Genomic DNA, 112,377 nt, shown 5'->3' on the forward strand with positions numbered 1-112,377 from the left:
GGGCTCCGCCTTGTTTTTCTTCACAGCATCCAGTGTCGTCATCACGGCACCTTCCCCGCCAGACTCACGCCCGACGTATCAGGCCAAAAACACCAAATTCCGAACAGTCCCCACACATCGGCTACGGTAGCCAGAGATATGGGGACTGTTCGGGCGGTGCCCGTGGGAGATTCTGTGGGCTATGCGCTATTGGTCGGGGATCAGCCTAGAAGGCACGTATCGAGTAGGATCTTCGATAAAACACACTTGGGGGAGTGCAATGGTAGATCTAAGTAGGTTCCGATTCGTTGTTTTAGTGCTCGGGTTAGGGGCGCTACTCGCGGGCTGCGACGGAGGTTCGGAGGTGCCGAGCAGATCGATGCCTATCTACGAATCACTCGACGCGGTCTACGCGGAAGTAGATGACTTCCTTGATTGTGATGCGGATCGCGAGACAGAGCCGATTGTTGATAGGTCTGCTGGCGCTCCTATGGCTGAGTACGCCGTGTGTTCTGACCTCTTGCAAATCGTCTGGTTCGAGAACGAAGCGGATCGGGTTTCCGGTTCCGAGATTTACGCAGACGGACAGGACCCGATCTACGTTGTCGAGGGAGGGAACTGGCTTGTACTTGACCTTGCGGAGGCGGCCGGTCAAGAACGGAGTGAAAAAGACTTGGAAGGGCTGGCAACAGAACTCGGGGCGAACTATCGCACGCTAAATTCATGAGGAAACAAATGAAAGATGATTGGCGCCTTATTCGAGCAATAACCCGTCCGTTCCGGTTTGTCTGCGTCCGGCCTACCAAGATCAGAATTATTCGTAGGTAGCGTGAAGAGACTGAAACTGGCGATTCCTACCAGTAACGCTGGATGAGTGTCGCGGTCAGGGATCGCTAAATAGGACGACAGGACCGCCAACTGAAGCTGCGATTAACCGCCATTCCTGGCTAACAGTCACAGGGCGCCGGGTCGCCGAGGAAGGTGGCGGGTTAGGTGGTCCAGAAGGTGAAGTCGTCCTGGCTGAGCGCCAACCGGGTATCCACTGCGTCGTCGCGCATCCAGACGGTCCCCAGCCCGGGGGCGGTTTCCTCGACCTGCCCGCGGTAAAGCACCTCGCGCTGGAGCCGGGCCTCGATGCGGTCACCCCGCTTCAGGGAACGCAGGCTGCGGATGCGGCTACCACCGCCGGGGGTGGGGTCGGTGCGGCAGGGTTCGGCGTTGATGCTGGCCGTGGGCATGCTGGTCCTTTAGGTTGTGACGTGCGGGAGGGGGCTGGCCACTGCCAGCAATCTAGTTATGTCAACCCCTCGATGGGTCGTTTTTATTCCGGGGGCCGCAGCAGGAGTCGTTGCACCTCGTCGTCGGGCACCTGCCCGAACTGGTGGTACGCCTGCCCGACGGATCCGAGCGACGGCGCGTCCCACAGCCAGAACGTCTGATCGGCCAGCGGACGGATTCCGGCAAGGGAGTGTCCGAGGAAGACCGGGGCTGCCACCCACAGTTGGGCTGGGCGGAGCTGTCGGACGGCGTGGAGGGCAGCACGGAGGGTGGCGCCGGTGGCCACGCCGTCGTCGACGATGACGATGGTCCGCCCAGCGATCTCCAGCGGCGGCAACCCGGCCCGATACAGTTCCTCCCGGCGTGCCAGTTCAACCAGTTCGGGGCCGATCGCCGCCTCGAAGGCTGCGTTGCCGTCACCGGTCAGGCCCGCAATAACCCGCTCGTTGCGGACGGTGCTGAGGCTACCGCCGGCGGTTGCGACAGCGCCCATGGCCAGCTCGTCGAACCCCGGCACTCCGATCTTGCGGACCAGAACGACGTCGAGCGGGCAGCTCAGCGCCGCCGAAATCTCGGCGGCGACCGGCACCCCTCCGCGGGGAAGCCCAAGGACCAGCAGCCCGGGGGAACCGGCGAACGGCAGGAGAGCGTGGGCGAGTTGGCGGCCGGCGTCCTGCCTGTCGTCGAACTTTCGGGGTGTTGCGGACTTGCTGCGCATCGTCTGGGTCTGTTCATCAGAGGCGAAGAGTGGTAAACCGAATGCAACCCTACATTTCCGGCGAGGTCAAAGTCGATCACCGGAGGAACCAGGAGGCCCGCCATGAAGCTGCGGGACACCACAGGAAGACCGTCATGGGAGCCGCAGCGCGGCCGTCGCGAGTGGAAATCGGGTGGGTTGAGATGACTGCAGCACTGCATTCCCATAGCGCCCTGTATAAACGACCCGGCCCATGGTGCACCATCTATATGGACGCCAGTACCGGGTCCGGGGATTCCCTCCACGCCGATGACGCACGCCCCGACGCGATCGCCGCGGCCCTCCACAAGGCCGGTGCAGGCCGGCAGGATATCCAGGCGGTCGGCGCCGCGCTCAGCAGCTCGGCAAAGGGTCTGCCAGACCCCGTGGCGCGATTCCTCTTGGTCAACGACGGCGAGGTGGCATTTGATGAGTTCCTCCCAGGCCGGCTGGTGATGCAGGAGGTGCACGACGTCGGCCCCGTCCCTAATCTGGTGCCACTGGTCCGGCACCGCCCCCAGGAGTTTGCCTATGTGGTGGCGGAGGCGGGCCGCGACGGCGGAACCATCCACCTGCATCGGGTCAACAGGTCCGACGACGAAAGCACCGAGGTGGAAGGGTCCACCGAAAACCTCAAGAAGATCCCGGGCGGTGGCACGTCACAGGGCGGGTATCTGCACCGGACCGAAAACATCTGGCGCGCCAACGCGGGGGAAATTGCCGATGAAATTGATCGGGTGGTGCGGAATAGCCGCGCGAAGCTGTTGATCCTCGCCGGCGATATCCGGGCGCGGAACCTCGTGGCAGAACAGCTGTCGGAGGCGAGCCGGGCCATCCTGAGCGTGGTCGAGAGCCACACCCGGACGGATGGGGCTGACCGGGATGCGTTTGCCCGGGAGGTGTCATCGCGGGTGGCTGCCTGTGTCGCTGGAGAGCAGCAGCAACTGCTGGAGCGTTTCGAGAACCAGCAGGGAAGAGAGCATCCCGAGTCTGTGGCAGGACTGGGCGCTGTGGTTCATGCGCTTCAGCAGGGTCAGGTGGGGACTCTCCTGATTGAGCGTTCCGCCTGGGACGAGCAGCGGTTGCTGGCGCTCGCCGCCGAACCCTGGATCGCGGCTTCGACGAACGAGATTTCCGGCGCCCGTCTGATCGGTACCCTTTCAGCGCCCTCGGCTCTCCTTCGCGCGGCCGCGCTCACCGACGCCGACGTCGTGCTGTTCCCGCCCGGGGCGCTCGACCCGCACCGGATTGCAGCACTCCTGCGCTGGCCACTCGGACCAACCACCCCGTAGCGGTCCGGCTAGGTGGGCTCACGCGGGTCGGAGATCGTGAGCCAGAGCCGATGCGTGGTGATCACCACTGCCAACCACCCAAGGCCGAGCGTGGCAGCAACCACCACATCCGTGACCCAATGGTGGCCCAGATAGACCCGGGTGGCGGCCATCAAAAGGGTGAATATCAGAGCGCCGGCGATGATCAGGGCGCGTGAGCGGTTGCGGTGCGCCCCCAGCACGAGCAGGTACGCGATGATGCCGCTGATCACCATGGCGTTCAGCGTGTGTCCGCTCGGGAACGACGGCGACGATTCGTACGGTGGGACCGCAAACTCAAGCGGTGGGCGCAGCCGTCCGATCGCGTTCTTCCCCAGCACGGTCATCAGTAGCGACCCGGAGGCTGCCACCGCCACGAGGACCAGCGGTGTCAGGGACCGGCGTCGAAAACACAGGCCGGCAATCGCTGCGGCGGTAAGCAGCGGCATCATGATCGGACCGCCCAGGAACGTGAAACCGCTCGCCAGCGCCACGAGGACCGGATTACGTAGCTGCACTGACGCATCAAGGGCCGGCTGGTCCACGACGGCAATCCCATCCGTTTCCGCGACCGCCTCATACACTTCGGCCGACGCGAGGGCCAGGGACACCGCGATGCCGACGCCGACCGCCAGGATCAGCAGCATGGCCCAGCGCGGTCCGATCCAGCGGGCCAGGGCACGCACCCAGCGCACTGTGACCCGTCCCACCGGGGTGGTCCAGCGGGTATAATCCCTGCCGCCAACGAAATGGTCCTTGTCGGATGTCATTGGTCGACTCTAACGCGACGGCGGGACCTAGGCTGAGGGGATGAATGATCACCAATCACTGCGCGACCTGGTGCACGGGGTCCCGGTCTTCCCCGATGAGCTGCCTCACTTCGATCCTGCAGCCGCACCGGATTCGCCGGTGCACCTCTTCCATGAATGGTTGGCGGCTGCTGTCGATGCCGCGGTGATGGCACCGCATTCAGTCACCGTTGCAACGGTGGATCGGGACGGCATCCCCGACGCCAGAGTGGTGATCCTGAAAGACGTGACTGAGCAGGGGTTTTCCTTCGCCAGCAGCAGCGACAGTCCCAAAGGCCGCCAACTGCAGGGTTCCCCGGCGGCCGCCCTGACCCTGTTCTGGCCCACGATGGGCCGTCAGATCCGCATCAGGGGCAAGGTTCGCCCCGCGGGCGTCGAGGAGAACGACGCCGACTTCCGCCGCCGCCACCCGGTGGCGCGAGCGCTGGTGCTCGCCGGTGAGCAGAGCAGCCGCCTGCGCGATCGGGAGGAACTCGACGCCGCCGTCGCTGCCCAGCTGGATCGGTTCGACGCCCTCGACGGTGAAGCTGCCGCTCCCGGGTCGGCCACCTGGACGGTTTACACGGTGGTCCCGGACACCGTCGAGTTTTGGCAGGCCGACCCCGAACGTCGACACCTGCGGTTGCGCTATGCCAGTGACGGCGACGGCTGGTCGCGGTCCCTGCTCTGGCCGTAGGGTCGGTCGGGCCGCCGCTACCCGTCGTCGTCGTCGCCTGCTGTTCACCGACCCTTCGGATCGGGGACACCCGCCCGTCACCTCTGACCAATCCGGCGGTGGCACCGTGGGGGTGTGAGGATCGTGATTGTTGCTGAAACATTCCTGCCCGCCGTGAACGGGGTAACCCATTCCGTCCAGAAAATGCTCGAGCATTTCGCGGCGCGAGGCGACGAGGTGCTGGTGATCGCCCCCTCCGGGGCCGGCGGGGCTGAGCCTAACCGTGGACGGACGGTCCGCATCCACCGGCTGCCCGCCGTGCCCCTGGCCGGGTACGGGAGCGTCCGGGTGGCGCTGGGCGGTGTCACCCGGGTACGCAATATTCTGGCGGACTTCGCACCGGACATCATCCACCTCGCTTCGCCCTTTGAGCTGGGGTGGCGGGCGGTGCGTGCTGCCGAGCAGCTTGGCATTCCCGTGGTTGCCGTCTACCAGACTGATGTCCCCGGCTACGCCGCCCGCTACGGTGTCCCATTCCTCGCCAATTGGGCGTGGCAGCGGGTCGAAAACATTCACTCAGGCGCCGCCCGCACCCTGGCGCCGTCCACCTCAGCTGTCGACCAGCTGCGCGGGCACGGTATTCCGCGGGTGCATCTGTGGCGGAGGGGGGTCGATACGCGGCGGTTCCACCCCGGTCGGCGGGACCACAACCTGCGGTCGGTGCTCGCCCCCGGAGGGGAACGCCTGATCGGGTACGTTGGCCGGCTCGCCGCCGAGAAGCAGGTTGAGGATCTGCGGGTCCTGGCTGATATCGAAAACACCCGACTGGTGATCATCGGCGATGGCCCCCTGCGGGGCACCCTGGAGGAGGCCCTCCCGAACGCGGTCTTCACGGGGTTCCTCGGTGGGGAGGAACTGGCAGCAGCCGTCGCCAGCCTTGACCTCTTTGTGCACCCCGGCGAGCTCGAAACCTTCTGCCAGACCATCCAGGAGGCCATGGCCTCCGGCGTGCCGGTCGTTGCCACCGGCAGGGGCGGACCCCTGGACCTCGTCGATGTCTCCCGTACCGGTTGGCTCTATACGCCGGGCAACCTGGACCAGTTGCGCGGCCAGGTGATGGACCTGATCGGGGATGACGCGAAACGTCAGGCGTTCGCGGAGGCCGCCTTCGCGAGCGTGCAGGGCCGCACCTGGCCGGTGCTCTGCGAGCTGTTGGTCCAGCACTATGAAGAGGTCATGGAGGAACATGCGCTGCTTCGTCTCTGAGGCCCAGGGCGGTGTAGCCGCCACCGCGGTATGAGCGAGCGCACGCGGCGGTACGTGGCGCTCGGCGATTCCTTCACCGAGGGGGTGGGGGATCCGAGCAAACACCTGCCCAACGGCGTCCGCGGCTGGGCCGACCGGGTGGCCGAACGGCTGGCGAAGGACCAGCCGGGATGGGAATACGCAAACCTGGCGGTGCGCAGCAAACGACTGCGCCACATCACCGCCGAGCAACTGGAACCAGCGCTGGCACTGCGCCCCACCTTGATCACCCTCTACGCCGGAGGCAATGACATTCTCGACGCCGGAACCTCGGTGCCGCTCCTCCTCACGGCGTACGAGGAGCTGGTGGCACCGTTGGCGGCGACCGGGGCCAGGGTGCTCCTGTTCACGGGGTACGACGTCGATGTGTCCCCCGCGCTCCGGCTGCTGCGCAAGCGCCACCAGCTCTATAACGACGGCGTCCGCCAGATCGCGGACCGGTACGGCGCGGACCTGGTGGATTACTGGGGCTTCGAAGCCTATGAGGACCGGCGCATGTGGGGGCCGGATCGGCTGCACATGTCGAAGGCTGGCCACAAATACATGGCCACCCGAGTGCTGGACCTCCTGGAGGTGCAGCACTCGGTGAAACTGAAGGACTGGGAGCCAGCGGTCCCAAGGACATTCAGGGAGTGGGAACGCGCCCAGCGCCGATGGATCCACGACTGGGTGCTGCCATTGGCGGGGCGCAAGATCCGCCGGGTCACCCTCGGCGACAACCTGCCCCCGCGCTGGCCCACCCCGGTGGTGGTGCCACCGAAAGGCGGGCTTCGCCGCCTCGTGAAGGACCAGGGCCTGCCTGCGGTGCTGGGCGGTCCCGGCGTGCCCTAGCTTGCCCCCACAATCAGCAGGATCCCGGCGAACACCACACCTGAGACGATCAGGGTGACCATGGTGTAGCCCAGGATGTCGCGCATCTTCAGGCCAGCGATCGCCAGCAGCGGCAGGGCCCAGAAGGGCTGGATCATATTGGTCCACTGGTCGCCGTAGGACACGGCCATGATCGCTACTGCGGGGTCTACGCCCAGCCGTTCGGCTGCGTCGAGCATGATCGGTGCCTGCACCGCGAACTGTCCGCCACCTGATGGTACGAAGAAGTTCACCAACCCTGCGGAGAGCAGGGCGAACAACCCAAACGTGGTGGGGTTGGCGATGCTCACGAAGGCGTCCGAAACCACGTTGATGAGGCCCGTCGTCGTCATGATGCCCATGATTCCGGCGTAGAGAGGGAACTGGAGAAGAATTTCGCCGACGTTTGACGCAGCGTTCTTGGTCAGCGCGATCAGCTCGAAGGGGCTGCGGACCAGGAGGAAGAGCAGGGCGAGGAACGTCCAATTGACGATGTCCAGGGTGGCGGTGCCGCCCTGCACATAGTGGACCACCAGGTAGGCAACCAGCGCCAGGCCCAACAACGTGGTGAGGATACGGCTGGCGTCGATGCGGTCGGCGGGGGTGACGACGTCGTCGTTCAGCGCGACGTTATCGGTGTGCCGGGCGTCGACCTGCAGCTCGGAAATCCTGTCCCCGGAGCGGGGAGACACCAGTGCCAGGGCCGCGCTCACCAGGACGATCGTGGCGATGGCGGCAGTGATGTTCCACCAGGAGAAGGTGGTTTCGGTGATGGGGATGGTGGTGCCGAGCTGCTCGGCGATGAATGAACCCTCGGTCGCCGCGGTCAAGGGGCCGGACCCCGAGTAGCCCATATGCCACACCACGAAACCGGAGAACCCTGCTGCGACCAGCATCGGGAAATGCAGTGCCATGCCGCGCTCGCGGGCCTGCGCGGCAACCTCCTTGGCGAGCAGGCCGCCGACGACGAGGCCCAGCCCCCAGGTGATCAGCGACGCCGTGGCGGCAACCACGAACACGAAAACATAGGCCTGCATCGGGCTTCGGGGGATCCCGCCGAGACGGGCCAGCAGTTTCCGGACCGGGCCGGTGTGGGCCAGCGCGTGGCCGAGCAACAGGATGAGAGCCATCTGGGTCATAAAGGCGAGCAGCCCTGACAGGCCGTCGCCCCACCCGTTGAGGACGTCGACCGGCCCCGCATCCGTGAAAATCAGCGCGGCGACAGCGACGACGAGGCTGAGTACGACGGCGAACACCAGCGCGCTGGGGAGGAAGCGTTCAACCACCGAGTTGATCGGACGCATCGCAGCCGACACCGCTGATGTTTTTTGTTTTGCTGGGGGACCGGAGGTCGGCATGGCTGGGTTCTCCTGTGAATAGACGTCATTGTCGGTTCGGTAGGGCTCCGATCCGGCACCAACGTTACTTCACCGGCAACCGCCGCGGGTCAATCTGTACGACAATGGTGTCCACAGCATCATCCCCACCAACTGCCGTGGAAAGGTAAGCCGTTGATCAAAGAGATCGCCGTTTTCAGTGGACAAGCAAGTGGGGGATTCGCCGAGGAGATCTGCGGGCACCTGGGTGTGCCGCTGCTCCCGTCACGGCTGCAGCGCTTCGCGAACGACTGCCTGGAAGTGCAGTTGCTGGAGAACTGCCGTGAACGGGACGTGTTCATTGTGCAGCCGCTGGTCAAGCCAGTGCAGGAGAACCTGATGGAGCTGCTCATGATGATCGACGCCGCCCGCGGGGCCTCCGCGGGACGCATCACGGCCGTGATGCCACACTATTCGTACGCGCGTTCGGACAAGAAGGACGCACCGCGCATCTCCATCGGCGGCAAGCTGGTGGCGGATCTTCTCACCACCGCTGGCGCATCCCGGGTCCTCACCATGACCCTGCACGCGCCGCAGGTGCAGGCGTTCTTCGGCGTTCCCGTGGATCAGCTGCACGCCCTGCGGGAACTCGCCGCCCATTTCAAGGACCTGGACCTGAGTAACGCCATCGTGGTGTCCCCGGATCTGGGGAACGCGAAGGCCGCGACGGCGTTCTCCCGACTGCTGGGCACGCCGGTCGCCGCCGGGGCCAAGGAACGGTTTGAGAATGACCAAGTCCGAATCACCTCCATCATCGGCGACGTCAGAGACAAAGACATCGTGGTGCTTGACGACGAGATCGCCAACGGCAGCACCGTTCTGGAGCTGCTGGATCACCTGGCGAAAATGGGAGCACGGAAGGCGCGGGTGGTCTGCACCCATGGCATCTTCTCCAACGGAGCCGTCGAGCGGATCGCCAAGCGCGACGACGTCATTGAGGTGCTCTGCACCGACACCGTTCCCATCGGGGAAGACAAGGCCCATCCGAAACTGAAAGTCATTTCGGTGGCCAACGCCTTCGCCGAAGCGATCCGTCGTATCCACACCGGAGAATCGGTCAGCGCCCTCTTCCAGTCAGAGGACATCAGGATCTGACGTTGTCCGCGGTCGCGGCGGAACCCGGGGTAGCCGTCGGGGTGTTGCCGTTGTCAGATCGTCCTCCGTCGTCACTACGGTGAGGTGGTTGCCCAGGGTCGCTGCCCTAGGTGGCTGAAGCCAGACGTCGTCGGAGTTCGTCCGCCGCGCCGCTCTGCGGGTTTCCTTCCGGCAGTGGTCCACGGCCCCAGAGCCAGAGCAGCAACTCGGCGGGCCTGCCGCTGATCTGGGCATCAGCCCGGTCACTGACCTGGCGTTCAAGGGTGACGACGTCCGGGGCGATAGTCAGGGTCCAGGCTAGTCCTGCGCTCCGCAGGGTGATGCTGGCGCCGCTGGCGTCGTCGTCGGGCTTGCTCCGGACGAGCATCACGGTGAGGATTTCATCGATGCCGTCCACCGCAAGGTCGGGGTCGATTGGGTGGGGATGGCCCAGCGCGGATTCGAGGTCATAGCGGTGGATGGATGTTTCGTGGGCGAGCCTGCGGATCCAGAAGCCGACCGTCTGGTCGTCCTTGACCCAGGTGAAAGCCGGATCCGTTGGTGCGTGGGCATCGAACTGGTCCATCAGCCGCGCGTAGCACTGTTGCAGCGCGGGGATCGGCTGCATCTGGTCCAGCTCTGGTGGCGGCCAGGTCCCGGTCGGCCTGGCACCGGTCCGGATGGACTCGGACTTGTGAAGGTACACCATCGCCGTGTGGCGAATCAGGTCCTCCCCGGTCCAGCCCGGGCAGGCGGATACCGCAGAGGTCAGGGCCGAGGGCGCCAACTCAACCATCCGGGAGTGGTCTCGGGCCAGCAGCGCACGGTACCGGTCAAAGGGAAGGGCGTACGGATACGGAGCTGTCATTACCCGAGTCTAGGCACAATGCCGGAGGAAGGCCGTGAGCCCAGCGGCCAGGAACCGGTGCGGGGCTCGTCCGGCGGCAACGACCCGTCGCGTGCTTGCACCCCGGATGTTACTGGCCGGTAATATAGGTTCATGCACCTTCTGTTTCGGACCCTGCTGACCCTGTTCACCTCCAGACGCCGCCCAAAGTTGAGTATTTGGGGAGAGTCTTCATTGCCGCTCCGTGTCCTGCCCACGGACATTGACATCGCAATGCATGTCAACAACGGCATGTATTTCTCCCTCATGGACCTGGGACGGTTCGACCTGATGATCCGCAGCGGCACCTGGTCAATGATGCGGCGTAGGGGCTGGAGCCCGGTAGCCAACGGCGAGACCATCAGCTTCCGCAAATCCCTGACCCTGGGTCAGCAGTACACCATCGAGACCCGCATTGTCGGGTTCGACGAGCGTGCCATCTACTTCGAGCAGCGCATGGTCAGTGGGGGCGAGATCTACGCCAAGGCGGTCATCGCCACCCGGCTGGTCTCCAAGAACGGCCCGGTCAGCAACGAGGACATTTTCGCCGCTCTGGGGCAGCCCCCTGCGGGTCTGGTTCTGCCGGAATGGATCCACGAGTGGCGCCTGAACAACTCCTTGCCGAGCACCAGGCGCCCCGCCCCGCACGTCTGGGTCCGGTAGCACTGGTTCGCGTTCCCGCACGCGGAAGGTGCCAGCCGGCCGCCCGGCGGGACTTATTCGGTTGAGAAATCAGTGAACTCGCCGGTCGGAGCACCGTAGGACCCGTCGACGTCGTTCACCCGTCCGGGAGCGGCGGCGGAGCCAAGCCAGGAGGCCAGTTCACGGACCGCCAGATCGGCGCCCTCGGCCACGATCAGCACCGACCCATCTGCCCGGTTCGAGGCGATACCTGAGAGCCCCAGCGCCAAAGCCCGTTTGCGGGTGTAGTAGCGGAACCCGACACCCTGCACGGTTCCGGTCACGGTCGCTGTGAGCCGGGTTTGCTGCTGTTCATTCATCGGTTCAGCGTAGCGAACCACCTCTCAACCCCCTAGGTTTGAGGGTATGCCTGCAACCGAAACATCCAGCACGTCCAGACCACCCGAGCCAGACCTCCTGATCCGCCTCGCCGAGGCTCACCGCGTGGGCACAGCGTTCCGGGGCTGGGACGGCCAGGAAAAGAGTGTCAGCCCGCAGACCCTGACGAAAGTGCTGAGCGCGCTCGGTGTTGCCTGCGAAACGAACGACGACGCCGTCCGGGCGCTGCACGACGCCGAAACGGCTCCCTGGCGGCGGACGCTCCCTCCCGTCGTCGTCGGCCGGGAAACGGTGGTCCAGGACGTTCCGATTATTTCCCCAGCGGGAAGCCGGCCGACCATTCGCCTCGTGCTCGAAGACGGACAGCTGAGGGAGCTGGAGCTGTCCGGCAGTGCCGTTGAGCAGTCAGAGATCGACGGCGTCCCCCTGGAGCGCCTGCACCTCACCCTCCCGGATGATTTGCCGCTCGGGTGGCATACCCTGCATGCGGTCCAGGCTGATGGCGCCGTCGCAGAGTGCACACTGGTTGTGACTCCACAGCGGCTGAACACCACGGCGCGGCTCAACCGAACCTGGGGGCTGATGGCCCAGCTGTACTCGGTGCGGTCCAAGGACTCGTGGGGGGTCGGGGACATCGCTGACCTGGGTCAGCTGGCAGCCTTCTCGGCGAGCAGGGGGGCGGGGTTTGTGCTGATTAACCCCTTGCATGCCGCCGAACCCGCTCCTCCTGTCGAACCCTCACCGTATCTGCCGTCTACCCGGCGCTTCTTCAACCCCCTTTATCTTCGGGTGGAGAACGTCCCCGAGTACGCGGCGTTGACCGCCGGTGCGCGGGATGCCATCGAACACGATGCTGTGACCCTGCGGCAGGCCAACAGCGACGCTGACATTCTGGACCGGGACAGCAGCTACGCCGCGAAGCTCAGCGCGCTGGAGAGCATCCACCAGGTGCCACTGAGCGACGAAAGACAACGTTCCTTCGATGAGTTTCGGGCGCAGGAAGGTGAGGGCCTGGAAAGCTTCGCCCTCTGGTGCGCGCTCGCAGAAACCCTGCCCGCGGGAGCCCCCGAGTGGGACGACCAGTCCTACCTCGACACCCGGCGCGTAGCTCTGGCGGACCGGATCGGGTTCCACCTCTGGCTGCAATGGCTCTGCGATGAACAGCTTGCCGCCACGCAGCAGGGCGCGCTCGACGCCGGGATGACCATCGGTATCATCCATGACCTGGCCGTCGGCGTGCACTCCCACGGGTCCGACGCGTGGTCCCTGCGCAGCGTCCTCGCGGAAGGGATTAGCGTCGGCGCACCACCAGACATGTTCAACCAGCAGGGCCAGGACTGGAGCCAGCCGCCGTGGCATCCTGGCCGCCTGGCCGAATCCGGGTACACCGCCTATCGGGACATGCTGCGCACGGTCCTGAAACACGCCGGTGGTATCCGCGTGGACCACATCCTCGGCCTGTTTCGCCTCTGGTGGATCCCCGCCGGCGGCGGGTCCGGCGACGGCACTTATGTCTATTACGACCACGAGGCGCTCATCGGCATCCTGGCCCTCGAAGCGCAGCGGGCCGGCGCCGTCGTCATCGGCGAAGATCTCGGCGTGTTTGAGCCCGGGGTGCAGGACTACCTGGCCGAGCGCGGCATCCTCGGTACTTCGATCCTCTGGTTCGAGCACGACAACGACGGCCCGCGCCGTCCCGAAAGCTACCGCCAGGCGTGCCTGACCAGCGTCACCACCCACGACCTGCCGCCGTCCGCCGGGTACCTGGCGGGCGAACACGTTGACCTGCGGGAGTCACTTGGATTGCTGAACCGACCGGTTGAGGAAGAACGCTCGGCCGACCAGGCGGCCCAGGACTCGGTGCTGGCACTGGTCCGTGCAGTGACGGGACCAACTGCCGGAGGCGCCGCCGACACGGTGGAATCAACTGTAGAAGCGCTGCACCGGTTCATTGTGCGAACTCCTTCGGTGCTGCTCGGCGTCGCGCTGACGGATGCGGTGGGGGAGCGGCGCACCCAGAACCAACCGGGGACCAAGGACGAGTACCCCAACTGGCGGATCCCCCTCGCCGGATCTGACGGCCAGTCAGTGCTCCTCGAGGACCTGCCGGACAATGAGCGGTTTGCCGCCCTGGCGCGGGTGATGGCGGGTTGATCCGGGGGGACCGACTCATTCCGGGGCGGCGCCCCGAAGGTTCTATGCTGTAACCATGGCCCCCGCCGAATTATATTTCCCTCTCCCCTCTGCCTGGTCGCGCGCGTTGGGCTACCGAAGGATCCGTTGTGGGTGAGCTCCCGCCGGACGGCGTGCAGGGGATTGACGCCACCCTCAGTCGCGGTGCAGACAACATCCTGAGGCTGCGGTGGGCGCGAGGCATCTCAATCACTGAAGCCGACGCCCGCCTGGCAATGGATCAGGTGAACAAGCTGTGCGCTGGAGAAAGCCTCCCCATGCTCGTTGACATGGCGACAACGAAGGCCGTCAGCCGGGGAGCGCGAACGGTGTTCGGTCTGCCGTGCTCGGCCTCGCGGATTGCGCTCCTGGGCTCCTCGCAGGTCGATAAGGTCATTGCCAACTTCATTCTGGGCGTGAGCTCGCTACCGTGCCCCACAAAATTCTTCACCTCCGAACCGGCCGCGCTTGGCTGGCTGAAGGAGAGGTAAGTGGCGGAAGAGTTTGTGGACAAGCGGCTCGACGCCTTGGTGGAGGGAATTGTCCGGCTCTCCTCCGGAGACCTGTCAGCCAGGATGGAAGTTTCTCCCGCCCGGGATTCAATGGACGCCGTGATCAGCGGTGTGAATCTCCTGGCCGAGGAACTCGAAGTTCTCTATGAAGACCTGGAGCAGCGGGTCCGTGACCGGACCGCCCGCTTGCACGCGGCCCAGGTCGAGTTGGAACGAATGGCTATGTATGACAGTCTCACCGGTCTCCCGAACCGAACCCTGCTGCGCCGACGGATTGACGACGAAACGCTGGCCGCGGCCGCAGGGGTGCAACCTGCGGCATTGATTCTGCTGGATCTTGACGCGTTCAAAGCGGTGAACGATAGCCTCGGCCATTCCGCCGGCGACCAGGTGCTGATCGAAGTGGGACGTCGTCTTGAATCGACCGTCCGGGAATCCGATACTGTGGCACGGCTGGGCGGCGACGAGTTTGCGGTCTTGTTGCCGCAAACTGCCGACGAGATCGCCTGTGAAATCGCTGAGCGTATCCTTTACGCGTTGCGGCCGGCGATGATCGTTTCCGAAACCAGCATCCGCATCCTGGCGAGTATCGGTGTCCGGTGCGGTGAAGCCGGGCAGTCGGGCGAAGACATGATGCGCGACGCCGATACTGCAATGTATGTGGCGAAGAACCTTGGCCGCAGCAATGTCCAGGTGTTTCACCCAGCCATGCTGCAAGCGACGCACGAGCGTTTCACCATTCTCGAGGAGCTGCGTCAGGCCATCCCAGCAGGCCAGCTCAGAGTTCATTACCAGCCGCTGGTCTCCCTTCAGACCTCCACGATTATTGGCGCCGAGGCTCTGGTGCGCTGGCAGCACCCGGACCGTGGGCTGCTCTATCCGGACCATTTCATTGGGATAGCGGAGGAGAGTGGACTGGTCGTCGATATCGGTGAATGGATGATCAACGCGGTCGCTGCTCAGCTCGGAGACTGGGGGGATGTGTTGGATGGCCGGGACTTTGCCGTCCGAATCAACTTGTCCGCCGCTGAAAGCAGGGCCCCCGGTCTGGCTGACCTCATCGATCGGGCCCTCGCCAGGCATGCTGTTCCCACCGATCGGTTTATCGTCGAGATTACTGAGACTTCCCTGATGACTGATCCGGAGGCGAGCTCCGCCAATTTGCTCGGGCTGCGGGAGCTTGGCGTCGGTGTCGAAATCGATGACTTCGGTACCGGCTACTCGTCCATCAGCTACCTCAGGAAACTTCCCGCCCAGGCGGTGAAAATGGACAGCTCGCTGATCGAAGACATTGTCGATGATCCGAGGCAGTTGAAGTTTGTCGCTGCCGTCCTGCAACTGATCGAAGCGGCTGGTCTCATCTCGGTCGCGGAGGGAATTGAGACGGCCGACCAGGCCAGGCTCCTGAACCGAATGGGCTGCGATTACGGTCAGGGTTACTTTTTCGGCCGGCCGGCAGAGGCGGCAGTAATGGCAGGGCTAATCGGTAAAGGATTGCCCTCGCTGAGGGTTTAGTGTTGACGCGTGCCGACATTCCCGAAGAAATACCTCCTGCTGCCTGCGGTCATCAGGCTCTCCTCAGGGGTGCCCAGGGATCGTAATGTCGCCTGGGAAAACTATTGGCACCGGATTCAAAGCACAGGGTCCGACGGCGACGTGTTGTGGGACGCTGGCGGGGACCAGGAGTTCAATAGCTACCTTCCCGGCCTCAGCCGCACCCTGAACCCTGCGCTGCCGGTCATTGATATCGGCTGCGGCAACGGTGCATTCACCCGGTTGCTGGCCGCCCACTTCCCCCTGGCTGTAGGGGTGGACGTCGCCTCGAGTGCCACGTCCCGTGCGCTGACCGAATCGGCTCATCTCAGCAACGTGGACTATCGCACCGCCGACTGCACCGCTCCGGGGGCCGGCGAGCTCCTGGCAGCCGACTTTGGCCACTCGAACGTCTTTGTCCGGGGCGTCTTCCACGTCCTCGACCCGGCGGCCCGCATTGCCCTGGCCGCCACGCTCAAATCCTTGGTCGGGCCCCAGGGGCGGGTTTTTCTGGTGGAAACCAACTATCGAGGCGACGCGCTCAGCTACATTTCGCGCCTTGGCGCCTCGCCCGGCAGGATTCCCAAACCGTTGGAGCTCGCCATCGGCGGTCTGCCGAAACCCGGTCATTTCGGCCCCGCCGAACGTCAGTCAGCCTTCGACGACGAGTCCTGGGCTGTGCTCGAGGACGGTCCGGTGACCATTAACGCTGTTGCCATGCGGGCGAAGGGCGAGCCGGAGCAGATCCCGGGCTACTACGCAGCGCTCGCGCCCCGTTCCTGAGTCGACCAGGTCGTCAAAACTCATCGGTTGCCCGTTCAAACTATTATGTGATCTTCGTCTACCCTTAGTGAGGTTGAATATTGAACAATTTCACGCAGCGTCAGCGCCCGCGGTCCTGACAGTACCCACCGTTCCAGCACGAAGGAGACATTGATGAGTTGGCTTGCCCGCGAACACACCATCGCCCCGCCCGGGTTTAACCGTTGGTTGATCCCCCCCGCAGCCCTGGCGGTGCATCTCTGTATCGGCCAGGCATACGCCACCAGCGTGTACAAGAACGCCCTGGTTGAGCACTTCGATGCGAGCCTGACGCAGATCGGCGTGATCTTCTCGATCGCCATCGTGATGCTGGGCCTGTCGGCCGCAGTGATGGGCACCTGGGTAGATAAGAACGGCCCCCGCATGGCCATGTTCACCTCGGCTCTTTTCTGGACCGGTGGTTTCCTTGTCGGCTCACTCGGAATCTTCACCAACCAGCTGTGGCTCGTCTACCTGGGCTACGGCTTCATCGGTGGCATCGGTCTTGGCATCGGTTACATCTCCCCGGTTTCGACCCTGATCAAATGGTTCCCGGACAGGCCAGGGCTGGCTACCGGTATGGCCATCATGGGCTTCGGTGGCGGCGCGCTGATCGCCAGCCCCCTCTCCACCCAGCTGTTGCGGATGTATGACCCGAACTCCGACGTCGAGGGCTGGGTAGCCAGCGGCGATTCGGTGGGCATGCTCTTCCTCACCCTCGCAGCCATTTACCTCGTGTACATGATGTTCGGTGCGTTCACCATCAAGGTCCCCGCAGCTGACTGGAAGCCGGCAGGCTTCGACCCCTCAACAATCAAGACCAAAGCGCTCGTAACCTCCGATAACGTCTCGGCCAAGAACTCCATCAAGACCAAGCAGTTCTGGCTGGTCTGGATCGTGCTCTTCTGCAACGTCACGGCAGGTATCGGCATCCTTGAGCAGGCGTCCCCAATGATCCAGGACTTCTTCCGCGAAGCAGACGGCTCCACCGCGGTCACCGTTGCTGTCGCCGGTGGGTTCGTTGGGTTGTTGTCGATTGGAAACATGGCCGGTCGCTTCGTCTGGTCCTCCACCTCAGACATCATTGGTCGCAAGCGGATCTACATGATCTATTTGGGTGTTGGCGCATTGCTTTACACCACGCTGGCGCTCGCCGGCGCGGGCACCACGATCCTCTTCGTGTTCCTGGCCTTCTTCATCATTTCCTTCTACGGCGGCGGCTTCGCTACCGTTCCTGCCTACCTGCGTGACCTCTTCGGCACCTACCAGGTCGGCGCCATTCACGGCCGGTTGCTGACCGCCTGGTCAGCCGCGGGTATCGCCGGACCACTGATCGTCAACGGTTTCCTCGACGCTCAGGGCACACCAGGCGAGCTCACCGCAGCCGCCTACCAGCCAGCACTACTCACCATGGTGGGTCTGCTGGTTATCGGTTTCATCGCCAACCTGATGATCAAGCCGGTCGACTCGAAGTTCCACGAACCAAAGGCGGCCCCCGAATCCGGGACGTCCACCAAAGAATCCGCTATGGAGGCATGAGATGAAGGTAGCAAGCACCACGTTCGTATGGGCCCTTGTGACCGTTCCCTTGGCATATGGGATCTTCCAGACCATGACCCGCGTGTCAGCACTGTTCGGCGGCTAACCACCCGCAGTTTGTAGTGCTGCACCAACGATGGCGGCCCCCACCCCTTGCGGGGTGGGGGCCGCCATCGTTAACGAGCCGTCGTCGTCGGTCGATCAGGTCTCCGACCAAAGGGCCGGTGTGCCGTTTACCAGCGGGGGTGGATCGCTTCACGGAAGTGGCGGTCGTAGATATCACGGACGCCGTCGTTCAACCGGGCCCCAAGATCCCCGGTGTCCGCTGCTGCTGCGTTGGCGCGCGCCTGCTCCACGGTGCGGGCGCCGGGGATGACGGTGCTGACGCTGTCCTGCGCCACAATCCAGGCGATCGCGGCCTGGGCGGTGGTCACGCCGTCGGGAACCAAACCCTCGAACTCCTTGACGGCCGTCAAACCGGTATTGAAGTCAACGCCCGAGAAGGTCTCTCCGACGTCGAACGCTGAACCGCTGATGTTGTAGTTCCGGTGGTCGTTCTCGGCGAACGTCGTGTCCTTTGAATACTTGCCGGAGAGCAGCCCCGAGGCGAGCGGAACCCTCACGATGATTCCGACGCCAGCCTCCTTGGCCGCGGGCAGCACCTCGTCCAGTGGCTTGAGGCGGAAGGCGTTGAGGATGATCTGGATGGTCGCAATGTTGCCGTGTTTGAGGGCGGCCAGGGCCTCATCAGTGCGTTCGACGCTGACCCCGTAGTTGCGGATGGCGCCTTCGCTGACCAGCGTGTCGAGGGCGTCGTAGACCTCAACGTCGGAATAGACCGACGACGGCGGGCAGTGCAGCTGCACCAGGTCGAGAGTGTCCACACGGAGGTTGGTGCGGGACCGGTCGATCCACTGGCGGAAGTTTGCCAGCGTGTAGTTCTCCGGCTTCTGCTCCACCCTGCGGCCCATCTTGGTGGCGACGGTGATGTCCAGGCCGGGGTTATCCGCCAGGAAGGCGCCGATGGTCTGTTCGCTGCGGCCATCGCCGTACACGTCGGCGGTGTCGAAGAAGGTGATGCCGGAATCGACGGCGGCGTGGAGGATGGCTGTGGCATCGTTGGGGTCTACGTCTCCCCAGTCGGCGCCGAGCTGCCAGGTGCCCAGCCCTACGGTCGAAACGGAGCGTGCGGTCTTACCAAGAGTTCGTTGTTCCATCCACTGACTCTAGCCAGCCGAGCGGCTGGCGTGGCAATCCCCGGATCCGGCTCGGCCGCTCTGGTCCGTCGGAGCGGGCAGGCGTAGCCTAGGGGCCATGACGAGAGTGGTTGTGGTCGGGGGTACTGGTCTAGTGGGGCACCATCTGGTGGACGAATGCGTGAGACGAGGCCACCAAACGCGATCGGTCAGCCGTCACCTTCCCGCCCACCACTCGCCGCGGTGGGTCGCCGGTGCCGAGTACATGGCAGCCGATGTGACGACCGGGGAGGGCCTGACGGATGCGCTGGCCGAGGCCGATGTCCTGATTGACGTCCTCGACGGACAGTTCGGAAAAGGTCAGCGGGCGCTCGACGACGGCGCCCTGAACCTGCTCACCGCAGCCCGAGAGGCAGGAATCGCGCGCGCCGTGGTGCTCTCGATCGTCAACTGCGACCTGGCGGCGTTCTCCTACTATCGGGCCAAGGTGCGCCAGGAGAAGATCTACCAGAATTCGTCGATTCCATCAGTGGTGGTCCGGGCTACCCAGTTCCACAACTTTCTGACGGTAGTGTTCGACGGCGGGCGCAAGGCCGGAGTACTTCCTGTCCTGAAGAACGCCGTGTTTCAGCCGATCGCCGTTCAGGATGTGGCAGGTGCGCTGGCCGACGCGGCAACCCATCAGCCGATACCCCAGGGGACCATCAACGTCGGCGGCCCACAAGTGCTGGAAATGGCCGAGCTGGCTCGCATCTACCGCGACGTCACAGGAGCAACCGGCCGCCAGATCACCCTGCCGCTGCCGGGTGCTCTCGGGAAGTTCTTCAGTAGCGGCGAGAATCTTGCCCGCGACTCGGCCGTCAACGGCTTGACCTTCGAGGCCTGGCTGCGCCTGCGCTCGGTCTGATGAGGCCAGACATCCCGGTCATGTCCCGACGGCGCTCGCACAGCGCACGGACCTGCACGCAAACACGCCGGGGGTACGCAGCACCAGGGCGCCCCTCCACACAGAACCGCCGGTTAGGTCCAGGGTCGCCGCTTGCAAGCGGCGACTCTGTGCCCAACCGGCGGTTCTATGGTCGCCCCAAAGGTCGCCTCGAGGGGCGCCTTCGTGCGGGCGGCGTGTTTCAGCCCGCCGAGGCCGAGGACCGCACGGTCGCGGCGACGGGTTCCTTGGCCGGGAACGACGGCGGGTTCACGCCGGCCATCTCCTCCATCACCCGGACCACCTGGCAGCTGTAGCCGAACTCGTTGTCGTACCAGACGTAGAGCACCAGGTTGGTGCCGTTCGCGATGGTCGCCAGTCCATCGACAATCCCGGCCCGGCGGGAGCCGACAAAGTCGGTGGAGACGACGTCGGGCGAGTCGATGTAGTCGACCTGCTTGCGCAAATCGGAGTGCAGCGACGTTTCGCGCAGGTAGGTGTTGACCTCGTCCTTACTGGTCCCGTCGGCCAGGGTCAGGTTGAGGATAGCGATCGAGACATCGGGGGTCGGCACGCGGATGGAGCTGCCGGTCAGTTTGCCCTCGAGCTCGGGGAGCGCCTTCGCGACGGCCTTCGCCGCACCGGTCTCGGTGATGACCATGTTCAGCGCCGCCGAACGGCCACGCCGGTCACCCTGGTGGAAGTTGTCGATCAGGTTCTGGTCATTGGTGAACGAGTGCACCGTCTCCACATGCCCGTGCACCACACCGAACCGGTCATTGATGGCCTTCAACACGGGGGTGATGGCGTTGGTGGTGCAGGATGCGGCGGTGACGATCTGGTCCGTGGGCAGAATGGTGTTGTGGTTGATGCCATGCACAATGTTCTTCAGCGCACCCTTGCCCGGCGCCGTCAGGAGCACCCGGGCAATGCCCTTGCTCTGCAGGTGCTTGGACAGCCCTTCCTCGTCGCGCCAGCGTCCGGTGTTGTCGACCAGCAGGGCGTCCTTGATGCCGTAGGCGGTGTAGTCAACGGTGGACGGGTCGTTCGAGTAGATCACCTGGATGTGCACGCCGTTGGCGGTAATCGTGTTGGCTTCTTCGTCGATCCGGATGGTGCCCTCAAAGCTGCCATGCACCGAGTCGCGGCGGAGCAGGCTGGCCCGCTTCATCAGGTCGTTGTCGGCGCCCTTACGGACCACAATGGCGCGCAACCGCAGCCCGTGGCCACCGCCGGCCTTCTCGATCAGGAGCCGTGCCACCAGGCGGCCGATGCGCCCGAAACCATAGAGCACGACGTCGGTGCTGGTGCGTTCGTCGGCCCCGCGCTTGTCGACGACGTCGGCCAGCTCCGCGCGGAGGAAGTCCTCCAGGGAGGCGCCACCGCCGTCGGCCTTGAACTTCTGGGTCAGCCGGGCAATGTCGATGGCCGCGGCGCCCAGATCAAGGTCCACCAGGGTGCGCAGGAGCGGCGCGGTTTCCTCAAGGAACAACTCTTCCTTGCTGATCCGGCGGGCAAACCGGTGGGCTTTGAGGATGTTCATGGCCGACTTATTGATGAGGCTGCGGCCGTGGATGCTGATCACCACGTTGTTTTCGCGGTACAGCCGCCCGATGACGGGGATCATTCCCTCCGCAAGAGCCTCTCGGCTCATCCATGTGTCAAGGCATTCCGATGGGTCGCGGTGCACTGTCAATCCCTTCCTGCCGCTGGGTTCTCCAGCGTTGTGTGCGGCCCGCCGCGGACCCGGTCGAATAGGTCTGGCGCGGCTGGCTCATGCGCGCGTCCGCCCGGACGACGGCGTCGGGGGCGGGGATGGTGCGCGGGTGATAGGTCAAGAATATCGTCCCGACGCCGATTGGCGGTAAATGGTCACGGCGACGCAACGCGGCCGAAACAGCCAGCGCACATGCTGGAGCCATGAAGCGACCCCTGTCCCATGCGGCGACGGCCGAGGGCTTCACCTTTCGGACGTACGGTCGTATTCGTCGACTTCCTGACGGAAAGAAGCGAGTGCTTTCATCAGTCGAGGCGCTGGCGTGGACTTGGGGGATGGGTGGGACAGGGCTGAGCGTAAGCCGACGAGGGCCTGGGCCAGGGGTGGGCAGTGCGGACAGTGTCTGAGGTGCGCTTCGATATGCCGCTGAGTTTCGTCGGCGAGGGTCCCCTCAAGGTAAGGGGCTAGGGAGTCCCGGGCCTGCCGGCAGTCGGCGGTTTGTCGTTCGATCGTCCCGCTGGTCTTTGCCAGGATCTGGACCATGCGTAATCGCGCTCGCTGCAGGCGTTTATGTGCGGCTGCTTCAGAAAAGCCTCCTAGATCGGCGATCTCAGCTGCGCTCCAATCCAGACTGTCATGCAGAACGAGCATCATCCTGTCCTGTACGGGGAGTTGCGCCAGTCCGGCGCGGAGATGTTGTTCGTCCTCTGCCTGTTCAAGCACGGCGAGCGGATCTGGGACCGTCATGGCCCGAAGATCCTCATTGGCTGGCACAGTCAGGGGTGCGTTCCGCCCCGCAAGGTCTTTACTACGGTTGATCAGGATGCGGTGCAGCCACGTGGCCAACGAGGCGTCGCCGCGGTACGTGCCCTGGGCACGCCACGCCCGTTCGAGAGTGTCCTGAACCAGGTCGTCGGCGTCGATGCCTTTCGGCGCAGTCCGTTGCGCCAATCGTCGAAGGCGCGGCATTTCGGCGCTAAGCGCGGTAAGAAATTCTTCGGATGACAGCATTGCCGCACGCTCCTACGTCCAGTTCCGCTCGATGAACCGTCTAACAGAGTATCCGCGAAGGACAGAGGAAAGGAAAGACGATGGAATTCGTGAAGTTTATGCGCAGCAGCAGCGGTCGAATCCTGCGCATCACGGCTGGAGTGGTACTGGCCCTGGTGGGTGTTTTTGCCGTGGAGGGTGCCGGCGGGATAGCCCTGGTGCTGGTCGGTTTCGTAATGATCGCGGCTGGGGTGGTCAACTTTTGCCTGCTCGGACCGCTGTTCCACACCGATGTGTGGGGCAATCCAAAGCGGACATCTGAGCGCGCATAATGTCCGCGGCTTGCGCCAAGATAGCTGGCTGAATCAGCGAAGTGACGGGCCGGAGCAGGGTGGCTGACGCCAACCACCCGAGCGGCGGCCCGGATCTGTGCCCCGTTGAGACCACCTGATTTGACTAGGTTCGGTCCTGCACCGATGAGCGCCAGTTCCAGATGCGCAATACTGACTCAATGAATCAGACCAACTCGGTAACTTTGCGCTTCCTCGCTGCACCCACCGACCTCGGACACAGTGGTTCCGTCGACGCCGGGACGGTGCTGGAATGGGTGGATAAGGCAGCCTACGCTGCCGCCGTCGGGTGGGCGAAAAGTTACTGTGTCACCGCGTACGTCGGCAATATCCACTTCGCTGATCCGGTGAATGTGGGCGACATGGTGGAGGTCGAGGCGACCATTGTGTACACCGGGCGGTCGTCGCTGCACATCCAGACCGTGGTGTCCTCCGGTGACGTCAAAGGCGGCGACGCGTCAATGCGCAGCCAATGCCTGGTGATTTTCGTAGCGGTCGGACCGGATGGCAAGCCTGTTCCAGTACCACCGTACGAACCGTCGACCCCCGAAGAGGTCAGCCGCCGGGACGCGGCGAAGGCCCGGATCGCTGTGCGCGAGGAAATTGTCGAGGCGATGCGCGGACAGGTCTACACCGACGAAGGGACCGCCGAAAAAGTTACCCTGCGGTTCCTCGCGGCGCCCACCGACGTGAACTGGGGTGGCAAAGTGCACGGCGGCACGGTGATGGATTGGATCGATGAGGCCGCCTACGTCTGTTCGGCCCGGTACTGCGGCCAGGACACCGTGGCGGTGTTCTCCGGTGGGGTGCGGTTCTATCGGCCGCTGCTGATCGGGGACGTGGTGGAGGTGGAAGCCCGCCTGGTCTATACGGGCAACAAGGGAATGCACATCGCCGTCCACGTCAGGTCCGGAAAACCGACCGACGAGGAGATGAATCTGACCACCTACTGCCTCACCGTGATGGTGGCCAGGGATGCGAACGGCACAGCTGTGGCCGTCCCGGGGTGGATACCCCGGTCCGAAGAGGACCGCCGACTTGAGGCGCATGCGCGGGAGCTGCTGCAAATCCGGGGGCGCGCGCCGGGGAACCGGCTGCCCAACCACCTGACCCGTTAGGGGCAGGGCTTCCAGTGTGGTGGCTCCCCTCCCATTCGACAGACTCAAACGGAGGCGCCAGTCCGTCGGCATAATCCGCCGGGAGAACTTCCTCGCGGCCGGTGGGATCGTCGATGTCGTCCGCAGCAATGCCGCCCATTTTCGGTAAAAGACCACGACGAAGTTATCGGCTAGCACCGAACCAGCAATCCAGTCGTAGCCGGGCACCCACCCGAATTTTGGTTCTCGAACGGTGCAGCGATGGGTACGCCAGCAAGTTGGCCTCCGCCGTCGTTGTCAATCCGTTCCTTTGGAGTGTGACTGGTATGCCGGTGGCCAATCAATTCATTGCGCGGGTTGCCGCCGGTATCGTGTCATCAATTATGGTGACGTAACTAACCGTTATCGGCGCTGGTCGTCAACGCGCAGACTTGGAATGAATTCGTCGACTACTTCGGTGTGGCATGGAACGCGATGGTGGACCTTTGATGGAGCCGTGTCAGCGTCCCTCTTCCGTACTGGGTGAGCCGCTTCTCTGTCCGGTAGCACACGAGTCGCGAAGACATCGTTAGTTCAGCGAGCTGAACGCATCGCGCGCATGGGTCTTCGCTTCCCTTGGACGCAGGTCAGCGATCCGACGCGCCCCTCAGGGTATGCCCGCCAGGGCTCTCGCACTCAGCTCTGCTAGAACGCCGTCAGCCCAATCACGCGCCACATCGGCAGCGTCCAACGAGCCGCCTGCGTCGTGCCGCCCATACTCGCCTACTCGGACCGCTCCGCACAAGGCCAGTGCTTCGTCGAGTAGCTCACTGCCGCGCGAGTAGGTCTTCGAGTAGCTTCGGTCCCCCATGCCGAAGACCGCGTAGGTCAGCCCGGATAGATCCGGTCTGTTAGTGAGCAGCGCCTCCCGGATGGGGCGGACCCCTGTCGGTAGCTCTCCGTTGCCATAGGTGGAGCAAAGTACGAGGTGGGGTCGCGACGGATCGAGGTCCGCTACGTCGGCCTCGGAGAGGTCGGTAATCTCGACCTGCGCGCGTCCGGCGAGGTGGCGTCGCAGGTCTTCTGCGATCAGTTCGGCGTTGCCCGACTCGGTCCCGAACAAGATGGTGAGGGGCATTCCATCGCTTTCCTGCTCGGCTGCACCGGGCACGACCAAGGGAGGCAGCACGATCCCGGTGTCCCGGGCCGCCTCGAGTAGAGACTCACGGGTGCGCAGTTTGGCGCGCACCCGACCGGGCGCCGCACCAAGGACCTCCTGCAGGTCGATGCGCCGCCAGCCGTCAAAGTTGACCTCGCCTGGTAGTTCGCCGAGCTCCGTAACCCCGGGCGAGGACGCACCGACCGAGCCCGCGGCAATATCATCCGAAAGCACCCGCGCGAGAGACCGTGCGTCGGTGCGCTGATCGGGAATGGTTCCTCGAGGACCGCGCCGCAGCCATCCGGCGACGTATAGCCCGGGTTCTATCCGCCCGTCCGGATGAGCTCCGGGGGTAGCCCAGTGGTCGGCACCGCTTGTGAACCCAATGGCGGTGATCACACTGTCGGCGGTGATACGCACTGCGCCGTCGGCCCCGGAAAACAGCGCCGCTTCCGCTGCCTGCTCGCCTTCGATCCGCTCCGGTGACAGCCCGAACCACCACTCGACTCGAATGCGTCCCAGACCTTGTTTCGCGGAAGCGAGGTCCCGGACGGCATCGATACGCGCGTCCTTGCCCTCGACGTCATCGAGGGACTTTAGGCCGTGCACCAGGTGTTGTACACCGGGGAGGGCGCTGAGCTCCCGCAGCATCACAGGGTCAAACTTCGCCTGCGCCGGTGCAGATCGTCCTACCACGTGCACGGTCCGCACCGATCCGACAAGACTCCTGTGCACCTCGTCGTCGATGTCGCTGCCGTCGAGGCCTTCGGAGCCTCGCGCGATGAGACGCACGACGTCGAGGGCCACGTTGCCTTGGCCGACGACGACGACGTCCCGGCCGAGCGCAGGGATGTGCTCTCCCTCATCTGGATGACCGTTGAGGATCCGCGTCACCCGTCCCGCGCCTATGACCCCTTCACGAGCTGCCCCAGGGATATCGAGTCGCGCATCGACGTGCAGGCCGGTCGCCAGCACCACTGCATCAAAGTTTTTGCGGAGCTGTCCTAGGTCGATATCGCTACCGAGGGCTAGGCCGCCGTGGAAGCGTACGCCGTCGTGAGTGAAGAGGCGTTCGAACTGGCGAGCGACCGACTTGGTGCCTTGGTGGTCTGCGGCGACGCCGTAGCGGACGAGTCCGTACGGTACTGGTTGCCGATCGAACACGTCTATCTCGGCGTCTGGGAACGTCCGACGGATCGCTTGGGCTGAGAAGCACCCGGCGGGCCCGGCGCCGACGATGGCGACGCGGGGAGCCGGGGCTGCTCCGATGGTCTCGGGGGCCGCCTCGGAAGGCTGACTTCCGAGTGAAATCTCAGGCTTCGAGCTTTCATCCCAGGTGGCTGTAAGCTCAAGCATTCCGCGGAACACCCAGCCGCCGATGACGGCGGGACGCTCGGGATGCAGGTCAAGGCCGCGGAGCCGAGTAAACAGAGCGGGGAGTCCGACTGTCGCGACCTCGGCCTTCGCCACCCAGGCGCCCAGACAAACATGCACGCCCTTGCTGAACGCCAGGTGCGGTTTCACCTCTCTACGGATGTCAAAGATGTGCGCGTCGGGCCAAATGGTCTCGTCACGGTTGGCTGAGAGCACGCAGATGCCCAGCTTCGCGCCGGCGGGTAGTTTCACACCGGCGAGCTCCGTGTCACGGGTGACCTGCCGCGAGTAAAGACCGATGGGCGCAATCCAGCGGATAGCTTCATCGAAGACCATCGGCCACAGCGACGGATCCGCTTCGACTGCACGCCGCTGGTCGGGATGGGTGAGCAGCGCCCATGCGGCCACGCCGAGCGCGTCGCGCGGCTCGTTAAGGCCCCCGCCGATGGTCATTTTGATGTTGGCGCGGATTTTCTCAACGGGCATCTCGTAATCAGGGATGCGCAGCAGGGTTGAGATGAGCGAGGAATCGGGGTTTTTCGAGTGCCAGAGCAGCATTTCGTCGAGTGCGATATCCACCTCGTCGAATGATTGCTTGCCTAGGGCCCAGACGTCGGGATCGTTGGCGTAGTTGCCGGTTGCGTCGATCAGCGTCTGCGACCAGCGCTGTAGGTCCTGCTGCTTGGCGTTGTGGAACCCGAGGATCTCCCGGAGATTCTCGGCCGAATAGGGCGCAGCGAAGTCCCAGATGATGTCCGAGCCGGGGCCCTTATCAATCATTTCGTCGAGGTAGCGTTGGGCGTTCCGTTCAAACACCGAGGTCCATACCCGCTTGACCGCTCCGGGGCGCAGCACCGGCTGCCAGGCCTTGCGTTCCAGATAGTGTTCGGGGTCGTCGCGCCGGAGCATCGAGTGCCCCATTGCCCGGATCTGAAGGGAGTTCTCTTCATTGGCGGAGAAGGTGTCCTGGTCGAACTCCGTGTTGTGTACGGCGTCGTAGCTGGTGATCAGGTAGCGGCCGACGCCCGGCACCCAGTGCACGCCGCCCTCGGCGCGCAGCCGGTCGTAAATCGGGAACGGGTCCCGATAGAGGTCGGGAATGGTAATCCAGTCGGCGATCGGCGCCGTGTCGTGCACACCCGTCATGACCACTCCTTCGTGTTCTTTCGACAGAAAGTCTTCGGTGAGGAGCACTATGTAGTGCTCCAGCGAAATATCCAGTGGATGAATCCCTCTAACTATCACTCGCCCAGTAGTGTTAGAAAAGCGGAATTATTCTCTCTATATATTCGACGGAGGCGGATTTTGACTACGGTGCCCGACTTCACGCTCCGGCAGCTCGCCTACCTCGTCGCCGCGGCCGATCATGGCACGCTGAGTGCTGCAGGGCAGCACCTGCATGTCTCCTCATCCGCCCTTTCTGATGCCCTCACCGAGCTTGAGCGAATCCTCGGCGCCAGACTCACGATTCGTCGCCGCGCCCATGGCATTACGCTCACGACCGCCGGGGTGCGGATTGTCGAACGGGCCCGCCCTCTCCTGACCGCAGCGCGTGAACTGTCCACCTCGTTGCAGGCAGTCGAGGGCGAACTCGTCGGACCGATCACAATCGGCTGCTACCCGACACTCGCGCCCACCGTGCTCCCGCCCTTGCTGCACGACTTCGGCGAGGCGCATCCGCGGGTCGACCTGCACATCCGCGAGGCGACGCACGACCAGCTTGAAGGTAGGATCGAGTCTGGCGAGGTAGACGTCGCCTTCGTGTACGAAACGCTGGTCCCCGGGCACCCGCGTCGGGAGCGGCTCTTCTCCCTACCCGCGCATATCCTCTTGCCGGCGTCCGACCCGCTCGCGGACGCAGACGAGGTGAGACTCGAAGATGTTGTCGATCACGACCTGATTCTTCTCGATGCTCCGCCCTCGAGCCAGCACACGCTGTCGCTCTTCGAAAGCCGGGGGCTCACACCCCGCATCCGGCATCGCACCGCGAGTTACGAGGCGGTGCGGACCCTGGTGGGTCGCGGCTTGGGCTACGGTGTCCTGGTGCAACGTCCGGTGAATCAGGCTAGCTACGAGGGCTATCCTGTCGTGATGAAAGAGATATCTCCTGGAGTTGAGCCGGTCGGCATCGACGTTATCTGGTCGGCGACGGAGGACCCTCCGGAGCGGGTAGCCGCGCTGATAGCTTTCGCGCGTTCAATCACCTGGCCGGTGCCGGCCGCGCTCGCATGAGCATCTTGCGGTGGTCGATCAAAGACTCGCTGCTCGGATACGTCCGTGCCATGCAGGACGGACGGATCGTCGTGGACGGTGGAGTTACCGAAGTCGGGCACGGTTTCGAGTTCGCGGGGACGGATGATCCGCTGCGATTCGCCGGTCGTGTAACGCTGACAGGGCACAGCGGGATGATGCGAGTCGCCATAGCCGATCCAGCAATCGTTCAATCCGTTGCAGGCTGGATACTGGAGATCGCGGATCCCGACGACCCCGTGAGGCGGATGTCCTTTGCGACACTCACCGGCTTTGATGGTGTCACTGCCGAGGCCGCGGTGCTCACCGATGATGGCGCGGATCTGTTTTTCGGGCCGTATGAGGCGGGTACGCCGGTTGACGTCCCCGCTGTAGCGGATTGACGAGTTCGGGGCGTCGACCCAAAGGTCGACGCCCCGAACTCGTCAGATTTTTGTCTTTCAGCGTTCAGCTCAGCGAGCCGCGAACTGATCCTCGCAGTCGAGCGTGGCGTCTGTGTATTCAAGGTCCTGGTACTTGTCGAGACCGGCGAGGTACTCGTCGAGCACACCTTGGGCGTCGTCAAGGCCCTGCTCCTGAGCGAGCTCCACCCACTGCTGCTGGGTGCTGTCCTCGACCTCGCTGGCCCACTCGTCAGTCGCGGATTCTTCCCACGCGGTGAAGTCCTCAACGGTCGGCGCATCGAGCATCTGCTGGCACTGCTCGGCAGCTTGAGTGTTGAAGGCGTTGATTCCCTCGCCCCGGTTGAGCTCCTCGGTGACCGCTTCGACGGTCTGCTTTAGATCATCGGGGAGTTCGTCGTAGGCGTCGGCTGAGAACCACATTCCAAAAGTTGAATACTGACCGATTCCGGGGTCAGTCCAGTAGGGCAACAGCTCCATGATCTTGTAGTTCACGGGGAAGTCGATCGCACCGCCGATCGAGTCGATGACTCCGCGCTGCACGGCCTCGTAGGTCTCGGGTGCTGTGATCGCCTGGATGTTAACTCCTGCGCCCGAAAGCACCTGCTGCACGATGGGTCCCGAGGCCCGCATCGACAGCCCGGCCAGGTCGTCTTTGCTGGTGATCGGGTCGGGCGAACCGAGCAGCATCCGGCCCACTGGCCAGGTGGCCACGTGGTGGAGGCCGTTCTCTTCCATCACGTCCATCGCTGGCTGGTAGTTCTGGTGAATGTCGTACAGGGATTCAGTAATTGCGGCGGAGTTCTGGCTCAGGAAGGGGATACTCACCATGCTGGTTGATGGGAAGTACTGGGGCGTGTAGTCCGGAACGGTCACACCGATCTGCGCGCGGCCGGAGCGAACGCACTCGACCACCTCGGGAGCCTTGCACAGAGCTTCGGGAGCGGTCCGTTCGAAGGTGATCCGCCCGTCGGTCTCCTCCTCGATGCGGTCGAGGTACCAGTCCTGTACCGCCGCGTTCGGGGTGCCGGGCTGCGCTGCGGTGGAGAGCGTGAACTCAAAGCTTTCCTCCGTATCGCCTCCGGTCGGGCTGTCCTCTGCGACGACGCCGCCGCATCCGGTGGCGGCGAAGAGCGCAGCGGCCAGGCTAGTTGCAGCGATCACTGACCTGCGGGGATTACGGGAGTTATGTGATGAGAACATCATTGTCCTTTCAGTAGCGGTCGTCACCCGGCGGTGGGCGCGACCAGGGAGGGTAGGAAGAGAGCAATCTGGGGGAAAAGGAAGAGGACCGTGGTAACCCCGAGGTCGACGATGAACAGCGGCAAAATGCCCTTGAATACCGTCTCGGTCTTGACTCCGGTGGCACCGGCGACCACGAAGGCATTGATGCCGACAGGCGGTGTCACCATGCCGATCTCGATCAACTTGACGATCATGATGCCGAGCCACACGGATTCAAATCCCAGCTCGATGGCGATCGGATAGAGGATCGGCACGGTGATGACAAGGATTGACAGCGACTCCAGCACCATTCCGAGCGGAATCAGGCAGAGCAGGAGCAACGCCATTGCGAGCATGGGCGCTAGCCCGAGCCCCGATACCCAGTTGGTGACCGTCTCGGGGACTCGGGCCGCAATGAAGAACGCTGACAGGATGGACGAGCCGACGACGATGAAGAAGACCATTGAGGTGGTCGCGCCGGTATCCAGCAATGCGCCCTTGATCTGGCTGAGTACAACACGGGCACCTTCGCGACGGTTCTCCACGATGAGAATCACAACCGAGGCCAGAGCGCCGACTGCAGCCGATTCGGTGGAGGTGAAAACCCCCGAATACATGCCGCCGAGGACGATAGTGAACAGAATTGCGATGTAGGCGACCCCTCGCCAAGGCAAGTCGCGTAAGCGGGTTGGCGCCGCAGCGCCTTCCGTCGTGAGCTGCGCGGTGGTGATTCCTCCACGGCCCCGACTGCCTTGAGCCTCCTGGCGAGCCGCGACCGCAGCGTCGAGTCTGACTCGCGCCACTGCGTTGCCTAGATCGTCCGAATCGGTTGAACGCCCGATCTTGCGTGCGCCGGCGGTCATGATGTAAGTGATGTAGGCGGCTGCGGAGAGCAGACCGGGAAGCACCCCCGCGGCGAGCACCTGTGCGACCGAGGTGTTGGTCATGATCGCGTAGAGCACTAGGAAAGTGCTTGGCGGAATCATGACTCCCAGCGTCCCCGCCACGGCCACGAGTGCCGTCGCTGTGCTTGCCGGATAGCCGTGGGCACGCATCTCCGACACGGACAGCTTCGACATGGTCGCCGCCGTTCCGATGCTGGAGCCCGAGACTGCAGCGAACCCCGCGCATGCCATCACTGTAGCGACACCGAGACCGCCTGGGGCTCGACCAACCACGTGATTGGCGACGGCGAAAACATACTCGGCGAGCCGTGCGCGGACGGCGAACAAGCCCATCAGGATGAACATCGGCACAATCGTGAGGCTGAAACTGTAGGTCATGGAGAACGGTGACGATCCCAGTACATCGGTGGCATACCCCGTGCCTTTGAGCAACGTGAGCCCCAGTGCCCCCGAGATCCCGAGTGCCAAAGCGATCGGCATTTTGATGGCGAGGAGCGCGAGTAGCACCAGAATGACAAGCACTACAACGGTGGCGACGGTCATGAACGTACCTGTCCTTCTGCTGAAGGGGGCACTGCCGCTGGCTGGTCGTTGGCGTCTTCGCCGAAGGGGATCCGCGCGGCGACTGCCCTGATGAGGTTGACGACGGTAATAAGGAGGTAGGCGCTCAGGCCCGCGAGTAGGAACCAGCGCCAGGGCCAGCCGGGCCACTCAATGAGGCCGAAGGAGGTCTCGCCACGGTCGGTGGCATCAACCGCCCGTTCGAATGAGGCGTAGGTAATCCAGGCCATGAAAACCGAGGCGAGAGCCCAAACCACAATGTCGAGGACCCGGTTGACGCCCCGTCCGAACCGGTCAGACAACAACCGGACGGCTACGTGGTCGCCGGTCACTCCTGCCCAGGCGATTCCGAAGAACACGGCAATGACGAGACAGGACTGGGCCAACTCGAGTGTGCCGGGCAGCGTGCTGCGAGTGGTGAACCGGACGACGACGTTAAGCGCCGTCGATAACATGACGACGACGACCGCGCCCGCCGCCAGGATGGCCAACACACGGGCCGCGCCGACGATCGCCCGCTCGACCGGCGGAAGGCCGCCGCTATTCGGTTCAAGGGTCATCGCTGCTCCCAGAACTTGTAGGCGACAGTGTGATCAACGTTGCCGAGATTCTCGAGTGCGTCGCCCAGGGCTTCGGTTACCGCGTCGCACACGGGAGCGTCGTGGCCTACAGCCTGCTGCAACGAGCGGGCGATCCGCACGTCCTTGGTCATCAGCGGAAGTGCGAAGCCGGAGGCGAAGGCGCCGTCGACGATGTTTGCCTGCAGGACATGAGTGGTCACGAAGCTCTGTCCTGTGGACGCGTTGAGGATCTCCACCATCGTGGACCGGTCGAGACCGAAGCGCTCGCCCGCTACCAGCGCCTCGCTCGATGCCGTATATGCTGCAGCGGCGACGAAGTTGTTCAACGCCTTCATTGCGTGACCGGTGCCGAGCTTGCCGGTCCGGAAAATCCGCTGACTCATCGCGTCTATCACCGGAACCGCTCGTTCCGCTGCCGCATCGTCATCCGCTCCGAGCATGATGGCCAAGGTGCCGGCGATGGCGCGCTCGCGGGCGCCGGAGACCGGCGCATCCACCATGGGTAGCCCCGCCAGGGCAAGGATTCGCCCGGTCTCGACCGTTTCGACCGGGTCCGATGAACTCATATCGACGACTACGGTGCCGGAACGGAGCGCAGGATTGGCCTTTCCGCCCGGGCCGACGAGCACGGAACGGACGATCGCGCTCGTCGGCAACATCAGCACAATGACATCGCAGCGTGCCAGGCCAGCGACGCTCTCCGCGCCTTCAACACCCAATTCCTCTGCCACTCGGCGGGTAGCGGCCGGGTCGACGTCGTAGACGATGGTGTCGAAGCCATTTCTGGCGATATTGCTGACCATGGGATGGCCCATGGTGCCAAGTCCGATGAAGCCGACGACGGGGTTGGCGGTTGCAGACATCAGCTGACCTTCCCGGCGGCCGGGGCAGCCGCCTCACCGTCCAGTGAAAGCTCAATGCCTTGTTCAGCCAGGATCTCAGTCAGAGCGCGCATCCCCTCGACGGCAGCGGGAATGCCGCAGTAGAGGATGGAGTGAACGACAAGTTCACGAAGCTCGATGGGCGTGACGCCGTTGGCGACCGCGCCGCGGAGGTGGACCCGGATTTCATGCGGCTTGCCTGTCGCGATAAGTATGGCAAGGGTGATCTTGCTGCGGTCGGCCATGCTGAGGCCGGACCGCTGCCAGATGTCACCGAAGCAGTAGCGGGTGACGAAGTCCTGAAGCTTGTCGTCGAGGTCCGTGGTGTTGTCCACCTGTCCCTCAGCCCCCGCAGGACCGAACATGTGCCGGCGTTGCGCGATTCCAGCCTCGAACAGAGGGTCGTCCTTAATCATGGTTGGTCCTTTCCGGGGGCCAGGATTGAGAGGGAGTCGTACTGATCTGCGGGGACGGCTCGTTGGCCCTAATACAGATAAGTGTGCGGCGGTGACGCCCGAATATCTGGACCAGCGGCGCATGGATATCTGTTTTTCGCGCACGGCTGACGTACCAACAGGCCTCACGATCGGGGCCAAGGCGTCGCGGGTCACGAAAGGTGAGGTTGGGGGCTATCATGGTGCGCACGCAACGTTGCGACTCACTGCAAGGAGGCAGCCGATGAGCCTATCTGATCCGTCACAGTCGATGGAAAATCACGAGGGAGTGTGTTTCGACGAGTGGATTCGTCTGGTGGGCAACCGCTTCGTTCCATTGGCTCTCAGCACGGTCGACCCTCAGGGATTCTCGGGCACTCTCCGGACTCGCTATGTTGATGGCACGTGCGTCACCGATATCGAGGCCTCGTCTCACAGCGTCAAGCGGCTGGCGCGGTCAATCAACGACGGCGATCCACATCACCTGAAGCTCAGCATGCAGCTCGAAGGTACCGGTCTGGTGATGCAGGACGGGCGGAGCGCGCACCTCCAGCCCGGCGACGTCGCCATTTATGACACGACTCGCCCCTACACACTTGAGTACGACGGGCGTATGCGCTCTCTCGTGATGATGTTCCCACACAGCATGCTGGGGCTCTCCGCTAACTTGATGCATACGATGACCGCTGTCCGGCTCCGCGGCGACACGGGTATCGGGCGGGTTATCTGCCCTTTCATGCAGCATATCGCTGAGAACCTCGACCAACTAGAGGGCGTCGGTGGGGCCCGCATAATGCGCAGTGCGTTCGACCTCGTCACCGCACTACTCTCGGCTGAGCTACAGACGAACACACGGCGCGACCCAGGACTCGTTTCCATCGACGCAGTCGCCCAATACATCGACGCCCACCTTGACGATCCGGAGATGAACACCGACTCGATCGCCCGCGCTCACTTCATCTCACCGCGGCAACTCCAATACCTATTTCACGAGGAGGGGGCCACCGTTTCGAGTTACGTCCGAGGCCGACGCCTTGAGCGCTGCCGGCTTGATCTGGAGGATCCGGCGCTCGCATCGCGTTCAATAATTCAGGTCGCGCAGTCTTGGGGTTTCGGCGATCCGAGTCACTTCAGCAAACTTTTCAAGGCGACGTTCGATCGCAGCCCACGCCAACACCGCCAGCTCCTTCTCGGCACAGCAGTATCGGGATGAGCAGAAGGAAGGAAAGACACTAATGGCCCCACTCGATATAGTCCGCAATCACTATGTGGCCGCACGGGAAGGCGATTTCGATCGGGCATTTGCCGCCATCAGCGAATCGACGAAGTGGACCGAGGCCGCAGGGTCTGCCTATGCGGGCACCTTCATTGGGCCGGAAGCCATCATGGCGAATGTATTCACGCGTATCGGCGCCGATTGGGCGGGCTTCGAACTCCAGGAACTTGAATTCTTTCCGTCCGGGGATCGGGTTCTTTGTACAGGTTGGTATGCCGGTACCTCTGTAGCTACAGGTATTTCTATGCGGGCGCGCTTTGTGCACCTCTGGGAGGTCGAGGGGGACCGACTGGCGAGCTTCGAGCAAGTGGTTGACTCGGCCGCACAGAATGCGGCGATGGCTTAGGGCATCTCTGCGCTTCCGGACATGGTCTGTGCGCACAAACCCGAGAGCGCGAATCCTGCGCGGGGTTGACTGATCGAGAGACCACAGGAGGAACTCAATGACTGAAACACAGACAGCGACGCTGCTGGATGAGATCACCGTCGATCCGCAGTCGGGGCGAGCCATCCCCGACGCAGCCACCGGCAAGACCATGGGTTACGCACCCATTCACGACACTGCTGACCTCGATCGTGCGATCGCGGCGGCTAGAGCGGCTCAGCCCGCGTGGGCGGCTTTATCGCAGGCAGAGCGGGTGCTGATCATGCACCGCGCGGCAGACGAAATCGAGGCTCATGCCGAGGAGCTTGCGCGGATAATCTCGCAGGAACAGGGCAAGCCGCTCAATGGTCCAGGCGCGAGATTCGAGGCAGGGGGCTGCGCGGCATGGGTGCGTTCCGCCGCCGACACCGTACTTGAACCGGAGGTACTTTTCGAGGCTGAGGGCTCGAGATCAGAGCTCCATTACGGACCGCTTGGTGTTGTCGGGGCAATCGGACCCTGGAACTGGCCGGCCCTCATCGCTATTTGGCAGATAGCTCCCTCCCTCCGGATGGGAAACACCGTCGTGTCGAAGCCCAGCGAATATACGCCGCTCAGTGTGCTGGCGGTCGCGGCCCTCATGAACCGGCATTTACCCGAGGGAGTGCTCACCGTTGTGTCAGGAGGACGGGACGTGGGCGAAGCGATCGCTGGCCACCCCGGTCTCGACAAGATCATGTTCACGGGATCCACTGCCACCGGCAGAGCAATCATCCGCAGCTCCGCTGACAATCTCGCGCGGCTCACCCTCGAGCTGGGCGGGAATGATGCTGGAATTATTCTCCCGGGCACCGATATCGATTCGATTGCACAGAACCTCTTCTGGGGCATCTTCATCAACACCGGCCAGACGTGCGCCGCTCTCAAGCGCCTGTATGTGCACGACTCCCAGTACGAGGCCGTGATCGATGCGCTTGCGGCTCTGGCCAACAGCACGCCAATGGGGCCCGGACTCGACGAGAACAGTGCTCTCGGCCCACTTTCCACCTCGCAACAGTTTGATGTGGTGTCCCGGCTGGTCGATGACGCTCGCGACCGTGGAGCCCGCATCGTGGCGGGAGGGGAGGCGGCACCCGAGATCGGGCCGCACTTCTACCGCGCCACGGTTGTCGCCGACATCGAAGATGGTGCACCGCTTGTGGACGAGGAGCAGTTCGGGCCGGTCATTCCCGTGATCCGCTACACCGATGTCGATGACGCCATTGCCCGCGCTAATGCGTTGGACCAAGGACTCGGGGCTTCGGTCTGGACCGACGATCCGGATGAGGCCATGTCCGTCGCCGCCCGCCTCGACGCCGGGACTGTTTGGATCAATCAGCACGGCACGTTGAACCCGATTGTCCCCTTCGGTGGGGTCAAGGGCTCCGGTTACGGCATGGAATTTGGGCGGGAGGGTTTGAAAGCCGTCTCGGCGCCGAAGGTCATCACTCGCTGAGCTCGAACTTATTGGCATACTCGCTCACGGCTGTTTGTCCTTCTCGGAGACCTCGGCGGATCGCGCCGGTGGCTGGCTGGGCCGTAAAGTCCAACGGACTGTGATGCCTGCAACCGGATGTCAGTTCACAGACTTCGGGACACCCGCTGAGAGGGCTTGTCAGGACCGAGCGGCTGCCAGGACTCCCAGCGTCGCCACCCCGGCCATGGCCACCGCCATGGCCGGGTATCCGCCCAGGATTCCCGCCAACAGGGGGCCCGCCGCCGGGGCCAAGGCGCCCACCGCCGTCACCGGCGCGACAAACACTCCCTGCACCGCCCCGAAGTTCGACGTGCCCCACCGGTCCGCGACGGCTGTCGCTTGCAGCAGGGTGATACACCCGCGGACCGCGCCGGTCAGGACTGTAACCCCGATGAGGACGAACGCCGGACCGGGCAGCAACCCCAGCAACCAGAGGCAGGTAGCCCCCGCCGCCAACAGGAGCACAGCCCGCCGCACCGGGTTGGACCGGCCAGGCAGCACAGCGAAGAACAGTCGACCGATGACCTGGCCCACGCCGATCAGGCTGAAGGCGAGTACCGCGGTTCGGTAATCAAAACCCCGCTCCAGCAGTAGGGGAATCAGGTTGAAGGTCACCGCGAATAGGGCGAGGGTCGCCGCGGCAACCGCCACCTGCAGCATGATGAACCGGCGGCTGCGGGTTGTCGTACGGACGTTTTGGGTGACCGCCTGCCGTGACTGTGCCGGCGTCGGCGCCGACCAATGGGCATTAAGGAAGAACCAGTGGAGCGGGAGGGTGACCACCGCCAGGACACCCGCGAGCGCTAGAAAGGCGGACCGCCAGCCGATGCTCTCGATCAGCAGCGCCGTCAGGGGGGCATAGATGGGGGACGCGAACCCGGCGACGAGTGTCAGCGTGGTCAAGGCTTTCACTCGGGCCGGTCCATACCAGCGGGTCAAAACCACGAACGCCGGTTGATAAAACACTGCGGCCTGCGCCAGACCCGCCACCAGCCAAGCGGCGACAAACGCCGGCAGATTAGGGGCTGCCGCTACCAGCAGCAACGACGCGACGCCGATCAGACTGCCGGTCACCATCAGGCGCCGTGGCCCCGTCTGATCCAGCAACCGACCCACCCAGATCCCCACCACCGCTGAAACGATCAGACCGGCGGAGAAGGCGGCGGTGATCGCCGCAGCACTCCACCCGGTGTCCCGAGCGATGGGTACCACTGCCACGGGCAGTGAGTAGTACAACAGCCCCCAACTCGTGGTCTGAGTGATACACATTGCGGCAAGCCCACCCCGGGGGCGGTTCTCTTCCACCTCCGTCACCGGGCTACCCGCCGCGCTCGTCGGCCACTGGTTCGATCAGGTCCGCCCAGAGAGAGGTGCCGCTGCCATCGGGTGCCTCCCGCAGCAGGAGCCTTCCGGTGGATTCAAGGTGGCGGCGCATCGCGGAACCTGCGGCCACGGGGTCGCCGTCGTCGATGGCGTCCAGAATGGGCCGGTGCTCCCGGTAGACATCCTCCAGGGAACGGGATTTCTTGATCGTGGAAGCGCCAACCAGCCGGGTGGCGTCGCGAAGGTTCTCGATAATCCGGGCGGCGTGGGCATTGCCGGCGAGATCCAGCAGCAACCCATGCAGCCGCTGATCATGCAGCATGAACGCGGATTCGTCGCCCGCGAGGACAGCCGCCTGCATTGCCGAGTGTTCGTCATGCAACGCGGAGCGGTCGGCGTCGGTGGCGCGGACCGCCGCCCGCTCCGCTGCGGGGACCTCCAGGGCAAGCCGGACGGCGATGATCTCGGTCAGCTCCCGCGCTCCCGGCAGCACCACGCGGAAACCACGGTTGCGTTCGAAGGCCACCATCCCGGTTTCCGCCAACCGGAGCAGCGCATCGCGGACCGGGCTGCGGGAGACGCCCAACTCATCCGCCAACCGGTAGACGGAATACAGCTCACCGGGGACGAAGCTGCCGTTCCGGATCCCCTCCCGCACGGCCTCAATGGTCCGCTCGGTCAGGGACGGCGGCCGGGCGGCGGGGACGTGGGCGTCGTCGACGGCGGGTGACATGACTCCAAGGGTAATGCGCGACGGCGTTTGCGCACGCCGAAGGCCGAGCGTGCCGGGCAAAGACGCGGCTAGAGGTCCTCCCGGTAGGCGTGAGCCAGGGTTGGGTTGGGGCTGAACTGGCCGATGAACGCCTCGTCGGCCTTCCGCCGTCGGTGGGCGAAGAGTTCGGTGACCCCGTAGAGGACTGCCACCAGAAAGGGAATGAGGATAGCCAGGTGAATCGGAACAGAGCCTAGGACAAGGGGGATCAGCGAGAGGATGAAAAGTTGAGACAGTACGCGGCGGATGTACTTCATACACCCCACGCTAGGTTCACGAGCCTCGACGCACAATGGTCCCCGTCAAAAGGGCCGGGCAGACAGCACGAGGAATACCGCGCGGGCTCCGTCAGACGGCCGCTTCAGACCGGCAGCGTCAGACCGGTTGTGCCAGCCCGCTCCTGACACACGTCGCCACGCGCGCCCGACACGGGCGGAGGCACGGGCCGGCGTCCGGCCGCGACCCACTCAGCAGGCGGGCGACGGCGTCGTCGTACCGCGATAGCGCGATCTCAGCGATCGCGGGGCTCGGGAGCAGGGGAGCGCTGACGACGTCGGCCCCGGCCTTCGCGAGCTGGTCATGGAAGAACCCGGGCGCGAGGAGGTAGGACGCCAGCGCAACCGGCGAAGAGGGAGTGCCTTCGCGGAAGGCCGCGACGGCGTCAGGCACGGAGGGCGAGGCTTTCGCGCCGAACCCGGGGCGCACCGGGCCGGTCCTGAGTTCCGCGAGGCTCGCCTGAACTTCGGCGACGTCCTCGGCAGCGCAGGCATCGGAGGAGCCTGCTGCGGACAAGACGACGTCGTCGCCCTCGGCCACACCGGCTTCCACCAATCGCTGCTGCAGCACCCGCGCCAGGCGTGGATCCGGGCCGAGCGGAAGCGCCGATACGGTCCCCGGTCGGCTCGCCGCCGCCCGGGCAATGTCCACCTTCACGTGATAGCCGACCGACAGCAGCAACGGCACGATCACCGCGGGACGGTTCGGTGGAAGCGCGGCGACTACGTCCACCAGGTCGGGATCCTGCACGTCGACGTAGGCCTCAAGAACGTCAAGCTCAGGACGCAGTGCAGAGATCGCGGCCCGGACCGCGTTGATCTCGCGGCGCCCCTGGGCGTTGTCCGTGCCGTGCGCGCAGGCGATGAGGACCGGTGCGCCCACGTCCGTCAGATGCGAAGTCATGCCAGCCATTGAAGCACTGATTGAACTCTTACCGCCCGCTCAGGCGCGAAACCCGACCTCGATGAAAAGTTCCACCACCCCATCGACGCACCGCACCGGATACGTCCTGAGCCCCTGGCCGCCGGAGATCGAGGCACCGGTGGCCAGGTCGTACACCTCCTTGTGAAGAGGCGAGGCGACCGTCGGTGCGGCACCGCGAGACCCTATGATGCCGCGGGCCATCACGGCTGCGCCAGTTCGTGGATCGATATTTCCGACGGCGTGGAGCCGGTCACCAGGCAGCCGGAACAGGGCAACCTGGACCGTTCCGACCAGCGCCGCCTCCCCCCAGCATTCCTCAAGGTCGTCGAGACGGCAGACCTGTTCCCAGGCCAGCTCGACGGCGGCCTCCGAGATGGCGGGACGGTGCAGGATGAGCTCGGTCATGACGTTCTCCTCGATCGCGGATGGTGCACTGGGGACAACGCTAGGCTGCGGACATGTCGCCCACGTCCCGGGTTCGTTGCGCCCGCGTAACGACCACCTCACAGGTCGGCGGCCGCTCCGTGAGTCGATTGTTAACGTTGCGATACATTCACGACACATAAGCGACACTCCCCCCTCATACTGTGGAGCGAAAGACGGGACCGCCTGGTCCTGACGGGAGGCACCACATGAGCGAGACCCGATCATCCCGGCCCGCTGAGGATGCCACCACACCGCAGGAGCGGCGCATTGTCGTCATCGGCGGTGGGCCAGCGGCGCACCGCTTCGTCGAAGCGCTCTGGCGACGTGGCACTGACGGCCTGCACCTCACTGTCCTGACGGAGGAGGCCCATGCTCCGTATGACCGGGTGGCGCTGAGCCGGCGACTGATCGACGACGTCGACCTCAGCCTCGGCGAGTCCATCATGTGGCGTGAACCCGCCATCGACCTCGTCACCGGCGAGCGCGCCATCCACCTGGACCTTGACGCCCAAAGCGTGATGGGTGCCTCCGGCACGCGCTACCCCTACGACGACGTTGTCCTCGCCACCGGATCGGAAGCCGTCCGGCTGCCTCTGCCGGGCGGCGAGCACGCAGCGGTGTACCGCACGGTCGATGACATGCACTGGCTCCGCTCGGAGACGGCACGGCTCGCCGCCGATCTCGGGAGGGCGCCGCGCGCCGTCGTCATTGGCGGCGGCCTTCTCGGCCTTGAAGCTGCGGGAGGCCTCCAGCAACTCGGCGCTGAGTCGACCGTCGTCAACAGGGCGGGGTGGCTGATGAACGCGCAACTCGATCAGGGCGGGGGCCAGGCGCTCGGTCGCCTCATCGCGGGAAAGGGGTTGGGGATCAACTGCGGTGGCGCGCCGACCGGCATCACCACCGACGACGGTCGCGTCACCGGCGTGACCCTGAGCGACGGCACCGCCCTCCCCGCCGATCTCGTGGTTTTCTCAGTCGGCATCCGGCCCCGTGATGAGCTTGCTCGGGAGGCCGGCCTCGACGTGGCACCCCGCGGCGGAATCGTCATCAGCGACGCCTGCAAGACGGCCCGGCCTGGAGTCTGGGCGATCGGTGAGGTGGCGAGCTACGAGGGGGTCAGCATGGGGCTGGTCGCGCCAGCGAACGCGATGGCCGAAGTCTGCGCGGACGGCATCCTGGGCGGGCTGTCCACCTTCCCCGGTTTCGACACCGCCACCAAGCTGAAGCTCTCCGGCGTCGAGGTCGCGAGTTTCGGGGACGCGCTCGCGGAGTCGGAAGGCAGCCTCGAAATTGTTTACGCCGACCCTGCCCGGGGTCTCTACCAGAAGCTGGTGGTCACCGACGATGCCCGGACCCTGCTCGGCGGCATTTTTGTTGGGGACGCAGCGCCTTATTCGGCGCTTCGGCCGCTGCTTGGCCGCGAACTCCCCGCCGAGCCGGGCGCCTATCTTTCCTCGGCCGGCACGGGCGACGCCCCACCGTCGGAGCTGCCCGACGACGTCGTCCTCTGCTCCTGCAACAACATCACCGCAGGGGCGTGCCGCTCAGCGGTGCACGGACTGGACGCCAACGGTGAGGCGACCGACCCAGCGCTGGACATGCCCTCACTCAAAGCGTGTTCCCGTGCAGGAACCCAGTGCGGCTCCTGCGTGCCAATGCTCAAAAAGCTGCTCGACGCCGAGCTCACCAAGGCGGGCCGTACCGTTTCGAAGGGCATCTGCGAACATTTCGCGATGTCGCGGCCCGAGCTGTTCGAAGCCATCCAGGCTCTTGATCTGGCGTCTTTCCAGGACATCATCCTCCGCTTTGGGGCGACCGAGGAGGCGAAAACCGGGCACGGCTGCGACATCTGCAAACCGGCCATCGGTTCCATCCTCGCCACACAGCGCGGGGAGTACGTGCTCGACGGCGGCCGCGGCACCCTCCAGGACACCAACGACCGTGCACTCGCCAACATGCAGCGTAATGGCACCTACTCGGTGGTGCCGCGGATTCCCGGCGGAGAAATCACGCCGCAAAAGCTCGCCGTCATCGCGCAGGTCGCCGAGCAGTTCGGTCTGTACGTCAAGCTCACCGGCGCCCTGCGGATCGACCTGTTTGGGGCCCGGCTGGAGCAGCTACCGGAGATCTGGAAGATTCTCGTGGAGGCGGGGTTCGAGTCCGGGCAGGCCTACGGCAAGGCCCTGCGGAACGTGAAGTCCTGCGTCGGGTCCACCTGGTGCCGGTTCGGGGTGCAGGACTCGGTGGCCATGGCGATCAACCTCGAACTCCGGTACCGCGGGCTGCGGGCGCCGCACAAGTTCAAGATGGGGGTCTCCGGGTGCGCCCGCGAGTGCGCCGAAGCCCGCGGCAAGGACGTGGGTGTCATTGCGACCGACCAGGGGTGGAACCTCTACGTCGGCGGCAACGGCGGCTTCCAGCCCGCCCACGCCCAATTGCTCGCCCAGGACCTTGACGACGCAACGTTGATCCAGTACATCGACCGTTACCTCATGTATTACATTCGCACCGCGGACCGCATGCAGCGGACTGCCCTCTGGATGGACGATCTCGACGGCGGTCTCGAGCACGTGCGCGACGTCGTCATCAACGATTCCCTCGGCATCGCCGCCGACCTCGAAACCGCGATGGCCCGCCATGTGGAGCACTACGAAGACGAGTGGGCGGCGACGCTTAACAACCCTGACCGGCTCCGGCGTTTCAGGTCCTTCGTCAACGCGCCGGACGCCGCAGACCAGTCGATCGTCCTCGTCGAGGAGCGCGGCCAGCGGCGCCCGGCCACCCCGGCAGAGATTGAGGCCGGCGCAGGACGCGTCAACCTCGGGGCGGAGATCCCCGTCCGCGCCGCAGCAGAAACCGTGGAGGGCTGAGCCGTGCATCTCGATATTGATCTGTCTGGACGCCGCGTGGTGGTCATCGGAAGTGAGCGGGCCGCCCGCCGGGCCCTCGCGCGGTACCGGTCCGCGGGTGCCGTCGTCGAGCGGTATCCCAATCCTGGCGACTGCACAGCACCCGTGCTCGACGGTGTTGCACTCGTCGTTGTCATGGAAGGGGCGCCCGCAGCCGCGGCGCCCACCGCTGGCCCGAACCCTTGCGGCGATGCACTCCGGGGGCGGTGCCGCAGCGCTGGCGCGCTCCTCACCCGGGAGGCAGCACCGTCGGATACCGGCCATGTGACTTTGATCGGTGGTGGACCCGGCGCGTTGGGGCTGTTGACGCTCGACGCCGCGGCAGCCCTCCGGGAGGCCGACGTGGTGCTGTACGACCGGCTGGCTCCCGCCGAGGCCCTCGCCGAGTTTGCTCCGGCCGCGGAACTGCTCGACGTCGGGAAACTGCCAGGTCATCACCGGGTGCCGCAGACCGAGATCAACGACCTCCTCGTCAGTCGTGCCCGTGCGGGACGGCACGTGGTCCGGTTAAAGGGCGGCGACCCTTTCGTGTTTGGGCGCGGCAGCGAAGAGCTGGCGGCCTGCCTTGAGGCGCAGATTCTCTGCCGGGTGATCCCCGGCGTGAGCTCGGCGATTTCGGTGCCCGCCGCCGCGGGCATCCCGGTCACACATCGCGGGGTCAGTCACCTGTTCACTGTGGTGTCCGGGCACGCTCCCTTGACTGATGAGGAACATGAGCATCTCGCGGGGCTGGGCGGCACGATTGTGGTCCTCATGGGGGTCTCGACGCTTCCGCAGCTGGTGGCCGGACTCGGCCGGGCCGGAATGCGGCAGGACATGCCGGTAGCCGTCGTCGAACGCGGGTATAGCCCATCCCAGCGGACGACGGCGGGTACCCTCTCGACGATCGTCACGGCCGCTGGCGTCAGCCGGTGCCAGTCACCCGCAGTCCTTGTGATCGGTGAGGTGGTGCGTGTCGGACTCGAACTGCAGGGCGGCGCCGCCCACCTGGCGCACCTGACCGAATCCCTGGCATCGTGACCGGGGCGATCCGCATGGATGGAGCCAGCAAACAACTCGCGGGCTTCCGCATCGGGGTGACCTCCGACCGCCGTTCGGGTGACCTCATCGATGCCCTCGAACGACGCGGCGCTACGGTGTTCCATGCCCCGGCGCTGAAGATCGCTCCGATCGCTGAGGATTTGGCGTTACTGACGGACACCGCAGCCATGGTGGCCGCGCGCCCCGACCTGTTCATCATCACAACCGCCTACGGGATGCGCCGCTGGTTCGAGGCCGCGGACGCCGCCGGGCTGGGCGACGACCTCCTTGAGGTGCTGGGGGATGGCCGTATCTACGTCCGCGGGCCCAAAGCCAGGGGAGCGGTGCGCGCAGCGGGGCTGGATGACGAGGGCATCAGTTCCGATGAGACCACGGCGACCCTCGTCGACCAGTTGCTGGAGCAGGATCTCTCGGGACTGACCATTGGCGTTCAACTGCACGCGTATGCCGACGCCCATCAGCTGGACCGGCTGCAGGCCGCCGGCGCTACCCTGCTGACGGTCACGCCCTATCGCTGGGTTAAACCCGAGGGCTCCGAACGGTTGCCCCGCCTGATTGAGGCGATCTGCACCGGCCAGCTGGATTGTGTAACCTTCACCAGCGCGCCGGCCGTTGACGCCTTGTTCAGCACGGCCGCGGAGCAGGGCCTTCAGGCGGAACTGGTGCAGCGATTTCGCACCACCGTCCTGACTGCCGCCGTGGGACCGGTCACCGCGCAGCCGCTGATCGAGGCGGGAATTGAGCCGCTCGTGCCGGAACGCTTCCGGATGGGTGCACTGATCCGCCTGGTCTGCGACCACCTTTCGGAAAATTACGTGGAACAGCTGAGCACCTCGTCCGGGTGCGTCGAGGTGCGGGGCCGGGCCGTCCGGGTGGATGAGGTGGAGGTGGACCTCGCCCCGGCGCAACTCGTCCTCTTCAAGGCCCTCGTTTCCGCGCGAGGTGCTGTCCTCGGCCGTGACGCCCTGGTGGAACTCCTGGCCCGAACCGGCGCCAGCCACGCACTGGACATGAATGTGAACCGCCTGCGGAAATCCCTGCCCGATCCTGCCCTGATCGAAACAGTGGTCAAACGCGGGTACCGGTTACACATCTAGACCGCCACGGCGAAGTGCTGCTCGATCACGGCCTTGATGTCTTCGTGGCATCCCCCGCATCCCGTTCCCGCCCTGGTGCTGGCCGAGACATCGGGGACAGACGTGCAGCCGTTCACCACTGAATCCGCCACCGCGCCCCGGGTGACCCCCGCACAACGGCAGAGTGTCGCGTCGGGTCCGGAAGGAATCGCCGCCACAACTCCCTCGGCGCTGTCGAGCCGCAGCAGGCTGGAGCGGTCGGCCGGGAGCTCACTACCGCGTTCAAAAAGCAGGACCAGTTCCGCGCCGGTCCGTGGCATCCCCACGCAGACCAGACCCGTCAGGACACCGTCGCGGGTAACCATTTTCACGTAGCGTCCGTGCCCCGGGTCTGCCCAGACGGCCACGGCCAGCCCCGGCTGAACGGCCCAGGGATCCGCGTCCGTCTCGCCCGCCGTCACGGCGTCCACGCCGCGGGCCTTCAACACCAGGACGGCGTCGCGTCGCTCGGGAAGCCCGACAACGGAGGCTGGAACACCAGCGAATTCAGCAGCCCACGCCATGCCGAGGTAGTCCGCCTGCTGCCAGCCGGGACCGATCAGCCCCTGTGGGGCGGTGTCCTCCGTGCAGGCGGGGCAGGAACTGTCCCGGCAGCGCACCTCGGCGCAATCCCCGATCGCCCAGATGCCCTCCGCATTGACCGCGCGCAGCGTGTGATCGACCAGCACGCCATCGGCGACGTCGAGGCCACACTCCTCGGCGAGTTCGGTCCGCGGCCGCACACCACACGCGAGGACTAGTCTGCCACCGTCGATCCTCGTCCCGTCCGCGAGGTCCAGGCCAGCGAATCGGCCGTCCGCGAGGTGTACCCCGGTCGAGGTGCCGGCGACGACGGCGATGCCTGCGTTACGCAGCGCCGCCGCGAGAACCAAAGCCCCCTCACCCAGAAGCCGTTCCATCGGGGAGCGGCCATGATGCACGAGGGTGACCCGGCCGCCCTCCTCGGCGGCGGCAATCGCCGCCTCAATGCCGAGGATACCGCCGCCCAGCACCACGATGCGTTCCCGGGAGGCCAGAGCGGTTGCCACGGCGCGGGCATCGTCGAGGTCGCGCAGGAAACCGACCCCTGCGGGTAACGCCTGTGATCCGCCGTCGTCAATGCCCTCGAGGCACGGCAGGATGGGGCGCGAACCGGTCGCGAAAACCAGCCGGTGATAGGTGATCACCTCTCCGTCGTCGAGCAGTACCTGCCGGGCGGGGCGGTCCACCTGAGCTACCCGGGTGTCGAGACGAACATCGATGCCCAGGGCCATCAACGCCGCCGGGTCGGCCAACCCGATGGCTGCCTCACGGCTACGGCCGACGGCCACATCGGCGACGAGCACCCGGTTGTAGGCGGCCTCCTTCTCCTGGCCGATGATCGTTACGGCGACCTTTCCAGCGGCAACGAGAGGCTCAAGATGTTCAACGAGCCGGGCCGCGACCGGGCCGAAACCCACGATGACAATCCGCTCCGGAGCACCGGACTCAGGGTTACTCATGCGTTGACCTCCAGCTTGTCTGCCAATGACCGGGACGGGTGGGCGGACAGAGCCGCTACTCGTACCGGGGTTGTCTTGAATTCCGGCATGCCGGAGATGGGGTCGGTCGCGCTGGCCGTGAGTCGGTTCGCGCTGCCTGCCTCCGCGTAGTGGAACGCGAGGAACACTGTGTCCTGCCGGATGTCGGCCGTCAGATCGGCCAGAGCGTGGGCTTCGCCGTTCTCACTCGTGACGACCACACGATCATCCTGGGCAATGCCGAGGCCATCAGCCGTGACGGGATGAAGTTGCAGCCGCGGCTCGGGCTGCGCCGACAGCAACTCGGACACCCGCCGCGTCTGGGTGCCGGACTGGTAGTGCTCAAGGAGGCGTCCGGTCGCGAGGAGCAGCGGCGCGGGAACATTGGAGCCGGTCGTTGCGGCCTGCGGGGCGACCCGGACCAGAGCGGCGCGGCCGCCCGGATGCGCGAATGCGTCGAGGAAGAGCCGGGGCGTGCCGGTGCCCCCCATCGGGTAGGGCCAGTAGGCAGCTGTCCCGCCGTCGAGCAGATCGTAGTCAAGCCCTGAGTAGTCGGCCAGACCACCGGCGCTGGCACGGGCGAGCTCGTTGAACATCGTCTCGGGGTTCTCACTGAACAGCGAAGGGGCCTCCAGGAGCCGCGCGAGTTCCTGCATGATCCAGAGCTCACTGCGGGCACTTTCCGGAGGTGCCACGGCCGCCCTGCGGCGGAGGACGCGGCCCTCAAGATTGGTGATAGTGCCCTCTTCCTCGGCCCACTGCAGGACCGGAAGGACGACGTCGGCCAGCGCCGCGGTCTCGGACAGGAAAAAGTCGGAAACGACGAGCAGGTCCAGTGAGCGCAGACCGTCGATGACGGTCGCCGCGTTCGGCGCCGAGACGGCAATGTTTGCCCCGTGCACGAAGAGGCACCTGACGCCGTCCGGGCGGCCCAGCGCAGCAAGGAGTTCGACGGCGGGAAGTCCCGGCCCGGGGATCGCCTCCTCGGGTACTCCCCACACGTTGGCGATGTGGGCGCGGCCGGCCGGGTCGGTGATCTTCCGGTAGCCGGGCAGCTGGTCGGCTTTCTGGCCGTGCTCGCGACCGCCCTGGCCGTTGCCCTGCCCGGTCAGCGTCCCGTAGCCGCTGTGGGAGGTGCCAGGCAGCCCGAGGAGGAGGGCGAGGTTGATGGCCGCCGTCGTGGTGTCCGTGCCATCAGCGTGTTGTTCGATGCCCCTGCCGGTGAGAATGTAGGCGCCCGGACCGCCGTCGGCTCCGCTGCGTGCGCCGCGCGCCAGCAGCCGTGCAGTCGCCCGGATGGACGCAGCAGGAACGCCCGTGAGGCTCTGAACGCGCTCGGGCCACCAGCGCGCGAGCCCGCGGGCGACGTCGTCGTACCCAATGGTCCGTTCGTCAAGGAACGCGCGGTCCTCCAGGCCCTCGGCGACCACCACGTGGGCGAGTCCGAGGAGGAGGGCGAGGTCAGTGCCGGGGGTGGGCTGCAGGTGGATGCCCTTGCCCTGGTCAGCGAGGCGGGCCGTCGCGGACCGTCGGGGGTCGACGACAACGAGCCCGCCCGCACCCCGGGCGCCGCGGAGGTGCTGCACAAAGGGCGGCATCGTGTCAGCTGCATTCGAACCGAGGAGGAGGATCACCGAGGCAGCGTCGAGGTCCTCGAGAGGGAAGGGGAGGCCGCGGTCGACGCCGAACGCCCGGTTCCCGGCTGCCGCAGCGGACGACATGCAGAACCGACCGTTGTAGTCGATGCGGGAGGTGCGCAGGGCGAGGCGGGCGAACTTGCCGAGCGTGTAGGCCTTCTCGTTGGTGAGGCCTCCGCCGCCGAACACCGCGACGGCGTCCCGTCCATGAGCAGCCTGGATGGTGCGGACGCGGTTGCTGATGAGCTGCAGGACGTCATCCCAGGGGGCCTCCCGCAGGACGCCGTCGCTGCCGCGGAGCAGTGGCGCGGTCAGGCGATCCGGGTGGCGGAGCAGGTCGGCTGCCGACCAGCCCTTCCGGCACAGGCCGCCCCTGTTGGTGGGAAAATCGCGGCCGGCGACCGTAGCCCCACCGCCGGCGGTGGACGCGCTGACAGTCATCGCGCATTGCAGTGCGCAGTAGGGGCAGTGCGTTTGCTGTCCGGGGCCGGTTTGCTCCATGGTGGTCAAACCTTGCCGAGGGTCGAGGAGCGGCGAAGGTAGAAGAACCAGGTGACGACGAGCATCAGCACATACCCGCCGACGAAACCGTAAAAGGCGAAGTCGTAACTGCCGGAGGCACCCTTCGATGCGTTGAGGACCTGCGGGATGAGGAAGCCTCCGTAGGCGCCGATCGCCGAGATGAGGCCGAGTGCTGCCGCGGATTTGCGCGCGGTGCTGACTGATTCGCGCAGGTCTGTCTGTCCTGCCACGGCTCCCCTCACCGCGAAAATTATGGGGATCATCCGGTAGGTGGCGCCATTGCCGGTTCCAGCAGCGGCGAAGAGGACGAGGAAGAGGCCGAGGAAGAGCCAGAAGTTGGCGAGCGGAAGAGTCCAGACAACCGTGAGGGCGACCGCGGCCATGACGGCGAAGGCTGCGACGGTGATCAGTGCTCCGCCGAAACGATCGGCGAGGCGGCCGCCGAAGGGCCGGGCGAGGGATCCAACCAGCGGTCCGAGGAACGCCAGAGAGAGGGTCACCGGTCCCATCGCGAGGGTGGAAAAGGCGGGGAACGAGTCGATGATCAGTTTCGGGAACACCCCAGCGAACCCGATGAAGGATCCGAAGGTGCCGATGTAGAGCAGGGACATGATCCAGAAGTGCGGTTCGCGAAGGGCCGCGAGGGAACCCGCAATGTCGCTTTTCGCGTTGGATAGGTTGTCCATGTACTTCCAGGCGCAGAAGGCCGCGATGAGAATTAGCGGCACCCAGAGCCAGCCGGCCAGCGGAAGGTTCAGGGTAGCGGCAGCGCCCAGCGCGACGGCGATCGGTACCACCAGCTGTGCGACGGCGGCACCCAGGTTTCCTCCGGCGGCGTTCAGGCCGAGTGCCCAGCCCTTTTCACGGGCAGGGTAGAAATAGGTGATGTTCGCCATCGAGCTGGCGAAGTTACCACCACCAAACCCTGCCAGTGCTGCGACAGCGAGCAGCACGCCGAAGGGCGTGTCCGGGTTCGAGACGCAGACAGCCAACCCGATGGTGGGAATCAGGAGAAGCAGGGCGGAGATAACCGTCCAGTTCCTGCCGCCAAATCGCGGCACCATAAAGGTATAGGGGATCCGGAGGGTCGCCCCGACGAGAGACGGCATGGAGATCAACCAGAAGATCTGCGAGGTCGAGAGGGTGAAACCGGCTGCCGGTAGGTACACGACAACGATCGACCACAGTTGCCACACCACGAACCCGAGGAATTCGCACATGATGGACCACCGCAGGTTGCGCTTGGCAATGGACTTGCCCACAGTATTCCACTGCGTGGTGTCCTCGGCGTCCCAGTTGTCGATCCACCGGCCGGGCCGGTGCAGGAGTGTTGGCGCGGTCGTGGCGGGTCGAGCACTCAGGTCCGCCGGTGCTGCTTCGTCAATGCTCACGGAGACCTCCAGGGTTGGTGTTTCTACTTCCCCTGACGATACGGAGCCCGCGTTTCCACTCATGGCGTGCCACGTAAACGCTCCGTGACGTTCACCTATCCGGACTGGAATGGCTCTGTGAGAACTTCTACGCCATGAATCATGGGACCCTGAATGATGAGTAACATGTTACTCATGGCAATGACGCTCACAGCACCCACCTCCCTGGTCGTTGAACTTCAGTCCAGGGGAGTCTCCGACGTGCGGATCGACGCAACGTCCCGGGCGACCTACTCGTCCGACGCGTCCCTGTACCGGGTGCAGCCGACGGCGGTGGTCTTTCCTCGGCACCTCGACGAGGTCCTCGCGACGCTCGAGGTCTGCCGGGAGCGCGGCATCCCCTTCACCTCCCGCGGCGCCGGCACATCCCTGGCTGGCAACTCCATTGGCACCGGAGTGGTCATCGACTTCAGCCGCCACCTCAATAGAGTCCTGGAGTTCGACGCTGAAACCCGCACCGCCGTCGTCGAACCCGGCGCCGTCCACGCCACGCTCCAGAAGGTGGCCCTAGCGAACGGGTTGCGCTTCGGCCCCGACCCGTCCACCCACACCCGCTGCACCGTCGGCGGGATGATCGGCAACAACGCCTGCGGGTCCCGCGCGCTCGCCTACGGACGCACCGCCGACAACGTGACCCACCTCGACGTGGTTACCGGGTCCGGCGCCAGGCTTTATCTCGACGCGCAGGGCACGCCGTCGTCGTCGGAGACCGACGCGCTGCGCTCGCTGGTGGCCGCAGAACTGGGCACCATCAGAACCGAACTCGGCCGCTTCGGCCGGCAGGTCTCCGGGTACTCCCTCGAACACCTGCTCCCGGAACGTGGGTTCGATCTCCGCCGGGCGCTGGTCGGCAGCGAAGGGACGCTCGCCGTCGTGCTTGAAGCGGGAGTGCGGCTGGTCGCTGACGCACCGCACAAGACCATGGTGGTGCTCGGGTTCGAGACCATTGGCGACGCCGGAGACGCCGTCACCAGCGTCCTACCCTTCAAGCCCACCGCCTGCGAGGGCCTGGACTCGCGGATCGTCGACGTGGTTCGCACCCGGAAGGGCCCGCAGGCGGTGCCCGAACTGCCCGGCGGCGCGGCATGGCTGTTCGTCGAAATCTCCGGGGACGACGCCGTCGACGTCGCCGACCGCGCGGGTCGCCTCAGCGCCATTGCGCAGGCTAAACATGCCCGCATCATCACCGACCCGCGGGAGGCGCTCGCGCTGTGGCGGATCCGCGAGGACGGCGGCGGACTCGCCGGCCGCTCACCGGCGGGTGCCCCCGCCCACGCCGGGTGGGAAGACGCGGCCGTCCCGCCTGAACGGCTGGGTGATTACCTCCGCGAATTCGACGAACTGCTGCTGACCCACCACCTCACCGGGTTCCCGTTCGGGCACTTCGGCGACGGCTGCGTCCACATCCGTCTCGACTTCCCGCTGGCACACCATGGCACCACGGTGTTCCGGGAGTTCCTCACCGACGCGGCGAAGCTGGTGGCCCGCTACGGCGGCTCGCTCTCCGGGGAACACGGCGACGGCCGTGCCCGCAGCGAACTCCTGCCCTACATGTATTCGCCCGCCGCCATCGCGCTCTTCGGGAAGGTCAAGGGCATCCTCGACCCGGACAACATCCTCAACCCCGGGATCCTCGTCAACCCTGAGCCACTCGACGCGAACGTGCGGGTGGCGGAAGCGGGGCCGTTACGGTCGAGGCTCGGTTTTGGTTACCTGCACGACGACGGCGATTTCAGCCAGGCGGTGCACCGCTGCACCGGGGTGGGGCTATGCCGGGCGTCGCACGCGGACAACAGTTCGGTGATGTGCCCGTCATATCTCGCGACGCGTGAGGAAAAGGATTCCACCCGCGGCCGGGCACGGGTGCTGCAGGAAATGATCAACGGGTCAGTCACGGGTGGCGCCAAGGGCGGGGCACCGAACTGGCGTGCGCCAGAGGTGCACGACGCCCTGGACCTCTGCCTCTCCTGCAAGGGCTGCGCCTCGGACTGCCCCACCGGTATCGACATGGCCGCCTACAAGGCCGAGGTGCTGCATCAGAGCTACCAGGGTCGGATCCGGCCGGCCTCGCACTACTCGTTGGGTTGGCTGCCCCGGTGGGCGAAACTGGCTTCACTCGCCCCGCGCCTGGTAAACGCTCTGGTCCGGTTGCCTGGTGCCCGCCAGCTGGGGCTCCGGCTGGCGGGCGTCGACCAGCGGCGGTCCATCCCGGCGTTCGCACCGCAGACCTTTCACTCCTGGTTCAACGCGCGTCCCGCCGCTCCGTCTGGTGACCGGCCACCGGTGCTCCTCTGGGCGGATTCGTTCACCAACAACTTCTCCCCGGAAGTGGGACAGGCCGCGGTACGCGTCCTGGAAGCCGCCGGCTACCAGGTCAGGATCCCCGACGCACCGGTGTGCTGCGGCCTCACCTGGATTTCGACCGGCCAGCTCGACTCGGCCCGGAAGATCCTGCGGTCAAGTGTCACCGTGCTTGGCGCGTCGGTGGACCAGGGGATTCCGATCGTGGGTCTTGAACCGTCCTGCACCGGCGTGCTCAGGTCCGACGCCGTCGAATTGCTCGGGCAGGCGGCGGCCGGCCGGGTGGCCACCGCCACCCACACCCTCGCCGAGTTCCTCGCGAAGACCCCCGACTACACCCCACCGTCATTGGAAGGAACCACTGTTGTTGCGCAGCCGCACTGCCATCACCATGCCGTGATGGGCTGGAGCCCGGACGCAGCGCTCCTTGAAGGTGCCGGTGCCACGGTTCAGAAACTCGGCGGGTGCTGCGGGCTGGCAGGGAACTTCGGTGTGGAGCGGGGGCACTACGAGATCTCGGTGGCTGTGGCGGAACAGCAGCTCCTCCCGGCCGTCCGGGCCTCAGCGGACGACGCCGTCGTGCTGGCTGACGGGTATTCCTGCCGGACCCAGCTGGAGGACTTGAGCGACCGCCGCGGCATCCACCTGGCGCAGTTGCTGGACCCCGCGAGGACCGCTGACTAGCTAGTGGGCCGGGTGGACCCGCCGCCCACTAACCTTTTGCGCGGTGATGCCGAAGAACACGTTCCGTTGGCCGGGCGCCCAGGGCTCGTCGGCCCGGCTGCCCCAAAGGGTCTTCAGCAGCTCCGGATCGTTGATGCGTTCCAGAGTGCCGTTGACCAGAATGGTCCAGCCGCGGCGCGTGACGGTATCAATGTGGTCCAGCTGGAATGCCGCCCGCTCCAGCTGACTGGTGGCAATGACCCCCTCCTCGGCGGTACGAAAGTACACGGCGCGGTCATGAATGATGCAGTTCAACGGAAAAATGGTGACCACCCCGTCATGCAGGAACCCGATCCGCCCGGTTGTCTGCCCCGCCATCAACGCCCAGCATTCGTCGGCGTTCAGCTGCTCGGACGCACGCAAGAGGCCGGGGGTGTCCCAGAACTCGTCGTTAACGGTGGGCATGCTCATGAGGGCCTTCTTTCGCGAGGGCTGATCGGGTTCAGGAATTAGCGGCGGATCCCTTTGAGGAAGTAGAGGACCGGGCCGATGAAGTTGATCGCGATGATCGCAGTCCACATCAGCTTGGGCCCGTTCACCTGAGCTGCTGGCCGTTTGGCCAGGTCAGTCCACGCGGTGGCCGCGAGTGAAAGCTGGATGGAACCCATCACCAGGGTGACCGTCTGCTGCCGGGCGGTGAGGTCGCTCCACTTCCGGGACTTCTTACCTTTGTGCTTGGTATCCATCTGCCCACCGTAGTCTCAGGGACTACCAGCGGATAAGGGTCTTTCGGCACTGGATCAGGTGCCATTCGGGGGCGCAGGCTTAAATTCATGAGCCAGCAGCCGGTCCTGAATCCTGCCCAATTATCAAACATCCACGCCTGGTGGCGTGCAGCCAACTATCTTTCGGTGGGGCAGATCTACCTGATGGACAATCCGCTCCTGAGGGAGCCACTGCAGCCCGAACACATCAAGCCCCGGTTGCTCGGCCACTGGGGGACCACCCCGGGGTTGAACTTCATTTACGCGCACCTGAACCGGGCCATCATGGCCCGGGATCTGGACATGATCTACATCATGGGGCCAGGCCACGGCGGTCCTGCGGCTGTCGGATCGGCCTGGCTTGAGGGGACGTACAGCGAAACATACCCGGATATTTCCTGGGATGGGGCCGGGATGCGGCGCCTCTTCCACCAGTTCTCCTTCCCCGGCGGGATCCCCAGCCACGTGGCTCCGGAAACCCCTGGCTCAATCCACGAGGGCGGCGAGCTGGGTTACGCCCTGTCCCACGCCTACGGAGCCGCATTCGACAACCCGGACCTCACGGTCGCGGCGATCATCGGCGACGGCGAAGCGGAGACCGGCCCGCTCGCGGCCAGCTGGCACTCCAACAAGTTCGTCGATCCCCGACGGGATGGGGCGGTGCTGCCGATCCTGCACCTGAACGGCTACAAGATTGCCAACCCCACGATTCTGGCCAGAATCAGCCATGCAGAACTGGACGGATTGCTGCGCGGCTACGGCCACACCCCGTACTACGTGGAAGGCTCCGACCCGGAACAAATGCACCAGGACTTTGCCCGCGTGCTGGATACCTGCCTCGATGAGATCCGGGACATTCAGAGCCGGGCACGCACCGAGGGTGAAACCGAGCGCCCGCTGTGGCCCATGATCGTGCTGCGCTCGCCGAAGGGCTGGACCGGACCCGCCGACGTCGACGGCGTCAAGGTGGAAGGCACCTGGCGTGCACACCAGGTGCCCTTCAGCGGTGCCCGCGAAAACCCGGCGCACCGCGAGATCCTGGAGAAGTGGCTGCGCAGCTACCGGCCGGAGGAACTGTTCGACGACGACGGCGTGCCGGTTCCCGCCATCCGCGGCCTTCACCCGGAAGGCGCGCGACGGATGAGCGCCAATCCCCACGCCAACGGGGGGATTCTGCTCCGGGACCTGCAGATGCCAGACTTCCGGGATTACGCGGTTTCCATCGGATCGCCGGGAACCGGGGCCGTCGAATCGACGAGGGTGCTCGGAACTTTCCTCCGGGACGTCATGACCGGCAACATGGAGTCCTTCAGGGTCTTCGCCCCGGACGAAAACAACTCCAACCGGTTGGACAACGTGCTCGAAGCCACGGACAGGACCTGGAACGCCGACGTCGTCCCCGGGGATGACCATCTTGCGCCGGACGGCAGGGTGATGGAAATCCTGTCCGAACACACGTGCCAGGGCTGGCTGGAAGGGTATCTCCTCTCCGGCAGGCACGGCTTCTTCTCCTGCTATGAAGCATTCATCCACGTGGTCGATTCGATGTTCAACCAGCACGCCAAATGGCTGAGCACCACCAACGACATCCCGTGGCGCCGGCCCGTCGCCTCGTTGAATTACCTGCTGACGTCCCACGTCTGGCGTCAGGACCACAACGGTTTCTCGCACCAGGACCCCGGCTTCATCGACCATGCGGTCAACAAGAAAGCCGACGTAATCCGCGTGTACCTTCCACCGGACGCCAACACCCTGCTGTCCGTCGCCGACCACTGCCTGCGCAGCCGCCAGTACGTGAACATCATCGTGGCAGGCAAGCAGCCTCAACTGCAGTATCTGGACATGGAGTCGGCAATCCAGCACTGCATCAAGGGCGTCGGTATCTGGGAGTGGGCGAGCTCCGACGCAGGGCAGGAGCCCGACGTGGTCATGGGTTGCGCCGGGGATGTGCCGACGATGGAGACCCTCGCCGCCGTCGAGATCCTGCAACACCACTTCCCTGACCTGCGGATCAGGGTGGTCAACGTGGTGGACCTGATGCGGCTCCAGGACCAGAGCAGCCATCCGCACGGACTCTCCAGCGTGGAGTTCGATGCCGTATTCACACAGGATAAGCCTGTCATCTTCGCCTACCACGGCTACCCCTGGCTGATCCATCGGCTGACCTACCGCCACACGAACCATAACAACTTCCACGTGCGCGGCTACAAAGAAGAGGGCACCACGACCACGCCATTCGACATGTGCGTGATGAACCAGATTGACCGGTTCAATCTGGCCATCGACGTCATCGACCGGGTGCCCCGGCTCCGGGACGTTTCCTCCCATGTCAGGGAAGAGCTGAAGGACAAATTGATCCAGCACCATCAGTACATCAGGACGGCTGGTGAGGATCTGCCGGAGGTCAGGAACTGGCAGTGGACGGCTGGTTCCTAGCCAGGGTGGACCATGCCCAACCTAGCTAGGGTGGGCATGGTCCCGCCGCCCTAGGTCCGGGGGCGCCGGGAGATCAGAATGTTCCCCTTGGCATGATGAAGAATGGCTTGGGCCGTCGAACCGACAGCACCCATAAAATTGCCCTGCCCCGTCTCGCCTACCACCACAATGCGCGCGGACTCGGCGGCTTCCAGGATTGTGCCGGCCACCGAATGGCCAGTCACCAGCACGGATTCGATCTCCACGCCCGGGGCGGCGGTGCGGGCTCGAAGCGCGGCGGCGGCGAGGATCTGCATAGCTCTGACATCCGAGCCGGGATAGGAGTGATTCCGTCCGAACAGGCGGATGTCGTCGCGCACGTGCATGAGCTTTAGCGGAGCTTTCCATAGGGCGGCGAGGGCGATGGCGTCGTCCAGTGCAGTATCGCTTTTCGGGGAGCCATCAAGGCCGATCAGCACTGATCCGGTTGCATCGGTTTGCTGACGCACCACCACCACAGGACAGGACGCCGTATTAGCGAGTTTGAGGCTGACCGAACCGACCAGCAGGCCCATGAACCCACCCAGTCCGCGGCTTCCGACCACCACCAGGTGGGCGTTGCGTGACATCCGGTCCAGGATTGCCGATGAAACCCCAGAGATGAGGCTCGCCTTCAGGTCCAGCTCGGGAGCGAGACGTCGCGCTTCGGCTTCCCCCTCTGCGACGATCGCCTCCGCCGCATGCCGCAATCCGCTGTCGGCGACGCCCTCGACCGGCCCCAGATCGTCAGTGAACAGGGGCCAGATCCAGCAGTGCACCAGATGGAGGGTGCGGTGTTCCAGCATCGCCTGCGCCACCGCCCACTCGAGTGCTGTGCGGGACTGAGCTGAACCGTCGTAGCCAACAACGATGCTGTTCTTCATTCATTACTACTTTCATTAGGGGGTGATGTTTCCGGGCCATGGGCGATCAGTACCGGACAGGATGCATGCTCGGCGACGGCGGAACTTACTGATCCCAGAAGCAGTCCGACGAAACCGCCGTGTCCCCGACTCCCGACGATCAGCATCTGCGCGGCACGACTCTCGTCGATCAGCACTCCGGCTGGTGGGCCCTGCCGGGTCAGTGCGGTGACATGGGCGGGCGGTTCGCCGTCGAACGCTTTCTCCAACGCATTGGACAGGATGGTTTTGGCAACGCTCTTTGGATCCCACCCGGAGACCGGGAATTCGTAGTAGGTGAAGGGGACCTGCCAGGCGGCGATAGCCCGGATCGAGGTGGCGACGGTTGGTACGAGCCGCTCCGCCCACTGCAGTGCGAGAACTGACGATGGTGAGCCGTCGACCCCGACGACGATGTACTTGTCTTCCATGGTTGCCCCCTCTTGTTGTCCTCCCACCATGCATCAGGAAGCCGGCCGGGGCCAGAGGCTTTGGTCCCGGCCTTCAATACTGCGGGACGCTGCCTCAGAGGGATGCTGCCTCAGGGGGTGGTGGCCGGCGCCTCCCGGTTTCGGGCGACGTGGCTGCGGGCATGTTCCACGGCGGGTTCCAGGGCGGTAAAGAGGTGGTTGTGGTGACGAAGAGATTCAAGGACGCCAACCCGGGTAATGAGTCGCAGATGACGATCCTGGACTCCCTTGACCAGAACTGTAATGCCGCGGCGCTCCAGGGTATTGACGAGATCCGCGATCACCCTTGCGCCGGTCGCATCCAGCGACTGCAGCTGAGACATTCGAATGATCACCACCTCAACATTTTCGATGTCGCTGACCCGTTCCAGGACCCGCTCGGCGGCAGCAAAGAAAAGAGCTCCCTCGATCCGGTAGACGGCGATCCTTGAGTCGCCGTCCTGGACTGGACCGGAGATTTCCTCCCGGTGCACCCCGCCGGACTTGACCAGTGCACGTAGGGCGAAGAACGCGGCCACCAGCACGCCGATTCCCACCGCCTGGATCAGATCGAAGGAAACCGTGACGACTGCTGTCACGATCAGGACCACAGTGTCTCCGCGGGTTGAGCCCACCACGCTGCGCAGGGTGGAAAGTGAGACCATCCGGATGGCCGTCACCATCAGCACTCCAGCCAGGGCAGCCAGGGGGATGCGGGCCACGGGGCCGGTCGCCAGATAGACCACAAAGAGCAAAACGAAGGCGTGCGTGATTGCCGCGAACCGGGTGCGCCCTCCCGAGCGGATATTCACGGCTGTGCGGGCAATCGCACCGGTGGCGGGCATGCCGCCGAAAAACCCGGACGCCACCGATGCCAGGCCCTGGCCGAAAAGCTCCCGGTCCGCGTCGTAGGAGCCGGTGTCGGAGATCGAGGTGGCAACCCGGGCGGAAAGCAAGGACTCGATCGCCGCGAGAATGGCGATGGTTGCTGCCGGTCCGGTCAGTACAATCACCAATTCCCAGTCCCAGCCCGGCACCGTGGGTGCCGGCAGGGAATCGGGGAGGGCCCCGATCCGCGCGACCGGCATCGCCAGCAGTTCAGCCATCACACTCGCTGCGATGATGGCGATAAGGGAGCCCGGAAGGCGATGGTGGAGCCGCGGTGCGCCGATCATGATGAGAGCCACCACCGCAACGAGCACGCCGGCTGCCAGAAACTCGGTCGTTGAGGCTGCCCCTGCGGCCTGGAGTGCAGAAACGGCCGCATTGCTGCTTGGCCCCGCATCCTCACCGATGGCGGCTGGCACCTGCTGCAGGAAGATAATGATGGCGATGCCGAGGGTGAAGCCCTCAATGACGGGCCACGGCAAGAACGAGACCACCCGTCCCAGCTTCAACACACCCGCCGCGACCACCATCACGCCGGCCAGGACGCTCACCAAGGCCAGCGCCTCGATCCCATGCGAGGCGATGACTGGACCCAACACCACGACCATCGCACCGGTAGGACCGGACACCTGAACGTGGGAGCCTCCGAAGATTGCCGCCACCAGACCCGCTACCACTGCGGTGATGAGGCCACTGGCGGCGCCCGCGCCGGAGCTGACCCCGAACGCGAGCGCCAACGGCAGTGCCACAATTCCGACCGTCAGGCCGGCGATGAGGTCACCCCGCCAGGTCCGGGGCAGCTGGGCGTAGTCCCGAACCGAGGGGAGTAGTGCCCGGACTGTCGGGAGGATCCTCATCTGTTGTCTCCGTCGACAGTCGTGGATCCGGTGGCCGTCGAGTACTCAAGGTCTTCCTTCGTGGCGTTGAGCACGTTCTGGAGGAGTCCGCGGGCTACCGCGAGCAGTTCCGCCGCCAGCGGATCGGCAAGGGTGTAGAACTGCTGGAGTCCGCGCCGCTCCGACTTCACCAGTCGGTAGCGTCGCAGCACCGACAGGTGCTGGGAGAGATGAGAGGCCTCCAAGCCTGTCGCCGTCAACAGATCCGAGACCGAGACCTCGGGTGCGGCAGAGAGAAGTTCCAGGACGCGGATCCGGACGGGATGGGCGAGTCCCTTGAAGAGGTTCGCCTTTACTTCGTAGAGGGGTGCGCGGAAGTCGGCGTACTCCGGTGGTGAATCCTTCATTGACCTTCACTCCAACTAATTGACTATTTGATGATTCTATCATTCAAGAGGGGTACAAAGACCCTTACTCAGCGAAGCCGTCAGAGTCCACACTGGAGAAAGCTGCTGCAATCATGCCGTGCTGACGAGAGAGGTACCCCATGGAAGCAGCTGAAGCAGTGGGCCAACGCCACAAGGGCCAATCGGGCCCCAAACACTTGGCGCAGGTCGCCGAACGAACAGGGCTCTCCGCCGCCGACGTCGCTGTCCGTGTCGAATCCGGTCAGACCAACAACGTCCCGGACCAATCGAGCCGTAGCCTCTGGGACATCTTCAGGGCCAACGTCCTGACGCTCTTCAACGCCATTGTTGCGGGCAGCTTTTTACTGCTCCTCTTCCTCGGACAGTGGCGGGATGCACTGTTCGGGTTCGCTGCAGTCGGCAACGCGCTGATCGGCGTCGTGCAGGAGTTCAAAGCCAAGAAATCCCTTGACCGTCTCGCGGTTCTGAACGCCCCGCGGGCGAGGGTCCTCAGGGACAGCACGGTCCAGGACGTCGACGTCAAAGACGTCGTCAAGGACGACATTCTGGTACTCCGCGCCGGGGATCAGGTCCCCGCCGATGCGGTGATCCTGGAGGCCGAGGGTCTTGAGATCGACGAATCTTTGCTGACCGGAGAATCAGAACCTGTCGACAAGGTGATCGATGATGAGGTGTTGTCGGGCTCCAGCGTTGTGAGCGGGCAGGCCTGGGCGATAGTCAACCGAGTCGGCGCTGACTCCTTCTCCAGCCGTCTGACCGCCGAAGCCAAACGCTTCTCCCTGGTTCACTCAGAAATCCGGCAGGGCCTGAATCAGGTCCTGCGTTGGATCACCTTCGCGCTGCTGCCCGTGATGGCCATTGTGGTCAACGGTCAGATGCAAAGCCAGGGCGGATGGGAACAGGCGATCACCACCGGTGCCTGGAGAACAGGCGCGGTGGGCGCCGTCGCCAGCGTCATCGCCATGATCCCCTTGGGGCTGGTGCTCATGACAAGCGTCGCCTTTGCCGTGGGAGCCGTGCGCCTGGCCCAGCAGAACGTGCTCATTCAGGAACTGGCGGCTGTCGAGGGACTGGCCCGGGTGGACGTCCTATGCCTCGACAAGACAGGAACGTTGACCGCGGGGAAGATCGTCTTCGACGAGGTTCACAAAATTGGGACCGCCCCCCAGGAGGGATGGAAACAAGCTCTTGGCTGGTTCGGGGCAGACGCCAACGCCAACGCCACCGCCCGGTGTCTGGCTGACGCCTTCGACGACGACGGTTCGCTCAGCCCGGTCGCGTCGGTACCGTTCTCCTCTGCACGGAAATGGAGTGCGGTCAGTTTTCCCGACGGCACACCAGCAGCCGGAACGTGGCTCCTGGGCGCCCCGGAGATCGTGCTCGAGTCGAGCACGTCGAGCACCCCGGCGGCACGGGAAGCGCTGGACGCCGCCTCACGTCTTGCTGGTTCCGGTCTGCGCACCCTCGTTCTGGCTTATGCACCCACTCCACCAGCGGTCCAGAATGATGATGAAGCGGTGCTTCCAGCCGACCCCGCCCCGGTGGCCCTGTTGACCTTTCGTGAGCAGGTCCGGTCAGACGCCGCCCAGACGCTCTCCTACTTCACGGAGCAGGGCGTCTCGCTGAGGATCATCTCCGGTGACGACCCCCGAACCGTCGCAGCGGTCGCACGGGAGGTGGGCGTGGCCACGGACGCAGGCTTCGACGCCCGGGAGCTTCCCGAAGATCCCGAGGAGTTGGCCGAAGTGATGCAGCACCACACGGTCTTTGGCCGGGTGACGCCGGCCCAGAAGAAGGGCATGGTCATTGCCCTGCAACGTCGCGGGCACGTTGTGGCGATGACCGGCGACGGCGTCAACGACGCGCTCGCCCTGAAGGAAGCCGACATTGGTATCGCCATGGACTCGGCCGCCGCCGCCACAAAGGCCGTCTCACGGCTGGTGCTGCTGGACGGCCGGTTCGACCGGCTCCCGGGCGTCGTCGCCGAGGGGCGCCGGGTGATCGCCAACATTGAACGCGTATCGATGCTGTTTTTGGCCAAAACGGCTTACGCGGTCATTCTCTCGATAACCTTCGGAGCGCTGCTCTGGGACTTCCCCTTCCTGCCCCGGCAGCTGTCGGCCACCGATGGAATCACCATTGGTATTCCTGCGTTCTTCCTGGCGTTGATGCCCAACACCCGCCGCTACCGCAGCGGATTCTTGAAGCGTTCCCTGTCCTTTGCCATACCGGCGGGGCTCATCATTGCGCTCGCCGTCGTCGCCATCAACACCTATTCGCGGTGGACAGACACCGGCACCGCTGCTGAGGTGCGGACCGCCGCAGCTCTGGTTTTGGCGTTGATCGCACTATGGGTGTTGGTTGTCCTGTCACGTCCGCTGAACCGCTGGCGGGTGCTGATCATCGGGGCGATGTTCGCGGGGCTGGGGCTGGTGCTGACGGTGCCCCTGCTCAGCGACTTCTTCGACTTCACCGTGCCGGGGTGGAACCATCTCGTGGCGTCGGGCGTCGTCGCACTTTTGGGTGGAATAGCCATTGAAATCCTGTTCCGGCACCACCGGCGGCTCCTCGCCGCGCCCGATGACACCCCAGAACGGGCCCTAAGACCCTAACGCTCACGGGCAGGTGCGGGTGAGACTGAAGGAAGCAGCTGCAACCTTGCCGCGCTGACACGGGAGGCACATCATGGAAGCATCTACCTCACCCCGCATCGTCGTCGGAGTTGACGGCTCCGAGCAATCGATCGCCGCACTGCGTTTCGCCCGGAAACTTGCACCACCATTCAACGCGGTGATCCAGGCGGTCAGCACCTGGGATTACCCGCCAGAGTACGCCGGCTATGTGCCGATCGGTAGCGACAACTTCGAGGAAATCACCCACAAACACCTCGACACTGCTGTGCAATCAGCGTTCGGGGATGACCCGCCCGAGGGGTTGGAGAAGGTCGTACTCTTTTCCCACCCGTCCAAAGGGCTGGTCAAGGCGGCTGAGGGAGCGGTGATGCTCGTCCTCGGACGCCGCGGACACGGTACTTTCAGAGGCCTGCTCATGGGATCGGTCAGTGGCGCCTGCGTGGCCCACGCAAAATGCCCCGTCCTCGTGGTCGAGGGTTCAACAGGGGAAATGCCCGAGGATCACGCGTGAGGGCGCTGCAGTATCGCACAGTCGGATCGGCCCCTGAACTCGTTGACATTCCCACCCCAGTCCCCGGACCCGGACAAGTCCTGCTGCGCGTAACCGCGGCCGGTGTCTGCCATTCAGACCAATTCATCATGGATCTTCCCGCGGACCAGTACATCTACGGTCTGCCGCTCACGCTTGGCCACGAGGGCGCAGGCACCGTCGAATCCTGGGGTGCCGGGGTAACCGGGCTCCAGGTGGGTGACTCCATGCTCGTCTACGGTCCGTGGGGTTGCGGGCGCTGCTATACCTGCGCCCAAGGCAACGAGAACTACTGCGAGGTAGCGGCAGAGCAGGGGATCGCACCCCCGGGCCTCGGCGCGCCGGGCGCCATGGCCGAGTTCATCCTGGTCGACGACCCCCGACATCTGGTGCCCCTCGGCGACCTCGACCCGGTGGCCAGCGTGTCACTCACCGATGCCGGGTTGACCCCGTACCACGCCATCAAGCAAAGCCTGCCGAAACTGGTCCCAGGCTCGACGGCGGTGGTCATCGGCGTAGGCGGGCTCGGCCACGTCGGTGTCCAGATCCTTCAGGCGCTGAGCGCGGCGACCATCATCGCCATTGACACGTCAGAGCAGAAACGTGCTCTCGCGCTCGACGTCGGCGCCGACCATGTGCTGGCCCCCGGGGAGGAGGCCGAGGCGCAGATCCGGACCCTTACCGGCGGCAAGGGTGCCACGGCGGTCTTCGACTTTGTGGGTGCTCCCGTCACCACGGGGTTCGCCTCCCGGGTGGTCGGAATCGGTGGTGACATTGCCGTTGTGGGGGTTGGAGTGGGCACCGTCGACGTCGGTTTCTTCTCCACGCCGTGGGACGCCCAGGCACGTGCCCCCTACTGGGGATCCAGAGCAGAGCTGATGGAAGTGGTGGAACTGGCTCGAGTGGGGAAAATCCACGTCGAGTACGAGCAGTTTTCCCTGTCCGATGGACCCACGGCCTATGAGCGGCTCCGGGCCGGAACGCTTCGCGGCCGCGCGGTCATCGTCCCCGAAAGCACCACCTCGTGACCGACACAGCAGGCGCCGACTTCGCCGAGGACCGGCCCATCGTCGTCGCCTTCCGGGACGGGCTGACCGGCCCGGCGCTCCTGCGCTGGGCCGTGCGGCGCGGCCACCAAACCGGGCAGCACATTACGATGCTGCATGCCCTTCCCGACCCGTCACTCGTGCTCCCCGTGGCAGCGGGTGGGACACCGTACGGAAGCCTGATCGCTGCGGCTCGCCAGGCGCTCGATGAGGAGTCCCGGAAGGTGTGCGCCGACTATCCCGACGCACACGTCACCGCCAACGTGCATTGCGGCGACATCGTGGACGCCCTGGTCAGCCTCTCCGAGGATGCATCCCTCCTCGTTGTTGGTGCTGACCGGCTGGACGGAAAGACGGGCGAATACCTCGGATCCGTCGGGCAGCAGGTAGCCCTTGGCAGCACCTCTCCGGTAGCAGTGATCCCGCGGGATCCCAGCGCCGGCGCCAGCTCCGACAACGACGGCGACGTGGTGGTGGGCGTCGATGGCTCGGCGGAATCGCACGACGCGTTGCGCGTGGCAGCGGCCGAAGCCAGCCGGTCGGGTCACGGGCTCAAAGTCGTCACCTCAGCGACAGATACAACAGCTCCGGAGGTCAGCGGAACCGCTTCGGTGCTCGCGCAACTGAAGGTGACGTATCCGTCGCTCACCGTAACGAGGGTCCTCGATGACGAGCGGCCTCCCGTGGAGTCCCTCCTGTTCCACGCCGCTGACGCGTTCCTGCTGGTGATTGGGCGGCACGGTCGGGGTGCCCGACCGGGAATCATGCTGGGCTCAGTAACTCACACGCTGCTGCTAGCTCCGCCGTGCCCCACCCTGGTGGTTACTCTTCGCTCGCTACCGGCATCTCCTGCAGCTGGGGGGCCGGCGTAACGTCGAAGCTCCGACCGGTGACACTCGTGGGCACTATCCGCATAAAGCGGTCCTTCCGCCCGGGCTCCCACGGGTGTAGAGGAAGGTGGATCGTGGACATCAGTTCGGCGGTGCGTTGAATGGTTGATGCATTCCCTTTGATGACCACGCTCCAGGCCCGTGACCCGTCCTGCAGGACACCATCGGCCTCGAACGCCACCGGAGCGCCTTCGGCTGCCCGCTGTTTTGATCCCTCAGAGGTACGGAACACCAGCGTTCCGTGGTCTACCTGCGTATTGATGGGGAAAATTTCGGGCTGCCCGTCGACGCACAGGGCCATCCGACCGTAGGCGGTGCCGCGCAATAGCTCCCAACAGGTGTGGGCCGGTAAAACGGATGTGGGTGTATTCTCGGAGTCCATAGCCCGACAGTAAGGTCGGACGCCCCGCACCACTAGGGCCGGAAGACCTAATCCGCCGGGTCAGCCTCCGTATGCTCCTTCATTTTCACCACGACAACGAATCGAAGGCCAGGGTTCAACTCACTGGAGTCGCACAATGAGTCCCATCCGAACCACCCCAGTCACAGATCCCGATGACGTGCCCCCTCCGCTGAAGTCCGCGGGGGAAATTGACCATCTGCTGGCAGGATTCGCTGCCATCGCGGAAAACCAGGGTCTGCAGACCGTGCTGGAACGGGTGGTGGAGGCGGCCTGCCGGCTGGTGGACGCGAAGTACGCGGCCCTTGGTGTTATCGGTCCGGACGGAGTGCTGAGTCATTTCATCACCGTGGGCCTCGACGGGGACCAGATCAGCCAGATCGGTGCACTGCCCGTAGGACACGGGGTGCTCGGGCTGCTTATCAGTGAGCCGAAACCACTTCGCCTCGAAGACCTCCGCCAACACCCCGCATCCTTCGGGTTCCCAGCAGGTCATCCCCAGATGACGTCCTTCCTCGGTGTGCCGATCAGGGTGCGCGACACGGTCTTCGGCAACCTGTATCTGACCGAAAAGAACGGCGGTGGGGACTTCTCCCAGTCCGATGAGGATCTGACGGTTGCCCTCGCGGCGGCGGCCGGGGTGGCCATCGAAAACATGCGGCTCTTCGAAGCTGAGACGAGACGCTCCCGATGGCTGGAATGCGGACAGGATGCGGTTCAGGCGCTCCTGAACTCCTCCTCGGAGCTGAACCTCAGCGATGTGGAGATCGTTGCCGAACACGCGAAGGCTGCCTCCGGCGCATCCCTAATCCTCATCCTTACCCGGATGGCGCCCGACGAGGCCTTGTATTGCGAGGTGGCTCTCGGCCTGCACGGCGACAGCTTTCGCGGGCGGCTTGTGGGCGACGGGACGGCCCTCCGCAAGGTAACGCTTCCGTTCCGGGATACAGCAGTTCTCAACGGGCGCGACCTCCAGGACGTGCTGCCCAACTCAGAGCCCGATGTGTTCGACGCCGCCATGTACACCCGGATCACCGACCGGGGCAGCCACGCACGGTTCCTGGTCATTGCCCGCACCAAGGATGATCCGCCGTTTTCGCCCGTGGATCAGCGAATGGTTGCCGCGTTCGCCTCCCAGATTTCCACGGCCCTGGAACTGACCCAGATGCAGATCCAGCGCGAACAGGACGCCGTCTTCGGAGACCGGGACCGGATTGCCCGGGACCTCCACGACCTGGTCATTCAGCGGATGTTCGCCGCCGGACTCAGTATTCAGAGTCTTCGAAAGCATGTGGTCGGGGATGAGCCCCTCGCCCGGATCGCTTCCGTCACCACTGAGCTCGACGCGACTATCGGTGAGCTGAGGGCCACGATCTACTCGCTGCAATCGGTGACGAACAGCGAGGACAGCCTGAGCTCACGGATCCTCGCGCTTGTCCGCCGGTCCCTTGACGGTTCCGACGTCGAACCGGTCATCCACTTTTCCGGACCACTCGACACCGTGGTCCGGGTGGCGACGGCGGCCCATGTGGAAGCAATCCTTCGGGAAGCACTCTCCAACGCGCTGCAACATTCGCAGGCCACCACCATCATGGTGACGCTGTCTGCGAGCACGGATTCAGTCAACCTGCGGATCGCTGACGACGGCCAGGGATTCGAGCAGACCGGGCGTCGCAGTGGGCTGCGGAACATGCAGCAGCGGGCTGAGGAACTCGGCGGAGAGGTCAGGATCGAATCCTCCCTGGGCCACGGCACCACCATCGACGTGATACTGCCCCTGAGCTGACGATCCGGTGAGCAACCTGGACAGGCCGCGTCAACTTGGGCATTTTGGGTCGAGATTGTGGGCACCGATGTCCAGGTTGCCCACCGGAACGGGTTAGAGGACCGGGGCGCGCGGAATAGTCGGGGTGACCGGGGCTGGAGGACCGGGTGGGCTAGGTGCGCGGGCGCGAAATGTAGACGGCTGCCTGTGTCCGGCGCTGGAACCCGAGTTTCGCCAGCACGGAGGACACGTAGTTCTTGATGGTCTTCTCGGCCAGGAACAGTTCGGCGCCGATTTCCCGGTTGGTCATCCCGGCCCCGATCAGCGCCAGCACCTTCTTCTCCTGGACGGTCAGTCCCGCGAGGCGCGGGTCCTCGGGCTGCACGGCGGTGAAACCGGCAATGACCCGTGCCTTGACGTCCTCGTCGAACAGTGACTCCCCGTTGGCTGCACGGCGCACCTTCTCCAGAAGGTCCGATCCGACAATTTCCTTGAGAATGTAGCCGGCAGCGCCAGCCAGGATGGCGCCCCGTACGGCGTCGTCGTCGTCGTAACTGGTGAGGATTACGCACTGCAGCGACGGGTCCACTGACCGGACATCACGGCACACCTCGATCCCGTTTCCGTCGGCGAGGCGGGCATCAAGAATGGTCACATCGGGTGCCAGGGCTGGAATGTGGCGAACTGCCTCAGCAGCAGACCCGGTTTCGCCTATGACAGCAAATCCTTCGCCCTCCAGGAGATCCCGAAGTCCACGTCGAACCAGTTCGTGGTCATCCAGAAGGAAGACCGTGACCGGTCGGGTTGGCTCGGGCGTTTCTAGCGTCATCATCGTCTTTCATCATCGGTCAGTTGTTCAATCATCGGTGGCGACACTCTCGAACAGCAGTGCCATAAGACCCGACCACCGGGAATCGGTGCGGAATTATTCGGTGGACCACTGGCTTGCCGTAGATAGGACAGTTCACTCGAGCGGGTGCTGTCACACAAATTGCACCACAAGGAGACCCGATGAGTCACAACGAACAGGCACACCTGTCCGACGCGCAAACAGGCGGTATCGCATTGGTGGTCGGCGCCTCCGGCATTGCTGGGTCAGCCCTGGTAGAGAAACTCGCTGGCGAGGGATGGCAGGTGCTCGCCATGTCTCGGACCGAAGGAACCCCGAAAGCCAACGTGCGGTACGTTCCGGCCGACCTATCCTCGCCCCAGTCGCTGAAGGACGCGCTCGCTGATGTTGCACCCACCCAGGTGTTCTTTACCGCCTGGGCCCGCCAGGACACCGAGGAAGCGAACATCCGGGTGAACGCCGCGATGCTGCGCAACCTCCTGGAGGCTCTGGCCGGAAAGCCGGTGGCACACGTGGCGTTGATGACCGGGCTGAAGCATTATCTCGGGCCGTTCGAAGCCTACGGTGAGGGCGAGATGCCGGACACGCCGTTCCACGAAGAAGAGCCACGGTTGCCGGTCAACAACTTCTACTACGCGCAGGAGGACGAACTGTGGGCCGCCGCTGCGGCGCAGGGCTTCACCTGGTCGGTGCACCGCTCGCACACGGTTATCGGGCACGCTGTTGGCAACGCGATGAACATGGGATTGACCCTCGCAGCCTATGCGGCGCTGTGTAAGGAGTCCGGCCGCCGCTTCATCTTCCCGGGCTCCGAAACCCATTGGAATTCCCTGACTGACATGACCGACGCCGGACTCCTCGCCGACCACATGGTCTGGGCAGCCACGTCGCCCAACGGGGCCAACGAAGCCTTCAACGTGGTCAACGGCGACGTGTTCAGGTGGCGTTGGATGTGGCAGCAACTCGCTGCACACTTTGGGGTCGAAGCCGAAGGGTTCCGAGACCAGCCACGACCACTCGCAGTCCAGATGGCCGGAGCCGACGCGCAGTGGCGGGAACTCGTCGCGGCTCACGGGCTGGCGGAACCGCGCCTGGACCGGGTGGCCTCCTGGTGGCACACCGACGGCGACCTCGGCAGAAACCTTGAGGTAGTCGCCGATATGAGCAAGAGCCGCATCGCCGGTTTTACCGGCTACCGCCGCACGCTCGACGCGTTCACCGACCTCTTCGAGCGCTACCGTGCGGACAAGCTCATCCCCTGAGCTAGCGGCGGGCGGCAGCTTCAAGAGGTGAGGAGCGCCGCCACCCGATAGCTGGGGCCACATGCGCTGCAACGTTCTCCAACAGCTTCGCGTTGTAGTCCACGCCCAACTGGTTGGGGACGGTGAGCATCAGCGTGTCTGCCGACTGGACGGCGGCGTCGTTGGCGAGCTGTTCAGCGATGACGTCCGGCTCCCCGATGTAACTCTTCCCGAACCGGGACAGGGCGCCGTCGAGCACTCCGACCTGATCGCGGGTTTCCCGCAGGGCGCTCAGCGCAAAGTATTGGCGATCCTCGTCGCTGACCAGCGGAATGACGCTGCGGCTGACCGACACCCTGGGCTCGAAGGCATGGCCCTGTTCGGCCCAGGTGTCACGGAACATTTGGATCTGCTCGGCTTGCAGCTCGTCGAACGGCACGCCAGTGTCCTCGGTCAACAGGGTGGAGCTCATCAGGTTCATGCCCTGTTCGGCCGCCCAGACAGCGGTCTTCCGGGTGCCGGCGCCCCACCAGATCCGTTGACCCAGACCAGGAGACTGCGGCTGGATGGGCAGCAGACCGCTGCCCATCCGAGGATCGGCCTCGGCAATGCCGGCACCGCTGATTCCGTAGCGGAACACCTCGGTATGGCGGCGTGCCAGGTCGGCGTACTCCTCGCCGTCGACCGGAACGTAGCCGAAAGTCGCGGCGCCATTAACAGCTGGCTCGGGCGATCCCCGGCTGATACCCAACTGCAGCCGGCCGCGGCTGATCAGGTCCGCCGCGGCCGCTTCCTCCGCCATGTAGAGCGGGTTCTCGTACCGCATATCCGGGTTATAGTACTCGTAGCGTACCGTGGGACGCATGGTCGAGCTGGTATCGCTAAGGAAGACGAAGGAAGTAGCGGCGTACGTCCGCGCCTCCATGGACCGCAAGGGCGATCGCTGGACAGTCGACACTCAGCTGAAGAAGATCATGGCACTGGCCGAGGCCAAGGACTGGAAGATCGTCGAGGTCTACGAGGACAATGCAGTGTCTGCGACGAAGAAGCGACGCGCAGATACCCAGTGGGCCGAGATGCTGGAAGGTGCCAAGGCTGGCAAGTTCTCGATGGTGGTCGCCGTGGACATGGACCGGCTCCTGCGCAGCACCAAGGATCTCAACACACTGATCGACCTAGGTTTGCGCGTCGTCACCGTCGACGGTGAGATCGACCTTTCGACGGCGGACGGTGAGTTCCGGGCGACGATGCTTGCCGGTCTTGCTAGGTTCGAAGCGCGGCGCAAAGCGGAGCGTCAGATCAGATCCAACGAGCGCCGACGTGTCGAGGGGATCCCGACTTCTACCTGGAAGGCATTCGGTTGGACCAGGGACGGCGAAGTGATCCCCGAGGAGGCGGAGGCCGTTAGGCGGGCCTTCGATGCCTTCCTTGGCGAGCCGTCGCTGTCGATTCGGCGTATTCGCGAGGACCTGAACACAGCGGGTCACCTCACCGCCCGTCGGTCGGAGTTCTCCGTGGACGCGGTACGCTACCTCCTCGCGAATCCGCTCTACGCTGGGTACATCAAGCACTATTCGTCGGGCGAGCTATACCCAGTCCAGGGCGGGGCGTTCCCTCCCATCGTTGGGGAGCCGACATGGCGGGCTGCCGTGGCAAAGCTGGAGGACAACGTGCGACAGGCAGCAAAGCAGGGCAACCAGCCGAAGTACCTTCTGTCCACCATCGGCCTGTGTGGGAAGTGCGGCGCCACGCTCGTCGCCGGGCGCAACGGCCATGGCGTGCCGACCTACAAATGTGGCGAACACTTTCACCTTTCCCGTCAGCGTGAGCCCGTCGACGTAATGGTCACGGAGGCGACACTCACCCGCCTGTCTTCAGTGGACGTGCACGATCTGGTGATGCCGGAGCAGGATGGCGGGCTGAATCGCGATGAGCTGCTCACCGAGCGTAGCGCCCTGGTGCAGCGCGTGAAGGAATTGAGCCCACTGCTACTCGACGTGCACCAACCCTTGATCGAGATCACTGAAGCGATCAGGGGAGGGAAAGCACGCATCGATGAGATTGATGCGGAGCTGCTCGGCCAATCCGTGTCGGCCGCCGCGAAGCTTCTGGCGGATCTTAGTGAACTGCTCGGCACTACCGAGCGGCGAGCCGTCGTGGAGTTGAAGTGGGATTCACTCGACATGGACCGTCGCCGGATGCTCGTGAATGAGCTGGTGACGGTGACCATCATGCCGATCCGGCCGGGTCATGTGAAGTTCGATCCCGACCTCATTCAGATAGAGCCGCGTCGTCACTGATCCGTGACGCAAATTATCGTTGCATGGTGAGTCAAGTCGTGCGACCATGGCTACTTACACGAAAATCCCACTGGGGCCGCGACTGAGAAGCGCGGGGTTCTGCTCCCGGATGAGTAGCCGGTCAAACAGCCCAAGAAAGCGGGGAACCGGAAGATACTCATGCCTGAGGACTTCCAATGCTCGTCGATATCGACGCTCCCCATGTTTCTGCACCTGACCGCCCTGGCCTCGACCAGGGTCTGATTCCCTCTCCGCAGGATGACCGCCACGATCCCATAATGGCCGCCGCTCGTGCCGCTGGCCGCATGGCCGGTGAGCGCCTCGCCAACACGCCTCTGACTCCTCGTCAGCGCGTCGCTGTCACCTCCGTAATGGGCGGTGGTGTGCGTTGAACACCACCAATGACGCCGGCGCCAATACTGCCGCCGACCTGCCCCTGTCCGAAGGGCCCATCACGGCACCCGCCAGTGGCGGGTTGCTTGGCGCTTTTTCGAGTGCCGAAGCCAGGCTTCATGCAGCCGAAGAGCGTTTCGCAAGAAACGGCGAAATGGCTGCACTCCCTAGTGCCGACGAATCGGAAACGGCCGCTAACCTTCCCTCCGTCCCGGAGTCTAGCCCCGTTGTACATGCGCGGCCTTCCTTGGGTGGCCGCGCATCCGTTTTGGAAACGGCTGCACACGGGTCATCACCGAACGAATTCGCTTCGGTTTTCCAGGACTTTACCGAGTTGGACGTACCCGGAGCCGATGACAGCGATGACGTCGAAGCGTTCGTGGTCGAATCTACTGCTGACCAGATCGTAGGTGCTAAGGCGTTCTTCGTCAGCGAGAAGACTTCGGAAAGCCCTGAGCAATTGAAGCGCGCCCGCATGCAGTCACGTGTGTTCTCGGTGATGCAATACCGGGAGCACCCTGAGACTGGCGAAGTTATGCTCACACAGGAACAAGTCGACGAAGGACTAGCCGCACTAAAGGATCGCCTTTACCGCTGGGCCTACGTGTGGCACCCGTATGACCGCTTGGTCGAAGTTGACCAGGGCACCGGCGAGACGGTTTGCTGCGGCATCAAAGGACTGCACTTGCACATGGTGCTGTGGTTCGCCGATACCGAAGGTCCACGCCCCACGATACGCACCGTTTCTGATGAATTTTCGATCCCCTCGGGCCGAGTGAAGCCGCCGAAGGAAACCTCCGAGGAGGAGGGGACCGCGGGGCACAAGGGTCGCGGCGCGGCGGAGAAGGCCTTCTTCGATCTCGCTGAGTACCTGCCTCATGAGTCGCGTGGGAAGGACGCTACCAAGGGCATCAACCAGCCGGATCGGCACTACCTCGTGGACAAGAAACAGGAGGGGAAGCCCGGCAAGTACCAGTACGGTCGGGGGCGGATTGTCGCAAACTTCGATTTCGGCCGTGAGTTGGACGCGCATATGGCTCTACGCCGCAACGCCGCCGAGGGCGGTGGAGGAGCGAAGCTCAGCAAGCTTTTCCAGGCCGTGGGCCAAGGTGCGCTGACGCTGACGCAGGTCCGTGAACAGGAGCCCGCCATTTACTTCGCGAAGGGTAACCTCGCCCATTTCCAGAAGTTGCGTGGGGACTTCCTTTCGTATCAGGACGCGCCGGAGTCGGTGATGAACTTCTACGTCTACGGCGAGGGCGGCACGGGCAAGGATCTGCTTGCGAAGGCACTTGCCCGCGCTCTGGTGCGGGGATCGGAGAAGCCCTACTTCAAGGTGGGCGGGGAGAACGTGTCATGGGAGGGATACGACGGCGAGCCGGTCGTGATCTGGGAGGACATGCGCGTTGGAGACATGATTCGCACCGCGAAGAATCGCGGCATGCTCTTTCGAATCCTTGGCCCATGGCGCGAGCCGGACGAGAAGCCGATCGTGAACATCAAAGGGTCGAAGACACAGCTCCTGAATCGGGTGAACATCGTGACGGGGCCGCAGGGTTACGAAGAGTTTCTCCGCGGTCTGGCTGGCGAATACGAGTCACTGCAGGGGGGCGTGCGCATCACTCATCAGGCAGAAAATCTGGGGCAGGGGTTCCGCCGCTTCCCGGTGATCATTCCGGTTGCCGAGCGTGAGTTCTCCATCTACGTAAACTCCGGTGTCCTCAACGGCACCCGGGAGTACCAGAGCTACGAACGGTACGAACACATGCGCCAAGATCTTGAACGATTCACGCGCAGTTGCAAGGCAATCAAGGACATCAATGAGCGCAACCGAGTGCGCGGCGAGCTCGAGGCCCGCACCGTCGCTCCGATCGTGGAGCAGCACGACCGGATTGCCCGTCCCGAACTCGATCCAATCGACGGCGATGATTTGTTCGCCGAGTTCGCCGGGGCTGGCCAGCCGATCAATCCGAGCGCCCAGGACATCGCCGATGCCGAGGAAGAAGCGCAGCGTAAAGCCGCGATCGTTGCCGAGCAGCAGCGGAAGGATATTGAGCGGTTGCAGTCCGAGCAGCAGCTGTATATCGAGCACCAACGCCTCCGCACGATATGCACGTGCAGGAGCTACCAGCACTACGCCTGGCAGCACGACGACGAGTGCCCGGTGCTGCCCGATGAGGAGCGTCCCAAGCGGGACGCGAAGCGACGGGCGGAGCTAGACGCGAAGGTTGCAAAAATTCGCGCTAACGGTGGCTTGCTCTCCATAAGGGGTGCGGAATGAGCACTCTCGTATCGAACTCGACGCCCATCCGACAGGGCTCCGGTGGAGCGTTGACGGATCGGTTGGTCGAGGCGCCTGGCGCTGAGGAGGCACCGCGCAGCGGCCCCCGGAGGGCCCGGGAAACCTTGGAGCGAAGCGTAAAGGTGTATGGGGCAACACTTCCTGTTCTGAAGTCCGGTGCAGAGGCTCCGTTCATGGGTGCAGGGTCCCATGAACGGAGGAGCAGCGGACTTCAGAACAGGAATCCCCGCGGGAACGCCACCGGAGGTCTCACCGAAGCATTGCGGAGGTGGTCGCTGTGAGTTGGACGGTCACTTACGACGCTTCCCCGGAGGCGAAGGTGAAGGCTAACGGATCGCATGCGGTAAACCGGGATCGTCATCTTGGACGGGCTCCGGACTTAGCTGCGGGGTTCGATTTCGGGCACCGGAATCCGAACATTGATCCGGTCAGATCTGCGATGAATGAGTCGTTCGTCAACAATGGCAACGGTGGATTTCGTGGGCCTGTGTCGACGAAGGACTCGAAGGGAAAGGATCGGCCGCCAAGCGCTGAGTTCGCCGACTATCGGTCCACGCGGCTGGCTCAGGTGAAGAAGCCACTGCGCAAAGATGCCGTCATCATGCGTGGCGTCATGCTTCAGCTCGATCCGAAGTGGTTCGATGCGCATTGTCCTAATTGGCGCACAGACGGTTTCAACGACGAGGCACGCCGCTTCGTTCAGGCTCAGCTCACCTGGGCCTGTCGGGAGTTCGGGCAACAGAACATCGTCGGCGGATCCCTCGACTTGGATGAAACAAGTCCTCACCTGCAGCTGTCCGTCGTTCCAGTTACCAGCGACGGTCGACTCTCTCAAAAGGATTTCTTCCAAGGACCAGGGCATTTCGTGAAGCAGCGCAAGGAGCTGTGTGACGCACTTGAGGCGGCGGGGTACGACCCTCAGCGCACGGCCACAGACAGGTCGACCGAACGGACCTCCAGCGCCGAGTACGCCCACACGGCGGACAAGACCAGAGCCACTCTTGCCGTCGCCAAGCGCGATACCGAGAAGCTGTGGGAGGAACGTCAGGAGGTCAGAGCCCGGCGGGAGGCACTCGATGCAGAACTCGAAGACCTTCCTCGCCTCAGGCGCAAAACGAAACAGGATGCGATCATCAAGGCGCGCGCAGAAGCTCAACAAGAGGTAGCAGAAGAGCGTATGGCCGTACAGGAAGCGAAGCGACGAGCGGAGTCGGCTGAACGGGCTCACCGTGCCCAGGAGCAAGCCATGTTGGTCCTGCACAAGCAGATCCAGCAGCAGCTCGATATCACCCCACCCCCTGTCCTGCCGGCCTACGACGATCTGCGCCGGGACATCATGGCAGCCCAGCCGCGCTTGCTTGGAGCATTCCTCAGGAGCATGAAGTTCAAGGACGGTTCCACCCTGGTGGACAGGTTCGAGGATTTTCAGCGTCGTTCGTTTGCCACTCACCAACGCCGTGAAAGCGACGCCCTTGGCCGCTATAGCGGCCCCGGCTATGAGCAGTGGAAAGACCGAAGCCTGGAGATGCAAAGAAAGATCGACGCCGCGAGATTGTCCAGCCAGATAGCCGACATCGATCGCCAGCACGACGGTTCAGACTATGAGAGGTGACGCTGTCAGTAGCACCCCTGGATCATCAGCAGCATCCATAGTGCTCGGAATACGATGAAGGTAAACGGGATGTCACAGCAACCAGCCAGACTTTACACCGGCGGATGCGCCGCGTCGCTAGCGGGGGTTCTGGAACCAGCCGGAACATGACAGACCAAGAGGACTCAGGACCGTCCAAATAATGTGTCGCTATATGTCTCAGGACCGTATTCGACAGAATGTGCTTGTTTACGAGCGAAATAATTCCGCTATGAAGTAGCGCTGCTGGCGGGGCGAGTAGACGAGGCAGATCTTGACCTGAAGAAAGTGTTTACTGGCCGCATGACAGGACACGAAAGCCCCACTGATGGCCAAGCAGCATCCGAGGTACCGCGCCAAACAACCAACGTGAGCATCAATATGGAACGGGCTGTCAAGCTCGCGCAGATTCTTGAGGCCGTTACCGGTAACGGCGCCGACTATCTCGCGCGCCTAATTGAAGCTCAGGTTGATTCCATCGACCTCGATAAGTTCCGCGGCGGGCCGCGAGATTTTCAGACGGCCGGGGGTGAGAACCGCACACTTGCAACATCCCGCCCGGCTGGCCGAGAAAAGGGCACCCAAATGCAGGAGGCAACCCAGCGAGCTCGAAGTCTTGCACGGAAGATCAACCTGCTTCTCGAGACGAGACTGGACGAGTCAGGGCGACCCTACGAATTCCCCGCAATCCGGGTCGGCACGAAGAATGCCGGCTACACGCTCACGCCTGCCAAATGGACAAAGCTGAGGAACGGTCAGCTCCAGATTGTCCCCGATGCCTGCTTGCAGGCCATCGCCACAGTGTTCGGTGTGGACCCGGAGTACCTGCTCCGAGAGGACGCACCGTTTCCCCCAGAAGTAGTCCAAGCAATAAAAGGGTCTATAAGACGAGCCACCCGGTCATGACAGCCGGAACGGACACGAAGGCGGCAACATGATGAACAGTCGAATGGCGGACTATGTGCTATCGAATGCAGTCGCCCAGCAAGGCCCGACCCCAGCAGATTCTGAATCGTGGGCTCCATGGATAGCTGCCAGTATTTTCGGAGTATTTCTAGCAGTTGCTGCAATTTTCGTCACAGGATGGATCTCTCGTCGGCATCGCAAAGAGTCGCTGGCGAGATCGCCGGTGGAAGTCTGCCCCATACCGGAGCAAGAGAGGGATCTGGCAGCCAGCTCTGAATGGTGGACCCGCACTCAGTGGGCGCTGGAGGCCTCTATCTCTGTGGACGACATGAGGAACATCTACGGCCTCAAAATACTTAGCGTTTTGGCGAAGAGTAAGGATGCAGATACCAAGGAAAAGGCCATTCTGGATGCGGTCTGGCAAGGATCATGTACCGGCATGCAGGATGATGCTATCGACCAACTCATTGGCGAGGCCCGTCGGCTAAAGATCCTCTCAGAGGTGCCGAAGCCATCACCGCTCAACGGAAACGTGAAGGACAAGCCCGAATCGACCCCTGAATCAGCAAAGACGCCTCTCAATAGCTACGACGCGGAGAGGAGGGGGGAAGTGCTGTCCGCCCTGCGACACGATATTCTCGCAGCTCGACTAAAAATGAACCTCGATAAAGAGCTTGGGCGCGCGACCTCGCTGAGGGTGAAGCTACTCTCTGAATTGGAGTTTCCTCCTTTGGGTCAGTGACTAGCGGTGATCCGCAGGTTCTGGCCAACCATTGAGGACATTCGTCCCTGGCCGAATCCAGCCGGATGTTCTCATCCGTCGAGGTTGAGTTCATGCCGGAGTTCGGAACTGGTAACGGTATCGCGATGACCTGAGCGAACATCTGCGGCCTTTTGCGCAAGCTGATATTCCGACTCAAGCCGGTCCAAATTCGTCTCAATCAGTTCACGTAGAAGCTGGGCCTTCGTGCGTCCCGTGGCCGAGGCAAGTTGGTCCAAGCGCGCTTCAACTCCGGGTGTCAGCTGAATCGAAGATGGCATGAGATAGGGGCCTCTCGTGAATAGGTACTGCCACAAGGTTAGGGGGCTCGTGACAGCTCGAATCATTAGCGCTGCAATAGGATCCCGGCGGTCCAATTGATCCTCGCGGTATTGGTTCCACTTTCACTGAATCGGCCGTAGCTCGCCCTGTATCCACAGGTAACCGCGTAGCCTGTGCGTATGACGCAAGCTATTCAGAGCTATCGGTCCGAGCGCCTCTCAACGCGATCTGCCGCGAACATCATGCCGTCAGGTTTCGGCCAGTGAATTCGGGGTGGATATTCATTGTTCTTGGTCTCGCTCTAGGGTTGCCGGTTTTCTTGGCCGCCAAGGGTGTCCTGAAACCCAACGGGTTCATCGGTATCCGGACTCGGTCGGTTCGACGAAGTCCTGAAGTCTGGCAGGCAGCCCACGCGGCTGCAGCCCCGATCATGGTGCCCGCTGGGCTCTTAGTCGTTATTTTTGGGATCGGGGTGGTTCTAGATTGGCCAGCAGGAATGGCTGGTTTGGGTGAGAGTCACGGACTGGTGGGCGCCTTCGTCATCGTCATCGCCGCCATCATGAGCGCGCGGACCGCAGAGAAGGCGGCGCAGGCCTTCGAGCAACCGATATCCCGAGAATAGGGTACTGAGGAGAAAACGATGGCAATCACAGCCACTGAAGCACGCCGAGATCTCACGGGTCTCATTGAACGCGTCAACCTGGACTGCGTAGATGTTGAGATCGTCTCTCGCCGTGGATCCGCAGTGCTGATGTCCAAGGACCAGTACGACTCCCTCAAGGAGACTAGCTACCTGCTGAGTTCTCCGGAGAATGCACGGCGCCTCATAGCCGCTTTAAAGTCCACCAGATCGAGTCAGACCAACAGGCCTTCATCTTGAAAGTGGGGCTCGGCGGGTGTCTCTAGCTCTGAGGTGACTAAGCCCAACCGCGACACGTTGGTGGGTGCACCTTTGGCGTGGGCGCGATGCTTCACGTCAAAATCTTCTAGCAATCCTCTGGACCAAGTGTTTCATTCCATAGTGCTGTGCAGCTGGGAATTTGCTATGTCGCACCATAGTTTTTCTATAGGAACCGGATCTAGCCCTTGTGCACCAGGATCGGGTAGGAACCGGTCAGTGTTCATGAGGCAATAAGCTGAAATCGTTCTATTTGATTGCACGCACGAAGATGTCATGATGAGTCGCCGTGGTCGAACGCTCGAAGTAGCTTAGTAGAAGCTTCAAAAAAAAATTGGTACTTCACAAGCACTCCACTAATTTTTCTCGAAATTTCTATAGACAACGCGAGAAAAATATGTATACACTTCCCGAGGGCTATTTGCCCTGTCGGTCCGGGGCTAGGTAGATCCGGCGCCATCTAATGAGAGAATATCTAAACCATGGGGGTTTAACGTGCATAAACATCTTTCCTTACCCGTTCGCACTTTTATTGGGCTTTCCGTATCGTCGGCCATCATCGCCGCAGGAGCCGGCCCTGCAGCGGCTTCAAACGTGACCAGCGAGAACGAACGAAGCGACCAGAGCCCTCCCAGTGCGGCAGAAACCGTCTCGACCATCCGGAGTCAGGCGACGGTGGTAGATAAGGACGCGACCGCGGGAACTTTGGCGCTGACAATCCCGGGGGAACTGACGGATGAGCAAACCATTTCACCAACGGATATCCCATCGAGCCTGTTCGAAGGAGAAGGGGACGCGCTGATAAATACGGAGCTGCAACATGCAGCAATATCGACTTTCGCTACCGCCGGTGGGACTCAGTCCATCATTCGGATTGATTCAGCTGCCGCTGATACAGACTATAGTTTTGATCTCAGTCTTCCGACCGGTGCGACGGCAGCTGTTCTGGGTGATGGTTCTATAACCATTTCTGATGAAGATGGCATCAAATTGGGAAGCGTTGATGCGCCGTGGGCCTATGATGCGAACGGTGACACTGTTCCAACTTCGTTCACAGTCGACGGGGGTACCCTGATCCAGACTGTCGATCACTCAAAAGTAACGGCTTTTCCTGTGGTTGCCGACCCGAGCACCGTATGGGGTTGGGCTCTGTGCACCGCTTCTATCGGCGCGCTTGTTGCAGGCAACCTACTAATTGCTTCTAAAATCACTAAATTGGGCGGAGTTGCTAAGGTCGTAGCCAAGCTCAAAGTAGCAAAGAATGCTCAGGCGCGATATAAAGCCTTGATTGCATTTTTCGGTGAGTTTACCGGAATCGGCGCCGTTTTGAATAATTGTAAGTAAGTAAGGAATTTATGGAAAACGTCATGATTGTCCTGATTGTAATTAACGTTGTCGTGGCTGTAGCGGCGGCTGTGATCGTTCTTCGTCGTAAGGCCTCTGTCGAGGCGTCCGACGTTTCCAACCCCGCGCTACTTTTTGTTTTGGCCATTGCTGCTGCTGCACTGCTATTCGGACGCCCGGATCAGGCATTTGAAGTTGCATCAACACTAGTGGTGGGAGGGTCAGCGGCGCTAGCTGCAGCTGGCCTTACAGCGCTTTCGAAGACGGTCAGAGAGGGCAAACGATCGGGGACGATGATGATCCTTTTGGCTATCGGGAGCTACCTTCTACCGTTAGCCGCCGCAGCTCTCCTCGCCGCTAAGGTGATGAGCGAAAACTAGAACCAGAGTAATCGTAAAATGAGGGGTGCGGAGGAGTGAACTGCTCCCCGAAAGTTGGACTGAGAATTCAGTTCTGATTTACGGGGAGCAGTTCAGAGAGACCCGTACCCCTCATTTATTTCTATGCTAAGGGAGGGCCACCGTGGCGAAGACCGAGTTGTGCAGGCTCGCGGATCGTGCAGGCCAGCCCGAGGCCCGACGGCTCCTGCGGACGGTGAATAGGTGGTGGAACGCGATCGAAGTCCTCATCGGCACCGGCGCCACTACCGCGAAGGTCGAGGCAAACAACACCGCGATCAAGAACATCAAAAGGACCGGACGCTGATTCGTGAATAACACCAACTTCTAAATCCGTATCCTCTTGAGAAGCGCCGCTAGAACAGCGGTCTGAACATCTCCTCAGCAGTGGAATTCACCACGAAACGCGAAGACCCTCTGAACTGGCCAACCCCCATCACCCCGCAGCGGACACGCGACGGTCAATCAGAAGCATTGTCTACTGGCAAGGAACGGGTCCTGGATGCTCTCCGCCGAGAAATTTGCGCTACACGGATGAAAGTTCAGCAAGACCTACAGCTAGCCTCGATTTTTCGTCGGGGGTCTTGGTCGGGTGTTTAAGGACGGCGGACGGGTCCGCGGTTGCTGGGCTGGTTTTGGGGCGCGGTTGGTTGCCCTGTTGGGTCGTCCTGGGTGGGCGACACACTATTTTCCCAAGTCAGAGCACCCTTTCCCTGCTTAAACACACACCAAACCACACATCCGATGAAAACCCGGGGCTAGAGTGACAGTATGGATTCATCACAGGTGGCGGTCATCACAGCGGACACAACTGATCCGCGTGCTGGCCTGCGGGCTGTGGCTTCTCTACGCGTTTTGGCGGACGTGCTGGAACAGCGTCAGGTGGAAGCTGCGCTTCGTGCGGGAATGAGTTGGCAGATGGTTGCCGACGCCCTGGGTGTCACCCGTCAAGCAGTTCACAAAAAATACTCCAAGCGCATTGATGCGTCGATTCCCCGACCTAGGAGGCGACCATGAGCCGATTTACCCGATATGCGACTACCAGCCAGACGCTCTCTTTGACAGCGATGGAAGAGGCCTCCCGAAGAGGGCTGCGGGTGGCCGGCCTTGAGGACCTGTTCTTGGCCTTGGTTCTCAGCGATCAGTTGGCGGGTCGGATACTCCGCGAGCGAGGGATCACCATCCATACGGCGCGGTCGGCAGTAGAAGAATGTCAGAAAGAACAAATTAAGTCTCTTGGCATAACCGCGAATTTGCCAACCTCAGGGAACATTGTGTTCCACGAGACCCGCGGATACGAGTGGTCTAAACGAGCATCGGACCTCATCGGCCGTGCAGGGAAAAGAGGTCGAACGGCAGACGCTGCTGCAGTTCTCCGTGAGCTGATGCGTGAACCCAGCGGGCAGATCGCGGATCTACTACGACGGTTGGACACCACTCCCGCCGCCATCCTCGCCGACCTCGAGCGAAGCTTTGAGGAGCCTACGACAAGTAGTCAGGGATACACCGCCGCTACAGGCGGAGGGCTGGCCGGCAGCAACGAGTCTTTCGTACCGTCGCCGGTGGAGGACGTTTGGTCGTTTCTGAGTGATCCGGACCGGATCCCCGAATGGGAGCCCGCCATCGGCACGATCGAAGGTCTTACTGCCGACCGCTTGTCCGCCGTCGTACCGATGGAGAATGCGGAAGAACACGAAGAGCACCACCAAGAGGGGACCAGATGGGCGGGACACGCGAGGACTTCTCATCCGAACGGCAAACCAATCAAGGTGAAGGAAAAGTTTCGACGCCGAACAATCACCCTCGGCCAGATTGCGCCTCGTACCCACCTTGCCTGGGAGTTCACCTACCCTGACTCGGGGAGTAGCCCGCGCTTGATCACGGCTTTCACCCTGAGTCCAACGGCGGGCGGCACGCACTTGACCACGACGATGACTTGGCCCGGTCGTCAAGGTTGGCGATCCCGTGTTGCCCGGCCGCTCCGGCCCCTGCAGCGTTTTCTCATCTGGATCAGGCTTTCTCAGATCAGCGGCTCTATCAGCCGGTCCTTCCGCCAGGCTTAGGCTCCTCAAATCAGATGGTTCACAACGGACGGGTGAATGAAAGTCGTCTGCCTACAGGGTCGGGCCCAGGTGGGGCTGAGAACTTTTCACGAAGACCAAAGCGGTGAGCGGTCGCGATGGATCCGCTCACGAAAAAGCTCATGTTCGATGATTACATGACCAGTAAATGGCTAATGATTGGTTCGAGCGCCGCACTGAGTTCTTCCGCGCGATTCGGGTCATACAAGAGTCTGGTGGCGAATCCATCGGAGACTGCGAGGACGCTGGCTGCGGTGATTGCAGGTTGCGGGGCGCCAAAAGCAGTGAGGGCTTGGACGAGTTGTTCGGAAATACGTTCGTCCTGGGAGATGAGCATGTCGGCGATCCACTGGGTATGGGTGGCTTCGGCGGTGAACGCATTCCAGGCCAAAGCTTCATCTCTTCGCACTTGATCGAGGGGGAGAGTCTCCTTGATGAGGCGCACAAGATAATCTGCTGCGTCTCCGGTGAAGGGTATGGCATCCATTCGGGTGTCGACCCGGGATACCAAAAGCTGGAGGGAGGCACGCAAGAGAGCCTCTTTGTTAGAGAACGTTTTTTGTAGAGCGCCGACTGACCAGCCAGCATCTGAGGCGACGGTGCGCACGCTCACAGCCTGGATGCCCCCGCGGACAGTCAACTTCAGCACAGATTCAGCGAATGCTTCGTGCTTACCCGGCGCTCGGTTCATAGAACTAGAATACGTGTGTATTCTGTGAATCATGCAATCGGCACCAAGTACTGAACGACAGCCTGTTCGCGTGACATCCGTGAGGTGGTCCGCCGCACTTGTCGGTGGGCCAGTGGACTTGCTCGACTTCCTGATTCCCCTGTGGGCTGGCTCTGCCCTCGGGGTGGATGCCACGATGATCGGGCTGCTGGTCGCCACCGAGTTGCTCGTGTCATTCGTGGCACGCTTTCCCGCGGGGCTGCTTGCTGATGTGAGTGATCGTCGCTGTATCGCGGCAGCGGGCGCAGCAATATATGGGATTTCGTGTGTGGGATACGCTTTTTCTTCCAGCCCCGCAATCGCTTTCGCCTCCGCTGTAGTCGGGGGTGTCGGTGGGGCACTGTTTTGGGTGCCTTTGCGCGCGATGGTCAGCGAGACGGTGGCAGAGGATTCTTCATCCTTCCCGCGGTTGATGGCCTGGCAGGAGACCGGCTCGTGGGTGGCCTTCGTTGCTGGCCTGACGCTGATCGGTTCCCTTGATTTCCGCGGCGTGTTCCTCGGTGCTTCCCTAGCCTGCTTCATTGCGGCAGCATTGCTGGTTAGCGCACCTCGCCATCCCGTGTTGCGGCTGAGCCAGGAAGCCCCGGCGATTCCTAGCCGGCGGCACTGGCCAATGCTGTTAGCAACGGCGGTGACGTCGCTTGCGGAAGCCGCCATCGGGCTACTGTTGCTGCTTCACCTCCAAAGTGCTTTCGACTTTGACGTGGTCTCTGTTGCCTTGGTGTTCCTGCCCGGCGCGATCGTGATGAGTCTGATGCCGGTGCCAGCGCACCGGCTCACCATGCGTATTGGGCGGCGCAAAGTGGTTGCTATCGCTGCGTTGTCCAGTGCTCTGTTCGCGTTCTCTCTGGGATTCGCTCCCTCTCCGCTCCTGATCGCCGCACTGTGGATTCTCAGTGGGGCCGCCTGGGCAACCATCAGCCCGATTGAACAGTCCGTGATCGCCGAAGCATCAGGCGACCGTGCGGGCAGGGGATTCGGACTCTATGAATCCGCAAGACTGGCTGGCGCCGGGGCGGGAGCCATAGCAGCTGGCATCAGCTACGCGACCACGAACTGGCAGATCGCCTGCTTCCTCTTCGCCTCCATCATTGCTATGGGTGCACTCATCACCCCCTGGGCCGTCAAACGCTCCGGCGCAACCAACTTTCCCCGCGACAGCAATCCGCTGGAGACTGCACCACAGATATCTTCCCCCGCAGCAGAGGCGAAGGGGACCGCTCCGCGAACCGAATCAACCCAGGAGGAGAAAACTGTGACAAAGACTCAGGCCTACCGCTCCAGATTCACAGGTCTTACGTGGCATGCTGCCATATTCGCCGTGGTCCAGATTGGATTGGCTCTCACCGGCTGGTCCTGGATCATCGATTCCTTCAGCACCAACGACCTCGGCGCGCATCTCGGCTCAGGGGGCCGTCCCGAACTCGAAGGAGTTCCAAGCTTCATCTACAACGCTGGAAAGATCTGGGTCATAGTCCTAATCATCGATGTTCTCTGGACGGTAATGGCAGGGCGAAAGCGTAAATAGGCAGATGATCGGCGGCGGCTGACAACTTTGTTCGTCTGCGCATGTTATCCAGCCCGCACGTTCGGTTCGAACGGCGTCGTCTTTGTTCCCTGATTTTTCGCGGGGTATCTAGGGACCCGAACAACATCAAGTGGCCAGTCAAGTAACCAAACTCGGTCCTTGCCGCGGAATCTAGAGGATTTTTCTTCGAAATTGTTGGATAGGTGGGTGTCCAATCAAGTTCCCATCAAGTTCCCATCCCGGTCGTTGATGCTCGCTTCCGAACCTGGGGCATGACTAACTCATGCTCCAGATCCGGTGAGTGCGCTTGAAGCCCATGAAGGCACGTATCGACGTAACCTTGGTGCAGCCTCTGCATCAAAGGGAGCGATCACCCCGGCGTCCACCGCTTCCTTAATAAGGCGTGAAGCTTGGGCGCTATTCTTTGGGGCAATACCGAATCTTTCGCGAACTGATGTGTTCGTCGTGTGTTTCCGAGTCACGTACCGGAGGCAAGCATGAAGATAGACGGCTCGGACCCGGTCTTCCTTATCCATCTTGGTCAAAGGACGATGGGCGAACAGCACCACGCGAGTGTGGTTGCCAGTCACTTCCACCAGCGGCGCCGGCAGTTGGTGTAGTTCAGTTTGGGACACAATTTTGTCCCATCCACTCCCGCGCTCCTCGCAAAGGCCAGACCTTCTCATCGCTGAGGCAAGCGCTTCGTTCCTCGATTGGGGAGGAGTATCCACGAACCTTGACGGATCCATCAATGGAACGCCAGGACTGGTGAACTCCAATCGATCGTCGAATATCTCAAACATCGGCCCAGACCCGCCTACTGTGAAATCTTGGTGGATCAGGGCATTCGCTAGAATCTCGCGGATCGCGAGGGGAGGAAACGATGGAACATCCTTGCGAATAGCCCGTCCCACAATCTCATTCGTTGGGATAATGGTTTCGATGTACCCAGCAAGTCCATCCAACCCGTTAGCGTAGCCGCGGGACCCCACCTGTTCTTTGAGCGTTTCGATCCTGTCGGCTCCTCGGTAGTGGACTACACGGGCAGCCTTTCTCGATAGGTTTTGGAAGTCGGATAGCTTCTTTGCGAACAAAAGCGCCCCAAGGTTGGTAATGTTCCAACCGCCAGCCCCCGAAAGCTCAATGAACTTCTCCGAAGAGAACGCGTTGAGAATCTCGTTTGGTGTCGCTGGTAGCGGTTTGTCCATGAGGTCAAAATAGGCGGGGTAGTCCAACATTCGGAGGACGTCATCCCCGCGTACATTTTCGCGGGCGGTGAGCCGCTCGAAGGGGGTGCGGTCAAATAGTCTCCAGAGTTCGCGCTCCTTCTGAGGGAAGTCTTTTAACTTCTTCTTGTACGATCCGATCCTGATGAACTCAGTTTCTTGGAACCGGACCGGGTGACCGTACGCCCGATCAATCCGGAGGACCACAACATTCTGTGCTCGCACCGTGGCTTCGAAGAACTCAAAGTTGATTTTGGGTGCAACCGCTCTGAGTAACCAATTTTCGAGTTCCTCATTGCCCACCTTCGCCTCTGCTGGTTTGAAGGTTGTTCCGACGATGGTGTGATCGCTGTCTTTAACTCCCCAAATTAGGTATCCGTAAACCTGGCCGGTCAGTGCTGCAGCATTTGAGAGCGCTGAGATGTACTCGCCAATCTGCTGTGGCTCATCGTTGTTCTCCTTGAACTCCACCCATTCGGTCTCAGTAGGCAGCGCCGCGAGTTCGACAACAAGGTCGGAAATGTCGTTCTTCGGAACGGAGGGATTCAACATGTGTCCTTTGCAAGGTGGCATTCACTCCACCCTATGATTCCTCATTTAGGCCCGGGTGTCCGGAGCCACCAGGTGTGAACGACCAAGACCAAAGGTCTGGATCGGACTTTGGTTTCGGGAAGCATTCATTCACGATCGAATGGATCGTCGCGAGTACTTGTTTGCGGGTCCATCTAACGATCGATTGCTGGGACATTATAAGCCGGTGCCGAATGATCTTAGATCGAAACTAGATCTTGTCTCCCTTATGTGTCTCATACTGATCAACATAGAAATGTCTCACCAATAAGCGACTGCGCTGGGTTTAGGAGAACGAGGTGTTGCGCGATACGGATGCGCGACGGTGAGCTTGTCCCTCAAGAAGCAGGCTCAGCTCCCGCTCAAGATCAGCCTCGGACTGATACGCAGCCTCGGCGGACGGGTCCGCGACGTACTCGGCAGCCACCGTGCTCTAATTCGGGAGACCGCGATCGAGCATACTTTCGTGGTGTTGCCTCGATCATGCTGTCATCTCCGGAAATATCACGCTCGTAAGGAGCTCCAGGAGGTTGGCTGAAGAAACTGACTCCAACAGCGGATTGCCGTCTGGAACCTGCGTGACCTCGGTCAGATCCGCGAGATCTCCAGGTAATGTGCCGGGCGGGACATCGAAGCCCTCGATATCACCGTGACCGGAGAAAATGATAGCGACCGTCTCACGCGTCTTTGGCCCCCTGACGAAGACGGTGTCTTTCAGGAGGACATGCTCAAGGAGTACTGGCGGCAATTTCGGTGTTGGCATGACTGTCAGACCATGTTTCTGAATTGCCGACAACACCGCGTCCTTATGCGTCGGTTGATACTGCTCGATCATGCCGTCGCCTCCTCGAACGTCAGCAGCCGATCCCGGTAGGACCCGTCCTGCTTCCGACGCGCCACCAGCTGGGCAGGAAGACCAGGACTGAGGTCGTTCACTGTCCTTCTTTGGTCGTGGGGGCCATATTTCGTCTCCTGAATGTCGATGCGCTGTTGGTTTGGATTCTGGATCGGCGTCTAGATTTCGGCAGTCCGACTCCGGGACGTTCGCCTACTCAGGACGGTTCCGCTCTGCATAAGCTTCCTTCAACCTATCGGGTTTTTGGGAGTCGCTCCCAGGACTCACCTGAAGCGCTCTGGGTTTGGTGGAGACTCCTGATCTTGGAAACGAGAATAGAGTCATGGCAACGAGTCAGGGATCTGGGAAGTCGACGGCACGTCGGTATTCGCCGGAGGAGAAAGCTGCTGCAGTTCGGATGGTGCGGACTTTGCGGGCGGAGCTGGGGAGCGAGCATGGAACGGTGCATCGGGTCGCGTCGCAGCTGGGATACGGTACTGAATCGGTGCGGGCGTGGGTGCGGCAGGCGGATGTTGATGATGGCCAAAGCCCAGGAGTGAGCACCTCGGAGGCCAGGCGGGTGCGTGAGCTCGAGCAGGAAAACCGTGAGCTGCGTCGGGCGAATGAAATCCTCAAGCGCGCCGCGAGTTTCTTCGGGGCGGAGCTCGACCGCCAACATCGGAAATAGTCTCGTTCATCGACGCGAACAAGGATGACGTTGTCGAGGGACGACGGCTCGGAGTCGAGCCCATCTGCGCGCTGCTGCAGGTGGCTCCGAGCACCTATTACGCCGCGAAAAGCCGCGCACCATCGGCGCGAGCTGTCAGCGACGCGGTCCTCACCCCGGATCTGATCAGACTCTGGGAGGACAATTACCGTGTCTATGGGGTCCGCAAACTTTGGAAAGCAGCCCGTCGTGCCGGGATCGACATCGGCCGGGATCAGACTGGCAGGCTGATGCGCGCTGCCGGCATCGAGGGTGCGAGGCGTTCAAAGCGTGTGAGGACGACGAGGCCGGATCCTGCCGGGAGGAGGCACCCGGACTTGGTGAACCGTGAGTTCACCGCGGTGGCCCCGAACCGGCTTTGGGTGACCGATCTGACCTTCGTTCCGACGTGGGCTGGTGTCGCGTATGTCTGCTTCATCATTGACGTGTTCAGTCGGATGATCGTGGGGTGGCGGTGCGCTTCGCACATGCGCACGGAGATGGTCCTCGACGCGATTGAGATGGCACGGTGGGGCAGGGGCACCCACCACGATGACCTGCGCTGTCACAGCGATGCGGGCAGTCAATTCACGTCCATTCGCTACGGCGAACGTCTCGCTGAAATCGGTGCCACACCATCGATCGGGACCGTCGGCGACAGTTACGATAACGCGCTGGCCGAGACCGTGAATGGCTATTACAAGACCGAACTCGTCCGAGGCCCCGCCCGATCTGGTCCCTGGAGAACGGTTGAGGACCTTGAGCTAGCCACCCTCGGATGGGTTCACTGGCACAACACCGAACGTCTTCACGGCTACCTCGGCGACACTCCGCCCGCAGAATTCGAGCAAGCGTTCTATGCTGGCAAAACCAACAACACTCAATTGGTAGAAATCAAATAGTACGAGTCTCCACCAAACCCAGAGCGCTTCATTTCACCGACCGCTACGGCCAGCGGAGAGGCGCTTGAAGTACGATTTGCAGTATGAAAATAAGAGAAATCACAATCATCGTGGCCATCTTTATATCCGTCTATGCTGCGCATAGCTTCGGCAAGCATTTGGATACACTGATTGGGCTCTTCTTGACATTCATAGTCGGATTCGTTGCAATTACCATCATCCGTCGTCTTTCGGTCGAGGACAAACAGCAACAGGACTGACGTTTATGTCATCGTCAGCGCCGTTCTAATCGTGAGCGGCGCTGACGTCGGGCTCACGGAAAGCCGGGTAATCCCGGACGGAGCGGGCTAAAATCGCCCTAAACAACCAGTGCAACAACCCCGACATGCGCTACCGCATGTCAATGACGCCGGTGCCGATCTCGATACGGCTGGTGCGGGCGGCGACGGCGGCGAGCAGCGGAAACGGCGAAGCGTGCTGCCGGGCAAAATGGTGCACCCTGAACGATGCCCCATCAATGCCGATCTCCTCCGCGGCCACTGCCAGGTCGATGGCCTGCAGCAGCGCCTCACCTCCGGTGCGGGTTCGCGATCCCTGCGCGGAGGACCAGTTACCAAAGGATAGAAAACCTATTCGCTTCATACCCGGATCAACCCGTTGCGGTCCCGACGCATTCCCGCTGCTCATTCAGAGGTATCGCCCCGACCGTGCGACTAGATGATGTTTCGACCGGCCTTCCGGGATTCAGACCAGTCCTTGAAGAAGCCACGGCAGACGGTCCAGAGGACCCCTGCAACGATGACCGGCCAGATCAGCACATATACGGTGAGAAGGATTGTTTCCATGGTGATCTCCTACTTTCGGGCGGACAGCGTGGCGCCGTCCAGGTCGTCGTCAGGGGTGTTGCTGGCGTCGTCGGCCACGGGGTCATAGTCGCCGATGCGCTGTTTGATCAGGGCGAAGTCGAAGTCCTGTTTGCTCCTGACGGACATCAGATAGCAGACGATGGTGCTCACGGCGTAGGCCACCAGCGAACCGGTGAGGACCGTGTAATCGTGCAGGAACCCGATGACGAAGGGGGCCGAGGCAAGCGCGGCGACGGCGCCAGCGATTTTTGCTGGTTTCAGGCCGAAGAAGCCAAACACCATCAGGCCCAGGACAATGCCAATTCCGGCAGCCGACAGGGTGTCGAACAGGATCCCGGTGACGCCGTCCATCGAGAACCAGGAGAACCTGACGGGGATGAAGACGGCCAAGGCCACGACCACCGACGTCGTAAACGCCCTGTTGGTCACCTTGTTCCAGTAGAAGCTGGCGATGACCGGGAACACGAGGGCCCCCCACAGGGCTCCCACGAAGACCAGCAGGTCGAGGATGTCCATTTGTTGACTGGCGAAGATCAAGGCCGCGGCAGTCGCCACGATCATGGTGATCCGGCCGACCAGCAGCATGGTTTTGGGGTTGGGTTTCGTCGCGATGTTCTTGCCGTAAACGTCGGCCATCATGATCGAGGACAGTGCGGACAAGTCCGAATCGGCGGTGGAGGACAGCGCGCCGAGGATCATCACAAAGAACAGGCTCAGCAGTACGGGGCCCAGGTAGGTGGATGCCATCTGCGGGATCAGGTTGTTGACGTCGCCGCCGGTGGGGCTGATACCCAGGTACAGGGCCATCACCCCGATCATGCCGATGCCGATCACGGTGGCACCGTAACCAACTGTCGCGGTGACGAAGGTCTTCTTGATCAGGTCCTCGCGGACAGCGAACAACCGCTGCGCGATGGTCTGGTTGCCGATGGCGTAGGCCAGCACAGCAGCGATATAGGGAGCACCCTGGTTCAGGAACGCGTCACTCGAGAAGAAGTTGGACTGCTCGGGGGTCAGGTTACCGGCCCCCTGGGTGAACATGCCGGGACCTCCGGCAGCGAAGAACACCACCGGGATGATGATTGCGACGGCGCCCAGCATGGCGACCACCTGCGCAAAGTCGGTCAGTACCGAGGCGCGGAAGCCGGACCACAGCGTGTACATGAGGACGCCGACGGCGACGGCGAGTACACCCTGCCCGAAGCTGAAGGGGGAGAGCAATGCTACGAGGGCGCCTCCGGCAATAAAGTTGGAGGTCAGGCTGATCACGCTGCCAACGATGTTGGAGCCGGCGAGCATCAACTGGCTGGACCGGCCGTGGCGGGCGTGCATCACCTCGGCCAGAGTGTGGGCTTTCGGCGCTACTGCGCGGATGCGTTTCCCGAAAGGGTAGATGAACAGGATCATCAGGGCACCCCACAGCCCGTAGTGGATTGGCCCGGAGATGCCGTAGGTGTAGCCCGAGGTGGCGGATGCGTACATTGAAGCCGCCCAGATCCAGGTGGCAGTCATGCTCGCAGCGGAGATACCGAAACCCACCTTGTTGCCGGCGGTCATGTAGCCGTCGGCGTTCTCCTTCTTTTTACCAATGTAGGCGGACACCAGCAGGGTGCCGCCGTAGAGGAGTACAAGAAGCAGAATCACCATCCATCCACTTAGTTGATACAACTCAGCATCGTTAGGCACTGTGATCCCTTCGTCACGACGAGCAACGCTTGCAACTCGACATCGTCATCACGCTGGCCTCCTGTGGGCCGTCCCCTCCGCAAGCGTTCCAGGCGCGGAGACCGAGCCCCGAATGAGGGCGCAAGCGCGTCAATCCCGTAGAAAATTACCTGAGGCAATCAAACAGAGCGCATAGCTATGTCTTTCGGCGGCGCGCGGCCAACCGATTCGTGGGTGTTTTGTACCCATACGGGGGCAGGTGCTCTGCAATCTTCGCCGCTAATCAATCCCAATAATGGGGGAACGGTTACTCGCGGGCAGGCGTCCTGCAACGCAGTCAGGCTAGCATGCTTCCGGCGGAGGGGACCTTTGGGCAAGTAGTGGCGCCGGGCAGTGACGATGGCGAGGTGGCCGTCGTCGACGGCGCGGACGACGGCCACTCGGGGGTCCGCTGAAACCAGTAATCCTCGGATGATGCCTGATAGAGCAGTATCATCCGAGGATTGTTGAAGGGGTAGGTGGTAGGGGGTGAGCCTCCCGAGCCTGGCTCTTAGCCGCGGTCGGTGTAGCGGCCCTCTGAATGTTCCTGGATGGACCGGTTTGATGAGGTTACGTAGGTGCCGCGGACCTGGACCGTCCCGCCGCTACGGGTAGTGACGTAGGTTCCCTCGGCTGGGGTGCCGGAGGTCGGCGTCGTCACGTAGCGCCCACCGAGCAGGGGCATCGGGCGGGCGGGGGTGACGGCTGCCCTATGGGCGGCGGCCGGGCGTGTGGTGGTGGTGCGGTTCATCAATGACATGGTGAAGCTCCTATTTTTGGGCGCGGCGAAATTGCCGAACGGTTCAGCGTTGAAGTGGTGATTTTGGGCAGAACTGATCACGGAATGCCGCGTCAGCGGGCCGTGCGAATGAGAAGTGGCTTAGCCGGTTTCGGGTGAGCCGTTGGTCTGGCAAGTGCGACACAGGCCGTTGAAAGTGACCTCGGCCGAGTAAATGGTGAAACCTGAATCATCGGAGGGGGTGAGGCATGGTGCCTCGCCGATCACGCAGTCAACATCCTGCACCAACCCGCAGCCAACGCATGACAGATGGTGATGGTTGTCGCCCACCCTGCACTCGAACAGGGCGGGAGAATTGGGCGGGTCGAATCGTCTGACCAATCCGGCACCGGTGAACGACGCCAGAATCCCGTAGATAGTTTGGGCCGATATTTTGCTCAGGCTCTTTCGTGCTTCATTAAAAACCTGATCAGCACTTGAATGGGGTGCGCTCTGGAGAATCTCCAACACCGCCACTCGAGGCGCAGTCACCTTCAGTCCCGACTCGCTGATAATGGCCCGAAGAGCATCGGGTTGGGTCTGCGAGGCGGTACCTTGTGGCATACCTCTACTATACGGAGTTGTTTTGATTAGGTCAAAACAACTCCGCGGGTAGCCTTGGACAATGACTGAACGTTACCGGTACGACGTCGAGGTGCTGCACCTGCTCGTCTCACCGGCCCACGCCTACTTTGGCCGCGCCCGCGACGGTGCCGCCGACGTGCCCACGACCGACGCCGACCGGGTAGCCCTGGTAGCCGGGAAGGGAATCGTCGGGGACCGGTTCTTCGGCAAGGCCGCACACATGGACGCCGCGGTGACGGTGATGGCGGTGGAAGCGCTCGAGGATATTGCCAGTGGCCTGGCCGCTGAACCTTTTGATCCGTTGCTGGCCCGGCGGAACGTGATTCTGCGGGGTGCCCAACTGCATCCGCTGCTGGGTCTGGAGTTTGAGCTGGAATCCGCCGGCGACGTCGTGCGGTTGAAAGCCGGACGGCCCGCGCATCCATGCGTGTGGATGGATCGTATGCTGGCGCCGGGAGCCCACGCGGCGATGCGCGGCCGAGGCGGAGTGCGCTGTCAGGTGCTGGCGGACGGGGTGCTGCACCGCGGTCCGGCGGTACTGGTGAGCCCGGTTTTACTGGAACCGGACCGCGCTGGGGAGGCCACGATCCGGCGTCCTGCACGGTTGCCCTGATCGTTTCACGCCACCGCTGAGGAATACGTCGCCGTCCACTGGCGTTGGGCGAGGGGGACCAAATTTTTCCGCAACCAATTCTGCAGGAGCTTATCTATGCCTACGACCGTCAACGCTTACGCCGCGCCATCCGAGTCCGAGGACCTCATCGCCACCACCATCGAGCGCCGCGACGTCGGCCCCGACGATGTGCTGATCGACATCAAGTTCGCAGGAATCTGCCACTCCGACATCCACACCGTCCGCGGTGACTGGGGACCCCAGACCTACCCGTTGGCGCCAGGACACGAGATCGCCGGGATCGTCACCGAGGTCGGCTCCAACGTCACCAAGCACTCCGTCGGCGACCGCGTGGGCGTCGGCTGCATGGTCAACTCCTGCGGCGAGTGCAAGAACTGTGAAGCCGGCGAGGAGCAGTACTGCCTCAAGGGCAACACCGGCACCTACGGCGCCAAGGACCGCGACGGCTCCATCACCCAGGGTGGCTACTCCACCCACATTGTCGTCACCGAGGACTTCGTTATCCGGATTCCCGAAGGTATCGACCTCGACGTCGCCGCACCGCTCCTGTGCGCTGGCATCACCACGTTCTCGCCTCTGAAACGCTGGGGCGCCGGACCAGGCAAGAAGGTTGCAATCGTAGGCCTGGGCGGACTCGGCCACATGGCCGTGAAGCTGGCCGCAGCGATGGGCGCCGAGGTAACGGTGCTTTCGCAGTCACTGAAGAAGCAGGAAGACGGGCTACGTCTAGGGGCCAAGCACTACTACGCCACCAGTGACGAGAACACCTTCTCCGACCTCGCCGGCTCCTTCGACCTGATCATCAACACGGTGAGCGCCACCCTCCCCATCAGTGACTACCTGGGTCTGCTGGCTCTCGACGGCGCGCTCGTCAACGTTGGAGCGCCGGCCGAGCCGCTGCCCGTCAACGCATTCGCCCTGATCGGTGGCCGCCGTTCGTTCGCCGGCTCCCTGATCGGTGGCATCCGGGAAACCCAGGAAATGCTCGACTTCTGCGCCGAGCACCACCTGGGCGCCGAGGTAGAGGTCATCTCCGCAGACAAGATCAACGAAGCCTACGAGCGCGTCCTCGCCTCGGACGTCCGCTACCGCTTCGTCATCGACACCTCAACGCTGAACTAGCGTTTCGCGTTAGTGAACCCCCGGCAGGAGCTACTCCTGCCGGGGGTTCTCGCGTTAAACTCGGGGCTATGACTGCGCACCTGAATATCACCGACGATCCCGCCGCCGACAGGTTGCTCTCCGAGGAGCCTCTAGCCCTGCTGATCGGGATGCTGCTGGACCAGCAGGTGGCGATGGAAACGGCTTTCGCTGGCCCGGCCAAGATCAAGGACCGGCTGGGCGCGTTCAACGCGGAGACGATCGCCCACAAGGATCCCGACGAATTCGTTGAACTCTGCCGCACGCCGCCCGCCGTGCACCGCTACCCGGGGAACATGGCCGCGCGAATCCAGACGCTGTGCGCCACTTTGCTCGACGACTGGGATGGCGACGCGTCCCAAATCTGGAGGAGGGGCAACCCCGACGGTGCCGAGGTCTACAAGCGGCTCAAGGCACTGCCCGGTTTTGGGGAACAGAAGGCCCGAATCTTCCTTGCACTGTTGGGCAAGCAATACGGGTACGACGGCGACGGCTGGCGTGAGAGCGCGGGCGCGTACGGCGAGGAGGGCAGTTACCGCTCAGTCGCCGACATCGTGGACCCCGAATCCCTCACGAAGGTGCGTGAAACCAAGCGTGCGGCGAAGGCAGCGGCGAAGGAGGCGACGGCCTAACACTGGTTTCCGGCGCAAAGTAGGCTCCCTCCTCTTCCGCCGCGCGAGTGGCGGCGTGGATGGTCTAGCCGCGGTGAGCAATCCGGTCAGAGGGGGTCCACCCGGAGATCGGTGAGGAAAAAGTTGCCCACCGCTGCCTGAATTGCCCACCGGGCCGGGCAAGCCCTGCGGAACTCGTTAGGCAAAGCCGGGTTCCCGAACGGGCGATTGTAGGACTCCTGAAACCGGGTATTCCTTTTGGGAAGGGACCGAAGCGAGGAACCGCGCAGGATTGCCACAGGATCAACGAAATAAGCCGACTTCGTTTCGATGCGCGGTTACACTGAAATAGGAATCGGAAATTGTGAAGAATAACGATTATTTGGCAAATCGGACGCTTTGGCGCACGCCGTGATTTCTTCCATCCGTTTCAAACGAAAGCAGGCTCTCTATGGGCTTCAGCCATTCCCGTTGACTACTTCCGTCCTGCTGGCTCACAAGCGACTACCCTGTATCCGCATCGCGGATTGGTAGATAGCGAAGCCCTTCTAGGCAATACTCTGTGGCCTGAGATATCCCGGTCGCTGAACCTTAGACTCCGGTCGAATGACCAGGAAAGCGAATCGCCCCCATGCTCGATCCAGTACCAAGCACCAATAGCCATTCATCAATCGACGAAACCCCTACCGGCCTGACCGATGAAGAGTTGGCGTCTGATCACAGCAGTTCTTACACACGAGCGCTCGCCGAAGTGCGAAGCTGTGTACTTGAACAGGCCAGAAATCCTGCACAGGCAAAGGTTAGCTTCGATTATTTGATGACCCATGATTCGCTCACCGGATTGCTCAATCGGGGTGGATTTCTGGCGGAGCTTCAGCTCTGCCTTGCAAAGCGGGCCGGCAGGAAACAGCGCCGAGGACTATTGATCGTGGACCTGGATTTCTTCCGGACGGTCAATGTCGGTCTGGGGATCGCTGCTGGGGATGAGACTCTGAGTATCGTCGCGCAGCGGATCCGTGCCGCGGTGCACCCATCTGCAGTCGTCGCTCGGTTGTCGGGTGTCGAATTTGCGGTACTGGCTGACCTCGCCGACGCCGGGGAGGCGCAGTCGGTGGCCGCCGAGCTATTGGAGGCCCTGAGCGCGCCGATGGCGGTTGGCGGGACCAGCATTGAAATCACGGTCAGTATTGGCGTTTCGATGGCCAGCGAAACTGACACCCCTGACCGGCTGGTGGGTCGGGCTGCCGCGGCACTGCACCAGGCCAAGAAGCGGGGCCGTAACCGCTGCGAGGTGGAGTGCAGCATGCACAGCGATCCCGACGACGGCCAGCTGAATCGCCGCGGTGAACTGCGCCGTGCCATCGAGGACGGAGAGCTATGCCTCTTCTTCCAGCCCCAGATTGACCTCGTCAGCGGCCAGATGAACGGATTCGAGGCACTGGTGCGCTGGGATCACCCCAATAAGGGCCTGCTGGCACCGTCAGCTTTCATCGACTTCGCCGAAGAATCCGGGCTTATCCTGCCGCTCGGAGCCTGGGTGATCAACGCTGCCGTCGCGCAACAGGCCGCATGGCACCGATCTGCGGCGGGACGGCCCCCAGTACGAATGTCAGTCAATATCTCAGCCATCCAGCTCAGCGATCCCCGCCTCGAAGAAATGGTCACTGAAGCGCTTGAACGCCATGGTGTTGCTCCGGGGCTCCTGACCCTGGAAATCACCGAAACGGCGCTCACCGCGGATCCAGTTGCCGCGCTGCGGACCCTCGAAATTCTCAAGGCCCTGGGCGTCAGGTTGGCAATCGACGATTTTGGTACTGGCCATTCCAGCCTCACCTATCTCAAGCGCTTTCCGATCGACGAACTGAAAATTGACCGCTCCTTCATTGCCGGGCTCACTACCGACAGCAAGGACCACGCGATTGTCGCGTCCTGCATCCAGCTCGCCCACGCCACGAACCTGATCGCCGTCGCCGAAGGCGTTGAAATGCCAGCCCAGCTACACGCGCTGACCGAGCTGGACTGCGACCTCGCGCAGGGCTACTTCTACACCCGCCCCATGTCGGCAGAGGACCTCGAACCGTGGTTCATTCCGCGACCCGATAATATGCGCCTGGGAGAACCCCAACTGGTTGGTCAGTAGCGTTGCAGGTTGACCTTGAAAGTCTCGCCGTTGACCGGAGCTGACGTGTGCTCGTGCACAATTTTCCAGTCACCGTCGCGGCGCCCCAGAACCCAGGTCAGGCGGTTCTGCATGGAGTCCTGTTCGACGTCGTCGGGCCCAATGTCGCGGTAGGTGATGATGGCGTGCACGGTTGCCAGGTCCTCGGTAACCAGAGTCTGAACGTCATCGAAGTCCACCCCGACACGCTCATCCCCCACCGAAGCGAACCACCCGGCCACTGATTCCCGCCACGGGCCTGCACCCTGGTGGCTCCACACGTCCCATAAGTCGAAAACCCGGACATCGTCGTCATACAGGGTCAGCAGGGCATCAACATCCTTCCCGAATACGGCTGCAGCATACTGTTCGAGAACCTGAGTGATCGACTCTTCATCCATGAAGGCGATCCTCGCATGCCCGACCGATGAACGGAACGGGTACGCGCAAGTCATTTATGACGACCGGTAACGGCCAGGTTTTGACCCAACAAATTTTCTGCCTTAGCGTGATCTCCAGAATCAAGAGTGTCAACCAACGGCCCTGGCCGGTTGACCAGCAACCCTCTCCCGTAGCGGGGTGCTCCAGGTGAAGATTCGGCCGCCGGAACAAGTCCCCGGACGGCAAGTACGGCGTATCCAGAATTGACCCCGCCGAGGGGTCGTCGTGGATACCGCCCGCCATCTTGAAGCGAGCCAGCATGTAACCCCGAGGAAACTCCCCGAATGTCGCTGCAGTTATCGCAGCACTTCACCCCTGCCTATCTGCCTATCTGCCTATCTGCCTGTCCAGTGGTAACGCCTGGCCAATGTTATCGGCCGACCGGACCCCACTGACGTACCCCGTTCAAAGGAAAAACCCCCATGAAATCCCGCACCCTTCTCACTATCGCCGTTGCCCCATTCCTCGCCCTCACTGTGGCATGTGGTGGCTCGGGCGAGTCCGGTTCCGGAAATGAAAGCATCAAGCTCGGCGTCGTCGGCGCCAGCGACCCGGAATGGGGCCTGCTCACCGAGGCCGCTGCCGAGGAAGGCATCGAGCTGGAGGTCATCGACTTCGCCGAATACACCCAGCCAAACCCCGCGCTAAGCGAAAGTGAACTGGACCTCAACCAGTTCCAGCACCTGGTGTACCTGGCCCGCTACAACGTATCCAGCGGAGAGGAGCTGGCCCCGATCGGCTCCACGGCCATCTACCCGCTGGGCCTGTACTCAACCCAGTACGGGTCGGTGGAGGAAATCCCCGAAGGATCGACGGTTGCTGTCCCCAACGACGAGAGCAACCTCGCCCGCGGGCTGCTGGTCCTTCAGTCCGCCGGTCTTGTGGTGCTCGACGACGGCGGCAGCGCCTTCTCGACGATCGACGACATTGATGAGGACGCGTCCAAGGTCACCGTCACCACGCTCGAAGCGTCGCTGACCCCCACCTCGCTGCCCGACGTCGCCGCCGCCATCATCAATAACGACTTTGTCCAGGACGCTGGCCTGAACTTCGAGGACGCCATTGCCCAGGACGATCCGACCGATCCTGCCGCCGTCGCGTACGTGAACGTGTTCGCCGCCCGCGCCGGCGAAGAGGGCAACGAGACGTACCAGAAGCTGATCAGCATCTACCAGGAAAACCAGGAGGTGCAGGACGCCGTCCAGGAGACCTCGGGCGGGACCGCCGAGTTCCTTCAGGTCACCCCCGATGAGCTGCAGACGACCCTCGACACCGTCGAGGAAGACACCCGCGCCCAAGGCTAACCAGCCCTCCCTGCCCTGCGGCCAGCTGGCGATCCCGGCTGGCCGCAGGGCCGTTTATCAAGGAACACCATGCCACTCATTTCCCTGCAGGGAGTTACCAAAAGCTTCCCTCCGGGCCGCCGCGGCGACGCTCCCGTGCACGCGATTGACAACGTCAGCCTCGACATCGAGGCTGGAGAGATCTACGGGATCATCGGCTACTCGGGGGCCGGGAAAAGCACTCTGGTCCGCCTGATCAACGCTCTCGAAAAGGCCAGCAGCGGCACCATCATTGTCGACGGCCAGCAGGTCACCAACGTCCCGGACCGGCAACTGCGCAAACTACGTCTCGACATCGGGATGATCTTCCAGCAGTTCAACCTGTTCAACGCCAAAACAGTCTGGAACAACGTCGCCTACCCCCTGCGCGTCGCTGGGAAGAGCCGGGACGAAATCCAGGCGCGCGTCACCGAACTCCTCGACTTTGTGGGACTGGCCGATAAGGCCTCCAACTACCCCGAACAGCTGTCCGGCGGCCAGAAACAGCGCGTCGGCATCGCCAGGGCACTCGCCACCTCGCCAAAAATCCTGCTCGCCGATGAGGCGACGTCGGCGTTGGACCCCGAGACCACCCATGAGGTGCTGCGCCTGCTACGGCGGGTCAATGAGGAGTTGGGCATCACCATAGTGGTGATCACCCACGAAATGGACGTCATCCAGACCCTCGCCACGAAGGTGGCGGTGATGGACAGCGGCCGGATCGTGGAGCAGGGTGATGTGTTCGACGTCTTCTCCAATCCGCGCGAGGCCTCATCCCAACGGTTCGTTTCCACCGTGGTCCGGGGGATCCCCTCACCCGACGAACTCGCGGTTCTCCAGGAGCGGCACACCGGCCGGATCGTCACCTTCTCCTTCCGTGACGGCGACTCCTCGCAAGCCTCGGTCTTCCTCGAGTTGGCGGCCGCCGGCGTCGAGTTCGAACTGATCTACGGCGGCATCAACGACATTCGGGGCCGCGCATTCGGCCATCTCACCCTCGCACTCACCGGGCCCGACGGCGCGGTCGACGCTGCGCTGACCGGGCTGTCCGGTCGCATCACTGTGAAGGAGCTCAGCTGATGGATTCCCTCATTGACCTCACCCCGGAGCTGTGGGTCGCCACTTACGAGACCCTCTACATTGTCGGGTTCAGTCTGTTCTTCGGCGGCCTCGGCGGACTACTGCTCGGCATCGGGCTTTACACCACCCGAGCCGGCAGTATCCTCGGCAACAGCGCCGTGTTCAGCACCCTGAATATCATCGTGAACATCTTCAGGCCCATCCCGTTCATCATTTTCCTCGCCGCGGCACAACCCCTGGCCAGGGCGGTCACCGGAACCGGGATCGGCAACAGCGCCATCATCTTCACCCTGTCGCTGGCCGCCGCATTCGGGATCAGCCGCATCGTTGAACAGAACCTCCTGACTGTCCAACCGGGCGTGATCGAGGCGGCGCGATCCGTCGGGGCCGGGCGCCTCCGCATCATCCTGACCATCCTTATCCCCGAAGCCCTCGGCCCGCTGATCCTCGGGTACACGTTCATCTTCGTGGCGCTGGTCGACATGTCAGCGGTTGCCGGGTACGTGGGCGGCGGCGGGTTGGGCAACTTCGCCATCCAATACGGTTACCGGCAGTTCAACCCCTGGGTCACCTGGGCAGCGGTGATCGTGATCATCCTGTTGGTGCAGGCGGTGCAGCTGCTCGGCAACGTACTCGCCCGGAAAGCGCTCAGACGGTAGCTTTCCGGCCGGCGGCGGGTCTCGAACGTGGTGATCCCCGACGCGGGTAGCGCCAGCGGCAACACCACGGCAACAATTCGCCCCCGGTGCAATCCCACGGAGCGAAACGAAGAAAAGGTCCCTGCAACAGTCTGAAAGGCTATTGGAGGACGAGGTCACGGTGAGCGCGAGCGTGTCAATCAAACCGGTGCTGGCGTCCTCGTCCAGGAAACCTGGATCTAATATTCGCCCGATATTGCCATTCTGGTTAGCACCGATTGAATGTGTGTGCCGAAGTTTGGTGCCCCAGCATCGACTAACGCAGCGACAAGTGTTTTCGAGCCATCACGACAACCCCAATATTGGGACTGCATCCTTAGGGCGGCTAGCACGGCGTCTGACCGACGCTCCATAATGAGACAGAGCATGTCATCGGCCACATAGGTTTCGAATTCAAATAGATCCGCGTAAGGAAAGAAATCTTCATAGTTGTTGGTGACCAGGTAATCGCCCGCACCCATGATCTGCAGCAGCTAACACATGCGCATCAAACTTATCTTTGCCCTCGACGAGAGTCGGGTCGATATCGTAGCCTCGGATCACTGCTTCGGGAAACGCGTCGGTCAACTTCTTGCGCCAAAGTCCGATGTCCTGATCGGAGGCGGCGGGGTTTCTACGTCGGCGATTGTAGAGCCACTCAGCTAATACGTCTTCGCTCCATCGCAACCCGATGCCTTCGGGGCCGGAATTTAGAGCAATCAGAGCGAACCAGTCTCTAAGAGTTCGCGAATAGAGGATATTCGCGTCAAGGAAGATAAGCGTGGCCCCCGGCTGCATAAGGGCTAGCCTATGCAGTTCCGGGGGCCGTGGCTATGGTCAGAACTAATCTTTGTCGAATCCCAACGAATCTTCGAATTCCAGTAGATCTCCGAAGGACTTTCTCTGATCAGCAAGGCGCGACTCGGCCAGTGAACGAAGATCGGACCGGTTAAAACGGGTATGTGACCCCACCTTATGAGAAGCGATCTGCCCAGAGGCAGCGAGTTTCAACAGGGTAGGGCGCGAGATGCCCAGCATCTTCGCTGCTTCCACACTGGTGAGGGCCTTTGGGGATTGGGTAATACCGAAGGGCTGGCCAGCAGCGGCCAAACGCACCACAGTCTGAAGCAGGTCACTGAGTCCATCGGGCACGACAATTGCCTCCCCGGAAGAAGATTCGATCTTAATCTGAAGGTCGCCAGGATCCACTTCGTCAAAGCGGCGCGATACCTCTTTTGCTTCCTCGCTCTGCGAGGTGGTCACATCGATAGTTCGAACATTTTGGATGGCTGTTAGAGCCGCCATGACAACATCTCCTCTTTTTACTTGCACTTATTATCTGACATATCTGAAATAAGTGCAATCTGGCAACGGCGGTCAGATCGTTGACCGCGTGCGGTGAACGCCGGTGATCCGACCCGCATGGTCAAGATTGCCTGCTGCATCGATCAAGGGCTGTTGTCACCCTGACGCGTTTGCCGAGCCGATCTTTCCCGATTCGACGCCGATGGTGACCCAGTAGGCCAGTTCCGCTTCGTCGTCGAGCTGGTCGCGTGACACTGTCAGCCAGCCGCGCCCCATGGGTTTTTCTTTGCCCATGAGCGCCGGCACTGCGCCGCGGCGAAGCAGGTTGTCGTACTCCGCTGGGTTTGCGCGTACCAGTAGGTCACCGGAGCGATCGGCGGCAACAGCCATGCGGTCATTCACCATGAACGAGACGCCGCCGAACATCCGTATTTCCCGCACATTCGGATAGGAGGCGAAGATGTCCCGGAGGCGCCCGGAAAGGTACTCGCGAGCTGAAGCCCTGGTGGTCACGGTCGCCCCTTTGGTTACTGATGCCCTTTGAATATGAGACGAGGGGCAAAATCTGTCAAGCGTTTGGGGGCTGCGGCGCCAACCGGGCACCTGACGACGGCGACGGTTCAGCTGAGTGCGTTCGCTGCCCGCACCAGGAGCCCCGTAGTTAACTGTCCAGGAGTCAGCTCCGGAGCCGTTTCGCTGAGGGAGTCATGCGTCGGTAGCGGGGACGTAGCAATCCGTTCCAGCAACGGAGCCGACGGGCAAGCCAACTCGGGGGCGGCCCCGGTGACCGCCTCGCCGGTACGGGCAGTGACCGCCGGCCAGTCGATGGGACCTGACACTATCTCGGCTGCTACCTCCTCCAGTCCAGGAAGAATGGTCTGCCTGCCCAGACGGGTGCTGACCATCCAGGCATCACCGAAGGGTTTGAGTACTAACCGCTTTCCGGCAATTTCCTGCAGGAGGGCGCCTACGGCCGGCCGCATACCGGTCAGGGTGACATACCCGGATATTCGGGAGATCCCGGCGCCGCCGGGACAGGCTCCGCACATCGCTAGCCCTCCTGCAGGAAATCATCCCGCGTTCAGTTCTTCTTGCACTGGGTTTCTTCTACCTTGAGCAAGACACCCTAGGCAGTGGCCTACGGCATCACGTCGCCGCTGTTGGGGCCGAGGGTCTGGCCCGTGTAGAGGTTACCGCCGGGTGACGAGGCGAGCAGCAGCGCCGTGGGCGCCACTTCCTCAGGCGTGCCGAAACGGCCGACAGGCAGCTCGGCCTGCTTTGCTGCTTTCCATTCATCCGAGAGACCTTCGATCAACGGGGTGAAGATCGGCCCGGGCGCAATGGCGTTGACCAGGATTGAATGCGGTGCCAGCTCCAACGCGAGGGCCTTGGTGAGACCAATGACGCCTGCTTTCGCTGCCACATAGTGCGCCAGACCGGTGCCGCCCTTGATGCCTAACTGCGAGGAGATGTTAATGATCCGACCGCCGCCACGCTTCACCATGTGCGGCGCGGCCCAGCGTGCGGCAAGGAAGACTCCGCGCAGGTCCACATCCATCGTGCGGTCGTAAACCTCCGGACTGAGCTCCAGAAACGGGGTTTCGTCGAGGATGCCGGCGCTGCTGACCAGGATATCGATCCCGCCCAGCAGCTCCGCAGCGGCATCCATGGCGGCCTTGACGTCGTCGCTCTCCATGACATCCACCCGTCGTGCTACAGCAGTGACACCCGTTGACGAACATTCGACGGCCACGGCGTCGGCCTGGGCCTCGTCTACATCCAGCAGGAAAAGGTTCGCACCCTCGGCGGCGTAGAGCCTGGCGATGGCCGCTCCAATACCACTGCCGGCGCCTGTGATGACGGCTGTTTTGCCGTGAAGTTGGGTCATGATCGGGGTCCTAACTGCAAATGGTGGAGGAAAGATGAGCGAGCCGGGGCGTCTAGCTTGGCCAGCGGACGGTGAGGCCGCCGTCGACAATCAGTTGCTGCCCGGTGACGTAGGAGGAATCGTCGCTGGTCAGGAACCTGATCGCTCTGGCGGCTTCGTCCACGTGACCTACCCGGCCCCACGGAATGATCCCGCCGGCCGCGTCCAGCCCGTCCTTCCCCAGGGAATTCGTGCCATCGAGAGACTGCGGGCTTTCGATCAGTCCCGGAATCACAGCGTTGACGCGGATCTTCCGCGGCGCCAGTTCGACGGCGAGGGACCGGCACATGCCTAGCAAGCCAGCCTTCGCCGCCGCGTAGTGACTGTGGTCCTCCCAGCCGTACACCCCACCAGCGATGGAGGAAGTGGCGACCATCGCCCCGCCGTTGTTCATGCGGGCGGCGCAGGAGCGGAAGGTGCGCATTACCCCGGAGAGGTCCACCGCCATCATGTCCTCCCACGCGTCGTCCGTCATGTCCGCAAGTGATGCGCGCCGGAGGATTCCGGCGGCTCCGATGGCGATGTCCAGCCGCCCGAAGGTGTCGAGGGCGGCTTGTGCCATATTCTCTGTGTCCGCGTAGCTGCGGACATCCACCGGCACTGCAACACATGTGGCGCCTGCCGCCTCCACCAGCGCCACCGTCTCGGCGACGTCGTGCGGATCGCTTTCCAGGTAGCCGACCACCGTGTGGGCGCCGGCGCGGGCATAGGCAACGGCAAGGGCCTGCCCGATCCCGCTGGCGCCACCCGAGATGACGGCTACCTTGCCTTCGAGCCCGTCATCGCGGATCATACTGCCGCCGCCGTGGGGGTGGTGTGCTGCGTGACCTTGCGGGTGCCGACCATGCACAGCGCCGAGATGAAGAGCCCGCCGGTGCCGGTGATGATTGCTGCCCACTGCATTTCCAGGCCGAGGAACAGCATCAGGCTCAGCAGACCGGAGCCTGCAATACCGCCCAAGGGGGCCATCACGTGGGCCACGTTGGTACCCATACCGCGAACGTGGGCAGGATAGGACTCGCCCATGTAGTAGAGCAGGGCGGCGTACGGGCCGGTGAGGAAGAACAGGGTCATCGCGTACATGGAGATGATGAATACGTCGCTGCTTGGGCCCAGCAGCATGATCAAGCTGGCGACGCCGCCGCCAAACCAGCCGATGATGACGGTCTTCTGCCGGCCGATGCGGTCGCCGAGCCAGCCGTGGAACACATACCCGGCAAAGCCAACCGCGTTGGCGAGGACCAGGATCAGCAGGGCGTTTTCGAAGGTTACCTCCTTGGCTTCCACCAGGACGGTGGTGCCCAGAACAGAGAAGACCTGGATCGCAGCCCAGTTGAACAGCCAGGCCAGCGACAGCAGGATGGTGTGGCGGCGCAGTTCCGGAGTGAAGACGTCCTTGATGCCGGTTTTGTGGTGGCTGCCTTCTTCGAGTTCATGCTGGGCAGCGAGCTCGCGGGCTCCCTCGATGTCCCCGGCGGCCTGACGACGGCGAACCTCCTTGATGGCGGCGAAGGTGGGCGATTCAGGCAGGCGGGAGGCCATGACCGCGACCAGCAAGGCCATGACCGCGGCGACGACGAAACTCCAACGCCACCCGATGATTGGCAGCAATAGTGCCGAGAGGCCCGCGGACAGCAGGGCCCCCACTGGCCAGCCACCCTGGACGATCGAGTACATCAGGCCGCGGTTCTTGACCTTCCGGTAAATCTCGTTGAGGTAGACGGCATTGACCACTTCCTCCGACATGGAGAACCCGGAGAATGACCGGATGATGATCAGGCTGACCGCACCGGCTGCGAGGCCGGTGAACCCTGCCGCTGCCGCACCGCCGAGCATCAGGACGATCAGGGCATTCTTGCGACCCAACCGGTCGATAATGGTGCCCACCGCGAGAGCCACAATGAAAATACCGACGTGAGCGATGGTGTTCACCGCCGTGGACTCGGCGGCGCTCCAGCCGAAGTCGTCAGCGATCACCGGCAGGAGGGTTCCGAAGAGAGTGAAGTCGTACACCGAGATAACCCAGGCGATGAAACAGACCACTGAGACTTTGCGGACTACCTGCGGGGTAATTTCGACGTCCCAGGGGGCGACTTCGACGGGCGGGCTCTTGGGGGTTGAGGTGGAGGTCATGGCGGGATCCTGTTCTGGTGCCGGGTAGCGGGTTAGGGTGCGGTGCGGGGGTAACGGGCGGAGAAGTCGCGGGCGATCGTCTCCATGTTCACGAACTCGACGCCGTCGTGGCCGGCGATGTGGTCGAAGAGGCGTTCAAGCATCAACAGGTTCTGGGGCCGGCCGGAGACGTCTGGGTGGATCGTCAAAGGGAACACGGCGTAGTCCATTTCGCGGTAGACCCAGTCGAACTGGTCCTTCCACATCTGCTCAATATCGCGGGGGGAGACGAAACCGTGGCTGTTGGCGCTGCCCTTGATGAACATCATGGGAGGCAGGTCATCGAGGTACCAGTTGGCAGGGATTTCGATCAGGTCGGTTTCCTTGCCGCGAACCAGGGGCTTCATCCATTCCTGGGCGGAGGCGGCGTCGTAGTTGATCTTGGTCCACGAGTCACCCACCCGCACGTAGTAGGGGGTGAAGTCGTTGTGCATGAGGGAATGGTCGTAGAGGAAGCCGCGTTCGAGCAGGATCTCGTTGGTGACGTTGGAGAATTCCCACCACGGAGCCACGTAACCCACCGGCTTCTTCCCGGTGCGGGTGGTGAACAGGTCGATGCAGTGATCCAGCACCTCGGTCTCCTGTTCGCGTGACATCGCGATGGGGTTTTCGTGGCTGTAACCGTGCACGCCCACCTCGTGGCCGGCGGCGACGGTGGCTTCGAACTGCTCGGGGAAGGTTTCGATGGAGTGTCCGGGCCAGAACCAGGTCACCGGCATTTCGCGGTCCTGGGCCAGCTTCAGCAGGCGTGGCACGCCAACCTCGCCCGCGAAGATGCCACGTGAGATGTCTCCGGGTGAATCCTCGCCGCCGTAGGAGCCGAGCCAGCCACCCACGGCGTCCACGTCAATGCCTACTGAAACAAAAATCTTCTTGGTCATGCTGTTCCTCCTGGATGGGTTGGTGCTAGGTACTGCAGGGGTGGTTCGGGTCGATTAGCTATGGACGGCGAACCGGTGCGGGAAGGTTATCGGGTCGGGATCCGCTGCCAGCAGCAGAGCGGCAAGGATCCGGGATTGGAAGGGGTTGAGGTCGCGGGCTATGACAGCGCCAGCTCGGACCAGGTCTTTTCCACCGCCGTTGCCGTAGGTCGGTATCACCGGACCCCAGGGGGTGCGGCTGCTCAGAATCACCGGCACGCCTGCCGCGGTGAGGTCGGCGACGGCGGCGGCGAATCCCGCTCCGGCGTTACCGATTCCCGTTCCGGCGAGCACTACCGCGCTGGCTCCCGTCGCTGCGGCATGCCGCAGCAGTTCCGGTGTGGCGCCTGGGTAGGCGGTGATGATCTCCACGTGCACGTCATCGAACGCAGCGGTGGGCAGCGGTAACGGCTGAAGACGTGACGGGGCGGCGGTGACGACGACGTCGTCGCCAGCCAGGTGCGCCACCTCCACCCCTCCGGCAAAAGGACTGGCCGCGGTGGTGTGTGCCTTGCGGGCGCCGCGGGCGCTGCGAATCGAACCGGCGAAGGAAATCAGCACGCCGGCGCCCTGCAGGTGCTTGTCCGCCGCAGCAATGACGGCTTCCGTGAGGTTGCGCGGGCCGTCGGGTGAGTCACTGTCGGCGAGATGTTGCGCCCCAGTGAGGACCACGGGCTTGCGGCTGTTGTGCACTAGATCAAGGAGGAACGCTGTCTCCTCCATGGTGTCAGTGCCATGTGTAATGACGACGCCGTCGACGCCGGGCTCGGCGAGTTCGGCAGCGACTTCCTCGGCGATGATCCGCAGATCATGCAGGTCCAGGGAATAACTCCCGACGGTGAGCAGATCCCGGGACGTGACCTGGTGCGCATCGGACAGCGCAGCTGCCAGCGATTCGGTGCTGTCCGAGGCGACGGCGCCGCCGGGACCTTGCCCGCGGGACGCGATGGTGCCACCCGTCCCTAGTATCCGAATCGAAGCCACGTGCTGTCTCACTCCCTGGTTGTCTTGTCCCCGCGTAGGCGAACTGGTCAGTCAATCGATTGCAGCAAACGTATGCCGCAAACGTTTGTGTAGTGCGTGATAGCGATACTATGGGGAAGTAGATGTGAAGCGCAACACATTTCACAACTGTTTACATTGGGCTCATTTTCGACACGAAATGGAAACATGCACGGCACCGTACCCGTCACACTCAAGCTTTTGGCCACCGAGCTGGGCCTCAATGTCTCTACTGTGTCGCGGGTACTGAATGACCCCGCCGGGGTGGAATCGAAGTGGGCCGCCCCGCAAACCACCGAACGAATATTATCGTTGGCCCGGGAGCGCGGTTACAGCCGAAACCCGCATGCGGCGTCGCTGCGGACGGCGCGCTCAGACACTGTGGGTGTGATTGTCCCGCGACTGCAGGACTATGTGCTGGCCACCATCTATGAGGGCATCGATGAGGCGGCAGCAGAGAACGGTCTGTTCGCGGTGGTCGCCAACTCTCTGGACGACAGCACCAAACAGCGTGCCAAGGCCGAGATGCTGCTGGGCCGGCGCATCGATGGATTGATCTTCGGCGACGCGCACCTGCAAGAGCCATACCTCGACGAGTTGGCCGCCCGCGGCGTCCCGCTGGTGCTCGTCAGCCGCACCTCCGGCGACCATGTCAGCGTCACCTGCGACGACTACGCCGGGGGCAGGCTCATGGCCGAACATTTCCTGGCCACAGGTCGGCGCACTTTTGCGTTGATTGCCGGATCCGAGGCAACGTCAACGTCGAGTGACCGTACCGCCGGATTCGTTGATGTGCTGACCGACGCGGGGCTCAGAATCCCCGCTGAATGGGTCATACACAACGGGTTTGATCCCGCCGCCGGCCAGGAAGCGGCGGCGCGGATCCTGGCGTCCGGCCGGATGCCGGAGGCAGTCTTTGCCGTCAACGACTTCGCGGCAATCGGTGCCCTGGGGGTGTTTCAGGAAGCTGGACTGTCGGTTCCCGATGATGTTGCGGTGGGGGGCTTCAACGACACCCCGCTTGCCGCCGGCGTGAACCTGACGACAGTCCGCTCGCCCATGCACGAGATGGGGCGCCTTGGGCTACAGGCATTGCACTTGTTGATGGCGGGCGGCGCCCCGGAGAGTCTGCGTCTGTCTCCGGAATTGGTGGTGCGCGTCAGCGCTTAGACGGTGGGGAACAATAAGGTACATGTGCACACGATTAGGGGTTGCCGGCAGTAACCAGCGGACGGTTGGCGGGGGAACATGAGTCTGGTCTATCTTGGCGCGCTTCTCTTCTCGCTCGGCGGTTCGGTGCTCCTGGATTGGAGGTTTCGCCTCACGTTCTGGCGGGACGCCCGCAAAGCCTTCTGGACCATGACCCTCGGGATTGTCTTTTTCATCATCTGGGACCTCTTCGGTATCGCGCTCGGGATCTTCTTTCGCGGCGTTACCGACCTCATGACGGGAATTCTTCTCGCCCCCGAGCTGCCCCTTGAGGAACCGTTCTTCCTCGCACTGCTGTGCTACACCACCCTCAATGTGCTGGGCGCGGTCGCCGTCCGGGAGCGAAAGGCGGCGGCGTGACATATCTAATCCTCAACATCATCTTCTTCATCCCAATTCTGGCGATTGCAGCCTGGGCCTATCGGACGCGACGCCAGCTGCTTCCCAGCCGGCGGGCAATCGGAATCACTCTGATCGTGCTGCTGCTGGCAACTGCGGTGTTCGACAACGTGTTGATCGCCGCTGGCATTGTGGACTACAACCCTGACCTCATTCTCGGCATCCGGTTGGCGCTGGCCCCCATCGAGGACTTCGCTTACACCGTCGGGGCCTGCATCCTGCTGCCGTCGCTGTGGGCACTTATTCCCGGCCGGGCACCCAACCAGGAGTCCAGCTCCAGCCCGGCGCCCCACCCCGGCGAGAGTGGCGGAGGCTAGAAGCAGCAAGCCATTGACAGCAGATTTCCGCCCTACTAACGTCTCCATCACAAGTCCATACCTTTGATCGCTCTCGCCACTTTGTGCCAGCCCTGCGGCTGACTCGAAGTGGCTTCCCTATTTCAAAGTTTCCCTCTTCGTTGTGCGAGGAGTGCCATGAGCAGTGTTGGTTTGTTGTACGTCGGCGCGGTTCTCTTCATGAATGGCCTGATGTTGATTGGGCTGGTCCCGGGCAAGTCCGCGGCCATCCTCAACTTCTTCGTCGGGGTCATGCAGGTAGTCTTCCCGACCATCATCCTCATTCAGTCCAACAACGATCTGGCGATCATCTTCGGTGCGGCAGGGCTGTATCTGTTCGGGTTCACTTATCTCTATGTCGGGATAATCCAGATGACTGGGATCAGCGGCGAAGGCCTGGGGTGGTTCTCCGTCTTTGTTGCAGCCTGCGCCGTGGTGATCGGCATCCTCCAGTTCACCCTGGTGGGAGACCCCGTGTTCGGGGTGATCTGGTTGACGTGGGCCGTCCTCTGGTTCCTCTTCTTCCTCCTGCTTGGCTTGGGGCGGGATTCCCTGACCTTCACCACGGGCTGGTTCACCATCTTCGTCGCGCACATCACCGGGACCATTCCCGCGTTCTTTCTCCTGACCGGCAGGTACGAGACAAATGACGGGTACGCCGTCCTGGTAGCAATTGCTGCCGCAGCCGCTCTGGGCGCAGCCTTCTTCCTGGGGCGCCGAGGCATCCCGCGGGGCAAAGCATCGCAGGAGAACCAAGCCGTGGCGCCTGCGTAGGAAACAACCCACAGAAAGGACAGTCTGACCGATGCCGATCTACGAATACCGGTGCCCCGAATGCAGCATCTTCGAGGTCATCAGCCCGATGAGCGCGGCCTCCGATCAGCAACTTTGTCCTACCTGTGGGGGCGCCGCCCGACGGAAGATGAGCGCGCCCAACCTGTCCAAGGCCGGCTCGTCGGCCTTCCAGCTCATTGATTCAACGGAACGCAGCGCCTCAGAACCGGCGGTGGTCAGCGGGGCGTTGCCGTCCAAATCCAAACGCAAGAGCCAGCCCTACACGACCAATCCACTTCACAGTAAGCTGCCGCGTCCCTGACCCACGGTGTGCGGCCAACCCAGAGGAGATGAAATGCCCGACGTCATATTTCCACTCGACTCCGCCAAGAAGTTCGAGGATCAGGAAAAGATTGGCCACAACCGGTGGCACCCGGAGATCCCCCCGGTGGCGACCGTCAAACCGGGCGACTCCTTCAGGGTCCACTGCCGAGAGTGGTTCGACGGCGCGATCGTCAACGATGACTCCGCCGACGACATCCTCAACGCACCCCTGATGACTGTCCACAAGCTCAGCGGCCCCTTCGCCGTCGAAGGCG

General features: G+C 63.1%; 111 protein-coding genes, 2 pseudogenes and 1 riboswitch (1 of these 114 only partly in view). Of the genes and pseudogenes, 60 read left to right on the forward strand and 53 right to left on the reverse strand.

What is annotated here, in order from left to right:
• The first annotated feature begins 358 nt into the window (after positions 1-358).
• Complete coding sequence (locus ACX80Z_RS11550; RefSeq protein ID WP_459315967.1) at positions 359-706, forward strand: hypothetical protein; 348 nt, start codon at positions 359-361, stop codon at positions 704-706.
• Between the two features lie 262 nt (positions 707-968).
• On the opposite strand, the gene ACX80Z_RS11555 is transcribed toward ACX80Z_RS11550, so the two are convergent.
• Both ACX80Z_RS11555 and ACX80Z_RS11560 read right to left on the reverse strand, forming a co-directional pair.
• A complete protein-coding gene (locus ACX80Z_RS11555) occupies positions 969-1,217 on the reverse strand; it encodes a hypothetical protein (RefSeq protein WP_019484108.1) in 249 nt (82 codons plus the stop codon).
• An 83-nt stretch (positions 1,218-1,300) separates the two neighbouring features.
• Positions 1,301-1,975 (reverse strand): phosphoribosyltransferase, encoded by a 675-nt coding sequence (locus ACX80Z_RS11560; protein WP_459315968.1) that lies wholly within the window; start codon positions 1,973-1,975, stop codon positions 1,301-1,303.
• Between the two features lie 41 nt (positions 1,976-2,016).
• Between ACX80Z_RS11560 and ACX80Z_RS11565 the strand changes: the two genes are divergently transcribed.
• Entirely contained in the window at positions 2,017-3,285 is a 1,269-nt protein-coding gene (locus ACX80Z_RS11565) for a baeRF2 domain-containing protein (RefSeq protein WP_459315969.1), read from the forward strand.
• A gap of 8 nt (positions 3,286-3,293) precedes the next feature.
• Here ACX80Z_RS11565 and ACX80Z_RS11570 read toward each other — a convergent pair whose 3' ends face one another.
• Positions 3,294-4,073, reverse strand: a complete 780-nt coding sequence (locus ACX80Z_RS11570; protein WP_459315970.1) for a phosphatase PAP2 family protein — start codon at positions 4,071-4,073, stop codon at positions 3,294-3,296.
• A gap of 40 nt (positions 4,074-4,113) precedes the next feature.
• On the opposite strand from ACX80Z_RS11570, the gene ACX80Z_RS11575 reads away from it, so the two are divergent.
• From ACX80Z_RS11575 to ACX80Z_RS11585, 3 genes are all read left to right on the forward strand, one after another.
• A complete protein-coding gene (locus tag ACX80Z_RS11575) occupies positions 4,114-4,788 on the forward strand; it encodes a pyridoxine/pyridoxamine 5'-phosphate oxidase (RefSeq protein ID WP_459315971.1) in 675 nt (224 codons plus the stop codon).
• 114 nt (positions 4,789-4,902) lie between these two features.
• Complete coding sequence (locus tag ACX80Z_RS11580; protein WP_459315972.1) at positions 4,903-6,033, forward strand: glycosyltransferase family 4 protein; 1,131 nt, start codon at positions 4,903-4,905, stop codon at positions 6,031-6,033.
• A gap of 30 nt (positions 6,034-6,063) precedes the next feature.
• On the forward strand, positions 6,064-6,903 hold the full coding sequence (locus ACX80Z_RS11585) for an SGNH/GDSL hydrolase family protein (RefSeq protein WP_019484114.1): 840 nt from the start codon (positions 6,064-6,066) through the stop codon (positions 6,901-6,903).
• Here the strand turns inward: ACX80Z_RS11585 and ACX80Z_RS11590 are convergent.
• Positions 6,900-8,279 (reverse strand): short-chain fatty acid transporter, encoded by a 1,380-nt coding sequence (locus ACX80Z_RS11590; RefSeq protein WP_459315973.1) that lies wholly within the window; start codon positions 8,277-8,279, stop codon positions 6,900-6,902. The two genes, ACX80Z_RS11585 and ACX80Z_RS11590, sit on opposite strands and share 4 nt — an antisense overlap.
• 156 nt (positions 8,280-8,435) lie before the next feature.
• Here ACX80Z_RS11590 and ACX80Z_RS11595 point away from each other — a divergent pair, with 156 nt between their 5' ends.
• On the forward strand, positions 8,436-9,392 hold the full coding sequence (locus ACX80Z_RS11595; protein ID WP_459303633.1) for a ribose-phosphate diphosphokinase: 957 nt from the start codon (positions 8,436-8,438) through the stop codon (positions 9,390-9,392).
• 106 nt (positions 9,393-9,498) lie between these two features.
• Here ACX80Z_RS11595 and ACX80Z_RS11600 read toward each other — a convergent pair whose 3' ends face one another.
• Positions 9,499-10,239: a maleylpyruvate isomerase family mycothiol-dependent enzyme gene (locus tag ACX80Z_RS11600; protein ID WP_459315974.1), complete on the reverse strand. Its 741-nt coding sequence runs from the start codon at positions 10,237-10,239 to the stop codon at positions 9,499-9,501.
• A 132-nt stretch (positions 10,240-10,371) separates the two neighbouring features.
• On the opposite strand from ACX80Z_RS11600, the gene ACX80Z_RS11605 reads away from it, so the two are divergent.
• On the forward strand, positions 10,372-10,920 hold the full coding sequence (locus ACX80Z_RS11605; protein WP_459315975.1) for an acyl-CoA thioesterase: 549 nt from the start codon (positions 10,372-10,374) through the stop codon (positions 10,918-10,920).
• Between the two features lie 53 nt (positions 10,921-10,973).
• Here ACX80Z_RS11605 and ACX80Z_RS11610 read toward each other — a convergent pair whose 3' ends face one another.
• Positions 10,974-11,258, reverse strand: a complete 285-nt coding sequence (locus ACX80Z_RS11610; RefSeq protein WP_459315976.1) for an acylphosphatase — start codon at positions 11,256-11,258, stop codon at positions 10,974-10,976.
• Between the two features lie 46 nt (positions 11,259-11,304).
• On the opposite strand from ACX80Z_RS11610, the gene malQ reads away from it, so the two are divergent.
• From malQ to ACX80Z_RS11640, 6 genes are all read left to right on the forward strand, one after another.
• On the forward strand, positions 11,305-13,431 hold the full coding sequence (malQ, locus tag ACX80Z_RS11615) for a 4-alpha-glucanotransferase (RefSeq protein ID WP_459315977.1): 2,127 nt from the start codon (positions 11,305-11,307) through the stop codon (positions 13,429-13,431).
• A 128-nt stretch (positions 13,432-13,559) separates the two neighbouring features.
• Entirely contained in the window at positions 13,560-13,940 is a 381-nt protein-coding gene (locus ACX80Z_RS11620) for a DUF7793 family protein (RefSeq protein ID WP_019484121.1), read from the forward strand.
• Complete coding sequence (locus ACX80Z_RS11625; RefSeq protein ID WP_459315978.1) at positions 13,941-15,476, forward strand: putative bifunctional diguanylate cyclase/phosphodiesterase; 1,536 nt, start codon at positions 13,941-13,943, stop codon at positions 15,474-15,476.
• 9 nt (positions 15,477-15,485) lie between these two features.
• On the forward strand, positions 15,486-16,277 hold the full coding sequence (locus tag ACX80Z_RS11630; RefSeq protein ID WP_459315979.1) for a class I SAM-dependent methyltransferase: 792 nt from the start codon (positions 15,486-15,488) through the stop codon (positions 16,275-16,277).
• 153 nt (positions 16,278-16,430) lie between these two features.
• Complete coding sequence (locus ACX80Z_RS11635) at positions 16,431-17,834, forward strand: OFA family MFS transporter (protein WP_019484124.1); 1,404 nt, start codon at positions 16,431-16,433, stop codon at positions 17,832-17,834.
• A gap of 1 nt (position 17,835) precedes the next feature.
• Positions 17,836-17,940: an MFS transporter small subunit gene (locus ACX80Z_RS11640; RefSeq protein WP_019484125.1), complete on the forward strand. Its 105-nt coding sequence runs from the start codon at positions 17,836-17,838 to the stop codon at positions 17,938-17,940.
• A 127-nt stretch (positions 17,941-18,067) separates the two neighbouring features.
• On the opposite strand, the gene ACX80Z_RS11645 is transcribed toward ACX80Z_RS11640, so the two are convergent.
• Positions 18,068-19,051 carry an aldo/keto reductase gene (locus ACX80Z_RS11645; RefSeq protein ID WP_459315980.1) on the reverse strand — a complete coding sequence of 328 codons (984 nt, stop codon included), beginning with the start codon at positions 19,049-19,051 and terminating at the stop codon, positions 18,068-18,070.
• Between the two features lie 97 nt (positions 19,052-19,148).
• Here ACX80Z_RS11645 and ACX80Z_RS11650 point away from each other — a divergent pair, with 97 nt between their 5' ends.
• Positions 19,149-19,937, forward strand: coding sequence for an SDR family oxidoreductase (locus ACX80Z_RS11650; protein ID WP_024476028.1), 789 nt, complete (start codon positions 19,149-19,151; stop codon positions 19,935-19,937).
• Positions 19,938-20,157: 220 nt separating this feature from the next.
• Here the strand turns inward: ACX80Z_RS11650 and ACX80Z_RS11655 are convergent, their stop codons facing one another.
• The 3 genes from ACX80Z_RS11655 to ACX80Z_RS11665 are packed head-to-tail and all read right to left on the reverse strand — an operon-like array spanning position 20,158 to position 22,683.
• Positions 20,158-21,609: a glyceraldehyde-3-phosphate dehydrogenase gene (locus tag ACX80Z_RS11655; RefSeq protein ID WP_024476899.1), complete on the reverse strand. Its 1,452-nt coding sequence runs from the start codon at positions 21,607-21,609 to the stop codon at positions 20,158-20,160.
• Positions 21,610-21,616: 7 nt separating this feature from the next.
• Positions 21,617-21,877 carry a hypothetical protein gene (locus ACX80Z_RS11660; RefSeq protein ID WP_459315981.1) on the reverse strand — a complete coding sequence of 87 codons (261 nt, stop codon included), beginning with the start codon at positions 21,875-21,877 and terminating at the stop codon, positions 21,617-21,619.
• 38 nt (positions 21,878-21,915) lie between these two features.
• Positions 21,916-22,683, reverse strand: coding sequence for a sigma-70 family RNA polymerase sigma factor (locus tag ACX80Z_RS11665; protein ID WP_459315982.1), 768 nt, complete (start codon positions 22,681-22,683; stop codon positions 21,916-21,918).
• Between the two features lie 80 nt (positions 22,684-22,763).
• On the opposite strand from ACX80Z_RS11665, the gene ACX80Z_RS11670 reads away from it, so the two are divergent.
• Entirely contained in the window at positions 22,764-22,994 is a 231-nt protein-coding gene (locus ACX80Z_RS11670) for a YgaP family membrane protein (protein ID WP_019484130.1), read from the forward strand.
• A gap of 179 nt (positions 22,995-23,173) precedes the next feature.
• On the forward strand, positions 23,174-24,130 hold the full coding sequence (locus tag ACX80Z_RS11675; RefSeq protein WP_459315983.1) for an acyl-CoA thioesterase: 957 nt from the start codon (positions 23,174-23,176) through the stop codon (positions 24,128-24,130).
• Between the two features lie 625 nt (positions 24,131-24,755).
• Here the strand turns inward: ACX80Z_RS11675 and ACX80Z_RS11680 are convergent.
• Positions 24,756-27,767, reverse strand: coding sequence for a cytochrome P450 (locus ACX80Z_RS11680; protein ID WP_459315984.1), 3,012 nt, complete (start codon positions 27,765-27,767; stop codon positions 24,756-24,758).
• Positions 27,768-27,935: 168 nt separating this feature from the next.
• Here ACX80Z_RS11680 and ACX80Z_RS11685 point away from each other — a divergent pair, with 168 nt between their 5' ends.
• Together ACX80Z_RS11685 and ACX80Z_RS11690 are read left to right on the forward strand one after the other, a co-directional pair.
• The gene (locus ACX80Z_RS11685) at positions 27,936-28,853 is read left to right on the forward strand and encodes a LysR family transcriptional regulator (protein WP_459316055.1); all 918 of its coding nucleotides are present in this window, start codon (positions 27,936-27,938) and stop codon (positions 28,851-28,853) included.
• Positions 28,850-29,254 carry an HtaA domain-containing protein gene (locus tag ACX80Z_RS11690; RefSeq protein ID WP_459315985.1) on the forward strand — a complete coding sequence of 135 codons (405 nt, stop codon included), beginning with the start codon at positions 28,850-28,852 and terminating at the stop codon, positions 29,252-29,254. The genes ACX80Z_RS11685 and ACX80Z_RS11690 overlap by 4 nt, the downstream gene beginning before the upstream one ends.
• 69 nt (positions 29,255-29,323) lie before the next feature.
• Here the strand turns inward: ACX80Z_RS11690 and ACX80Z_RS11695 are convergent, their stop codons facing one another.
• From ACX80Z_RS11695 to ACX80Z_RS11715, 5 genes are read right to left on the reverse strand one after another with little or no spacing between them, the layout of a single operon-like run.
• On the reverse strand, positions 29,324-30,478 hold the full coding sequence (locus tag ACX80Z_RS11695; protein ID WP_459315986.1) for a TRAP transporter substrate-binding protein: 1,155 nt from the start codon (positions 30,476-30,478) through the stop codon (positions 29,324-29,326).
• Positions 30,479-30,498: 20 nt separating this feature from the next.
• Positions 30,499-31,944 carry a TRAP transporter large permease gene (locus ACX80Z_RS11700; protein WP_459315987.1) on the reverse strand — a complete coding sequence of 482 codons (1,446 nt, stop codon included), beginning with the start codon at positions 31,942-31,944 and terminating at the stop codon, positions 30,499-30,501.
• A complete protein-coding gene (locus tag ACX80Z_RS11705; protein WP_459315988.1) occupies positions 31,941-32,522 on the reverse strand; it encodes a TRAP transporter small permease in 582 nt (193 codons plus the stop codon). Before ACX80Z_RS11705 ends, ACX80Z_RS11700 begins: the two co-directional genes overlap by 4 nt.
• Positions 32,519-33,406: an NAD(P)-dependent oxidoreductase gene (locus tag ACX80Z_RS11710; protein ID WP_459315989.1), complete on the reverse strand. Its 888-nt coding sequence runs from the start codon at positions 33,404-33,406 to the stop codon at positions 32,519-32,521. The genes ACX80Z_RS11705 and ACX80Z_RS11710 overlap by 4 nt, the downstream gene beginning before the upstream one ends.
• Positions 33,406-33,840, reverse strand: coding sequence for a carboxymuconolactone decarboxylase family protein (locus ACX80Z_RS11715; protein WP_459315990.1), 435 nt, complete (start codon positions 33,838-33,840; stop codon positions 33,406-33,408). The genes ACX80Z_RS11710 and ACX80Z_RS11715 overlap by 1 nt, the downstream gene beginning before the upstream one ends.
• 262 nt (positions 33,841-34,102) lie before the next feature.
• Here ACX80Z_RS11715 and ACX80Z_RS11720 point away from each other — a divergent pair, with 262 nt between their 5' ends.
• From ACX80Z_RS11720 to ACX80Z_RS11730, 3 genes are all read left to right on the forward strand, one after another.
• Entirely contained in the window at positions 34,103-35,071 is a 969-nt protein-coding gene (locus tag ACX80Z_RS11720; protein ID WP_459315991.1) for an AraC-like ligand-binding domain-containing protein, read from the forward strand.
• A 22-nt stretch (positions 35,072-35,093) separates the two neighbouring features.
• Entirely contained in the window at positions 35,094-35,480 is a 387-nt protein-coding gene (locus ACX80Z_RS11725; protein ID WP_459315992.1) for a nuclear transport factor 2 family protein, read from the forward strand.
• A 97-nt stretch (positions 35,481-35,577) separates the two neighbouring features.
• A complete protein-coding gene (locus ACX80Z_RS11730) occupies positions 35,578-36,993 on the forward strand; it encodes an aldehyde dehydrogenase family protein (RefSeq protein ID WP_459315993.1) in 1,416 nt (471 codons plus the stop codon).
• Between the two features lie 159 nt (positions 36,994-37,152).
• Here ACX80Z_RS11730 and ACX80Z_RS11735 read toward each other — a convergent pair whose 3' ends face one another.
• From ACX80Z_RS11735 to nirD, 5 genes are all read right to left on the reverse strand, one after another.
• The gene (locus ACX80Z_RS11735) at positions 37,153-38,283 is read right to left on the reverse strand and encodes an MFS transporter (RefSeq protein ID WP_459315994.1); all 1,131 of its coding nucleotides are present in this window, start codon (positions 38,281-38,283) and stop codon (positions 37,153-37,155) included.
• 49 nt (positions 38,284-38,332) lie between these two features.
• Positions 38,333-39,070 (reverse strand): GntR family transcriptional regulator, encoded by a 738-nt coding sequence (locus tag ACX80Z_RS11740; protein WP_019484138.1) that lies wholly within the window; start codon positions 39,068-39,070, stop codon positions 38,333-38,335.
• Positions 39,071-39,138: 68 nt separating this feature from the next.
• Positions 39,139-39,366 carry a hypothetical protein gene (locus ACX80Z_RS11745; RefSeq protein WP_459315995.1) on the reverse strand — a complete coding sequence of 76 codons (228 nt, stop codon included), beginning with the start codon at positions 39,364-39,366 and terminating at the stop codon, positions 39,139-39,141.
• Between the two features lie 118 nt (positions 39,367-39,484).
• Positions 39,485-40,297 carry a sirohydrochlorin chelatase gene (locus ACX80Z_RS11750; RefSeq protein WP_459315996.1) on the reverse strand — a complete coding sequence of 271 codons (813 nt, stop codon included), beginning with the start codon at positions 40,295-40,297 and terminating at the stop codon, positions 39,485-39,487.
• A gap of 30 nt (positions 40,298-40,327) precedes the next feature.
• Entirely contained in the window at positions 40,328-40,714 is a 387-nt protein-coding gene (gene nirD / locus ACX80Z_RS11755; protein WP_019484140.1) for a nitrite reductase small subunit NirD, read from the reverse strand.
• A 227-nt stretch (positions 40,715-40,941) separates the two neighbouring features.
• Between nirD and nirB the strand changes: the two genes are divergently transcribed.
• Genes nirB through ACX80Z_RS11770 form a run of 3 tightly spaced genes read left to right on the forward strand, consistent with a single transcriptional unit; the run spans position 40,942 to position 45,782 of the window.
• A complete protein-coding gene (nirB, locus tag ACX80Z_RS11760; RefSeq protein ID WP_459315997.1) occupies positions 40,942-43,605 on the forward strand; it encodes a nitrite reductase large subunit NirB in 2,664 nt (887 codons plus the stop codon).
• Between the two features lie 3 nt (positions 43,606-43,608).
• On the forward strand, positions 43,609-44,664 hold the full coding sequence (gene cobA / locus ACX80Z_RS11765; protein WP_459315998.1) for a uroporphyrinogen-III C-methyltransferase: 1,056 nt from the start codon (positions 43,609-43,611) through the stop codon (positions 44,662-44,664).
• A gap of 14 nt (positions 44,665-44,678) precedes the next feature.
• Positions 44,679-45,782: a uroporphyrinogen-III synthase gene (locus ACX80Z_RS11770; protein ID WP_083850981.1), complete on the forward strand. Its 1,104-nt coding sequence runs from the start codon at positions 44,679-44,681 to the stop codon at positions 45,780-45,782.
• Here the strand turns inward: ACX80Z_RS11770 and ACX80Z_RS11775 are convergent.
• From ACX80Z_RS11775 to ACX80Z_RS11785, 3 genes are read right to left on the reverse strand one after another with little or no spacing between them, the layout of a single operon-like run.
• Positions 45,779-47,302 (reverse strand): FAD-dependent oxidoreductase, encoded by a 1,524-nt coding sequence (locus ACX80Z_RS11775; protein ID WP_459315999.1) that lies wholly within the window; start codon positions 47,300-47,302, stop codon positions 45,779-45,781. The two genes, ACX80Z_RS11770 and ACX80Z_RS11775, sit on opposite strands and share 4 nt — an antisense overlap.
• Entirely contained in the window at positions 47,299-49,458 is a 2,160-nt protein-coding gene (locus ACX80Z_RS11780; protein WP_459316000.1) for a molybdopterin oxidoreductase family protein, read from the reverse strand. Before ACX80Z_RS11780 ends, ACX80Z_RS11775 begins: the two co-directional genes overlap by 4 nt.
• Before the next feature lie 5 nt (positions 49,459-49,463).
• Positions 49,464-50,870, reverse strand: coding sequence for an MFS transporter (locus ACX80Z_RS11785; protein ID WP_459316001.1), 1,407 nt, complete (start codon positions 50,868-50,870; stop codon positions 49,464-49,466).
• A 174-nt stretch (positions 50,871-51,044) separates the two neighbouring features.
• Here ACX80Z_RS11785 and ACX80Z_RS11790 point away from each other — a divergent pair, with 174 nt between their 5' ends.
• The gene (locus ACX80Z_RS11790; protein WP_459316002.1) at positions 51,045-53,894 is read left to right on the forward strand and encodes an FAD-binding and (Fe-S)-binding domain-containing protein; all 2,850 of its coding nucleotides are present in this window, start codon (positions 51,045-51,047) and stop codon (positions 53,892-53,894) included.
• On the opposite strand, the gene ACX80Z_RS11795 is transcribed toward ACX80Z_RS11790, so the two are convergent.
• Both ACX80Z_RS11795 and ACX80Z_RS11800 read right to left on the reverse strand, forming a co-directional pair.
• Positions 53,895-54,344, reverse strand: coding sequence for a pyridoxamine 5'-phosphate oxidase family protein (locus tag ACX80Z_RS11795; protein WP_459316003.1), 450 nt, complete (start codon positions 54,342-54,344; stop codon positions 53,895-53,897).
• Positions 54,345-54,382: 38 nt separating this feature from the next.
• A complete protein-coding gene (locus tag ACX80Z_RS11800) occupies positions 54,383-54,619 on the reverse strand; it encodes a PLDc N-terminal domain-containing protein (protein WP_019484147.1) in 237 nt (78 codons plus the stop codon).
• Positions 54,620-54,706: 87 nt separating this feature from the next.
• Here ACX80Z_RS11800 and ACX80Z_RS11805 point away from each other — a divergent pair, with 87 nt between their 5' ends.
• Positions 54,707-57,073 (forward strand): phosphoketolase family protein, encoded by a 2,367-nt coding sequence (locus tag ACX80Z_RS11805; RefSeq protein ID WP_035747026.1) that lies wholly within the window; start codon positions 54,707-54,709, stop codon positions 57,071-57,073.
• A 50-nt stretch (positions 57,074-57,123) separates the two neighbouring features.
• Here the strand turns inward: ACX80Z_RS11805 and ACX80Z_RS11810 are convergent, their stop codons facing one another.
• The 4 genes from ACX80Z_RS11810 to ACX80Z_RS11825 all read right to left on the reverse strand — a co-directional run bounded on the left by ACX80Z_RS11810 (position 57,124) and on the right by ACX80Z_RS11825 (position 60,573).
• Positions 57,124-57,975, reverse strand: a complete 852-nt coding sequence (locus tag ACX80Z_RS11810) for a universal stress protein (RefSeq protein WP_459316004.1) — start codon at positions 57,973-57,975, stop codon at positions 57,124-57,126.
• Entirely contained in the window at positions 57,972-58,424 is a 453-nt protein-coding gene (locus ACX80Z_RS11815; protein ID WP_019484150.1) for a universal stress protein, read from the reverse strand. The genes ACX80Z_RS11810 and ACX80Z_RS11815 overlap by 4 nt, the downstream gene beginning before the upstream one ends.
• A gap of 110 nt (positions 58,425-58,534) precedes the next feature.
• Positions 58,535-60,187: a SulP family inorganic anion transporter gene (locus ACX80Z_RS11820; protein ID WP_459316005.1), complete on the reverse strand. Its 1,653-nt coding sequence runs from the start codon at positions 60,185-60,187 to the stop codon at positions 58,535-58,537.
• Positions 60,184-60,573, reverse strand: coding sequence for an ArsR/SmtB family transcription factor (locus ACX80Z_RS11825; RefSeq protein WP_024475887.1), 390 nt, complete (start codon positions 60,571-60,573; stop codon positions 60,184-60,186). Before ACX80Z_RS11825 ends, ACX80Z_RS11820 begins: the two co-directional genes overlap by 4 nt.
• Positions 60,574-60,713: 140 nt before the next feature.
• Between ACX80Z_RS11825 and ACX80Z_RS11830 the strand changes: the two genes are divergently transcribed.
• From ACX80Z_RS11830 to ACX80Z_RS11845, 4 genes are all read left to right on the forward strand, one after another.
• Entirely contained in the window at positions 60,714-63,206 is a 2,493-nt protein-coding gene (locus tag ACX80Z_RS11830) for an HAD-IC family P-type ATPase (RefSeq protein WP_459316006.1), read from the forward strand.
• Between the two features lie 73 nt (positions 63,207-63,279).
• Positions 63,280-63,738 (forward strand): universal stress protein, encoded by a 459-nt coding sequence (locus tag ACX80Z_RS11835; RefSeq protein WP_019484154.1) that lies wholly within the window; start codon positions 63,280-63,282, stop codon positions 63,736-63,738.
• Positions 63,735-64,784, forward strand: a complete 1,050-nt coding sequence (locus tag ACX80Z_RS11840; protein ID WP_459316007.1) for an NAD(P)-dependent alcohol dehydrogenase — start codon at positions 63,735-63,737, stop codon at positions 64,782-64,784. The genes ACX80Z_RS11835 and ACX80Z_RS11840 overlap by 4 nt, the downstream gene beginning before the upstream one ends.
• Positions 64,781-65,674 carry a universal stress protein gene (locus ACX80Z_RS11845; RefSeq protein WP_459316008.1) on the forward strand — a complete coding sequence of 298 codons (894 nt, stop codon included), beginning with the start codon at positions 64,781-64,783 and terminating at the stop codon, positions 65,672-65,674. The genes ACX80Z_RS11840 and ACX80Z_RS11845 overlap by 4 nt, the downstream gene beginning before the upstream one ends.
• Here ACX80Z_RS11845 and ACX80Z_RS11850 read toward each other — a convergent pair.
• Positions 65,625-66,074 (reverse strand): pyridoxamine 5'-phosphate oxidase family protein, encoded by a 450-nt coding sequence (locus ACX80Z_RS11850; RefSeq protein WP_459316009.1) that lies wholly within the window; start codon positions 66,072-66,074, stop codon positions 65,625-65,627. The genes ACX80Z_RS11845 and ACX80Z_RS11850 overlap by 50 nt on opposite strands.
• A 136-nt stretch (positions 66,075-66,210) precedes the next feature.
• On the opposite strand from ACX80Z_RS11850, the gene ACX80Z_RS11855 reads away from it, so the two are divergent.
• Entirely contained in the window at positions 66,211-67,878 is a 1,668-nt protein-coding gene (locus tag ACX80Z_RS11855) for a GAF domain-containing sensor histidine kinase (RefSeq protein ID WP_459316010.1), read from the forward strand.
• A gap of 151 nt (positions 67,879-68,029) precedes the next feature.
• Here the strand turns inward: ACX80Z_RS11855 and ACX80Z_RS11860 are convergent, their stop codons facing one another.
• Complete coding sequence (locus tag ACX80Z_RS11860; RefSeq protein ID WP_019484158.1) at positions 68,030-68,686, reverse strand: response regulator; 657 nt, start codon at positions 68,684-68,686, stop codon at positions 68,030-68,032.
• 182 nt (positions 68,687-68,868) lie between these two features.
• Here ACX80Z_RS11860 and ACX80Z_RS11865 point away from each other — a divergent pair, with 182 nt between their 5' ends.
• On the forward strand, positions 68,869-69,969 hold the full coding sequence (locus ACX80Z_RS11865) for an SDR family oxidoreductase (protein WP_459316011.1): 1,101 nt from the start codon (positions 68,869-68,871) through the stop codon (positions 69,967-69,969).
• 1 nt (position 69,970) lies between these two features.
• Here ACX80Z_RS11865 and ACX80Z_RS11870 read toward each other — a convergent pair whose 3' ends face one another.
• On the reverse strand, positions 69,971-70,813 hold the full coding sequence (locus ACX80Z_RS11870; RefSeq protein WP_459316012.1) for an LLM class flavin-dependent oxidoreductase: 843 nt from the start codon (positions 70,811-70,813) through the stop codon (positions 69,971-69,973).
• On the opposite strand from ACX80Z_RS11870, the gene ACX80Z_RS11875 reads away from it, so the two are divergent.
• The 6 genes from ACX80Z_RS11875 (at position 70,812) to ACX80Z_RS11900 (ending at position 78,221) form a co-directional block, all read left to right on the forward strand.
• Complete coding sequence (locus tag ACX80Z_RS11875) at positions 70,812-72,248, forward strand: recombinase family protein (protein ID WP_459316013.1); 1,437 nt, start codon at positions 70,812-70,814, stop codon at positions 72,246-72,248. The genes ACX80Z_RS11870 and ACX80Z_RS11875 overlap by 2 nt on opposite strands.
• A 176-nt stretch (positions 72,249-72,424) precedes the next feature.
• Positions 72,425-72,640 carry a hypothetical protein gene (locus ACX80Z_RS11880; RefSeq protein ID WP_459316014.1) on the forward strand — a complete coding sequence of 72 codons (216 nt, stop codon included), beginning with the start codon at positions 72,425-72,427 and terminating at the stop codon, positions 72,638-72,640.
• Positions 72,637-74,922, forward strand: coding sequence for an RNA helicase (locus ACX80Z_RS11885; protein WP_459316015.1), 2,286 nt, complete (start codon positions 72,637-72,639; stop codon positions 74,920-74,922). The genes ACX80Z_RS11880 and ACX80Z_RS11885 overlap by 4 nt, the downstream gene beginning before the upstream one ends.
• A gap of 298 nt (positions 74,923-75,220) precedes the next feature.
• Positions 75,221-76,555 (forward strand): plasmid recombination protein, encoded by a 1,335-nt coding sequence (locus tag ACX80Z_RS11890; protein WP_459316016.1) that lies wholly within the window; start codon positions 75,221-75,223, stop codon positions 76,553-76,555.
• Between the two features lie 321 nt (positions 76,556-76,876).
• A complete protein-coding gene (locus ACX80Z_RS11895; protein ID WP_459316017.1) occupies positions 76,877-77,479 on the forward strand; it encodes a hypothetical protein in 603 nt (200 codons plus the stop codon).
• Between the two features lie 28 nt (positions 77,480-77,507).
• Positions 77,508-78,221 carry a hypothetical protein gene (locus ACX80Z_RS11900; protein ID WP_459316018.1) on the forward strand — a complete coding sequence of 238 codons (714 nt, stop codon included), beginning with the start codon at positions 77,508-77,510 and terminating at the stop codon, positions 78,219-78,221.
• 71 nt (positions 78,222-78,292) lie between these two features.
• Here ACX80Z_RS11900 and relB read toward each other — a convergent pair whose 3' ends face one another.
• Complete coding sequence (relB, locus tag ACX80Z_RS11905; RefSeq protein ID WP_459316019.1) at positions 78,293-78,586, reverse strand: type II toxin-antitoxin system RelB family antitoxin; 294 nt, start codon at positions 78,584-78,586, stop codon at positions 78,293-78,295.
• 197 nt (positions 78,587-78,783) lie between these two features.
• On the opposite strand from relB, the gene ACX80Z_RS11910 reads away from it, so the two are divergent.
• The 7 genes and pseudogenes from ACX80Z_RS11910 to ACX80Z_RS11940 all read left to right on the forward strand — a co-directional run bounded on the left by ACX80Z_RS11910 (position 78,784) and on the right by ACX80Z_RS11940 (position 83,224).
• On the forward strand, positions 78,784-79,143 hold the full coding sequence (locus tag ACX80Z_RS11910) for an SdpI family protein (RefSeq protein ID WP_459316020.1): 360 nt from the start codon (positions 78,784-78,786) through the stop codon (positions 79,141-79,143).
• Positions 79,144-79,161: 18 nt separating this feature from the next.
• Complete coding sequence (locus tag ACX80Z_RS11915) at positions 79,162-79,401, forward strand: type II toxin-antitoxin system Phd/YefM family antitoxin (protein ID WP_459316021.1); 240 nt, start codon at positions 79,162-79,164, stop codon at positions 79,399-79,401.
• A 513-nt stretch (positions 79,402-79,914) separates the two neighbouring features.
• Entirely contained in the window at positions 79,915-80,763 is an 849-nt protein-coding gene (locus ACX80Z_RS11920) for a hypothetical protein (RefSeq protein ID WP_459316022.1), read from the forward strand.
• Between the two features lie 11 nt (positions 80,764-80,774).
• Complete coding sequence (locus ACX80Z_RS11925) at positions 80,775-81,143, forward strand: hypothetical protein (RefSeq protein WP_459316023.1); 369 nt, start codon at positions 80,775-80,777, stop codon at positions 81,141-81,143.
• A 136-nt stretch (positions 81,144-81,279) separates the two neighbouring features.
• Positions 81,280-81,492: pseudogene (locus ACX80Z_RS11930) on the forward strand (transposase); the annotation flags it as partial.
• Between the two features lie 440 nt (positions 81,493-81,932).
• The gene (locus ACX80Z_RS11935) at positions 81,933-82,178 is read left to right on the forward strand and encodes a hypothetical protein (protein WP_459316024.1); all 246 of its coding nucleotides are present in this window, start codon (positions 81,933-81,935) and stop codon (positions 82,176-82,178) included.
• Complete coding sequence (locus ACX80Z_RS11940; RefSeq protein WP_459316025.1) at positions 82,175-83,224, forward strand: SRPBCC family protein; 1,050 nt, start codon at positions 82,175-82,177, stop codon at positions 83,222-83,224. Before ACX80Z_RS11935 ends, ACX80Z_RS11940 begins: the two co-directional genes overlap by 4 nt.
• A gap of 151 nt (positions 83,225-83,375) precedes the next feature.
• Here ACX80Z_RS11940 and ACX80Z_RS11945 read toward each other — a convergent pair whose 3' ends face one another.
• Positions 83,376-83,933: a TetR/AcrR family transcriptional regulator gene (locus ACX80Z_RS11945; protein ID WP_459316026.1), complete on the reverse strand. Its 558-nt coding sequence runs from the start codon at positions 83,931-83,933 to the stop codon at positions 83,376-83,378.
• A gap of 70 nt (positions 83,934-84,003) precedes the next feature.
• Between ACX80Z_RS11945 and ACX80Z_RS11950 the strand changes: the two genes are divergently transcribed.
• Positions 84,004-85,500: an MFS transporter gene (locus ACX80Z_RS11950; RefSeq protein WP_459316027.1), complete on the forward strand. Its 1,497-nt coding sequence runs from the start codon at positions 84,004-84,006 to the stop codon at positions 85,498-85,500.
• A 281-nt stretch (positions 85,501-85,781) separates the two neighbouring features.
• On the opposite strand, the gene ACX80Z_RS11955 is transcribed toward ACX80Z_RS11950, so the two are convergent.
• The 3 genes from ACX80Z_RS11955 to ACX80Z_RS11965 form a co-directional block, all read right to left on the reverse strand.
• Positions 85,782-87,278, reverse strand: a complete 1,497-nt coding sequence (locus ACX80Z_RS11955; RefSeq protein ID WP_459316028.1) for an ATP-binding protein — start codon at positions 87,276-87,278, stop codon at positions 85,782-85,784.
• A gap of 304 nt (positions 87,279-87,582) precedes the next feature.
• Positions 87,583-87,723 carry a hypothetical protein gene (locus tag ACX80Z_RS11960; protein ID WP_459316029.1) on the reverse strand — a complete coding sequence of 47 codons (141 nt, stop codon included), beginning with the start codon at positions 87,721-87,723 and terminating at the stop codon, positions 87,583-87,585.
• A gap of 54 nt (positions 87,724-87,777) precedes the next feature.
• On the reverse strand, positions 87,778-88,131 hold the full coding sequence (locus tag ACX80Z_RS11965; RefSeq protein ID WP_459316030.1) for a hypothetical protein: 354 nt from the start codon (positions 88,129-88,131) through the stop codon (positions 87,778-87,780).
• A 343-nt stretch (positions 88,132-88,474) separates the two neighbouring features.
• Between ACX80Z_RS11965 and ACX80Z_RS11970 the strand changes: the two genes are divergently transcribed.
• Positions 88,475-89,739, forward strand: a protein-coding gene (locus ACX80Z_RS11970) for an IS3 family transposase (RefSeq protein ID WP_459316031.1) whose coding sequence is annotated in 2 segments (ribosomal slippage) — positions 88,475-88,778 and positions 88,778-89,739 — 1,266 coding nt in all. Because the reading frame shifts where the segments join, the coding sequence is not laid out codon by codon here.
• Positions 89,740-90,132: 393 nt separating this feature from the next.
• On the opposite strand, the pseudogene ACX80Z_RS11975 reads toward ACX80Z_RS11970, so the two are convergent.
• From ACX80Z_RS11975 to ACX80Z_RS11995, 5 genes and pseudogenes are all read right to left on the reverse strand, one after another.
• Positions 90,133-90,381, reverse strand: a pseudogene (locus ACX80Z_RS11975) (LLM class flavin-dependent oxidoreductase); the annotation flags it as partial.
• A 71-nt stretch (positions 90,382-90,452) separates the two neighbouring features.
• Positions 90,453-90,584 carry a putative transporter small subunit gene (locus ACX80Z_RS11980; protein WP_019484161.1) on the reverse strand — a complete coding sequence of 44 codons (132 nt, stop codon included), beginning with the start codon at positions 90,582-90,584 and terminating at the stop codon, positions 90,453-90,455.
• Between the two features lie 9 nt (positions 90,585-90,593).
• Positions 90,594-92,252, reverse strand: coding sequence for a sodium:solute symporter family protein (locus ACX80Z_RS11985; RefSeq protein WP_459316032.1), 1,659 nt, complete (start codon positions 92,250-92,252; stop codon positions 90,594-90,596).
• Positions 92,253-92,820: 568 nt separating this feature from the next.
• Positions 92,821-93,069 (reverse strand): hypothetical protein, encoded by a 249-nt coding sequence (locus ACX80Z_RS11990; RefSeq protein WP_019484163.1) that lies wholly within the window; start codon positions 93,067-93,069, stop codon positions 92,821-92,823.
• A 120-nt stretch (positions 93,070-93,189) separates the two neighbouring features.
• Positions 93,190-93,651 (reverse strand): Fur family transcriptional regulator, encoded by a 462-nt coding sequence (locus tag ACX80Z_RS11995; protein ID WP_024475884.1) that lies wholly within the window; start codon positions 93,649-93,651, stop codon positions 93,190-93,192.
• Positions 93,652-93,712: 61 nt separating this feature from the next.
• On the opposite strand from ACX80Z_RS11995, the gene ACX80Z_RS12000 reads away from it, so the two are divergent.
• From ACX80Z_RS12000 to ACX80Z_RS12015, 4 genes are all read left to right on the forward strand, one after another.
• Entirely contained in the window at positions 93,713-94,285 is a 573-nt protein-coding gene (locus tag ACX80Z_RS12000) for an MOSC domain-containing protein (RefSeq protein ID WP_459316033.1), read from the forward strand.
• Positions 94,286-94,381: 96 nt separating this feature from the next.
• Positions 94,382-95,428 carry an NAD(P)-dependent alcohol dehydrogenase gene (locus ACX80Z_RS12005; RefSeq protein WP_019484166.1) on the forward strand — a complete coding sequence of 349 codons (1,047 nt, stop codon included), beginning with the start codon at positions 94,382-94,384 and terminating at the stop codon, positions 95,426-95,428.
• A gap of 68 nt (positions 95,429-95,496) precedes the next feature.
• A complete protein-coding gene (locus ACX80Z_RS12010) occupies positions 95,497-96,078 on the forward strand; it encodes an HhH-GPD-type base excision DNA repair protein (RefSeq protein ID WP_459316034.1) in 582 nt (193 codons plus the stop codon).
• Positions 96,079-96,874: 796 nt separating this feature from the next.
• Positions 96,875-98,197, forward strand: a complete 1,323-nt coding sequence (locus tag ACX80Z_RS12015) for a putative bifunctional diguanylate cyclase/phosphodiesterase (protein ID WP_459316035.1) — start codon at positions 96,875-96,877, stop codon at positions 98,195-98,197.
• Here the strand turns inward: ACX80Z_RS12015 and ACX80Z_RS12020 are convergent.
• Positions 98,191-98,616 (reverse strand): YybH family protein, encoded by a 426-nt coding sequence (locus ACX80Z_RS12020; RefSeq protein ID WP_459316036.1) that lies wholly within the window; start codon positions 98,614-98,616, stop codon positions 98,191-98,193. The genes ACX80Z_RS12015 and ACX80Z_RS12020 overlap by 7 nt on opposite strands.
• 118 nt (positions 98,617-98,734) lie before the next feature.
• A riboswitch (SAM riboswitch) is annotated at positions 98,735-98,851 on the forward strand.
• Between the two features lie 227 nt (positions 98,852-99,078).
• On the opposite strand from ACX80Z_RS12020, the gene ACX80Z_RS12025 reads away from it, so the two are divergent.
• The 3 genes from ACX80Z_RS12025 to ACX80Z_RS12035 all read left to right on the forward strand — a co-directional run bounded on the left by ACX80Z_RS12025 (position 99,079) and on the right by ACX80Z_RS12035 (position 101,717).
• Positions 99,079-99,960 (forward strand): MetQ/NlpA family ABC transporter substrate-binding protein, encoded by an 882-nt coding sequence (locus ACX80Z_RS12025; RefSeq protein ID WP_019484171.1) that lies wholly within the window; start codon positions 99,079-99,081, stop codon positions 99,958-99,960.
• Between the two features lie 69 nt (positions 99,961-100,029).
• Entirely contained in the window at positions 100,030-101,058 is a 1,029-nt protein-coding gene (locus tag ACX80Z_RS12030) for a methionine ABC transporter ATP-binding protein (protein ID WP_019484172.1), read from the forward strand.
• Positions 101,058-101,717, forward strand: coding sequence for a methionine ABC transporter permease (locus ACX80Z_RS12035; RefSeq protein WP_019484173.1), 660 nt, complete (start codon positions 101,058-101,060; stop codon positions 101,715-101,717). Before ACX80Z_RS12030 ends, ACX80Z_RS12035 begins: the two co-directional genes overlap by 1 nt.
• Positions 101,718-102,179: 462 nt before the next feature.
• On the opposite strand, the gene ACX80Z_RS12040 is transcribed toward ACX80Z_RS12035, so the two are convergent.
• The 9 genes from ACX80Z_RS12040 to ACX80Z_RS12080 all read right to left on the reverse strand — a co-directional run bounded on the left by ACX80Z_RS12040 (position 102,180) and on the right by ACX80Z_RS12080 (position 109,043).
• Positions 102,180-102,533: a hypothetical protein gene (locus ACX80Z_RS12040; RefSeq protein WP_459316037.1), complete on the reverse strand. Its 354-nt coding sequence runs from the start codon at positions 102,531-102,533 to the stop codon at positions 102,180-102,182.
• Between the two features lie 45 nt (positions 102,534-102,578).
• A complete protein-coding gene (locus ACX80Z_RS12045) occupies positions 102,579-103,040 on the reverse strand; it encodes a helix-turn-helix domain-containing protein (RefSeq protein ID WP_459316038.1) in 462 nt (153 codons plus the stop codon).
• 156 nt (positions 103,041-103,196) lie between these two features.
• Entirely contained in the window at positions 103,197-103,553 is a 357-nt protein-coding gene (locus ACX80Z_RS12050; protein ID WP_019484176.1) for a TfoX/Sxy family protein, read from the reverse strand.
• A gap of 107 nt (positions 103,554-103,660) precedes the next feature.
• Positions 103,661-104,023 carry a hypothetical protein gene (locus ACX80Z_RS12055; protein WP_459316039.1) on the reverse strand — a complete coding sequence of 121 codons (363 nt, stop codon included), beginning with the start codon at positions 104,021-104,023 and terminating at the stop codon, positions 103,661-103,663.
• 155 nt (positions 104,024-104,178) lie between these two features.
• Positions 104,179-104,928, reverse strand: coding sequence for an SDR family NAD(P)-dependent oxidoreductase (locus ACX80Z_RS12060; RefSeq protein WP_459316040.1), 750 nt, complete (start codon positions 104,926-104,928; stop codon positions 104,179-104,181).
• A 52-nt stretch (positions 104,929-104,980) separates the two neighbouring features.
• Positions 104,981-105,760, reverse strand: a complete 780-nt coding sequence (locus tag ACX80Z_RS12065) for an SDR family NAD(P)-dependent oxidoreductase (RefSeq protein WP_459316041.1) — start codon at positions 105,758-105,760, stop codon at positions 104,981-104,983.
• Positions 105,757-107,100 (reverse strand): MFS transporter, encoded by a 1,344-nt coding sequence (locus ACX80Z_RS12070; RefSeq protein WP_019484180.1) that lies wholly within the window; start codon positions 107,098-107,100, stop codon positions 105,757-105,759. Before ACX80Z_RS12070 ends, ACX80Z_RS12065 begins: the two co-directional genes overlap by 4 nt.
• Positions 107,101-107,132: 32 nt before the next feature.
• Positions 107,133-108,020, reverse strand: coding sequence for a polysaccharide deacetylase family protein (locus ACX80Z_RS12075; protein ID WP_459316042.1), 888 nt, complete (start codon positions 108,018-108,020; stop codon positions 107,133-107,135).
• A gap of 54 nt (positions 108,021-108,074) precedes the next feature.
• On the reverse strand, positions 108,075-109,043 hold the full coding sequence (locus tag ACX80Z_RS12080; protein WP_459316043.1) for an asparaginase: 969 nt from the start codon (positions 109,041-109,043) through the stop codon (positions 108,075-108,077).
• A 186-nt stretch (positions 109,044-109,229) separates the two neighbouring features.
• On the opposite strand from ACX80Z_RS12080, the gene ACX80Z_RS12085 reads away from it, so the two are divergent.
• The 6 genes from ACX80Z_RS12085 to fmdA form a co-directional block, all read left to right on the forward strand.
• Positions 109,230-110,231: a LacI family DNA-binding transcriptional regulator gene (locus ACX80Z_RS12085; protein ID WP_019484183.1), complete on the forward strand. Its 1,002-nt coding sequence runs from the start codon at positions 109,230-109,232 to the stop codon at positions 110,229-110,231.
• 78 nt (positions 110,232-110,309) lie between these two features.
• Complete coding sequence (locus tag ACX80Z_RS12090; protein WP_019484184.1) at positions 110,310-110,630, forward strand: lycopene cyclase domain-containing protein; 321 nt, start codon at positions 110,310-110,312, stop codon at positions 110,628-110,630.
• On the forward strand, positions 110,627-110,986 hold the full coding sequence (locus ACX80Z_RS12095) for a lycopene cyclase domain-containing protein (RefSeq protein WP_459316044.1): 360 nt from the start codon (positions 110,627-110,629) through the stop codon (positions 110,984-110,986). Before ACX80Z_RS12090 ends, ACX80Z_RS12095 begins: the two co-directional genes overlap by 4 nt.
• Before the next feature lie 156 nt (positions 110,987-111,142).
• Entirely contained in the window at positions 111,143-111,778 is a 636-nt protein-coding gene (locus tag ACX80Z_RS12100) for an AmiS/UreI family transporter (RefSeq protein ID WP_019484186.1), read from the forward strand.
• Positions 111,779-111,809: 31 nt separating this feature from the next.
• Entirely contained in the window at positions 111,810-112,100 is a 291-nt protein-coding gene (locus ACX80Z_RS12105) for an FmdB family zinc ribbon protein (RefSeq protein ID WP_459316045.1), read from the forward strand.
• 33 nt (positions 112,101-112,133) lie between these two features.
• Positions 112,134-112,377: the beginning of a formamidase gene (gene fmdA, locus ACX80Z_RS12110; protein ID WP_019484188.1), read on the forward strand. 1,013 nt of this gene lie beyond the right edge of the window; 244 of the gene's 1,257 nt are visible here — the first part of the coding sequence; its start codon is at positions 112,134-112,136; its stop codon lies off the right edge, out of view.

It is taken from the genome of Arthrobacter sp. TMT4-20 (assembly GCF_054510775.1).

Coding starts and splice junctions, on each gene's coding strand:
- ACX80Z_RS12085 (WP_019484183.1), top strand. CDS start 109,230: ATGCACGGCACCGTACCCGTCACACTCAAGCTTTTGGCCACCGAGCTG.
- ACX80Z_RS11825 (WP_024475887.1), bottom strand. CDS start 60,573: ATGAAGGATTCACCACCGGAGTACGCCGACTTCCGCGCACCCCTCTAC.
- ACX80Z_RS12105 (WP_459316045.1), top strand. CDS start 111,810: ATGCCGATCTACGAATACCGGTGCCCCGAATGCAGCATCTTCGAGGTC.
- ACX80Z_RS12030 (WP_019484172.1), top strand. CDS start 100,030: ATGCCACTCATTTCCCTGCAGGGAGTTACCAAAAGCTTCCCTCCGGGC.
- ACX80Z_RS12010 (WP_459316034.1), top strand. CDS start 95,497: ATGACTGCGCACCTGAATATCACCGACGATCCCGCCGCCGACAGGTTG.
- ACX80Z_RS11940 (WP_459316025.1), top strand. CDS start 82,175: ATGAGCCGATTTACCCGATATGCGACTACCAGCCAGACGCTCTCTTTG.
- ACX80Z_RS11645 (WP_459315980.1), bottom strand. CDS start 19,051: ATGGAACAACGAACTCTTGGTAAGACCGCACGCTCCGTTTCGACCGTA.
- ACX80Z_RS12020 (WP_459316036.1), bottom strand. CDS start 98,616: ATGGATGAAGAGTCGATCACTCAGGTTCTCGAACAGTATGCTGCAGCC.
- ACX80Z_RS11600 (WP_459315974.1), bottom strand. CDS start 10,239: ATGACAGCTCCGTATCCGTACGCCCTTCCCTTTGACCGGTACCGTGCG.
- ACX80Z_RS11815 (WP_019484150.1), bottom strand. CDS start 58,424: ATGGAAGACAAGTACATCGTCGTCGGGGTCGACGGCTCACCATCGTCA.
- ACX80Z_RS11680 (WP_459315984.1), bottom strand. CDS start 27,767: ATGACGGGTGTGCACGACACGGCGCCGATCGCCGACTGGATTACCATT.
- ACX80Z_RS11990 (WP_019484163.1), bottom strand. CDS start 93,069: ATGTCATTGATGAACCGCACCACCACCACACGCCCGGCCGCCGCCCAT.
- ACX80Z_RS12005 (WP_019484166.1), top strand. CDS start 94,382: ATGCCTACGACCGTCAACGCTTACGCCGCGCCATCCGAGTCCGAGGAC.
- ACX80Z_RS12045 (WP_459316038.1), bottom strand. CDS start 103,040: ATGGCGGCTCTAACAGCCATCCAAAATGTTCGAACTATCGATGTGACC.
- ACX80Z_RS11670 (WP_019484130.1), top strand. CDS start 22,764: ATGGAATTCGTGAAGTTTATGCGCAGCAGCAGCGGTCGAATCCTGCGC.
- ACX80Z_RS11605 (WP_459315975.1), top strand. CDS start 10,372: ATGCACCTTCTGTTTCGGACCCTGCTGACCCTGTTCACCTCCAGACGC.
- ACX80Z_RS11800 (WP_019484147.1), bottom strand. CDS start 54,619: ATGGATACCAAGCACAAAGGTAAGAAGTCCCGGAAGTGGAGCGACCTC.
- ACX80Z_RS11900 (WP_459316018.1), top strand. CDS start 77,508: ATGATGAACAGTCGAATGGCGGACTATGTGCTATCGAATGCAGTCGCC.
- ACX80Z_RS11655 (WP_024476899.1), bottom strand. CDS start 21,609: ATGAGCCGAGAGGCTCTTGCGGAGGGAATGATCCCCGTCATCGGGCGG.
- ACX80Z_RS11565 (WP_459315969.1), top strand. CDS start 2,017: ATGCAACCCTACATTTCCGGCGAGGTCAAAGTCGATCACCGGAGGAAC.
- ACX80Z_RS11915 (WP_459316021.1), top strand. CDS start 79,162: ATGGCAATCACAGCCACTGAAGCACGCCGAGATCTCACGGGTCTCATT.
- ACX80Z_RS11925 (WP_459316023.1), top strand. CDS start 80,775: ATGGAAAACGTCATGATTGTCCTGATTGTAATTAACGTTGTCGTGGCT.
- ACX80Z_RS11650 (WP_024476028.1), top strand. CDS start 19,149: ATGACGAGAGTGGTTGTGGTCGGGGGTACTGGTCTAGTGGGGCACCAT.
- ACX80Z_RS11660 (WP_459315981.1), bottom strand. CDS start 21,877: ATGGCTCCAGCATGTGCGCTGGCTGTTTCGGCCGCGTTGCGTCGCCGT.
- ACX80Z_RS11880 (WP_459316014.1), top strand. CDS start 72,425: ATGCTCGTCGATATCGACGCTCCCCATGTTTCTGCACCTGACCGCCCT.
- ACX80Z_RS12060 (WP_459316040.1), bottom strand. CDS start 104,928: ATGACCCAACTTCACGGCAAAACAGCCGTCATCACAGGCGCCGGCAGT.
- ACX80Z_RS11735 (WP_459315994.1), bottom strand. CDS start 38,283: ATGTGTATCACTCAGACCACGAGTTGGGGGCTGTTGTACTACTCACTG.
- ACX80Z_RS11740 (WP_019484138.1), bottom strand. CDS start 39,070: ATGTCACCCGCCGTCGACGACGCCCACGTCCCCGCCGCCCGGCCGCCG.
- ACX80Z_RS11855 (WP_459316010.1), top strand. CDS start 66,211: ATGAGTCCCATCCGAACCACCCCAGTCACAGATCCCGATGACGTGCCC.
- ACX80Z_RS11865 (WP_459316011.1), top strand. CDS start 68,869: ATGAGTCACAACGAACAGGCACACCTGTCCGACGCGCAAACAGGCGGT.
- ACX80Z_RS11780 (WP_459316000.1), bottom strand. CDS start 49,458: ATGGAGCAAACCGGCCCCGGACAGCAAACGCACTGCCCCTACTGCGCA.
- ACX80Z_RS11635 (WP_019484124.1), top strand. CDS start 16,431: ATGAGTTGGCTTGCCCGCGAACACACCATCGCCCCGCCCGGGTTTAAC.
- ACX80Z_RS12055 (WP_459316039.1), bottom strand. CDS start 104,023: ATGCGGCCGGCCGTAGGCGCCCTCCTGCAGGAAATTGCCGGAAAGCGG.
- ACX80Z_RS11945 (WP_459316026.1), bottom strand. CDS start 83,933: ATGAACCGAGCGCCGGGTAAGCACGAAGCATTCGCTGAATCTGTGCTG.
- ACX80Z_RS11895 (WP_459316017.1), top strand. CDS start 76,877: ATGACAGGACACGAAAGCCCCACTGATGGCCAAGCAGCATCCGAGGTA.
- ACX80Z_RS11980 (WP_019484161.1), bottom strand. CDS start 90,584: ATGGAAACAATCCTTCTCACCGTATATGTGCTGATCTGGCCGGTCATC.
- ACX80Z_RS11560 (WP_459315968.1), bottom strand. CDS start 1,975: ATGCGCAGCAAGTCCGCAACACCCCGAAAGTTCGACGACAGGCAGGAC.
- ACX80Z_RS11835 (WP_019484154.1), top strand. CDS start 63,280: ATGGAAGCATCTACCTCACCCCGCATCGTCGTCGGAGTTGACGGCTCC.
- nirB (WP_459315997.1), top strand. CDS start 40,942: ATGAGCGAGACCCGATCATCCCGGCCCGCTGAGGATGCCACCACACCG.
- ACX80Z_RS11720 (WP_459315991.1), top strand. CDS start 34,103: ATGAGCCTATCTGATCCGTCACAGTCGATGGAAAATCACGAGGGAGTG.
- ACX80Z_RS11745 (WP_459315995.1), bottom strand. CDS start 39,366: ATGAAGTACATCCGCCGCGTACTGTCTCAACTTTTCATCCTCTCGCTG.
- ACX80Z_RS11705 (WP_459315988.1), bottom strand. CDS start 32,522: ATGACCCTTGAACCGAATAGCGGCGGCCTTCCGCCGGTCGAGCGGGCG.
- ACX80Z_RS11810 (WP_459316004.1), bottom strand. CDS start 57,975: ATGAAGAACAGCATCGTTGTTGGCTACGACGGTTCAGCTCAGTCCCGC.
- ACX80Z_RS11770 (WP_083850981.1), top strand. CDS start 44,679: ATGGATGGAGCCAGCAAACAACTCGCGGGCTTCCGCATCGGGGTGACC.
- ACX80Z_RS11805 (WP_035747026.1), top strand. CDS start 54,707: ATGAGCCAGCAGCCGGTCCTGAATCCTGCCCAATTATCAAACATCCAC.
- ACX80Z_RS11710 (WP_459315989.1), bottom strand. CDS start 33,406: ATGTCTGCAACCGCCAACCCCGTCGTCGGCTTCATCGGACTTGGCACC.
- ACX80Z_RS11590 (WP_459315973.1), bottom strand. CDS start 8,279: ATGCCGACCTCCGGTCCCCCAGCAAAACAAAAAACATCAGCGGTGTCG.
- ACX80Z_RS11850 (WP_459316009.1), bottom strand. CDS start 66,074: ATGGACTCCGAGAATACACCCACATCCGTTTTACCGGCCCACACCTGT.
- ACX80Z_RS11610 (WP_459315976.1), bottom strand. CDS start 11,258: ATGAATGAACAGCAGCAAACCCGGCTCACAGCGACCGTGACCGGAACC.
- ACX80Z_RS11555 (WP_019484108.1), bottom strand. CDS start 1,217: ATGCCCACGGCCAGCATCAACGCCGAACCCTGCCGCACCGACCCCACC.
- ACX80Z_RS12100 (WP_019484186.1), top strand. CDS start 111,143: ATGAGCAGTGTTGGTTTGTTGTACGTCGGCGCGGTTCTCTTCATGAAT.
- ACX80Z_RS12075 (WP_459316042.1), bottom strand. CDS start 108,020: ATGACCAAGAAGATTTTTGTTTCAGTAGGCATTGACGTGGACGCCGTG.
- ACX80Z_RS12015 (WP_459316035.1), top strand. CDS start 96,875: ATGACCCATGATTCGCTCACCGGATTGCTCAATCGGGGTGGATTTCTG.
- ACX80Z_RS11690 (WP_459315985.1), top strand. CDS start 28,850: ATGAGCATCTTGCGGTGGTCGATCAAAGACTCGCTGCTCGGATACGTC.
- ACX80Z_RS11665 (WP_459315982.1), bottom strand. CDS start 22,683: ATGCTGTCATCCGAAGAATTTCTTACCGCGCTTAGCGCCGAAATGCCG.
- relB (WP_459316019.1), bottom strand. CDS start 78,586: ATGATTCGAGCTGTCACGAGCCCCCTAACCTTGTGGCAGTACCTATTC.
- ACX80Z_RS12070 (WP_019484180.1), bottom strand. CDS start 107,100: ATGACCTCCACCTCAACCCCCAAGAGCCCGCCCGTCGAAGTCGCCCCC.
- ACX80Z_RS11570 (WP_459315970.1), bottom strand. CDS start 4,073: ATGACATCCGACAAGGACCATTTCGTTGGCGGCAGGGATTATACCCGC.
- ACX80Z_RS11750 (WP_459315996.1), bottom strand. CDS start 40,297: ATGGCTGGCATGACTTCGCATCTGACGGACGTGGGCGCACCGGTCCTC.
- ACX80Z_RS12090 (WP_019484184.1), top strand. CDS start 110,310: ATGAGTCTGGTCTATCTTGGCGCGCTTCTCTTCTCGCTCGGCGGTTCG.
- ACX80Z_RS12035 (WP_019484173.1), top strand. CDS start 101,058: ATGGATTCCCTCATTGACCTCACCCCGGAGCTGTGGGTCGCCACTTAC.
- ACX80Z_RS11585 (WP_019484114.1), top strand. CDS start 6,064: ATGAGCGAGCGCACGCGGCGGTACGTGGCGCTCGGCGATTCCTTCACC.
- ACX80Z_RS11775 (WP_459315999.1), bottom strand. CDS start 47,302: ATGAGTAACCCTGAGTCCGGTGCTCCGGAGCGGATTGTCATCGTGGGT.
- ACX80Z_RS11820 (WP_459316005.1), bottom strand. CDS start 60,187: ATGAGGATCCTCCCGACAGTCCGGGCACTACTCCCCTCGGTTCGGGAC.
- ACX80Z_RS11870 (WP_459316012.1), bottom strand. CDS start 70,813: ATGCGTCCCACGGTACGCTACGAGTACTATAACCCGGATATGCGGTAC.
- ACX80Z_RS12040 (WP_459316037.1), bottom strand. CDS start 102,533: ATGCAGCCGGGGGCCACGCTTATCTTCCTTGACGCGAATATCCTCTAT.
- malQ (WP_459315977.1), top strand. CDS start 11,305: ATGCCTGCAACCGAAACATCCAGCACGTCCAGACCACCCGAGCCAGAC.
- ACX80Z_RS11790 (WP_459316002.1), top strand. CDS start 51,045: ATGGCAATGACGCTCACAGCACCCACCTCCCTGGTCGTTGAACTTCAG.
- ACX80Z_RS11795 (WP_459316003.1), bottom strand. CDS start 54,344: ATGAGCATGCCCACCGTTAACGACGAGTTCTGGGACACCCCCGGCCTC.
- ACX80Z_RS12025 (WP_019484171.1), top strand. CDS start 99,079: ATGAAATCCCGCACCCTTCTCACTATCGCCGTTGCCCCATTCCTCGCC.
- ACX80Z_RS11830 (WP_459316006.1), top strand. CDS start 60,714: ATGGAAGCAGCTGAAGCAGTGGGCCAACGCCACAAGGGCCAATCGGGC.
- ACX80Z_RS11860 (WP_019484158.1), bottom strand. CDS start 68,686: ATGACGCTAGAAACGCCCGAGCCAACCCGACCGGTCACGGTCTTCCTT.
- ACX80Z_RS11700 (WP_459315987.1), bottom strand. CDS start 31,944: ATGACCGTCGCCACCGTTGTAGTGCTTGTCATTCTGGTGCTACTCGCG.
- ACX80Z_RS11875 (WP_459316013.1), top strand. CDS start 70,812: ATGGTCGAGCTGGTATCGCTAAGGAAGACGAAGGAAGTAGCGGCGTAC.
- ACX80Z_RS12065 (WP_459316041.1), bottom strand. CDS start 105,760: ATGATCCGCGATGACGGGCTCGAAGGCAAGGTAGCCGTCATCTCGGGT.
- ACX80Z_RS11725 (WP_459315992.1), top strand. CDS start 35,094: ATGGCCCCACTCGATATAGTCCGCAATCACTATGTGGCCGCACGGGAA.
- ACX80Z_RS11695 (WP_459315986.1), bottom strand. CDS start 30,478: ATGATGTTCTCATCACATAACTCCCGTAATCCCCGCAGGTCAGTGATC.
- ACX80Z_RS11935 (WP_459316024.1), top strand. CDS start 81,933: ATGGATTCATCACAGGTGGCGGTCATCACAGCGGACACAACTGATCCG.
- ACX80Z_RS11955 (WP_459316028.1), bottom strand. CDS start 87,278: ATGTTGAATCCCTCCGTTCCGAAGAACGACATTTCCGACCTTGTTGTC.
- ACX80Z_RS12000 (WP_459316033.1), top strand. CDS start 93,713: ATGACTGAACGTTACCGGTACGACGTCGAGGTGCTGCACCTGCTCGTC.
- ACX80Z_RS11730 (WP_459315993.1), top strand. CDS start 35,578: ATGACTGAAACACAGACAGCGACGCTGCTGGATGAGATCACCGTCGAT.
- ACX80Z_RS11995 (WP_024475884.1), bottom strand. CDS start 93,651: ATGCCACAAGGTACCGCCTCGCAGACCCAACCCGATGCTCTTCGGGCC.
- ACX80Z_RS11550 (WP_459315967.1), top strand. CDS start 359: ATGCCTATCTACGAATCACTCGACGCGGTCTACGCGGAAGTAGATGAC.
- ACX80Z_RS11640 (WP_019484125.1), top strand. CDS start 17,836: ATGAAGGTAGCAAGCACCACGTTCGTATGGGCCCTTGTGACCGTTCCC.
- ACX80Z_RS11575 (WP_459315971.1), top strand. CDS start 4,114: ATGAATGATCACCAATCACTGCGCGACCTGGTGCACGGGGTCCCGGTC.
- ACX80Z_RS11985 (WP_459316032.1), bottom strand. CDS start 92,252: ATGGTGATTCTGCTTCTTGTACTCCTCTACGGCGGCACCCTGCTGGTG.
- ACX80Z_RS11965 (WP_459316030.1), bottom strand. CDS start 88,131: ATGATCGAGCAGTATCAACCGACGCATAAGGACGCGGTGTTGTCGGCA.
- ACX80Z_RS11715 (WP_459315990.1), bottom strand. CDS start 33,840: ATGATTAAGGACGACCCTCTGTTCGAGGCTGGAATCGCGCAACGCCGG.
- ACX80Z_RS11675 (WP_459315983.1), top strand. CDS start 23,174: ATGAATCAGACCAACTCGGTAACTTTGCGCTTCCTCGCTGCACCCACC.
- nirD (WP_019484140.1), bottom strand. CDS start 40,714: ATGACCGAGCTCATCCTGCACCGTCCCGCCATCTCGGAGGCCGCCGTC.